We start from the raw sequence: 115,343 nt of genomic DNA, 5'->3' as shown, positions 1-115,343 counted from the left end.
ACAGATGTTTCTACTACGTAAGGGATATAGTTTCCATAAGGTTTACCATTTTCGTCAAGGTCGGCATCAAAATACTGTTGTTTTTTCTTTGAAAGCGTTTGGTGAGCTGTTAAGTCAAAAGCTGTTCTTGAGTGAATACCTTCCATTTCTTTAAATCCGAAAGGAAATTGGTATTCAATATCCACGGCAGCATTGGCATAGTGAGCCAGCTTTTCGTGGTCGTGGAATTTTAATTTTTCAGCAGGAAGACCGATTGCTTGGTGGAATTTCAAACGAGTTTCTTTCCATGAATTATACCATTGCATTTCTGTACCAGGGCGACAGAAAAACTGCATCTCCATTTGTTCGAATTCACGCATACGGAAAATGAAGTTACGCGCAACGATTTCATTACGGAATGCTTTTCCGATTTGGGCAATACCAAACGGAATTTTCATACGACCAGACTTTTGAACATTCAAGAAGTTTACAAAAATTCCTTGTGCTGTTTCTGGACGAAGATAAATCAATGAAGCATCTTCTGAAACTGCACCTACTTGGGTAGAGAACATCAAATTGAATTGGCGTACTTCTGTCCAGTTGCTTGTACCAGATATTGGACATTTAATGTTTTCATCAATAATTAATTGACGAACGCCATCCAATTCACCAGCATCTAATAAACGTGCCATTTCTTGCAATAATGCTTTCCCTTTTTCAGGACTTCCCTCAGCTTCGTAAAATTCGGCTTTGGCTTCTAATAATTGGTCAGCACGATAACGTTTTTTAGAATCTTTGTTATCAATCATTGGGTCGTTGAAAGAATCAACGTGTCCTGAAGCCTTCCATGTAAGCGGGTGCATAAAAATGGCTGCGTCAATCCCAACAACATTATCGTTGAGCATCGTCATGGCTTTCCACCACAAAGTTTTAAGATTGTTTTTCAACTCTACACCGTTTTGACCATAATCATAAACGGCTTGTAGCCCATCATAAATTTCAGAAGAAGGAAATACAAAGCCATATTCTTTGGCATGCGAAATGATTTCTTTTAGCGTGGAAGCAGTATCTTGTTGTTTTTGTTCAGCCATGATTTTAATGATCAGTTAACGATTGCTCGTCAACTGTAATTAGCATTTTACTTGTTTTTTGTAAAAATATTAACAAAGTTATCAAATTTGCCTTGAATTGTCTGTTACGAAGTTTAGAATAATAATTTCAAAGTTAAATATTGATTTACATTTAGATTTTTTTAGGTTTTTATTTATATTTGTTTCTAAGTAGTATCTACACTTTAATATCATCTATTGTTTAAAACAATTAGGAGAGAATTGTGGAAAATACTACTCTAATCCCATAAATTTTCCTTAATATTTTAAACAACTACTACTAATGAAACAGTTTTTATCTGCTTTCCTACTTGTGCTATGCTCTTTTGGCACATTTGCCCAACGTTCATTCGACCACATTCTTCAAACAGAAGGTAACATTCAAGATTTAGTACAAAATGAAATTACTGGTATTATCGTCATTAAAGAAGGTTCTACTTTAAAAGGAATTGATGCAGAAAGTAAAAAAATCGTATGGACTTTAACCAAAGATGATTTTGGGGCAACTTCTGTAAAAGATATTTTGACAGACCCTGAATTTGGTAAATTTTTCAAAGAGAAAAAAGAACTAACGAGTGTTGCTAATAGTCCGTATGTAGAGGCTTTTATTAACTCTAAATACATGGTTGTCAATACTGAAAGCGGTAAAATAGTTTACAATTCTTCTAAAGAACCTTTCTTAGTTTTTCAATCTGACTTTATTCCTGAGTCTGACGAATATTTATTGACATTACAAAATGGCAATAGTGTATCGATTGCCTTATTGGATACCAAAACAGGAACATTGAAATGGAATTCAGTGGTAAGTAAAGAAAGGTCTTTTTTTAGTTTTTCTTTAAAGCAATCTATTAATACTAACATTGCTAGAATCAACGGAGAAACGATATACTATTTGCTTTATGGCAAATTGTATTCTTTTAATAAAACGACGGGTAAATTGAATTGGACTGGTCAAGAAGAATATACCAAGTTTTTTCCTACACAAAACGATAAAAATATCGTAGTAGTAAATAGCAAAGGTTTGATGTCTTCTAAAGAATATTTGAATGTACTGAATACAGAAACAGGAAAGAGTATTTGGGAGGAGTCAATCAAGACAAAGAAAATAGTATATTTAGAAGACTGGGGTACAAAGTTATTGATTGCTCATAATAGTGGATTTAACTTTTTTGATTTGAAGACGGGTGAAAAAATCTGGAAAAAGGATGCTCGAGGTGATGGTTTAAAGCGTGTTATTCCTATTGATAAAGACTTCCTTTATGTAGCTGAAAACGAAATGATGTTGATAAATAAAGAAGGAGAAAAACTTTGGAAGAGCTTTATTGAAATTGCTGATGAAAAAGAAGATCCTATTTATTACTTAGGTAAAGTTGGTGATAAAGTAATGTATTTGACGGGTACTTATGGTAACATGGTGGATTACAAAAGTGGACGTAAACTATGGAAAAGAAACATCAAATTCAATGAAAAAAGACCTGTTTTACCATATTATGATGAAGCTGCCAACGCCTATATCGTTTATAATGACGAAAAGCTGTATAAGTTTGACCCATCAATAGCAGACAAACCAGAACCTTTTGCAGAAGTTAACATCAAAAATGAAAAAGAGCTAAATAGTATAGAACTGTTCCCTTGGGGTGTTGTTTTGTCAGGCCCAGTAGAGGTAATGGGTGTAGGACTAGATGGTAAAGTGAAATATCATAAAGTATATAAACAACCAGGCGAAGGCAACAGACAGTTGATTAAAGGAGCTTCAATGGTAGGTAGCTTCGCACTTGGAGTTAACTCTGCTAAAAATGTGTTAGAAGGAGGGGAAATTAGAATGTATCAGCGCGATGAAAATGGCGTTTTGAGAGACCTTGGGGTTGTTAGAGAAGCTGATAAGGGCAAAATGGCAATGGCGGATGCATCAGCAATGGGTGCAGGTGCTTTAAATCAATTGGCATCAAGATATGGATCTCGTTTTAAAGCTATGAAACAAAACAGAGACTTCTCGTATATTTATGCTAAAGAAGAAACTGGTGAGAAAGTATTGGTAAAAGTAAGAAAGACTGACGGAGTAGAAGTAGATAAATTGATTTTCAAAAACGATAGACCAGTTTATGAAATTGACCCTGCTACTCAAAATGTATTCTATATTTTGAATAATACGGTACAGATTTTTGATGCTAAAAAATAAACCAATAAACAAGAGAGTCCATCAAAATAAGTTTGATGGACTCTCTTTTTGCCATATGAAAAGAACTATACTCTTTATCGTCCTTTTTTTTAGTTTTATTAGCGGATTCTCACAAGACAAGGTGAAGTTTACTAAAAAAAACTTTATTATTCCAAGCATTGCTCCTTCAGAATATAGTTGTTTGGATAATTTCCTTACGCAATCTACTTTTTATCAATTAGGAAATCGTTTACCTGTTTCCGAGCCAAGTTTGAAGAAAAGTTTTTTCAACATAAAAGGTTATATCAAAGAAGCTGACAATGGGCAACTTAAAATTTTTGTGACGATTCCTGTTCCTGAATATCAAAAATGCAGAATAGATACTATATTCAATAAAAAAACGCTAAAATTTTCTTATGTTCCTTATTCAAGCTTTAAGGTGATTGTTAAAGTAGAAGTGAAGTGTCAATCGCAAACTATTTATAAAGAAGAATTCAATACGAACGAAATAGTTACATCAGATCCTTTTGCAACATTAGAAGATTTAAAAAAAGGCTTAAATAAAATTGAAGTAAACAACGAATATGGTGATGAAATAGAAAAGGCAATACATATTGCTTTAGATAAGATTCAAGTAAAACTGAATGAAAAACTAGGCTATTATACCCAAGTAAGTAAAGAGACTTTTGTGTTTTTAACTTCTGTAGAACACCCAGAGTACAAGCAAATGCTTGAATTTGAAAAGGAAATAACGGCACAATTAAAAAAAGTTACCTTAGCATCGGGCATTGATGAACAAGCAATGCTACCTCATTTAGCCTATTTAGAAAGCCTTCTGGTAAAATATCCGCAATCAGATGAAAACACTAAAATAAGATTTATCGTCACTAACAATTTGAGTCAGTTGTATTTCTTACTTGAAAATCGTGAAAAAGCCTTGTTTTACGCAGACTTGTTAATTAAAAATGATATGCGGAAAGTATGGGGACGCGAGCTAGTTGTGAGAACCAATAATAGCTTTTTTGTTGATAAAAAGAAACGTACCCATACGCCTCGTTTTAGTGAATTAAAAAAGCTAGGCTTTGAAATGCAGCAAGATGAGATTAATGAAAAAGAAGAAACCAGACTTGCCTTTTTTGAAAAAATAGAAAGAGATATTGCCGATTGGGAACAAGAGAAAAATAATCGATTAGCATATTTAGAAAAGACAAAAGCTAAACGCAATAATGTCCTTGATTCGCTGGCTAGCCAAAATAATGCTAAAATATTAGAAAAAGTAATGCTAGGGTTTGGCGGAGGTCAAATCATAAAAGGAATTGAAAAAGTACATACCCTTTCAAAATTATCTTTTGAAGATAGCAACGTGCCTTTTTATGAAGAAAAATGGGAGAGTGCTTTTACCAATTATCTCTTAAAAAAGAAAAACCCAGATTTGTTTTATAAGGTTGTAAATCAAGCAGAAGGGTGGCAGCATGATGACCGAATAAGAGGTGAAAAATGGAAAAAAATAGATACTGATGATTATTGGGAGACTTTCCTTAATCTTGACCCACTCTATTTACTTACTTCATTTCGTTTAGACTTATGGGAGAATTATGAGCTATCAGATGATGTCACAATAGATGAACGGTTGTGTTATCATTTAACTTATACGGAGAAAACACTTAATTCAAAAAATCGTTCTGTTCCTAAAACAGAATATCATTTGTATATTGATAAAGAGACATTTAGGGTGATTTCTTCTGAGAAGACAGCATTTGAAGATGGCAAAAAGCTATCATTTGAACGAAAGATTTTTCAGGATTATCGAGAATTAATCAGTCTTAATAGTGGAGCTATACCACATCGTATTTTATATCAGATTGAAGATTATTACGGAGAAACTTTTTACCAAGAGCAAATCGAAAAGATTGAAATTAATTCAGGTTTTGCTAATAGAATTTTTGTCAAAGAGGTTTATTCAGGAGGATTTAAATAATAAATTGGGGTGTTAGGAAAACTAACATCCCAATTTTTTTGATTGAAATAAATGTTTTAAAGACTTTACCTTAAAAAATCGTTAATTTTGTATATTAAAAGCCGAAAATCATGAGAACGAATATTGAAATAAATGACGAAATCTTACGTGAGATTAGCCAACTTAAACCAGCTTCTTCTAAAAAAGAAATTGTCAATATTGCTTTGAAAGAGTACTTAATGTATTTGAAACGTGTTGATTTATTGACATTAATTGATAAAGGAATTGATTGGGAAGGCGATTTAGAACAATGGAGAAGTCAATGAAACACGCTATCATTTTTGATACTTCGGTTTGGATTCAATTAATACAACACAAAAAAACGTCACAAGCATTATTGCTAAGAGAATATATTGCTGATAATCACCCTTTATGGATAACGCCAACAATTTTACAAGAGATTCTGCAAGGTACAAAAAGCCAACAAGAATTTGAAAGATTAAAAGCTTCTCTGTTAAGTTTTAGATGTTTGGTGTTGAATCCCATTGATATAGCGATTGAATCCGCAAACCTTTATCGCTCTTTAAGACAAAAAGGAGTAACAATCCGTAAAGCCAATGATTGCCTAATTGCTGCTTATGCTATTCATTTTAAGGTTGAGATTTGTCATCAAGATTCAGATTTTGACTTAATTGCAGAACATTCTTCCTTGAAAATCACCCAATTTGCATGACCAAATTCCTAATTCTTCGTTTTTCTTCTATTGGTGATATTATTTTAACTACTCCAGTTATTCGCTGTTTAAAAAAACAATATCCTGATGCAGAAGTGCATTTTGTTACGAAGAAATCTTATAAAACTTTAGTTGAAACCAATATTTACATAGATAAGTATTATTTGTTGGATAATAGCCTTAATGATTTGATAAAACAACTCAAAGCAGAACGCTATGATTATGTGATAGATTTGCATAATAATTTAAGAACAAGGATTATCAAATTTAGACTTGGCGTAAAATCATTCAGTTATGATAAACTAAATTTTCAAAAATGGCTTTTGGTAAAGTTTAATAAAAATGTGATGCCGAATGTCCACATAGTTGATAGAAACCTAAAAACGGTTGAAACTTTAGGGATTAATAATGATAATGCTGGATTAGACTATTTTATTCCAGCAAAAGACGAATTGCCAGTTGAATGGCTCCCTGCAAGCTTTAGAGATTCTTATGCTGTATATGCCATTGGCGGGCAACATGAAACCAAGAAGCTGCCATTACCTAAGATGATAGAATTGTGTGAGAAGATAGATTTGCCACTTGTGTTGATTGGGGGAAAAGAAGATGTTGACCAAGCAGAAAAATTGATGCTTGCTTTTGAAAATAAAGTAGATAAACAAATCTTAAATACCTGTGGTAAATGTACTTTAAACCAATCTGCTTCGTTGATTAAAAGAGCAAGCATTGTATATACGCATGATACAGGAATGATGCACGTGGCGGCTGCACTGAAGAAAAAAGTTGTTTCAATCTGGGGAAATACAGTGCCTGAGTTTGGAATGTATCCGTATCAAACTAATTTTGTGTCGCTTGAAGTGAAAGATTTAGCGTGCAGACCCTGTTCTAAGATTGGTTATGAGAAATGCCCATTGGGACATTTTAAATGTATGAATGAATTGGAATTTCAGTAATTTTGTCTCGTAAACATTATCTTCTAGTTTTGATAATTAAGTAATAGATCAAAATTAAACTACATAATTAAAACGGGTAATTCAATGATAATGAAAGTGTAATCACTAAATCACCCATTCATTAAATCACTCAATTACTTAAGTAAGTATCAATGACAAAAAAAGTAAACATAGGACTCGTCCAAATGTCTTGTACAGAAAATGTACAGGAAAATATGCAAAAAGCAATTAAAGGCATTCGTGAGGCAGCCCAAAAAGGTGCTAATATTGTTTGTTTGCAAGAGTTATTTACCTCGTTATATTTCTGTGATGTGGAAGACCATGCTAATTTTAATTTGGCAGAACCAATTCCTGGTCCATCAACAGAAACACTTTCGGAAGTTGCCAAAGAATTGGGCGTAGTAATAATTGCCTCATTATTTGAGAAACGTGCAGCTGGTTTGTACCATAATACAACAGCAGTATTAGATGCTGATGGGGCTTATTTAGGAAAATATAGAAAAATGCATATTCCCGATGACCCGGGATATTACGAGAAATTTTATTTTACCCCTGGAGATGCTTCTTCGGAAGATTCGGGATATAAAGTTTTTCAAACAAAATTTGCAAAAATTGGTGTATTAATTTGTTGGGATCAGTGGTATCCTGAAGCTTCAAGAATTACAGCTTTAATGGGGGCAGAGGTCTTGTTTTACCCAACAGCGATTGGGTGGGATACAAATGAAACGGATGCTAATACCAATCGTGAGCAATATAATGCTTGGCAAACTATACAGCGTTCTCATGCTGTAGCAAATGGTGTTCATGTGGTGTCTGTTAATAGAGTAGGACGTGAGGCTGACCAACAATTTTGGGGAGGAAGTTTTGTAGCGAACCCTTTCGGAACGTTACTTTACTTAGGTTCACACGAGCAAGAAGAAGTGCATGTTCAAGAAGTAGATTTAGCTAAAACGGAATATTATCGCTCAACTTGGCCTTATTTACGGGATAGAAGAGTAGACAGTTATCATCCAATTACTAAAAGATTTATAGATTAATCTGAATAATACCAAATTATATAGGGTAATAATGATAATTATCATTCTAGCATTTATATATTATTCAGTATCTTTGTAAAATTCTATAGCGAAAATGGAACTATTTTTGTGATGATAAAAAACTTTTGACCGATACTCTTAGTCCACAAACCACAACAATTAAATGGAAAAGCGAAATGAAAGAATTGAAGTAATGAATCACCTTGCCGTTAATATGGACGACATTGTGAACAAGTACCTCATTCCTATAGATACCAACTGGCAACCTTCTGATTTTTTACCAGATGCTAGCAAAGAAACTTTTTTTGATGAAGTAAAAGAAATTCAGCAGGCTGCACGTGAACTACCTTATGATTATTGGGCAGTGTTGATTGGAGATATGATTACTGAAGAAGCTTTGCCTACTTACGAATCATCAATTATGGTAGTACAAGGTGTCGATATGGTTCATGAACCTCAAGGTTGGGCAAGGTGGACACGTGCTTGGACAGCAGAAGAGAACCGTCATGGAGATTTATTGAACAAGTATGTATACCTTTCTGGACGTGTAAATATGAAAGCGGTTGAAATCTCAACACAACATTTAATTGCTGATGGCTTTGATATTAAAACAGATGACGACCCATACAAGACGTTTGTTTATACTTCTTTCCAAGAGTTAGCAACTAATATTTCGCACCGTCGTACGGCTTCTTTGGCTAAAAAGCATGGTAATAATTCATTGTCAAAAATGTGTGCAATGATTGCTGCCGACGAGATGCGTCACCATAAAGCTTACAAAAGTTTTATCAGTAGTATTTTTGAAATTGATCCATCAGAAATGATGATTGCTTTTGCTGATATGATGAAACAAAAAATTGTAATGCCTGCACACTTTTTACGTGAAATGAATGGTGAAAAAAGTGGTGTATATGGTCATTTTTCTGATGCTGCTCAGCGTTTAGGGGTTTATACAGGAAAAGACTATATCGAAATCACAGAGATTTTATTGAACGATTGGAATGTATCAACAATGACTGGCTTAAATGGTACTGCTGCAAAAGCACAAGACTATTTGATGCGTTTACCAGAACGTCTGACACGTTTAACCGACCGTATTAAAGTTCCTGAATTAGAATATAAATTTAGCTGGATTAATTAATGGAATTGAGTGATTTAGTGCTTTCATTATCAGTAAATTAGTTATTTCAATAATGTACTGTTAAATCATTAATTAACGCTTGCTTCACATAAATAAAAAATGCCTCAATCTTCGGATTGAGGCATTTTTTATTTATGTGACTTTAAATTATAAATTTGTTAAATATTTGATAATCAATGTTTTATCACTAGAGAGGGACTTAAGTCCCTCTCTAGTGATAAGGCTTGAAATTTCAATTGCTTTAATCAATAATTACATTTTTTAAAGATGTGGATAATCATTAAGCTCAAAGCTCATTACTCAAAGCTAAAACCCTACTACAATTTATCCAATAAGTAAATTAAACTCGCCATCGAAGCCGCACCTAATTCTAATTCACGTTGGTTAACGGTTTCAAAAGTGTCATTTGAAGCATGATGATATTCAAAATAACGTTGAGCATCTGGTTTAAAACCTACTAATACCGTTCCTTGGGGTGCTAGTGGACCAATATCAACACCGCCACCACCACGCTCAATTTCATGTAGACCATAAGGTGCTAACAAAGTACGGTACGACTGGATTTTAGTTAATAATTCCGCAGAAGCACCTTGAACCCCAAAACCACGAGGCGTAAAACCACCATTATCTGATTCTAAAGCAAAAATGTGTTTTTCATTATTTTGTTTAGCCAACTCTGCATATTTAATTCCTCCACGAGTTCCGTTTTCCTCATTCATAAATAATACGATTCGAATAGTATGCTTTGGCTTAATGTTTAAGGTTTTAAACAAACGAGCTACTTCAATTGATTGCACAATGCCTGTACCATCGTCATGAGCACCCTGAGCTAAATCCCAAGAATCTAGGTGTCCGCCTACTACAATAATTTCTTCTGGATGTTCGCTACCTTTAATTTCAGCAACCACATTATGAGAAGGCGCATCTGGAAGGGTTTCACAAGATTGTTTGAAGTAAAACTTTGTCGCAGGATTTTCCTTTAAGGTATTACTCAATAAAGTAGCGGCTTTTGTACTTAAAGCTGCCGCTGGAATCAATGGAACACCTGTTCCATAAGCCATTGAACCTGTATGTGGATAATCGTTTTCTGTACTACTCAACGAACGAATAATTACACCAATAGCACCCAATTTTGAAGCTTCGTTAGCACCACTACGACGTTGGTCGCCTGCTTGTCCATACGCTTCAAAAGTATTAATTTTGGTAGGATCCATCGGCCGATTAAAGAAAATTATTTTGCCTGCGCATTTTTCTTTTCCTAATGCTCTTAGCTCCTGAAAGTTCTTTACTTCTATTACCTCAGCCGTGATTCCTTTTTTAGGCGTAGCGATTGACCCTCCTAAGGCTACTAAAGGTACTGCTGTTTTTTGTTTACCGTTTAAAATATAACCTTCTTCTTTTGCCCCACGTACCCAGTGTGGTACCATTACATCTTGCAAGAAAACACGGTCGTAACCGCCTGTTTCTAATAATGCTTTTCCCCATTGTACGGCTTTTTTAGCTCCTTCAGAGCCACTTAGTCGTGGACCAACATTAGCGGTTAAATCACGAAGCCATTCGTAAGATTTCCCACGAGCAAGAGATTCATCAAAGAATTTGCGGATGACAGTTGAATCATTATCTTGGGCAAATGTGGATAATGATAATGATAAAAGAATAGTAGTGATGAAGGTAGTTTGTTTTTTCATTGAAAATTTTTGTGTTAATGTAGCGTATGAGTGTTAATTCATAAACCTGAATGAAGTTCGTTCATTGTAAAATATTGAAGTTTCAATTTAGCACTTTCTGCTAAGATTTGCTCTAAAAAATGTATATCAAAACCATATTCTTCTGGTTTATGAGTGATTATACGCAAAGGGCGATGCCCAAAAAGCATCATTACACTGTTTTCCTGCTGAGCTCTTGCTAATCCTTTTTTAATATCTTCTATCGTCGTATTATTACCCACATCAATCAACAAGGCATTTACCTTTGGGCTATCGTTGTATTGATGATATATTTCATCCATGTTTTCAACGGCTCGTTTATAAGTAAAACCTGCTATTTTTCTTTCTTTTATCGCTACGTCTCTCAAAAGTTTAAAGTGTTTTAATAGCTCTTTATCGATATACCAAATTTGAGAGCCTCCTGGATGAGCAAAAGTTGTGGGATTAAATCCTTGTCGCTTCATCGTCCTAAGCGCTTGAAAAACTTCTTTTTCCATGTATTCATCCGTAGAATGTTCCCAAACATACCTTATCGAGCCTACGTGCATGGCGCCATGACAACCAATTTCATGCCCATCGGCTTGTAATTGACGTAGCATAATGATTTCTTCTTCGGAAAGACTATCGGGTTGTGTAACGTAAAATGTTACTTTTGCGTTGTATTTTTTGAAAAGTGGTCTTAATTGATACCATTCTTTAATAAATCGGTCATCAAAGGAAAGTGCTATGCCAGCAGGCTGGGAAGCTTTTTTTTCTTGACAACTTATTAATAACACAAAGGATAGTATATAAATTAGTTTCATTTTTGAGTTTAGGATTGATTATAGGACTGTTAGACTTTAGGATTTTAAGACAATAGGATTTTGGAGTTATAGTCCTCTAGTCTAAAGTTTTCAATTTTTTCAGTCCTCAAGTCCTCCAGTCTAAAAATCCTCAAGTCCAAAAAATAAAAATCCATAAAAAATGTTTACCCAACCTCAGATATTTGAACAATTTACAGCACTGGTAGCGGCTGAAAGTACTCGTAAAAATGGTTTTAGCGAGGCTCCATACAATTCCTTAAACTTAGGGTTATATTCTGGTGATTCGCTCGAAAATGTGCATAAAAATAGAGATAAATTCTATGCAGCTTTGGGTTTTTCTGCTGAAAAGGTAGCTTTTTCTTATCAAATTCATGAAGATAAAGTATTAACAGTAACGAAGGTAGGTTCTTATGATGGTTTTGATGCCCTAATTACCAATCAAGCCGATGTATATGTAGCGGTTACTATTGCAGACTGTACACCTATTTTAATCTATGATGCTAAGCAAAAAGTAGTAGCCGCCATTCATGCAGGTTGGCGAGGAACGGTTTTAGGAATTGTTGGTAAAACAATTACACAAATGACCACAGCATTTGGCACCAATCCGAAAGATTGTTTCGCCTACGTAGGCACTTGTATTGATGAATGTTCTTTTGAAGTAGGCGAGGAGGTTGCCCAAAATTTTGATAGCCAATTCAAAAGATTTGATACAGAAAAGGCAAAGTATTTTGTTGATTTAAAGAAAGCCAATCAGGCACAATTACTAGCATTAGGTGTGCCAATTAACCACATTGAAATATCAAAATTCTCTACTGTATTAGACAATGAAAACTATTTTTCACATAGAAAAGAAAAAGGGAAAACAGGAAGAATGTTAGCTATAATAGGTATCAAAAATGGTTGATTTCTAGGAATAATTAAATATAATTGAAGTATTTAAAGAATATGTATTGGAATAATTATATTTTTTGCAATTGTTAAAGCTATTATTCGTAACTTTGTGTCAGTCAAGTAATTAACTCGAATTTAACGATTATCACTTTTTAAGTGATCCTCAGTTTAGAGTATCAATAATCATTAATCGCGTTTCATTAAACAACACAAATTTATGAAATATTATCCCTTATTGGCCGAGATGATTCTGGAAGAATCAAATAGCCCCAAGACAAATTTGAAAGCGTCAGAAACTAAAAGTAATGATGCAGACAAAGGCTGGTTAGAGCGTTTTTTCGATTTCTTAACGCCATCTAACATTTACGTTGCCACAAAGTAGCAATTTATATATTGAAGCTGTTTAAACTTTCCGTTTCGGATTAAACTAAGTCTTTTAGCATAGCTTGTTCCAAAATTTTCTCAACGTAGCGATGCTATGCTTCGCAAATTTTGAAAAAATCAATTCAAAAATACAATACTTTCACCTCAGAAACGGAAAGTTTAAACAGCTTCATTACAAAGAAAGGATGCCAGTTACGGCATCCTTTCTTAATTTTCAATAGTCAATAGATTTCGAGTTATTTTTCACTGTAATGAAAAATCATTTTAGTTACCACTGTTTTTTACACGTCCCTTTTCATCTTCTAATCCAGTTCTACGTTGACGAGCAGCAGCGACTTTACTATTTCCGAAACGGTAAGAGAAATTCAAACGAATTACTCTGCTTTCCCATTTATTTGTTACTTGTACATCAATGTCGTTAAAGATGAATGACCCTCTGAATTGATTCGACCAGAACACATCGTTAACATTCAATTTCAAAGTAGCTTTGTCGTTCATGAATTTTTTCTGAATACCGAATGACATAGCTCCCATTGGACGACCAGCTAATTGTCCTTCAACAAATGGAGACATATACCAACCGCTTAACTCTAAAGAGTATTTTTTAGGTAATGTAAATTGGTGCGTCATATTAGCTTGATAAGTAGTAGCACGAGCATCCAAAGGTTGAAGGATAGTCGATGACGTACCATCTGAGTTAATAGTCGTTTTAGGAATATCACCTACGTAATGATTATTATACAAATTAAAATATGTATTACTAAACCACCATTTTGTAATTGGCACAGGCACTGAGAACGAAATACCCATGTTTTCTACATAACCAATATTGATTTTAGTTACGTTTGTTGTTTTCAAGGCATTGTTTTGTTCCAAAATTTCAGTCATTATACCATTGGTTCTACTGAAGTTTAAAGTTGTTGTAATGGCATCTTTATAGGTATGCGATACTTCAAAGGCATTCGTATATTGTGGTTGCAATAATTCATTACCTCTCTGGAAAGTATAAGGATCAAGAAAGAATAAGAATGGGTTTAAGTCTTCGTAGCTAGGGCGGTCTATTCTACGACTGAACGAGTAACCTAATTGATGATCTTTTGCTAATTTCTGACGGAAAAATACACTTGGGAAAAGGTTGGTATAATGTCTGTTTAATAATTCTTTTCCTAATAAAGTACCTTGTCCGTTTGTATTCTCAACTCTCAAACCTAATTGCATACTTACCTTTTTGAACTCTTTTGAGTAATTGATATATCCAGCATTGATGTTTTCTTTGTAAACAAAATCACGAGTACGCGTTGGGTCAAGTACAGGCGTATTTAAATCGCCCACTAGGAACACAAAACTCATATTATTTCCAGAATGAACATAGCTTGATTTTAATCCCGTTTCAAACTTTGATGTTTTGTTGATAGGATACGTTAAATCTACTTTAGCAGAATAAATATTAATCTTAGAATCAGTCAAACCATCTTCATTTCTAGTTTGGCGTAAAATATTCTGAGTATCATATTTTGAAGTACGATACTTCATAGAATTGTCGGCATCATAACGTGCATAATCTAAATCGGCAGTTATTTCTCTGCCTGTAGAATCAATCACGTGCTTGAAGTTAATATTGGTTGAATAATTACCCCAATTGTTGTTGATTGCTCCTAATGTTCTTGACGTAGTATCTAACTGAGCAGCTGCATTCTTGATTAGAGTCTCGTTGTTTAAGTCTTCTTTCCAAGTTCCATTCATTCCATTGAACAAAAATCCGATGGTGTTCTTTTTGTCAAGGAAATAGTCAGCACCCATTTTGTAAGAGAAAGAATAGTTTCTTCTATCATTATTGCCCACTTGGTCGAAACCAGAAATCACTTTTCCATTTTCAAAAAACTTACGGTTGATAGTTTGATCTTGGAAGCTTTTTCTATCATTAGCAGAGAAGTTACCAAACACATTCACTTTACCACTTCTATAGTTTAAGTTTAGCCCAGCACTTTCTTTTGGTAAAGATTTATAAGGGCCATACCCTAAACCAATATTCGCCGAACCATTCAACCCTGTATTCTGATTCTTTTTTAAACGGATATTAATTACCCCTGCATTACCTGCGGCATCATATTTGGCAGGAGGGTTGGTCATGATTTCAATCTTATCTAACTGAGTTGCTTGCATGTTACGAAGCATATTAGCTAGGTCACTAGCAGACATATACGTTGGCTTGCCATCTAACATTACCATCACATTTTGTTTTCCTTTCAACGAAATGTTTCCGTCTTTATCCACCGTAACACCTGGCGATTTCTCTAAAACTTCAATAGCAGTATTGCCAGCCGATACAATTGAATTTTCAACGTTGACGACTGTTTTGTCTATTTGTTGTTCGATAAATGGTTTTTTAGCCGTTACCTGTACTTCACCTAGTTGCTTAGAATCTTCAGATAATACTATTTTTGATAGTTTGATATTAGAAGTCTCAGCCGAAAGAATGAATTTAGGCGTATAATATTTTTTATAGCCCAATTGCGATATATTAATGATATAAGTACCATAATTTACTTTTTCGAACTCAAAAGTACCGTTTACATCGCCCAAAGCCCCTTTTACAAGAGATGAGTCTTTAGCGTTCAACAATGTAATAGTAGCAAATTCTACAATTTTGCTTTTATCGTCAGTGATTTGTCCAGAGATTTTCCCCTGAGCTTGTACCTTAATAGTAGATAAACTAAATAAGATAAGGAATGTGTAAAAAATTGTTTTCATGATGAATGAATTTTAGGTTTTTAGATTTATCGGCTAAACTTTTGCTTAAACTGAAATTATCTTGGATGATTATTGAAACAAAATTAATTTTATACCTACTACCTTGTTATGCAAACTACTTAATCGGCTTCCCTAAAGGATAAATGGTTGAAACAATATCATAACTAAAAAAAAGGGAACGATAAAAGGAGTAATTTGTAACTAAGATGCAGGGTGAAAGAAAAAGGTTGCAGGTAAATTTGAAAAAATAAAAAAGATTTTCATAAATAAAAAACATGAGTCATCCCGAATTTCAAAATCATAAAAAAGCGGTTGAAAAACTAATTTCGACCGCTTTTTTACGATTGATGGGCAGCGAATTCCTACTGTTTGAGCGGAGCGAGTTTAGGAATTCTTGATTTTCTTTTGTTACTTTTCTTTCATCAAGGAAAGAAAAGTAAGGACTAGACGATAATTAAGTAGAAAACCTCACAAATTGTCTCCAAAACGCATAATTTTAGGAAAAATTCGGGATGACTCATGTTTAAGAAAATAAATTTTAATCTATTTTACAATCTCTGAAATGATTTTTAGACCATTCAGCGTAAGTAGTTTATCTACTTCATCAAATTCGTCTCGTAGCGGTGTTAGAATGGACGAAAGCCCTCCAGTGGCTAAAACTAAACAATCTTGACCAACTTCTTTTTTGATTTGCATAATCATTTCACGAACCATCCCTACGTATCCCCACAGGATACCAGCTTGAATGGCATGAACAGTATTTTTGCCAATGGCGGATTCTGGCATGACTAATGGTACTTCGGGTAACTGAGCTGTATTGGAAAATAGTGATTTTACCGCTGTTTTTAACCCAGGAGCAATAGACACGCCTAATATCTTCCCAGTCTCAGAGACTACCGTAAAAGTAAGTGCTGTGCCGAAATCTACAATCAGACAGGCTTTTTTATAAGTATAGTAAGCATAAGTAGCATTACAAACTAAGTCTGTACCAATTTCATAAGGACTCAAAATCTCCATCTTCAATTGGTCATACATTTCTGGACCAATAATAATAGGGTCGATACCTATCATTTCTTGTACCATTTCTTTTAGCGTACTTTTTAAATCAGGTACCACACAACTAATAATCGAGTAATTGATTTCACTTATTTTTAAACCATTTTCTAAGAAAAATAAGCGAAGCTTTGCTTCAAAATCAGAAGAACGACGAGACGAATCCGAAGGAATCCTAAATTGATGAATCCATGCGTGTTGATTGTGAATTCCGAAAACTATGTCGGTATTACCAATGTCTATGGCTAGTAGCATATTTTAATAATTAAACACGACGTGGTTTATCGCGAAAACAATGGTTGGGCTTTTAGATTGATACCAAGTAAACAAAGTTACAATCAGAATTAATAAGTTGCATTAAAATTTTAAAAACATAGTTTTCTTGAATGATTTATCTTGGAGGCTTGGGATAAACTATATATTTTTAGCTGACAAATAAGATTAAAACCAATTAAAATCATGACTTTAACAGAAGAACAATTAAAAGAAATTGCCGAACAGTTGGATATGAGCTTTAAATGTTTTGTCCATATTCAAACCAACGAACTGGTTTTTTTTACCCGACTTCGACAATAATCCCGATTTTGAAACTGAGTTTTGGGAAGATGATATTAATAAGATTAAAGAGCATATTGATGAATACATCGTCATTGAAAAACCTCATTCAAGTGAGTACTTTCAAATTATGGAAGAATTTACTGAAAGATTGCCAGATAGGTCAAGGCTAAAATATAGGCTTATCGATGCTCTAGAAGGGAAGAAACCATTTAGGGTATTTAAGAACGCAATTGATAATGCTGGTGACTACCGACAAGAATGGTTTACCTTTAAGAGCTTGAAATTAAAAGAGTTGGTTAAAAATAAAATTGATTTGCTGATGGATATTGATGAGGATTAAAATCAGATTTTATGACATTGACTATCCAAAATACGTTGGAATAATGTTATGTAGTCAATGTCATAAATATCAGCATTTGTTTTTAGTTTAACTACTGAAGCTGTTTAAACTTTCCCTTTCGGGTTAAACTAAGTCTTTTAGAATAGTTTGTTCCAAAATTTACTCAACGTAGCGATGCTATGCTTCCCAAATTTTGAAAAAATCAATTCAAAAATACAATACTTTCACCTCAGAAACGGAAAGTTTAAACAGCTTCTACTCCTAAAAACCAATTTTTCCTCGTCTTTTCCCTTTTCCAGCATTATTAGCATATTCTAGCATTTCAGCGATTTCTCTTTCAAAACCTCCTGATAAAATCGGAAATCTTAACCAACTTCTAGGGTCTAGGTTACGGTCGTCCACATGAAAACTTGGTGCATAACGCTCGCGTTTCCATTGGTTTCTGGCAAATAGTTTAAAAAACCTCTCGATAGCAGTAATTAATTGCTCACGGGTATAAATATCCTCAAATGCTACTTCCATGATTTTAAAGCAATCAGTCGGAGATTTCTTATCACGAATAGCAGAAGTTTCAATGGCATTTAATAAATCGTAAGGCATCAAATCCTCTTCATCTATTTGCTTGGCTTCAAGTGGACGTAATTCAGCCGTTGGTTGCAAATTATTCATCGCATTCAAGCCCTTAATGTTGAGTGTTCCTCCTAAACCTGTGTTTTCTAACCAACGTAGCCAGTGACGCAACCAATGCTTATCGATACCTGCAATGGGCGATATTGACCCAGAAGTATCGCCATCCATAGTGGCATAGCCAACAGATGCTTCTGAGCGATTGGAGGTTGATAACAACAACGCATTATTGATATTTGCTAATAACCAAGCACTTGGGCTACGCACCCTCGCTTGAATATTTTGGAGAGCAATATCATCCGTTTGCCAAGACAAATCTCTTCCAATAGCCCCTTGAATTAATCCTTTATAGGTTTCTACCAAACCATTAATATCAATATCATAAAAAGTAGTATTCAAATCTTTAGCCAATGAAGTAGCCGAATGGCGCGTATCTGAAGAACTATTCTGTGTGCCTTGATATACGTTAGTAATCAAAGCAGCCGATAATTCAGCGACAGAACTACACGATTGAATAGCTTTAATATATCCTAATTTTTGTTTAAAACCCTCCAAGCCTAATTCCTGTACGGATAACTCAATCGCTAAATAACAAAGGGCCGTGATGGCAGAGGAGTCTGCACCGCCAGAAAGCGAAATTACCCAGCCATTTGAACGAGATTTGCGGAGGTAATCGAACAATGCCAAAGCGATAGCTCTTGCAAATTCTTCCTCTTTTTGAAAACCATTGGCTTCCCAGTGTTCCATTGCATAATGGTTTTTGAAAGGAGGGATGTCTGGATAATCAAAAAGCACTTGAATAGCATTTGAAGCCTTGAAATGGAATAAATTCTGGCTTTGTTCTAACCGAATTTTATCTAAATCAATTACTGCGGTAGTCAAATAATAATCTTTGTACGAAAACCTTGTACCAGATACCAACATTTCACCAGCTTGGGCAATCATGGCATCGCCATCGAAAATGGCTCTACCAGACTCATTACCTAATAAATTGGCATAAATATAAGCAACACCAAAAGCACGAGAGCCATCTTGAACGAGGCGTTCGCGGGTTTGGGTCTTAAAGAAAGCAAAGTGCGAAGCTGTGGGATTGAGAATGATATCACAGCCCTTTAAATAATGTTCTCTTCCCGGGCGATTGGCAATCCAAGCATCTTCACAAATTTCAAAGCCGATTTTTACACCACCTACTTCAAACAGTAAATCGCCTACAGGATAAGTAAACTCTCCAATTCTTAATTCTGTTTTTTCACCAGCTGGCCAATGCTGAAACCAACGGGTTTCATAATGAATACCATTATTGGCAAGCGTCTTTTTGCAAGCGAAACCTCTGATTTGCTTATTGACGATTAAACAAGCTGCATTATAAATATGATTATTAATACGAATAGGCAACCCTACACATACGGCTATACTAGAAGTATGCAAAACGATGTCTTCTAATATCTCTAAAGCAGTATCACAAGTGCTTTGTGCAAAAAACATATCTTCGCAACCGTAGCCCGTAATACAAAGCTCAGGTAAACACAAAAGACTAATTTCTTGTTTTTTTGCCTCTTCGATACAAGCAATGATATTGTTTTTATTACTTTCCCATGCCAAAGGAGTTTGATTAACCACTCCAGCAGATACTTTAATTAGATTCATATGTTGTATGTTGAATAGCTAAGACTAATTCTTTTTGTCGAAATTGACTCTTTCCCCAGGAAGGGTATATTTAAATTTAGTCTTGCCAGATTTCTTATCTTTTTTACCATTGAACTTCTTGCTTCCTTTAACAGGATTCCACGGCCAATGTTTTTTGGTCGTTGTCCAAGAGAATGCAGCACGGGGACGAAAAGTTCCCCCTTCGTGTTTATGTTCAGTAGCTACGCGACAAGTCTTTTCAGGACATCGCCTTGCCCAAATGCATCCCGACAGTGTAAAGCATGAAAGTAAGAAAAGAAATAAATAAAATTGAGGATTATATTTCATCAGCATTGAGTTTGCAGAACAAAAATACACCATTTTAAAACATATCGAAAAAAAGGAGGGAAGATTTGGAGGAGACGAAGGATAATTAAATATTTACATCCTGACAATTCTTAAACGATTTACTTTATTGAAATGATTAATATTTAATGTAGCTAATTCAAAATCATTAAAGCGAGCTGTAGCAGCTATTATCATATCAGCTAGGCCAATTTCATTATTTTTTACCTTTAATTCTTTTTTAATAGAGATTGTTTCATCAATAATTGCTTCATCCAATGATATAACAGTTAGTTTCTGTAGTAAAAACTCCCAAAATAAATCTTGTTGCTGGTTACTACCAATCAATAGTTCATACTTGGTTATTACTGATATGGCTAAACTTTCGTTTTCAGAAAAAAGCTTAAATAGTAGTGTTTTACTTTTATGCTGTTTTCTGAAATAATCAATTAAAATAGATGTATCAATTAAAATCATTTTTCTCCAATCTTATTAATTTCGTCACGATTTTTTAAATATGTCTGATACTCTTCTTCTGTCCATGTAGGACCTTCTAATAATTTTTTTTGAAAATCAGTTAATTCTTTTTTAGAAGGCTTCTCTTCTTTAAAAGAAATTAACTCTAAATCGGCTAAATTTTTCAATAATTTATATGCCTTGGGGTTCAATATTTCAACAGAGTATGTCTGCATAGCTTTATTGTTTTACCAAATTTAATTAAAAAATTAGAAAGTAATTCAGGGCTCAATCGGGATTTTTGGGGGAATACAATTGCAAAAAACCCTTCATACGCCATGCATGAAGGGTTTTTGTAATTTTGGAGCCTTCTATCGGGATCGAACCAATGACCTACTGATTACAAGTCAGTTGCTCTACCAGCTGAGCTAAGAAGGCTTTTCTCAACGATTAGCGAGATGTTCTTCGTTTATCGTGATGCAAAATTAGTAGGTTTTGTAATACTCTCCAAACGTTTTAAGAATAAATTTTTAACATTTTGTTAAACTTTTTTGCAAGTTTCTGAATGTCAAAAGATTAAGCTTGAAAATTTTTTTCAAAAAAAACAGGGCTAACGTTGAAATTAGCCCTGTTTTAGTAATTTTTACTTTTCTGCTTCTCTGATTATCTTAATTTGATGTTTCAAATCTGATAATTCTTTTGAAGCTTTTTGAATTTTTGCTTCAACATCTTGACGAAGCTTATCTGCATTTTTAGATTTTGCAAAAAACTCTAAGTTATTTCTGTAAACAGCTATATCATTTTCTATCGTCTGCATTTTACGACGGATATCGTTTTCTTTACGAATTAAATCTTTTGGCGACTCTCCATGAGATTTCACCATTTCAACTTCATTCTGTAAACTTAGTTGCTCACGCTCTCTACCAGAAAGTTTTGCCATTGCACTTACATACTTGTTGATGGCATTGATATAACGTTTTCCGATATTCTGCATCTCCTTTTTAGGAACAAACCCAATTGATGCCCACTGTGATTTGAATTCAGCTAACCTAGCTGTATCAGCTCCTTCTACGGCTTCTTTCTCTATTTGTTCACAAAGTGCAGTTTTCTTCACCAAATTTGCTTCAAACTCTTTTTCTATGCTTTGGTTTTTCGCTCTTTTAGCATTAAAGAAGGCATCGCAAACAGTTTTGAATTTTGTATAGATAATGTCTTTGTCTTTTTCAGGAACATGACCAATCTCACGGAATTCTTTTTGCAAACGAATAACAGTGTTAGCAGCTTCTTGAGATTCATCTTCATTAGTCAACAATGCCTCTACTTCTTCAATAATAGCATTCTTAGCTTTTAAATTTTCTTCTCTTTTGATTTCTAACAAACGGAAAAATTCTGTTTTGTTACGGAAGAACGTTTTAATATCTGACCAAAATTTATCACTTAATTCTTTGCCTTTTTCTTTAGGCATAAAACCTTTGATATTATTCCATTGGTCTTGTAAAGCTAAAAGTGCCTTTGTGCGGTCGTTCCATTCTGTAATAGAGGCTGAATTGAAGCTTGCAAAAGGTTGAATCAATTCTGCGATAGATGATTTCAAACCAAATACTTGTTCTGCTTCTGCTTTTGATGTTTCCAATTGTTCACGGCGTTTGCCATAAATAATATCTAAAGCATCTTTTACTCTTTGCCAGATAAGTTCGTTTTCTTCTTTCGGAGCAGGCCCTATGTGCTTGTATTCTTCAAAAGTTGCTACGGCTTCATCTAACATTTTGCCAGTAACATTTTCAGTTTTAGACGTTTCCGCAATTTTCTCAATCTTACTACACAACTCTATTTTGTGCTGTAAATTACGCTTACGGTCTAATTCTAATAATTCAAAATATATACTGCGGTTGCTGTAAAATCTATCAACTAGTGCATGGAATGTTTGCCAAAGCGTATTATTATGTGGTGAGTTTACATTTCCAGCACTTTTCCATTCTTCCTGAATTTTCTTGAATTCATTAAAACCAGACTTGATATGTGCAGGATCGTTGCTGTCTTCCCCTTCAACAAGCGTTCTAAGTCTATTTATTAATACTGTTTTCTGACTAAAATTTTTGTCTTTTTCCTTCTCAATGTTAGCAAAATACTTAGAACGTTCCTCTTTGATGGCTTTGAAAAGCTTATCGAATTGTTCACTCAGTGTATCAGGCTTAAATTCGAAACCATCTTCAGAACCATCATTGCTTTCTTTGAACTTTGCTAATGCTTCGTTTTTTTCAGCACTTTTTATTTGTTCAAACAATGGACGAATCTCTTTCAAAGTATCTTCAGATTTCCTAAAAATGCCAATAGACGGATTTTCTTTTACATCATCAAGTACTTTTTCTAAAGTAGATACAAAGTCTGATTTTTGAAAATTAGAATAATCAATCAATTGGTTTTCAATTGTTTCTGGTTCTTCACTAGTTTCAAGTATCGTTGATACAAGAATAGGCTCAGGTAGTACTTCAGAGATTGTTTCAATTGGTTCAGAGGTTTCTGCAACCTCAATAATAGAGACGTCTTCCGCTTTTGGGTCTGTTGCGGATTCTGTTACTTCGATAGCTTGTGCTTCGATTTCTTCTTTAATTTCTTTTGCTTCTTCGTTAATCATGCGTTCTTTTGACAGCTCACTAAAATGTACGTTTCATTACAGTTTACTGTTACATTTGAGATAGACATTTAACAATCAGGTTTTTTACCTGCTGACAGACAGTAAATTATTGCCGGTTTAAATTTATTACTAAAAATAATGAATTAAAGATTCAATCATTAAAAGAAAATATCAAATTCTCTTTCTTAGTTTTACTTTTAACTACTTGGTTTATACTTAATAATGAATTTGGTACAAAAATAAGTAAAATACTTACAAACAATGCTCAATAATAATCTTTTCAATTAATCCTTGTGTTTTTTTAGCCTCATTACGATTCTTTTCCTAAAATTCTTTGCTCTTTGGGGTAGTAATTGTTGATTCTGTTAGGTAAAATTTTAGCCCAGCCAAGTCCAAAGCCCTCAAAAGTCATTAATGACCAACCTTTTACAGCTTGCTCTAATGCAAATTCTTCTCTTTTTAAATACTTGATAGCTTCTTGTTGTGAAAGTTCTACCTTGTTTATTTTTTCTGATAAAAATAAGCTCATCGCTAATTCATGCTCAGGAATTAAATCTTTACTTGAAAGTTTACCCATGCTAACGCCTACCTTTCTGAGGTTAAAATTAAGCTGAATTAATTGCACGATGTGTTCATGCAATGGATTAATTAGAAAAAAGTCGTCATTTTTTCCAAACCATGTATGGTCATCAATATTTTTTACCCAATTTCTGAAAATTTCTCGTTCTGTTCTACGATTATTATTTTTTATTGGTTTTCCCGAACGAATAAATACTTCTTTCTCCGAATTTCTTTTTTGAAAAGCCGTAATAAAAAAGCCTTCACCCTTTACTTGGTCGGGATAAAACCGATACGAACCTTCGGAAATTACTTCATTGCCTAGTTTGTCTTCATTGCTTGCCACTAAATGTTGTGCTCCAAATTGCTTTTCTATCCAATCAACAATATCTTCGTTTTCAGCTTTTGAATATGAACTAGTGGAATATATCATCACTCCCCCTTGTTTCAGACTGCCCCAAGCGTCGGTAATAATGCTTTTTTGTCTTAATGCATGTTGTGTTACATTCCCAACAGACCATTCTCTGATAGTATTAGGGTCTTTTCTAAACAAACCAGAGCCAGAACAAGGAGCATCAATTAATAATACGTCAAAAAAACCAGATAGTCTTGTAAAATCTCTAGGGTCATTATTCGTAACAATAGTATTCATTGTCCCCCATTTTGTGAGATTTTCAGCCAATACATTGGCACGTACTTTCAGCACATCATTGCTTACTAACAACGAATCGGGCGTTAATAAACTAGCCAACAAAGTACTGTTTGCACCCGTACCAGCACATAAATCAAGGACGTTCAAATCTTGTGATAAATCAACGCTACTTTTCAAGATTTGGGCTAAATACATTGAACTTGCTTCTTGGAAACAGTAAGCACCCGCATGAAAAAGTGGGTCAAAAGTGGCAAGATAGTTATCAGGCAAATATTTGCCATATTCTGACCAAATTACAGACTCAGCATGATTAAACGTATCGGTTTTCTTAAAAGGATTAATGCGAACTGCAATAGGCGACGCCTCATTTTCATGCGTATCAACAAATGCATTTTCATTGAACCCTTTAATGTTTTGTAATGAACTAATTAATGATTGTGGGATTTTCATAAAGTGAAATTACACAAAAAAGCCAAACTGATTAGATAGTCTGGCTTTTTGCTTTATTTTTTCATGAATTCAAGATTGCAAAGAAAAGTTTGACTAATTCGTTTTTATTTTTCCTACAATCCAATTTCCAATGGCTCTTCCTTGCACTAAACCGTTATTTAATGCTGGTCTAAAGTGAATACCTCCATACAAACGGCTAATTGATGCCTCGTCAGCAGCTTGTGTAAAAGACGTAAATTTACGCACAGGCAAGCCATAAGGAATTTCTGTTGAATCGGCAAAAGCAACGTTATCACCTAATACAGAAGATAAAGAAACAGACGCCGCACCAGATATTACAGAGTGCCCAGAAGTATATTCAGGGAAGGGTGGTGTCTGTAAAACGGGTTGCCAATCTTTATCGATAGCAGCATTAATAATCGTTTCTGGGCGAATACGCACTGTACGATATTTCTCTGTCCAGCAAGAAATAAATCCATCAAAAACAGCCACTGATGTCAAGAGATATGCACGTGCTGTGGTATAAATATCTGCCTTTTGATTGCGACTCACCTGCGATACAATTCCCATCCAGTGACCACCCGGAGATACCTTTTTAGTAGCAAACATTGCATGACCTGTAATATTCATTTTGAAAGGATTGCAATCCCAGAAATTACAAATGGCTCTTTGTTCGTCAGTTAAATTTTTCACAGTATTGTAGCAATCCATTACTTCCTGATAATATTCACTTCCTTTTGTTAAGTCAAATTTTGAGGGAGGGATTGGGCGAAATTGTGCAGAAGAATCCATCGTAAATGAGCGAATCTTTGTCCAATGAGGCTCCACAGCATCCAAATAAGCAGGAGGAGTAGGCACCCAAGTACCAGGCTTGTTGGTAACTGTAAAACGGAAACCACGCGTTTGTTTATAATTATCCTTCTTTGAATAATTCATGATAGAAGCCGCTACAGAATCGCCGAAGGCAATAGAGTTTTCAAACACTTCTTCAGGAATGCCAGTGGCCTTATAATCTGCCCAAAGTTTTTTCTCAAAATCTACATACACATCCTGTGCAAAAGTTAGGTTTTTACCAATCGTTAAAAAAGCCCTAGTGGCAGCCAAAGCATAACAATACTCTTTGTTAGGTTCTGGCTTATACACTTTCTCAAAGCCATTGAATTGTCCAACCATTGATTTTAGCCCTTTGTTAGCAGGCACAAGTGCTTCATAAGCTGCTAAAGAGGCATAACTATAAATACGACTTGAAACAGGAGGGGCAAAAATATCATGGATAATTGATTCAGTAACTTGCAATTGCGTTTTTCTTAGAAACTCAGGGTTGTCAGCGGCTTTTTTCCAGCTTCCATCATCTTTTTTACAACTAAACAGTAGCGTAATACACGATAATATTAATACAACTTTTTTGCTCATTGGTAGGGTTTTTTAAATGATAAGGCAAAAATACAAAAGTTTATTTCCAAAAAAATGGAATATTCCTTTAAAATGGGAGATTTTAGTCATTTTTTTTAATTATTTTGATAAAAATAATAAACCTTTCTTGTCCAATTTGCTCTTTTTTAATGCTTTTTAAATTAACTAGTGCCTTTATTTGTAAATTTATTTGTCTTTTTGAAACATTAAATCCTTCATGGAGTTGATTAAAAGAAACAATCATAAAATCTTGAAAATACTTATTGTTGGTGCAGGGATGGCTGGACTATCGGCTGCTAGAATTTTAGCAAAATATCACGAAGTAACTGTTTTGGATAAAGGAAGAGGTATAGGCGGAAGAATGGCTACCCGTAGAATAGGAGAGGGTGTCGCTGATCATGGAGCACAATATTTTTCGGTTCAATCAAATGATTTTCAGGTGTTTATTGATGAATTGCAAGAAAGAAAAATTGTGTCAACATGGCAATTGGCTCAGCGTTCAAATATTCGGTATTTCGGAACAGAGGGAATGAAAATGATTCCGAAAACAATTGCTGACAATATTAATGTTATTACCAATGAAAAAGTGGTAGAGCTTTTACAAAACACACTTATTACGGAGAGGGGAAATGAATATAGTTTTGATAAATTAATTCTTACTCAACCCATTCCACAGGTACGAGAATTGTTGGAACAGTCATCAATGTTGATTTCCCCTATTGACGATGCCGTTTTGAATGCTATCAAGTACCAACCTTGTATTGCTGTAATAGCACTTTTAAATAAGGCAACTTCCTTTGAAAGCGGAGGTATTATGTTGGATAATCATCCTATAGCTTGGATAGCAGATAATTTTCAAAAAGGTATTTCACATAAGCCTACTGTAACTCTTCATGCCTCACATGAATTCAGTAAACAAAATTTAGAAGGTGATTTGAATCAAATTGGGAAAAAAATGCTTGAATCTGTCCAAGTATTTATTCCTCAATCATCAATCGAAACTTTTCAGGTACATCGTTGGCGGTATAGCTTGGCGTCAAGTAGATATTCAGCTTCCTTTTATCAGCTTGAAGGTAAACAGATTTTTCTGGCTGGTGATGGTTTTGGTATAGGAAATGTAGAAGGGGCTTTTTTATCAGGATTGACACTGGCAAAGGCTTTATTATAATAAATAGACTTCTCTGAAAAGGGTTATCATGCCTTTTCAGAGAAGTAATACTATGTTAAATGTTCTCAGCAACTTTTCTGCCTGTCTTCATCGCAGCATTCAAAGATGGATATGCCGTATAGTCTCCACATCGATATAGCACATCGCTTAGTTGTAATGGGTATCCCTTTGAATTATCTTCATTGAAAGTAGCTAAAGCTTGGGGAATATGATATGTTTTGATATGTTTCCAATTGGTTGCCTCTTTCCCAAACCATGTAACTAATTCTTGTTGAATGCTAGTTGTTAAAGCTTGCTGGTCTTGTATATCTAGTCCTTGTGTTGAAACTGAAATAAGCGATTTGCCAAGTGGTGCATAATTAGGAGCTATATCACTTGGGACACATAAATTATGAATTTTAGCATTTCTATCAGGATTTAGTACAAGTAGTTTTTCAGTGAGAGGAGATTGCTCTGCTGCAAAATAAGTACAAGTTGTTTTATTGAATTTAATGTCTTGCTCTTTTCCTAAAAGTTGTTCAGCAGCAAAGCCATCAGTAGCCACAACAATTTTTTCTCCATAAAGTTTTTCTCCATTCGCCAAGTAAACATTATTACCTTCTATTTTTACTACTTTGGTATTTAAGCGAATTGAATGTGCTGGTAATGTACTGGCTATTTGTAAGGGTATTTCATGCATGCCATTTGCTGGAATAGCAGCATCGCCATGATTGAATTTATCAAAAATAAACTTAAAGAAATTAGCAGAAGTTGTTAAATCATCTTCCAGAAATACTCCACCAAAAAATGGTTTGAAAAACTGTAGTATCATTTTTTCTGACACATGATAGTTTTGAAGAAATTTCAATGTCGATTGGTATTTGTTCTCAAAAACATCATCTTGGATGTTTTGTATGTCCATAATTAATCTCAAAATTCTGAGTTTATCGGCTAAAGTACCTATGCTCGAAAACAAAGTAGAGAACAGCGCTGAAGGATCTTTCAATGGGTTAAGCATTGATGTGAATTTGTTTTGCTCGTTATCCCTAATCAAAGCACCAGATTTGAATGTTTTTAAATTTAACTTTTCATAATTGAGCAATTTTAATGCTTCAGGATACGCCGTAAGTAGAATTTGAAAGCCTCTGTCCAATAAAAAGCCATCTTGCTTATCAGTTCTTACACGCCCCCCAACTGCTTCGCTTGCTTCTAAAATTAATGATTCTATCCCTCTGTTTTGTAAATATCTGGCACATGTTAAGCCTGCAATGCCACCTCCGATAATGATAACCATTGTTCTATTGATTTTAATTTTTTTAAATAGTTTCTTAATTATATGTAGCTTTTAGTCTAGTTGTATTATAGATTTTGAGAGCTTTTGTTAGATTTGTCTTAATAATAGATTTAACAAACTTAAAGTCAAAGAGTTTTGACTTTAATGAAAATTGCTCAAAATCATTATGACAAAATGAAGGAAAATATAATTATTCTAATATTGTAAAATAGGTAGTTTTTCTGGAAGTATGAGAAAAGATGAATTATTAAATTTACATTCATCTAAACAATTGAAATAATTATATTTTAGGTGTTTAGGTATAAGTTATTGCAATTCAGTAATTTAAGTTGTTTTTTGCATAAAAATGAATTTATCTTAATCTAATTTGTTTAAACTAATAACATATAATTAATATACTTTTCAGAGATTTTTTATTATTTTGCATCACATTTAAAATCTGTGTAAAATTGAATTAAACCGATAACCTATTTAAAAGAAGTATTAAATTTTTAAGGAAAATTGTATTTTATTTAGATTGGTTGAAAGGTTGGAGTACCCAACAAGCAACTATTTTTTTGATTAGGCTGTAAAAGTTAAAATCATCATCAATTTTAAAATTATACTGATATGAACTATCAAATTCACGAAGGAAATGGCTACAAGTACATCGACGAAGGAGAAGGAGAGATTCTTTTTTTACTTCATGGGCTTTTCGGTGCGTTAAGCAACTGGGAAGGAGTAATTGAAGGCTTCAAGAGTAAATACCGCGTTATTATTCCAATGATGCCGATTTATGAAATGCCCATAACCAAAGCTGGATGTGAAGGATTGACAGAATTTATTGAAGGGTTTGTGAATTGGAAAGGTTTTGATGAATTAACACTTTTGGGTAATTCTTTGGGCGGGCACGTTTCTTTGATATATACCCTAAGAAACCCTTCAAAAGTAAAAAGATTAGTACTTACTGGTAGCTCGGGGCTTTTTGAAGACGGCATGGGCGGATCGTACCCCAAACGTGGAAACTATCAATACATTAAAGAAAGGGTAGAATATACTTTTTATCGTCCAGAAACAGCCACAAAAGAGCTGATTGACGAAGTGTTTGAAATAACAAACAGTGCATCTAAAGTAATTAGAATTATCTCTATTGCAAAGTCGGCACAGCGGAACAATATGGCCAAAGATGTTGTTAAAATTAAAGTACCAACACTATTGGTTTGGGGATTGAACGACACCATAACGCCGCCACAAGTAGGTCATGAATTCAATCGTTTAATTGAAAATTCTGAGTTACATTTTATAGATAAGTGTAGTCATGCACCTATGATGGAGTGTCCAGAAAGATTTAATGAAATTTTGGATGGATGGCTCGAAAAGACTCCTATTCGTGTAGTTGAGTTGGTATAATCAACTTAAAATTTGGAATTTATCAATAATTAACTATATTAGCTTAATTATATTAAATTTCATCAACACAATATGCTCGCAAACAATTTTATTAATCCAATGTTGCCAGTACTAAAATCTTCAGATACAGTAGGAGATGCGTTAAACTGGATGGAAGAATATAGAATAGGACAATTGCCATTGATTCATGAACAAGAATACCAAGGTTTGATTAGCCAAGATGTTCTGATAGATGCCGATGAAGACTTACCTCTTTTGGCCTTACAACCAGAATTTGAAGAAGTATTTGTGAATGTTCACCAACATACTTTTGAAATTCTAAAAATTGTTCAGCAGTACAATTTACAAGCGATTGTAGTATTGGATGAAGAACAAAACTTTGCAGGAACAATCAGTGTACAAGAATTACTTACTCAGTTTTCAAAAAGCTTAGGTTCGCAGGAAATTGGGGCAGTGTTAGAAATAGCTGTTGAAAACAGAAGCTATTCGCTTTCTGAAATTAGCAGATTGATTGAATCTAACAATGTAAAAATTATTAGTTCATATTACACAAGTGGTGGTGGACTAGAAGATTCAAAAGATATTTTAACGTTAAAATTAAATCAGCAAGATATTTCAAGAGTAATAGCCACCCTCGAACGTTTTGAGTACGATATCGTCGGAGCTTATAATTTTGAAGAAATTACCTCGCCAGATAAAGAGCGATACAATATGCTGATGAAATATTTAGATATATAAAACATGAGTCATCCCGAATTTTAAAATCACAAGAAAGCGGTCAAAAAACTAATTTTGACCGCTTTTTTATGATTGATGGGCAACGAATTCCTACTGTTTGAGCGGAGCGAGTTTAGGAATTCTTGATTTTCTTTTGTTACTTTTCTTTCATCAAGGAAAGAAAAGTAAGGACTAGACGATAATTAAGTAGAAAACCTCTCAAATTGTCTCCAAAACAAACAATTTAGGAAAAATTCGGGATGACTCATGTTTGTGAAAACATCCCTTTGTATTTTTTAGAAGTAAGAAAAAATTGTACTTAAACGTTTTTCTATCTCAAATCACAAACAAATACTAATATTCAAACCTAAAAGTTTGGCAATTCCCCATCTTCTTTCTTCTTTTGTTTTTTAGATAGATAAATAAGCAGTTTTTATCAATTGTTTAATACAGCTTTCAACCCACACAGACAATAAAAGATGAAAATAGCCATTCATGGGCGAAACTTTAAGGATGAAATCAAACCTTTTGTGCAACAAATGTTTGATTTTCTGGCTCAAAAAGGAGTTGAAATTCAAATCTCTGATGTCTATCAGCAGTTTTTAACTGAGATAGGAGTAAACCACCATGCAACCCAATTTTATACTTCTCAATACGACCTCTTTGATGCCAATTTGGTATTAAGTTTGGGTGGAGATGGCACTTTGCTAGATGCCGTGACGCATGTTAGCAAAAGAGAAACACCAATTCTGGGAATTAATACAGGAAGATTGGGCTTTTTGGCAACGGTTTCTCCTGATAAAATTACCGAAAGCTTGAATGAAATCTTTGCTAGTCATTATACCTTAGACCCTCGTACGTTAGTAAGCGTTGAAACACGCCTTAATAATGAACCCATTGATATTTTTAATGGCATCAATTTTGGACTGAATGAATTGGGTATCATGAAAACCGATACTTCTTCCATGATTATGTTGAAGGCATATTTAAATGGAGAGTTTTTAAATACTTACTGGGCCGATGGTTTAATTATTGCTACTGCTACAGGGTCAACGGGCTACAACCTTAGTGTAGGGGGGCCGTTGGTCATGCCAAGTTCTGATATTTTTGTGATTTCGCCAATGAGCCCTCATAATTTGAATGTACGTCCTTTAGTCGTTTCTACAGATGTAATCTTGGATTTTGAAGTAGAGAGCCGCAGCAATAGCTGTTTGATTTCTTTAGATGCACGCTCTAAAGTAATAGACAGTAATGTGAAAATTAGGATGAAAAGAGAGGCTTTTAAAGCAAATATCATTAAATTGAGTGATAGTAATTTCTTGAATACCCTTAGGAGTAAACTTAATTGGGGTTTTGATGCTAGAAATTAATACTTTGCTCAAAAGTTAAATTATACTGTTTGTTTCCATGATAATATATTATTTTCGTAGCAAAATTTAAGGTTAAATCATAACAAACGCACCTATTTTACGTTAAGAAAAAGTGTAAACACAGCTTTGAGAGATATTTTACTAAAAAGATAAATTAACCACATTGACTCCATCCATTACCAGACAAATATGAAAAAATATTCTTCAATACTTCTGATATTGATAATTTGTGCATTGAATACACAAGATTTAAAGGCACAATTTAGGTTTTCAAATCTTTTCGGAGGCAAAGATAAGCCCCGTAAAAACAAATTATTTGAGCCCAACTCTAATGTCAGCTTAGGAATAGGTACATCTAGTTATTTTGGAGATATATCTCCGTATAATAGATTTCTACAATCTACCGTAAATGGTATGCGTTGGAATGTTAATTTCAATTTTACTCGTCAACTTTCACCAACATTTGGCTTGCGTTTTGGACTTACTTATGCAAGAATCTCTGGAGACGATAATTATCTTGAAGGCGTAAAAGGCTATGAAGCTAACTTTATTAGAAATCTACATTTTAGAAATGACATTAAAGAACTTTCTATTACTGGCCAATACGATTTTGTACGTACTAGTCGTAGTTATTTACGCAGAGCAAGCATTATTCCTTATATTTTTGGAGGAGTAGGCGTTTTTGCTCATGACCCAGTGGCTAAACCTCAAGCTTCTTTATATGGCAATGATTGGGTGCGTTTACAACCACTACATACTGAAGGTCAAGGTTTACCGGGCTATCCTAATGCTCCTTATTCGTTAATTAGCGTCTCATTCCCTGTAGGTGTTGGGGTTAAATATAGACTAAATCGCAATTGGGATTTAGGTGTTGAACTCAGCTACCGTTATACATTAAGCGATTATTTAGATGATGTTAGTGGCAATTTTGCTAACTCTGCCGATTTACAAGCTCAAAGTCCTTTAGCAGCATCAATGGGTAATAGATCATTAGAAAAGATAGCAGCTCATACTGGAAAAGACCGTACTCAGGGCGTTATTAACTATTTAACAGCAAAAGGTTTTTATGACCCAGCATCACCATACGACCCTTTTACGTTGACATCGATTCCTGGTTTTTCAGACAAAACAGACTTGCGAGGAAACCCGAAGTATAATGATTCTTATTTATTAACTACGGTAAAATTGATTTATCATATTCCAAATAAAATTAAATGTCCAGTTGTCCGTTAATCAATCTGGAATAACATTCATGAACAGTCAGGTGTATATTTCACCTGACTGTTTTTATTAATTATGACATTATCTAAAAAGTTTTTCCTTTTGGTATTTAGCCTAACAAGCTTGAATACTTTTGCACAAAAAATTGAAATAGGAGGAGGTTTAGGAGCAATGAACTATAAAGGAGATATATCTCCTAACTTTTACCCAGCTTTTGCTCGTTTGGGGGGTAATCTTCTGTTTAGATACAACCCCAATAAAATAGTATCATTCAGAACCAATTTAGTGTTGGGCTCTATTTATGGAGATGATAGCAAAGTAGATGATTCATTCAATCAACTGAGAGGGAAGACCTTCAAGACCTCCATCAATGAATTGAATGTAGTAACGGAATACAACTTTTTTGACTACAAATACAACCGTTATCACAAAGACTGGACTCCTTATGTGTTCGGGGGGGTAGGACTCATGAGTTTCTCGCCAAGAGATGAAAAAACGAGTGATTATAAAACACTTCAAGTAGTAATTCCTTTTGGGATAGGTATTAAATACAATGTGACAGGCCCATTGGATATTAACGTAGAATTTGGTACTAGAAAAACATTCACCGATTATTTAGATAATTTAGGGGGGGATAACCCTGCACTCCCGAAAAATCAACAAAACGATTATAGTCGTTCAGATATGTATTACTATACCTCTCTGTCTTTGACCTACAAATTTATCAAAGTGTATTGTCCTAAATAAGAAAAAAATTCAAGGTTTATTGATTGAACATAAAGGAATAATAGGCCTAAAAACCTGCTATTGTTTTATGTTCAATTGTTTTTTATGCAGTTTTAAATCCATTCTTACTCGCAATAAGCCATTCTTGATTTTGAATAGGATAGGGAATTCGTTAAATTTGTCATATTATTCCCAAAAAGTACTCCTAGTCCATTTTTTGACTTACAAACAAAGTTTTAAAAGCTACAAGAAGAACTAAGCACTCTAGGAATTAAAGGCTCAGAACTTGCTTCTTGCGTGTTTGAAGGCCTACTATTATAAGTTTTATGTGTTAAAAAGTGTTAAATCGGTGAAAGAACAATTAGACCCTAACAATCTACCAAAACATATTGCCGTTATCATGGACGGAAACGGACGATGGGCAAAACAACAAGGCTTCGTTGATAGAATTTTCGGACATAGAAATGCTTTAAAAGCAGTGAAAGAAGCCATTGAGGGTTGTGCTGAAATAGGTGTCAAATATTTAACACTTTATGCTTTTTCAACTGAAAACTGGAACCGTCCGAAAGCAGAAGTAGATGCTTTGATGATGCTTTTGATTAGTGCACTAAAAGACGAACTGGAAGACATGAAAAAAAACAATGTACGATTAGATACCATAGGTGCTATTGATACATTGCCTGAAAGTTCGCAGAGAGTACTTAGAAGTGCTATTGAGGAAACAAAAGATAATACAGGCGTAGTAGTTATTTTAGCCTTGAGCTATAGCGGTAAATGGGATATTATTACCGCTGCCAAAAAACTGGCAGAACAAGTGAAAAATGGAGAAATAGCCATTGATGATATTAACGAACAGCTTTTTGAACAATCTTTGGATACGAAAGGAATTCCCAATCCTGATTTAATGATTCGTACAGGAGGCGACCATCGCATTAGTAATTTTATGCTGTGGCAATTAGCTTATTCTGAATTGTATATTTTTGAAGAATTGTTCTGGCCTGATTTCAGACGCGAACACCTTTTTGAGGCAATCCTTAATTATCAAGAACGTGAACGGAGATTTGGCAAAACTTCAGAGCAAATTAAAAAACCAATTAATGCTTAAAATACAAATGTATTCTTTCTCATCTGAATTGAGAACTATTCGCACAATGAAAAAATATACTTTACTGCTTTCATGCTTATTAATTTCTTTCCTTTCACAAGCACAATTGCGTGGTGCAATGGGAGCACGTTCGCCAATTGCTGAAAAAGCGGTTGAATTGAATTATGCAGAACCAAAAGAATATGAAATTGCTGAAATTACCACAACTGGCTCTAAATTCTATGATGGCAACTCAATGATTTCGCTTTCTGGGCTCAGAGTAGGGGATAAAATCAAGGTTCCGGGTGATGCTGCTACTTCTGCCATTAAGAAATTAATGAGTCAGGGAATTTTAGAAGAAGTACAGGTAGAAGCTACTAAAATTGAAGGTGATAAAATTTGGTTGAATATTGTTATCAAAGAAAGACCTAGGTTGTATAAACTAGAATACACAGGAATTAAAAAAGGAGAACAAGAAACACTAAGTGATAAAATTAAAACCTACAAAGGCAAAATCGTTACTGAAACGGTTAAGAAAAACGTAGAGTTAGCGATTAAGAAATTTTATCAAGATAAAGGTTATTTGAACGTAAGTATAAAAATTGCTGAAAGAACAGATTCTCTTCGCGGTAATAATGCTACGATGAAGGTAGCTATTAAGAAAGGCGATAAAGTTAAAATTTCAAAAATCGAATTTATTGGTAGAACTGAAATAAAAGAAAGTATTCTTCGTCGTAAGTTGAAAGGAACCAAACAAAAGGCTTTCTATAAAATATTTACTTCTTCAAAATATGTTCCTAAAAAGTTTGAAGAGGATAAGATAAAGCTGATTGAATTCTATAACAAAAAGGGTTATAGAGATGCGCAGCTTATCTCTGATTCAGTATTCAAAGACTCTGAGAAAACAGTTAAAATCATCCTTAAATTAGATGAAGGCAAGCAGTATCACTATAGAAATATCTATTGGGAAGGAAACTACATTTACCCTGATTCAATTTTAACAGAATTATTAGGTGTTAAAAAAGGAGATGTTTATAACGTTGAGGATTTAGAAAAACGTTTGAATGGAAAGCCTGGCGAAGACGTAAGTTCAGCCTACATGGATAATGGTTATTTATTCTATCAATGCGAACCTGTTGAAACTGCAGTTGCTGGAGATTCGATGGACATGACTTTTAGAATTACAGAAGGTAAGCAAGCAACTATCAATAAAGTTATTGTAAATGGTAATACTAAAACTTCTGACCACGTAGTAATGCGTGAGATTAGAACCTTACCAGGACAAAAATTTAGTAAATCTGCCATCATTCGTACCGTTCGTGAATTATCAACGATTGGTTATTTTAACCCTGAAAAAATTACCCCGAACCCAATTCCAAAAGCTGACGGAACGGTTGATATAGAATACAATGTAGAAGAAAAACCTTCTGACCAAATAGAACTTTCAGGTGGTTGGGGTGGTTATATTGGTTTTGTGGGTACTTTAGGGGTAACATTCAATAACTTCTCTGCCAGAAATATTGGGAACCTAAGTGCTTGGAAACCATTGCCTTCAGGTGACGGACAAAAACTTTCTGTTCGTTTTCAAGCGAATGGTACATCTTACCAAAATTATTCTTTATCGTTTACTGAGCCTTGGTTAGGAGGGAAGAAACCAAATTCATTCTCAATCTCATTGAGTAGAAGTATCTCATATCCTTATAAAATTCAGCAGTATAATCAGTTGAGTGGTTATGGCTCAGGTTATGGAAGTAGTGTATATGGTTACGGAAGTGGCTATGGTTATGGCTACGGTACAGGATTAACTTCTTCAACGTCTGATAGTGCTACTGCGGCTCAGAATGATGCACACTTTAATAGTACAACCTTAGCATTTAGTTTAGGAAAGCGTTTGAAAGTACCAGATGATTATTTCTCGTTGAGTAATTCATTATCGCTTCAATTAATTGATGTTAAAAACTTACCTTATTATGGCTATCCAGAAGGAAATTCAGTAGCAGTTTCATTTGTTACTAACTTCTCTAGAAACAGTATTGATAACCCTACTTTCCCACGTTCGGGGTCTAGTTTCTCATTAACGGCTTCATTAACACCTCCATACTCTTTGTTTGGTGGCGATAATAAAAACTTAATTGAGTATCATAAATGGATGTTTGATGCCTCATGGTTTACGCCAATTACTAGCAAGTTGGTCTTCCACATGCGTACTCACATGGGTTTCTTGGGGTCGTATAATTCTAATAAAGACATTACTCGTTTTGAACGTTTTGACCTTGGTGGCTCTGGTATGCAAACAGGTTATAACGTTATTAGCCGTGATATTATTGCTTTGCGTGGTTATAAAGACAGAGTATTCGGTTCGCAAGGTAGTTTGCCTAATGGGGGTGTTGCCTATAACAAATTTGTAATGGAGGTTCGTTACCCAGTTTCGTTGAACCCATCAGCAACAATCTTCTTATTAGGTTTTGCAGAAGGCGGAAATAACTTTGCCAACTATTCAGAATACAATCCATTCAAATTGTATAAGTCGGCTGGGTTTGGTGCTAGAATCTTCATGCCTGCATTCGGGATGATTGGTATTGACTATGGTTTTGCTTTTGATAAAGTGCCAGGACAAACTTCAAGCAATAGCTTTGGTCAGCAGGCATTTACTTTCTCAATAGGTCAACAGATTCGTTAATATAAATATTAAGCTTATAACTAGCCGATTGATAAATTGGCTAGTTATAAGCATTGTTAATGTTTTGTTAAACCATATAGAATAGCAATAAGATAGTATTCAAGGCGTTAATCAAATACATTCACTAAATTAGCCACCTTAGCCATGAAAAAGCGGATATTTTTACTAATTTTGCCATTCTTATGTTTATGCTCAAGCATTGAAGCACAAAAATTTGGCTATATTGATACCGAATATGTTACTTCTAAATTACCAGAGTACCAAAGTGCTCAGGCTGAAATAGAGAAACTAACGACTAAGTGGATTAAGGAAGTATCAACAAAAAATGATGAATTAGCTAAGTTAGAGAAAGCCTACAGAGCTGAGGAAGTATTGCTAACTGAGGAAATGAAAGTGCAGCGATTAAAAGTAATTGCTGATAAAGAGAAAGAAGCTAAAGAATTACAAAATAGAATCTTTGGTTTTGATGGAGAGCTCATCAAAAAGAAGCAAGATATCATGAAGCCAGTTTTAGATGAAGTAGCTAAAGCGGTAGAAAAGGTAGCTCGATTAAAAAAGCTTGATTTTTTGTTTGATAAATCGTCAGATGGATTAGCGATGTTGTACACCAATCCCATTCATGACTATACAGATTATGTGATGGAAGAGTTGGGAATTTCGACAGAACAACTGAAAGAGAAACAAGAACAAGAGGCCAAGCAGCAAGGAGAAGAGAACAAAGAAAGTGACAATACAACAAAAAGTAAATCAACTAGAAAAGGAGTAACTAGCAACTTCAAAAAAGAGTAATAACCAAATCAGAATCACAGAACAATGAAAAACAAATTTTTAATTGCTTTATTTGCAATTCTTGCTTTAGCTACAGCTAATGTAAATGCACAACAAAAAATCGGATATATTAGCTTAGATTACATTTTAGCTCAAATGCCAGAAGCAAAACAAGTAGAAACAGAATTGACTACTACTAAAACGCAATATGACAATATGTATCAGCAAAAAGTGAAGGATTTCCAAACTAAATTGGCTGATTATGAGAAAAATGCTGCTACAATGGCAGATGTAATTAAAGCTGATAGAGAGAAAGAATTACAAGGAATGCAGTCTAGCATTGAAGAATTCCGTCAAAACTCTTCTACTTCTTTACAAAAGAAACAAGCACAATTGTTACAACCTTTGTTGAAGAAAATTGAAGACAACATGCACGGTGTAGCAAAAGAAAATGGTTTTGCTTTTGTATTCAACTATGATGCAGGTCAAGGAACTACTCCAATCGTTTTACATGCTCCAGATGATGCAAACATCTCTGACTTAGTGTTAAAAAGAATGGGTGTTACGCCAAAACCGCTTACGCCAGCTCCAGCTACTCCAGCAGCAACAGCTCCTAAAAAATAATCAAAGTATTATTTCTTTATAAAAAAAGCCTCAAGATTTTAAAATCTTGAGGCTTTTTTATGGGCTATACTTTGTGGTATTATAACAGCTTACTAATGATATTTTCAACCGTAACGCCTTCTGCTTCCGCTTTGAAATTCCTTACTATTCTGTGGCGAAGCACAGCCATCGCTACCGCTTTCACATCTTCAATATCTGGAGAATAATTACCATTTAATAGGGCATTACATTTGGCTGCTAAAATCAAGTTTTGTGATGCTCTCGGTCCAGCTCCCCATTCCAAATACTTATTAGCGATAGCATCTGCCATGGTTGTATTAGGCCTAGTTTTATGCACTAATTTAACGGCATACTCAACAACATTATCGGCAATGGGAACACGTCTAACTAATTGCTGATAAGCTAAAATCTCTTGTCCTGAAACTTGCTGAGTGACGTTATACTTCTTATCTGAAGTAGTATTTTTAACAATATCCAATTCTGCTTCATACGATGGATAATCAAGCGTTACCATAAACATAAAGCGGTCTAATTGAGCTTCTGGCAATGGATAAGTACCTTCTTGCTCAATTGGGTTTTGTGTGGCTAATACAAAGAAAGGCTTCTCTAAAGGATATTTCTTCCCTGCAACTGTCACAGCGTACTCCTGCATGGCTTCTAAGAGCGCTGATTGAGTTTTAGGAGGAGTTCTGTTTACTTCATCCGCTAATACGATATTGGCGAATATTGGCCCTTTTACGAATCTGAAATTTCTCTCATTATCTAATGTTTCAGAACCAACAATATCAGAAGGCATTAAATCAGGAGTAAATTGTATTCTATTAAAATCTAAATCTAAAGCCCCCGCAATGGTTTGAATAAGAAGTGTTTTAGCCAAACCCGGCACACCTACCAATAAGCAATGTCCCTGACAAAAAATAGCTGTAAGAAGCATTTTAACAGTTTCATCTTGACCAATTACAACTTTTCCGATTTCTGAAGTAAGTTTTTGATAGGATTCTTTTAAAGCATCTACTGCTTCAACATCTGATTTGAATTGAACCATATTTTCTATTGTGTTTGTCGATTTTGTGCTTTATGACACAAAATATTTCTTACTATTTATGAGCGATGTACTTAAAATTAAAAATGTCAGGCTAATTGTAATTTAACCTGACACAATTTAATTTAAAACAAGATTTTTACCAAAGAATAATGAATCTTAAAATCACTGATCATTCGTTTTCATGACATTACATTCCTTGTATTCATCAACGATATAAATAAATACATCGTTTTTGGCAGTGGCAAACCATTTTTCAATGGCTGTATTTCGTTTCCTGTTTAAGGCATAAGTAGACATTCGTTGGAAATCGTCTTCTAAATTTGCATAGTGAGGAGGGTGTTTAGCCTTGTAATATAAAATTCTCATCGCCGAACGTCCATCTTCTGTTCTGTATGGCATTGGGGCAGTAATTGTTCCTACCGTCATTGAGTCAATAGTAAAATATAAACCCGATTCCATGGTGCCATCTAAAGCCATTTTGATAGAGCGTGTCTGTGGGTCGGTAATCATTCCTCCTGCATCTTGTGTAGCTTTATCTTCAGAAAAATCCTTGGCAGCACGTTCAAATTTGATACTATCTCTTTGAATCAATACTCGGATACTATCTAAGAAACGCGTAGGTTCTTGTACATCCAATCTCTGATAGTCTGGTCTTAATAAAATGTGTAGGGCGTGATATTCTTGTCCACGAACTTCCAACATTTTAATTAAGTGATAACCAAATTCAGATTCTACTACACCAGATAATTCGTTAGGCTTTAACTTCAACGCAGCCGATTCAAAAGGGGCAACCATTTGTCCACGTTTTGCAAAACCTAAATCTCCACCTCTTTTACCTGAGCCTAAATCTTCTGAATATAATTTAGCCATTTCTTCAAACGACTCTCCGTTTTCGGCTCTTCGCTTGTAGTCATTTAATCTTTTGTATAATTCGTCTTTCTGAGCCTTCGTAGTTTTGGCTAGCCTAACGATATGACCAATCTCTACCTCTGAAGGCATATATGGAATAGAATCTTTAGGAATACCCTCAAAAAAGCGTCTTACTTCTTTAGGAGTAATCTTAACATCACTCGTAATTTTTTCTTGCATTTTACGAGTTGTCAATTGCTCTTTTATCGCCGAACGAAGTTCGTCTTTCAAAGAAGAGATGCTTTTACCATATGCTTCAACAATATTTTTCTGAGAGCCAAACTGTTGTTCCATTTGTTCCATTCTGGAAGAAAGTTCAGTTTCTACTCTTTTATCATCAACAGTAATAGAGTCAATTTCAGACTTTGCCAACATCATTTTACCAACTACCAAGCTTTCAAAAATCTGACAACTAGAAGGAGCACCAGCTTGTCCACTTTGTTTGTATTGTTGTACTTGTGACTCTAACTCTGATTTTAAAATATAATGGTTGTCTACTTTAGCAATAATTTTATCAATTACTACTGGCGTTTGTGCCTGTAATGCTTGACTAAAAAATAGACAGATTGCGAAAAGGAAAATAAATAATTTCGAAAATTTCATCTAAAAAATGAATTAATATGAAACGTACAGGGCTTTATGGTTTTTTAAAATGTACGTAGATTGACAAAGATAACGTTTTTTAATCTCTAATTTGATATGCCAGTACCGTTAAAAAGTGTTAAGAATTTACCAAAATGATAATTGGGGAGATTAATATTAAAAAAAGTCAAAAGAGAAATACATTTACTTCATCTTTTGACTTTCTTAACTAGTTGATTACTTTCTGTATTTCGTTTTCATTAACAGTTACTGGATACTTTGATTTTAGTTGATTTATCCAGTTTTCTAATAGCTGTTTTTGGTAATCTCTGGTTATCTGACCACGAGCTTCTTTAAAAGTTTTTGTTCTAGGTTCTTCTACTTTCAAAATATTGATTGAAACGAATCTGCCTTTGAGGTTTAGGTTTTTTTCACCCACAGTCCATTCAACATCTTTTAAATACTCGTTTTCATCTTTCTTGAAAAATCCTTCTTCGGCAGTAAGACTATTTGGTTTCAAAGCATTGAAACGCTTAACAACATCTTCCATCGAGTCTGATAAAAATCTAATACCTACTCTGCTGTTTTTGCTTCGATCAGTTTTCGAGATAGGCTTATACTTTCCATCATCTTTTTCGATGATTCTCATCGGAGTAATGCCACTGTTTATTAAATAGTTTACAGATTTTTTTGCTCTTTCTGCCGAAATATTTTCAGCTTCTTCGGGGTCAGAATTACCTGTTACTTCCACTATATAATCTCTATTTTTCAATAGAATAATATTTAAATCATAAAGCATCTTCTGTGCATCGCTAGAAAGCACAGACTTATCTTTTTCAAAATAAATATCAGGGAATCTGCGATTCATCGGATAAGGAGTTTTTGCCAACAACGTTTTTGCTTGTTCTAAAGTCTCTTTACGGTCGCTAGTGATTACTTTGGCTAACACTCGGTGTGTGTATTGGTATTGGTCGATGTGCTGATTATAGAATTTTACTTGAGCCAATGAATCCAATGATTTTTCATAGACGTTATCATTCAGCATCTGTTTTTGCAGGATACCTTCTCTATATTCCTGAATATCAGCACGGAACTCTGGGAATTTTATCTCAAGATTTGATTCTTCGTACCTAAGATTTTGATTCTCCACAAAAAGGTCGTACCAATCTTGTGGTGTTTTTTCATCAAGGGCTTTTAGTTTGGCTAATTGACGTTGATGTTTCGTCACAAAACTATAAAAATCTTTTACCGATGAGCTAGTCTGATTGATAGTGAAGAGTGCTTTAGCCAGATAGTCTTCCGTGCCGATTCTATCTTTATAGAAGTTTTCAATGGCTTCTTGCTTTACCGATAATATTTCTTGAAAGTTATTATCTTTTTGCAAACGCTTTACTAAATTATTCTTGATAATGATATTACGTGAAGCATCAGCTGTTATTTTCTGACGAATGAAAGGAGCCATCTCATCATATTTTGGCAAACTTTTCTTTTCAACTAACCTGAAAATATGCCAACCTAATGAAGTTTGAATGGGCTGTGTATAATCGTTCTTTTCCTTTAAGGCAAAAACCGTTTCAACAATTTTTTGGTCAATCAATGTACCTGCATCCCAAAATCTGTTCATTACCCCACCATTATCTTTGGTACGAGTATCTTCTGAGAAAACTCTGCACACACCTTCAAATGGTTCATTTCTTTTTAGGTATTCGTAGGCCTCATCTATTTTTTTCTTAGCCTTTGTTGCTTCTTCTGACGAAGCAGTGGGTGAAAGACTTACAAGAATGTGGGCTAGTTTTACTTTTCCTCTGAACGAGTGTCTATCTAATACCTTTATCAAATGAAATCCTTTGTTGGTTCTAAAAGGATTAGACATTTCGCCTTTGGGAGTATTGTAAGCGGCGGTTTCAAACGTATAATTATTTTCTAGTACAGAGAGGAAGCCTAAATCTCCGCCTTTGGCTGCTGAGTAAGTATCTTTGGAATAAGTTTTTGCTAATTGGTCAAAAGACTCTCCTTTAGATATCCTAGCTCTTAAACTTTTCAATTCATTGTAGGCAACCATTGTATCGGCTGGACTAGCGTTTTTAGCCAAAGGAATGAAAATCTGAGCTACCCTTATTTCCTCACGCATTCTTTCATACGATTCTTGGATAAGCTTTTCTAAAATCAATTTATCTACTAAATATGGGCTAGCCAATTCTTTGCGGTAGGTCTCTATTTCTTCACGAAATGCACGCGTAGTATCTTTCCCCATACGCTCGGCAGCGTATACGATTAACTTATAATTAATGTAATTATTAATAAACTCTTTCTGATTATCTTTTCTGACACTATCGCTTTGAGTAAGCTTTTGGAAAGTTTGGGAGAATTCTTTTGAATTGATGGTTCTATTCCCGATTTTAAGGGCATAATTCTCATTTTGAGCTTCGGCAGTGGTAACCGTTATCAATATTAATGCAATTAGCCTGTATATTCTGGTTAGTGATTTATTCATTATTTTCAATCTTAATTGTTTGAAGCAATTACTTCCAAACCTTTGATACCCCTAGATTCTATTCGCTTCAACACACAAAACGTATAAGTACATGGTACCTTATGTAACTATTAAATGCTTATGTTTATTGTAAGAGAATGACAAAATTATAAATAAAAACCCAGCAAAGTATTATGTCTATTTTATTAAAAAAAACACATAATTTTATAAAATGCTGTTTTTTAGGCGTTTATGGTAAATGAGTGTATTAAATCAGCGTATTTTTAACTCATAAGTGAGTTTATACCGAAAAGTGTTCTTGAAATGTTCCCCTTCAAAGACTAAGTTGACGGGATAGGTATTTTGTGTAGTGGAAAGTGAATCTAGTTTTAATTCAAAGGTACTTTGTCCTAATAAATCGTCTTGGTCAAAACGCTCGGCTACCTTCAATCCTAAGCCTGCGGCTTGTAAGCTAGCGAAGACGATGGCAAGCGGGGTTTCATATTCAGCGATGTTGATGATAGTAGCTGGTATTTTTGCTAATCCTCCAAAATTATTAATTTTATTGATGGTTGCCATTGCTTTTTCATAATCGTCAATCTCCATCAAGATAACAGAAGATAACAATTTACCATTTTCTGGCACTACTAATTCTATCGTTTTAAACTTATCAGCCTTTACAACTTGACCTTTCTTTAGGCTTTCAACGCCCCAAGAATTATTAATAACTTTTAAAATTTTCTTGTTTTCATCTACTAACGTAAGTGTATAGGTTAAAGAAACCTCATCAGCAAAGCTTAGGTCTTCTTCCAAATCAATCGCTTCAAGTGATTTAATCGTCAGTTCTACAATTTTATCTTTCTTCACTACGGGTGCTTGGGTAGTGGTAGCGCTAACAACTTTATTGCTCTTACAAGCCGTAAAGCATAGACAAACAGCTATTAATAAGATAAATTTACTGTTAATGGCAGTTTTGTTCTTGAGGAAGGATATTGTTATCATTTGGTAAATCATGGTTTGATAATTCAAAATAGGGCATTTCTATGCTTCTTTGCAAATTTTCTTAGCTACAATCCTTAAAGACTCCACTTTTGGATGAGTCAGAGGCTGATAAATGATGTCAATACAACGGATATTTTAATGTTATTTTGATGAAAATGCCTCATAATCAATAAAGTTAGTGGTGTAATTTAAATAAAACTCAATTTATAAAATATTGGTATTTACCAACATTTATTATTGTTAGATAACCCAAATTTGCAATATAATTTTAACCTCCTAAAAGATCAACGATATGAAAGGCATAGCTAACAAGCAACTGATAGAACAATTAGAAAATAGGATAGAGCTTCATTTAAAAGAAAGCATTGAACTTTTTCAGAATCTTCATGAGCGTGTTTTACTACACCCTGCGAGTAATGGTGGTTGGAGTATTGCTCAATGCCTTGAACACTTGAATAGTTATGGACACTATTATTTACCCGCTATTAAAAAAGAGTTGAGTACCCAACAATCTAATCATCCAAATTTAGTCTTCAAGAGTTCTATGTTGGGTTCATACTTTACACAATTGATGGAGCCAAAAGAAAAGATGATGAAGATGAAAGCTACCAAAAGCCATAGCCCAGCAACTGACTTAGATGCCTATGTCGTAGTAGCCGAGTTTATTGCACAACAAGAGGAACTTTTGAGCTTATTAAAACAAAGTATTGAAGTAGATATGAATGCTATCCGTATACCAATTTCAATTGCAAAATTTATACGATTGAGATTAGGAGATGTATTCCAATTTTTAATTGCCCATAATCACCGCCATATTTTACAAGCCAAACGTAATTTATACATTAGTTACAATCAGCCTGTAGAAGACTAAAATTTACTGTATCCTCTAAATCCTATTTAATATATGAGTGTGTAAATACGCTAAAAAAGAATAAGCTTGTTATACGATGATATAACGAGCTTATCTTTGATAAGTCTATCTTTAACTTTTATTATCAGGCGTTTTCTGTAATAAACTGCATTTTATGTAAGCTTGCATACCAGCCATCTTTTTCTAAAAGAGCTTCATGAGTGCCTTCTTCTTTGATTTCACCTTTGTCTAAAACTAATATTTTATGGGCGTTCTGAATCGTTGAAAGTCTGTGAGCAATCACAATGGCCGTTCGGCCTTTCATCAATTTAGCAATGGCATTCTGAATCATCTCTTCGGTTTCAGTATCGACTGAAGAAGTAGCTTCATCTAAAACAATAATTTTAGGGTCGTGTACTAAAGCCCTTACGAATGAAATTAATTGTCTTTGTCCAACAGAAAGGGTAGCCCCTCTTTCCATTACATTATAGTCGTAACCATCAGGTAATCGGTCAATAAACTCATGAGCACCTACAAGTTTGGCAGCCTCAATGATTTTTTCTCGGGTAATACTTTTGTCTCCAAGCGTAATATTGTTTTCGATGGTATCTGAAAATAAAAATACGTCTTGTAACACTACCCCAATCTTACTTCTCAAACTATTCAATTCATAATTTTGTAAGTCGATATCATCCACCCATATTTTACCTTTATTGATTTCATAAAAGCGACTCAATAAATTAATAGTTGATGATTTACCCGCGCCAGTTGCTCCGACTAATGCAATCGTTTCGCCTTGTTTTACTTCAAATGAAATATCTTTTAATACATATTCTTCGTCGTTATAAGCAAACCAAACATTTTCAAAACGAACATTACCTTTTAACTGATCGGCTTTGTAAGTACCGTTATTTACTACGTATTCATCAGATTCTAATAGTTTGATAATCCTTTCAGTAGAAACAATACCCATTTGAAGCGTATTGAAACGGTCAGCCAAGAATCTAATAGGGCGAAAGAATAAGTTCATAAACATGATAAAGGCCGTAAGCGTACCCAAAGTCATGTCGTGTGTCAGGATTTGTTTTGACCCAAACCATACAATTAAACCTGTTCCTGCTGCTAAAATTACATCTGCCACAGGGAAATAGACTGAATATGCCCAAATAGAACGGATATGGGCATCACGGTGTACTTCGTTGATAGCATGGAATTTATTGTATTCTATTTTCTCTGAATTGAAAATTTGTACAATGTTCATACCTGTGATGTGCTCTTGTACAAATGAATTTAAGTTGGCAACTGCCAAACGTACTTCATTAAAGCTTTTCTTAATATATTCCTTAAACAGGTAGGTTGAAACAACCATAAATGGCACAGTACACAGACAGATTAAGGTTAGTCGCCAATCTGTCCAGAACATCACCCCTGTAATTAATATCAATTGTAAAATATCCCCAGCAATAGCTGCTAATCCTTCTGAAAATACATCATTGAGTGTTTCAATATCCGATACAGTACGGGTAACAAGGCGCCCGATAGGAGTATCATCAAAAAACTTTAGTCGAAGGGATAGTATTTTCTCATATAATTCAACACGGATATCACGAATGACGGTTTGTCCTAACCAACCAGCCATATAAGCACTAACAAATTGAAGAAAGCCCTGTAACAACAATACACCTATCATCAACAAAAGCATGTTGGTAAGCATAGGGTAATTGCCCGCAACAATATAATTATCAATGGTATGGCGAATTAATAAAGGGTTGAGTGGTACAACACAAGCAGCAACCATGATGATAAGTACCAAAGACCAGAATCGTAATCGATAAGGGGAAAGGAAACTGTAAATTCTTTTAAGGACTTGAATGTCAAATATTTGGCCGCTTTTTTCTTCTTTTCTCATTTAATATATTTAAAGAATTGAGGTGGTTTTCAATACTTACTTCAAAATTAACATAAGATTTTGTGGAAAGGTTTATAATGGTGGAAATAAGTAGTAACATAAGTCCAGTTTTTTGTTATTATTTTAAGCACCGTAAAAGTCGATATCAATACCGTATTTTCACTGATTTTGCAGGGTATAAATACGGTATTTTTAATTGAAAACCTTTAATGTGTTGATTTTTAGATTGTTGTATAGGAGTGGCTATTGCTTAAATGATTAGAAAATGGTAGTTTCAAATAGTTAAATCAATTGTTAAACATAAACCGCTTAAATGATTATGAAAAATACACTGATTCTATTATTCGGCATTTTTGTAGGTAGCCTCAACCTTCTTTTTAACCTCAAACCATCATCTATTGAAGGGCAAAAGGAAGAGCGGTTAGTGCCTACTGTAAAAGACAATAGTAAAGATGAAAGCTCAATATTAAATTTTTCTTATAGAATTTATGGTAGAGATGAATCAACCCAAATGATTAATGGTCTTAAAGATTGGCGTACTGAATATCCTGAGGTGGGGATTGATATTCCTAAAGGATATATAATTCCAAAAGCTGCAATTGAAGAAATTTTAAAACAAGATTCTAATTCTGTTAACAAGATTGAAAATTTTGGATGTGCTTTTACTGTAGTCAATAATAGATTATCTATACTAGTTTATGGATTAGATAAAAATGGAAATGAATGGAAACATTCTGATAAGAATAAACAGTCATTTTTAGCAGTGGATAACTTTGGACAATGCTGTCATACGGCTTCCTTAGTTAGAAAAAACCAATTGAAAACTAGTCTTTACAATTAATATTATTTAAAATCTAGCAATAAATATTTATACATTTCACAATTTTAATCCCTAATGATTATGTCAAATTTATTCGTTTTCAATACGAGAGAGATTGATTCTAGAGAAGTTAAATCAAAAATTAGTGCTGACTCTGTTTGGGTAGAAACTGACCCTCAATTAGTAAAGACTGACCCTAAATTAGGAGGAGTAACTAAGGATGCTGAAGAATTGATTAAAATGATGAAAGATTTTTCTGGTGAAATAATATCACATGCATTCGAATTTTCAGCTTATTCTTTTGATAAGGACAGTATAAAGAGATTGACTGAACAATCAGGTTATGAAGGGCTAGCAATTAGCTTTGTTAAGTTTGATGGAAGAATATCTGTTGCTCTAACTGCTTTAGATTCTAACAATAATCCGTTAATTGTACAACAACTTAAAAAAGATGAGCAAGGGATTAATACAAATATAGTACAAGATGTATTAGGAGAGGAAGATGGAACAGGTCACCCTAGACCTGGAGGAAAAACAATTTTAGAATTCTTAGAAGCGCTATAGATAAGTAACTTTCTTTTTGTCTCTACACGTATTAAAATACCGTGTAGAGACACTTTTTAGTATTTTCTTGGTTTCAATAGTAATGTTAAAATATTAAAGTATGGATTTACAAATTGTGTATATCGCAACAGTTGTAATATGTTTTTTTGTTTCGCTTCTAAATCAGAAGCACAATGAACCATATTTTAAAGTGTTTACTTTCTTGCTTTTTGTTATCATTGTTGTTGAAACAAGTGGCTACACAATTAATAAAGTTTTGAAGAGTGACAATCAATTTTTATTCCATATTTATGGACCTATTGAGTACACCTGTATAGCTTATATTTATTCTTCTACTTTTAAAAATAGAATAGCAAAAAAAATAACCTTATTTTCAATTTTTATATTCATTATATTTTCAGCATTTAGCTCTCTGTATCTTCAGACTTTCACTGATACTCCTTATAATTTCCTTTTAAGGTGCTTGCTTATTATTGGGTTATCTCTATTTTATTTTTATGAATTATATCTAAAGGATGAGATCATAATTTTGACTAAACTACCCATGTTTTGGATAAGTGTAGGTAATTTCTTTTTTTATGCAGGTAATTTCTTTTTAATGGGTTTAATAGATACTTTAGAAAGAATGCACTCAGATTTGGTAAAACCGTTATTTAATATAAATACCATTCTTAATATATTTTTATACGTTATGTTTATTGTAGGATTCTTATGCAAAAGAAGATAGATGACATATTGTTGGTTTTAGCTTTTGGAACAATTATTTTCATTGGTCTAACTTCTTTTATTGTTGCTTTTATTATTCTCTTCCAAAAACGCCAAGCCAAACATCGTGAAGAAAAACAAGCGCTTAAAATCGCCTATGAACAAGAGATTCTTACCTCTCAGCTAGAAGTACAAAATCAAACATTACAAGAGCTTTCACAGGAATTGCATGATAATATTGGTCAGTTACTTTCGGTAGCTAGAATTAATTTGAATGTAATGGAAGAGGAAATGCCTGATAATGATGGTTATATTAAACAAACTAATGAAATTATTAACCAATCTATCAATGATTTACGCGCTTTAACCAAAAGCTTAGATGGCGATTTTGTTCAACAATTTGGTTTGGAAGAAAGTCTTTCCTTAGAAATGGCAAGAATTCGCAAAACCAAACGCTTTGTTACTGAAATTAATACTGTTGGAGAGCAATATTCGCTTGGATATGAACGAGAAATTGTTTTATTTAGAGTATCGCAAGAAATTTTAAATAATGCCCTAAAGCATTCTAAAGCTAAAAACCTTAGCATTTTATTGAGTTATTTGCCTGATAGTTTTGAATTGTGTATTAAAGATGATGGACAAGGTTTTGATATAGAGGTCATCCAGCAGAAAGAAATAAGCCAGTCGGGAGCTGGATTAAGAAATATTCAACGACGAGTAAAACTAATTGGAGGAACATGTAGTATAACCTCTGAAGTAGGAATCCAAACCCAGATTAAGATAACATTAAGCCACTAAAATTATAAAGCATGAAATACAAAATCGCTATTGTTGATGACCACACTTTGGTTGCCAATGCTTTGGCAGGTTTGGTTCAAAAAATGGAAAAGTATGAAGTGATGTACGAAGCTGCTAATGGGAAAGAGTTGATACACCACTTTAAATTAAAAATGATACCAGATGTTGTGCTATTAGACATTAATATGCCTGAAATGGACGGTTATGAAACGTCATTATGGGTAAAGAATAATCATCCAGAAGTAAAGGTGATTGCCCTTTCGATGTATGATAAAGAGGAGGCCATTGTTGGAATGTTGAGAAACGGAGCCAGAGGATATTTACTAAAAGGATGTAAACCTTCTGAACTAAGAATTGCTTTGGATAATGTGATGGATAAAGGGTTTTATTATACTGAATTTGTGACAGATAAATTATTGAAAAGTTTAAACCCTGAAAAAGTTAAAAACCCTATTAAAGAATTAGGACTTAGCGACCGTGAATTGGAGTTTGTTCGTTATGCTTGTTCTGAACTTACCTACAATGAAATTGCCAGTAAAATGTGTTGTGCCAATAGGACAGTAGATGGATACAGAGAACAGGCTTTCTATAAGATGAATGTGAAATCTAGGGTAGGAATCGTAATTGAAGCTATTCGGTTGGGAATAGTGGTTTTATAACATTGAACTTTTCTATTAGTCATCAGCTAATTAGAAATAGAAAGAAATTTTAATAACCCATTTTAAAGTCCTGTTGAGAGCAATCTTGACGGGATTTTTTGTCTTCTTTAATTTGAAAAACTAAAAGGTCGAATGTTAAGGAAGTATTAGTAGATTAATAGAGACTATTATTAATTTATTTTATCAAAATGAAATAGAACTTTTACGATTCAATTATGCTTTAATTTGTAGGATTATACTTCACAATACTATTTTATCAATAATTCTCTTAAAACAATCTCCTTGAAAAATTTATTAAATAATTACAAAACTGACCTTATTGCTACTTTCCGTTTGTCACTACCCATTATTGCTGGTCAACTAGGTATTATGATTATGGGCTTGGTAGATACAATACAAGTAGGCCGAATCGATAAAGGTGCGGTAGGGTCGCTAGCAGCAGCAGCAGATGCGAATGGTATTTTGATTAATATTTCTATTATTGGATATATCTGTTTGCAAATTGTTTCTCCGATGGTTTCAAAAGCCAAAGCCGAAAAGGATTTTGCGAAATGTCATCTATTATTGAAATCAAGTTTGTGGGTAGCTATCCTCATGGGTATAGTTTGTTCTATTGCAGTAGTGGCTTTTGGTCTTAATATGGAAATTTTACAGCAACCTCCGCAGATTAAGACGCTTACTCAAGAATACTTGTGGATTATGACTGCCTCAACCATTCCGGCATTTCTTTTTTCAGCCATGAAAAGCTTTACAGATGGTCTTTCGCATACGAAAGTAGCCATGAATATTACGTGGACAGCCTTATTAATGAATATTATTCTGAACTATTTTTTAATCAATGGCATCTGGATTTTTCCTACTTTGGGTTTAAAGGGAGCGGGTTATGCTACCTGTATTGCCAGAGTATACATGCTGATTGCTATTACTTACTACGTTTTTCGTTCCGGAAAATTTAAAGATTATTTGGATGCTACACTTCATGTTGAAGAAATGTCAGCACTAATCAAAAATATCCTGAAAGTAGGAATCCCTAGTGGTTTTCAAGGATTTTTTGAGATTGCCGCTTTCTATGGGGCTGTTGTAATGATGGGTTGGATAAGTATTGAGCATAAAGCGGCTCACCAAGTTGCTATAGGGTTTGTTTCACTTACTTATATGGCATCTACAGGTATTGCGACCGCTGGAGGCATCAGGGTAGGGGCAGGAGTAGGAGAGAGAAACCGAAGTGCTATTTTTAAAGCTGGTACGGCTGCTTTATTGATGGGGATAATCTTTATGAGTATCTGCGGAATATTGATGCTTAGTTTTAATGATTTTTTTGCGAGTTACGTAAAAGATGAAGGGGTAATTGTACTAGCCGCTCAATTAATTATATGGGGTGGTATTTTTCAATTGTTTGATGGCGTTCAGGCAGTAAGTATTGGTATCCTAAGAGGAATACAGGATGTAAACGTTCCTACGCTCATTACCATCTTTGCTTACTGGGGGGTGGGCTTGCCTTTATGTTATGTGTTAGGGTTTGTCTATGATTTAAAACACATTGGTATTTGGATAGGCTTAACGCTAAGTCTGTTGGCTTCGGCAAGCTTACTAAGCTGGAGATTCTACAATAAAGTAGGCAAAATGGAATTATAATATTGTAGCACGACTTTCAAAGTCGTGAACTAAAGGTTAGTGAAATTTTCAATTATTTTGTAAATTAAAACTGTAAATCATACTATTTGACTTTGAAAATAAAACTAACCTTGCAATGATAGATTTAAAGTTTAATTATCCCTCTGTGCCAGCAGAAATGGATTTAATCAAGCAATATTTTACAAAAGATTTTGTACATGAAAAGAAAGATTTTTTGTTATTTCCTCCTTTTCATGGCGATAAAAATACGATTGATTTAGGTGCTGAATGGTTAGGCTTATCGTCTGAACTTTTCCCAGATGTTGTTGACATTGTCATGTGTAATAGTGGCAATCAGGCATTACTCTGTTTATTACAGGCTTGTCGGAAACAATATGATTCAATCATTACTGAGCCTTTTACGTATGTATCCTTTAAAAGCATTGCTTTAGAAAATAACTATCAATTAATACCCTGTGAAGTTGATAATGAGGGTATTACGATAGAAGGCTTGGATGCGATTGTAAAAAACACTGGAAGTAAATTGTTATACATACAACCAACTATACAGAATCCTACTTGTGTGGTTATGCCGATTGAAAGAAAGCGTCAGATAGCTGAGTATGCGAAGGAACATAACCTTTTAATTATTGAAGACGATGCCTATCGGTTTATGTGTGTCAATCCTCCGCTTAGGTTTTTAGATTTACTGCCAGAGCAGACTATCCATATTTATAGTTTATCCAAACCCTTCAATCCGCTGATTAAAACTGCTTTTGTGGCCCTTCCCAAATATTTGAAAACGAATGTGGCAGATTATATCAGGATGTCGTCTAGTGGCAATTCGTCCTTGCTTAGTGGGTTGACTAGCTATTTATTACAAACGAATGCACTTCAAACAATTATTGAGCAAAAGCAAGCTTTGGCAGAAAGGTTACAGAATATGGTAACGCCACTTTTAGAAGGACTTACCTATCGAACAAATCCTACTTGTAGTCATATTTGGATAACTTTACCTGACGCTATCAATTCAACTAGATTAGTAAATGATATGGCAAGTAAGCAAATAATCATCACCAGTGGAAATGAATTTGCGATTGATGATAGTATCAATGGCGAAAAATATATTAGAATAGCTTTGGGAGGGGAGAAAAATACAGAAAGGTTAACTAATGCGGTAAGAGTACTTGTAGAGACGATTAAAGAATTAGAGATTAATTAAATGTGTAAAAAGATAATATTTTAATATTGACAGATAGCAAAAAGATATTTACTGCAATTTTTGCACAAAAGTTATCAATATGGTAACTTTTGTACATCTTTGATAAAAGAATATCAGATGAGAATAGTCGCAAAAAGCACCTTAAAAGAATTTGGGAAAAATATCCTGATGCTGAGAAGCCATTAAAAATTTGGTTTGAAACAATAAAAAAAAGCACTTGGAATAATCCCAATGAAATTAAGCAAGTTTTCACAAATGCTGACCAAGTAGGAAATGGTCGTATTGTATTTAACATAGCAAGAAACAAATACAGGCTAATAGTAAAGTTTATCTATGAAACTCAAATTTGTTATATACGCTTTATTGATACTCATAAAGAGTATGACAAAATAAAAGACATAGAAAATATTTAGTTTATAATATATTAGAAAATGGAAGCAATAAGACCAATAAAAACAGAGGAACAATACAGGGAAGCACTAAAAAAAATTGATTCTTTGATTAATGCAGAACCAAATACGGCTGAATTTGAGCTTTTAGAAGTGCTATCTATTTTGGCAGATGATTATGAAAATAAACATTATGCGATTGAACCGCTTGATCCCATCGAAGCCATAAAATACGAAATGAAAGAACAAGGACTAAAACAAAAAGACCTTGTTCAGTATTTCGGTAGTAAAGAAATGGTATCACAGGTATTAAATAAAAAAAGACCTTTGACTCTTAAAATGATTAAAAATCTATATCAAAACTTTGGTATCTCCGCAGATATTTTGCTTGCTTAAAGATCTATAGCTTTCCCTAAAGCAATTTTAATATGCGCTAAATGATGTTTACTATGCCAAACGCCTACATCCACGGCATCCATCAATGTTAAATACATCTTGCGGGTAGGATGATAGTAACCTTTCTGAAAATCCTCTTCTGTCATTTGCTCTAAAAGATATGTCCATCGCAGATGGGTGCCTTCTAATAAAGTCAAAGAATATTCAATAGGAGCATTTTTAGCTTCTTCTAAATTAGCCCAAGCATCTATTTTACTTACCACTCCTTCAGAATTTATTTCAGTAAGAGCATGTTTAAAACGCACAAAATACAGCACATGAATATCTGCGACATGATGTATCACTTGTCTGACAGTCCAGCTTCCTTTGCGATATTGTTTTAGTAAATCCTCTTCGCTCAAACCTGCGGTAAGTTCTTTATATTGAGCTGGAATTGTCTTTAATTGGGCAATACTTTCTTGAATCTCTTCCCAAGTATGTTGTTCCTTTGGAGTCCATTTCCCAATTGGATATTGTAAAGCTTGTAAATCCATAAATATGTGTTTAGATAATGTTTGTAATTTATCAACAATAAAAAACAAAAAAGCTCTCCAAAGATAAAAAAATCATTAATCTTTGGAGAGCTGATGGAAAGAAACAATGCAATCACTCGCTTGAAGCGAGCGACGACTATTAATTTTGTCTTTATTACAATACTACATTCACTATTCTTTTCGGTACCACGATTACTTTTTTAGGAGCTTTACCATCTAACCATTTTTGAACTACTTCGTGTGCCAAAACTCCTGCTTCAATATCCGCTGGAATCGCATCAGTTGGGAAAGAGATGTTTGCTCTTACTTTTCCATTGATTGAAATCGGATAGTCAAAATTAGCTTCTACCAATAATGAAGCATTGAATTTAGGGAAAGTAGCATAAGAAATTGTTCCTGCTTCGTTACCTAACAATACCCAAAGCTCTTCGGCAATATGTGGTGTGTATGGCGACATTAAAATAACTAATTCTTGCAAAATAGCTTTACTTGTACATTTCAATGACCCTAAATCATTCACACAAATCATCAACGTAGAAACTACGGTATTGAAGGAATAGCGCTCTAAATCTTCTTCCACCTTCTTGATACAAGTATGCAATACTTTCAATTCCGCAGGTGTTGGTGCTTCGTCTTTTACTTTATAGTTGCCTAAATCGTCATAGAACAAACGCCACACTTTTTTGATAAAACGGAATGAACCATCGATACCATTAGTATTCCATGGTTTAGCTTGTTCTAATGGGCCTAAAAACATTTCGTACAAACGCAAAGTATCTGCACCCACTTTGTCAACCAATACGTCTGGGTTTACTACGTTGTATTTAGATTTCGACATTTTCTCAACCTCAACACCGCAGATATATTTGCCATCTTCTAATATGAATTCTGCATTTTCGAAGTCAGCGCGCCATTTTTTGAAAGCTTGTATGTCTAGCACCTCATTCGATACAATGTTTACATCTGTATGAATTGGCGTAGTTTCGTATTGTTCTTTCAACCCATAAGAAACAAAAACTGGGTTTTTGCCCTCTCCAACAGACGATTTTACACGATATACAAAATTAGAACGTCCCTGAATCATCCCTTGATTAATCAATTTTTTGGCAAATTCTTCTTCTGGTACCAAGCCTAAATCTTTCAAGAATTTATTCCAGAAACGACTATATAACAAGTGACCAGTAGCATGTTCAGACCCGCCCATATATAAATCTACTGCCTTCCAGTAATTGATGGCTTCTTGCGAGGCAAATTCTTGCTCGTTCTGAGCATCCATATAACGGTACCAATACCATGACGAACCTGCCCAACCTGGCATTGTCGATAATTCGTATTCGTACTCGCCTTTGTATTTCCAACCTTCAGCACGTCCTAGTGGAGGTTCGCCCGTTTCTGTTGGCAAGTATTTATCAATCACTGGCAATTCTAAAGGCAAGTCGCTTTCTTCAATCAAATATGGCAAACCGTCTTTGAAGTAGGCAGGCACTGGCTCGCCCCAATATCTTTGGCGACTGAATACTGCATTACGTAAACGGTATTGAATTTTACCTTTTCCGATGCCTCTTTCTTCCAACCATTTGGTTAAAGTAGCCGTAGCTTCTTTATAGCCCATGCCGTTGATTATACCCGAATTGATATATTTACCTTCTTTGGTATTATCTGCTTGTTCTTCAATATTTTTCTGAGCATCCAAGATTGGTATAATTGGTAACTCGAAATGTGTAGCAAAGTTCCAGTCACGTTGGTCGCCCGAAGGTACACCCATTACTGCCCCTGTTCCGTAGCCAGCCAACACATAGTCTGCTAAGAAAATAGGTACTCTTTCTTCCGTAAATGGATTGATTACATAGCTTCCTGTAAAAGCTCCTGTAACTTTTTTCACTTCAGACATACGGTCTAACTCCGTTCTTGAAGCTACCCATTTCACATACTCATCAACGGTTTCTTTTTGTGCTGGAGTTGTCAAGAATGGAACGTACTCATGTTCTGGAGCAATTACCATAAACGACACACCATAAATTGTATCAACACGCGTAGTAAATACTTCAATAAATGCTGGAGCATTTTCTTGAACAGTCGAAGCATCAACTTTAAACTTGACACTTGCCCCCGTACTTCTACCAATCCAGTTACGTTGTTGTTCTTTCAAAGCATCCGACCAATCTACTTCATTCAAACCGTCGATTAATCTATCGGCATACGCAGTGATACGCATTGCCCACTGCTTCATTTTTTTCTGTTCAACAGGATAGCCTCCACGTTCAGAAACACCGTCTTTGATTTCATCATTCGCCAAAACAGTTCCCAAGCCTGGGCACCAGTTTACAACTGATTCATCTGGATAAGTCAAACGATATTTTAATAAAATAGTCTGCTGTTCTTGTTCGCTCATGTTATTCCACTCTTCTGCTGTGAAATTTGATGTATCTTCATCACAAACAGCATTGATGCCCTTGTTACCAGACACAGCGAAGCGTTCAACTAAACTAGCAATAGACAAAGCTTTGTTGGCATCTTTATCATAATAATGCTTGAACAATTGCATAAAAATCCATTGCGTCCATTTGTAATATTTAGCATCAGAAGTACGCACTTCACGCGACCAGTCATAACTAAAACCAATTTGCTTTAGCTGACGAATATAAGTAGCAATATTTTCTTCGGTAGTAATAGCTGGATGTTGACCTGTTTGGATAGCATACTGTTCAGCAGGCAAACCAAAAGAATCAAAGCCCATCGGGTGCAATACGTTGAATCCTTTCAAACGTTTGTAACGAGCGATGATATCAGAAGCAATGTAACCTAGTGGATGACCAACGTGTAAACCAGCACCTGAAGGATACGGAAACATATCCAATACATAATACTTGGGTTTATCATGGTTAACCTCTGTTTTATAGGTTTGGTTTTCTTCCCAAAACTGTCTCCATTTCTGTTCTGTTTCTTTGAAATTGTATTCCATTGCTTGTGGTTTTTGTTGTAGTCATTAACAATAAGTGTATGGCTACATTGACTATTTTTTTAGAATTGCAAAATTACAGGTTTTTAGCTGAAAAAGAGCCATGAAAACAAAACAACCTTGACTAAACATAGTCAAGGTTGTAACAAGGAATAAGATTTTGAATCATCTTAGCCTATTTTTCAATTAAAAAAGTGTCTTAAAGGGATTTCCTCAATACCATTTCCATCGGAACTTGTATTTGTTGGCGTTTTCCTCCTTGAATAATGTTGGCGGCCATTTTGCCAATTTCGGTAGGTTTAGAGGATATTATTGTAATCCCCCCAGCTAATATTTCTTTATAACAGTTATCGTTTAATGAAATCAACCCAATTTCTTTCCCGAGTGTTAAGCCTTGTTGTTCTGCTGATTTAATGACGGCTACTAAATCAATGTCGTCCATTGTTAAATAAGCATTTCCTGCCATTACTTCTTCATCCTGAAAGCCATCTAATACTTGGAAATCAAAATGATTGGTTTCACAGAAATCTCTAAATCCAGTAATCAACTCCGAATCAAAATACTCGTCTTCTGTCAAAACCAAATTCAAGGTTTTGTATTTCTTGAAATGCTTAATGTTTTGTTGCATTACCTGAGCAATCTCATCACCAGAGTTGCTCAAAATGCTTGAATTTAATCCATGAAGAGAAGCCAATGATTGCTCTAAAAAGATAAGGCGTTCGCCAGAAATCTTCTTTAAGCATTTAATGTTTTCTTCACTTTCTTCAATCAAATGAGGCATGATTACATAATAATGATAATTGCCTAAATGACTATTGATGATTTCTCTGAAATTATCACTCTTATAATTGTAAGTGAAAATATCAACAGTTACATCTTTGTTTGAGGCATTCACAAAAGCATTAAAAATGGCTTTGTTGTTCTCTGTAATTTTTCCGACTAAAAAGAAAACTTTCGTTTTAGTTTTGGCCGACTTTCCAGAGATAAAATAACCTTTTCTGAAAATAGAAGTAATCACACCTAAACGGTGAAGTTCTGAATAAGCACGTTCAACAGTATCACGAGACAAGTAGCACTCTTCACTCGCTTCATTAATGGAAGGAAGGCGTTCACCCGTTTGTAAGTTTCCGCTTTCAATATCAATCAACAGGGTGTTTACCAATTGCTGATATTTTGGTGTTTTTGAATCTTGCTTGTTTTGAGAAAACTCTCTGAATGTCTTTATCATTTTATTTACTGGATAAAATTGGGTTGTTATATTGGTAATAGTAGGTAATACGTAAATGCCAAAGTGATTGAAATATTGATTCGATGCTTATAAATTATACTGGTACGAATTTTTAGATATTTCAATCTGAACTTTTATCTGAATTACTCCATTCGTCAAAAACAAACGAATTAATCCAATAAGTCAAATAAATTATTGAAAAAGTGCATAAATTGTTTCGTAAAGGTAGGCTCAAATTGGTTTAAGTGGTTAGGACATTTCTTGCAAATGTTGGGATATATATTGCAAAGTTGGGGAAATGGGCATTTGGTGTCCTGTTATGACCTGCTTTTTGTTGACGGTGCAAGGCAGGATATTTAGTTGTTCGGGAATAAGTTACTTGGTATCTATAAGTTCAAACGACATTCTCATTGACAGCACAATTAGCCAATTCGCATACAAGCCTTCAATCAAAAGAACTAAAAATACTGATAGTTTTTAGTAGGCTAAACGATTTTAAACATGAAATCTATGATGGATTTATGGACAAAATCGAAGGGAAAGCTACGGTTGATTTATACATCCATCAGTTCAGTACCCAGAATGCTTTTCACTTTGAGAAGGTAATAAAAGAGAAAATTAATCAGTATGATTACTTTGCTTTTATGATGCATACGAGTTATCTCAATGAAGATTTTCTAAAAACTATCAATAGTGTTCCGACCAATAAATTGATTATTCTTGAGAAAAGAAATGAATTTATCAGAGGGAAATATGCCTGTGTTTATCAAGATTTCGAGCAGGATATTTACGAAGCTTTGTTCAAAGCCAAAGAAGCAATTCTGAAATACAGTACCCTGAATTGTATTATTCAAGAACATTATGCCAATGCGTATTTTGTCATTGAAGGACTAAAAAAGTTTGCCAAAGAGAATAACCTACAGTACAATATCTATTCGGATATTGAGGAAAATACTATCCGAAGCAAAGAAGCTTATTTAATTCTTTCGGAAAGATATTTAGCCGAAACACTGATGTGCTGTAAGAATAAGAAGATGGTAGTAGGAGAGGATATTGGTATTGTTTCATATAACGAAACACCCATCAAAGAAATATTATCAGGAGGAATTACGGTAGTATCTACAGACCATTTTCAATTAGGAAAAAATGCTGCCGACTTAATTTTAAGTGGTAGGCAAGAACATATCAGAAACTCATTTTTATTTATCAGAAGAAACTCTCTGTGAGGGTTTAGCTGTGAGCTATGAGCTATGAGCTATAAGCGGTGAGTTTTTAAGTCAAAAAGCTCACCGCTCACCGCTCACCGCTCACTGCTCACAGCTGATAGCTATTAATTAACTCCTAATTCAGTACCAATAGAAATAATCCATTGTTCGAATAAAGTCTTTTCAATATCGCAAGCCACTTTAGCGTGCATTTCCCATGCTGGCGAAAACTCTTTTAATTGATTAATCATCTCTGCTAAATGTCCTTCTTCTTCAACAATAATGGACTTCATATTTACTTTAGATGACACCTCTTCGAGTAATTCTTGATATACAGGATATAATTCGTCGGCTCTTACTTCAATGGCATACGTAACCAACAAATAAGCCGCATATTTCAAATCATTACCTGATAGCTTTAAGGTTTGTTTTAAATACCTACATACCTGAATATCCAAGGTATGCAAATAAGTATAACTAGCAAAAGGAGCGATAAGATATGGTTTTTCATAAGTTGGGAAATCTGATATTTTTCCAACTTTTTGGATTTGCTTTTTCAAGTAAAAAGCATGACGTGCTTCTTCTGCGGCGTGCTTCAATACGATATAAGATACTTTGGATTTATCTTCAGAAGCAGATATTTTTCTTGCACCAGTGTTCTCCATTAATGAAAGAGTATTCAAGAATCGAGCGTGAAGCGAATCTGTCGCAATGATGTTTCGGAATATTTCTTGTAATTTCATGCCCAAAATTAGTAAGTGATTTTCATTCAATTTTTTTTATCCCTAATTATTTACTCACAAAGTTAAAAATATGCAATTCCATTACGTGAATTACTCCCCTGATGAATTAGATGAGGTAAGAAAAATATTCATAGAATATGCTGAATACTTAAAGATAGACCTTTGTTTTCAGGATTTTGAGAAAGAATTACAAACGCTATCCAAAGTTTATGCAGCTCCTGCTGGATGTATTATCCTAGCTAAAATCAACGAAGAGATTGTAGGATGTGTTGCCTTGAAACCCATTGCCGAAGGTGTGTGCGAAATGAAGCGTTTGTATGTAAAACCCATTGCCAGAGGGCATAAAGTAGGTAGGAAATTAGTAGAAGAGTTGATCACGTTTGCTAAAAATGCCAATTATCAAACCATGAAATTGGATACTTTAACCACCTTAACAGAAGCGATTGGGCTCTATCGTTCTTTTGGCTTTCAAGCAACATCCGCTTATGTGTACAATCCCTTGGATGAAGTGCTATATTTTGAATTATCACTTTAAAGGTGGATTGAGACCACATAAGAATTAATTATTACATAAATCAATATGACCATAATCGCCATTGTTTAACCTTATCTTTATTGTAATTTCCAGAAACATACTTGTCAATTCAGAGTATGTTTAAATTTCGAAAAGATTTATTATTCAAAGTTATATCTATTTAGGCGTCAGCATTTAGTGAAATTCCACTGTTTGAGCGATAGCGAGTTTGGAATTTCTTGACTTTCTTTTGTTACTTTTCTTGTGTCAAGACAAGAAAAGTAAGGACTTGCGAAAGGAAATATTGTTTTTTTGATATAAACTAAATATAACTTTAAACATATTCTTACAACTAACCCAATCAATAAAATACGTCAATTCAACTAAGACTCATGAAACAATTATCAAAACTTAAACAAATCCTTGCTCTTTTAATCCTGTTAGGCTGTTGTTCTTGGGGCTTTTTAGGCCACAAAACCATTCATCAAATTTCAGCATACGCTTTGCCTAAAAAAATGGCAACGTTCTTTATGAAAAATGAAGACTACATGGTTTATAACTCTGTTCGTCCAGATGTGCGTAGAAATACAGATAAAACAGAAGCACCTAAACACTTTATTGATTTAGATGCCCCTATTTATGGTACTGACCCACTAAACACCATTCCTCATGATTGGGATTCAGCCGTAAAAAAATATACTGCCGATACCCTCAAAAAATATGGTACTTTACCATGGGTAGTTGTAGCAATGCAAGAAAAACTGACAGAGGCTTTCCGCAGTAAAATGAAAGATAGTATTTTGTTTTATGCCGCAGATTTAGGTCATTATGTTTCAGACGCCCATGTGCCTTTGCATACAAGTTATAATTATGATGGACAATTGACTAATCAAAGAGGACTTCACTCGCTTTGGGAAACCGCTGTGCCAGAGATAAACATTGAAAGTTATAACCTTTATACCAAACATAAAGCTAAATATATTAAAGATCCATTGGCTGAGATTTGGGCAAAAATCGCAGCCACCAATAAATTATTGGATGGTGTTTTCAAAGAAGAAATCAATGCCAGCGTAGGCTTTCCAGACGAAAGAAAATTCAAGCGTTCTGAACGTTTCGGACAAATGAGAAAGAATTACACGGGCGAATTTGCCAAGGCTTACGGAGAACGTTTGGGTAATACTATCAACAATCAGATGTTATTATCAAGCGAAAGTGTTGCAGATTTTTGGTACACCGCTTGGGTAAATGCTGGCAAACCAGACCTATCTGATTTAGAGACCGTCACCAAAGAAGACAAAGCAAAATTCAAAATAGCGAAGAAAGCTTGGAAAAATAACGAATTGATTAAAAAAGGTTTGTTACAATCAAGAAAAGCGAAACCAGAAGAGTTTTAATTTTCAACAAACATGAGTCATCCCGAATTTTTCCTAAAATTGTGCGTTTTGGAGACAATTTGTGAGGTTTTCTACTTAATTATCGTCTAGTCCTTACTTTTCTTTCCTTGATGAAAGAAAAGTAACAAAAGAAAATCAAGAATTCCTAAACTCGCTCCGCTCAAACAGTAGGAATTCGGTGTTCATCAATCATAAAAAAGCGGTCAAAATTAGTTTTTCGACCGCTTTTTTATGATTTTGAAATTCGGGATGACTCATGTTTGTGCTGTAAAATATTAAGTACCAACTTCTAATATTTTTTTATTTAACAAATCCAACCACCCTTTACAATTTTTAGTATCACGATGTTCAATACCTAATAAATTTTCAAAGGTTGTATAAGCTTGTTCTAACAATGGCAAGGCTTCATCAAAAAGTTTTAAATCTATTAGCACTGCTGCTAAATTCCATTTTGTTGAAGCTGTTGTAGGATGCGATTCTCCAAAGTTCTTCTCATCAGAAATCACTGCTTTTTCCAATAACTTTTTTGCTCCTTCATAATCCCCTAAATCTTGAAGGACGGTTGCCAAACTAGAGTAACGAACTGCTGTCATAGGATGAGAGACTCCAAAGTTTTTCTCATCTGAAATCAAGGCTTTTTCCAATAAACCTTTAGCCCCTTCATAATCCCCTAAATCTTGAAGAACTGATGCCAAATTAGAGTAACCAACTGCTGTGTTTGGATGGGATTCTCCAAAGGTTTTCTCTGCTGAAATTACTGCTTTTTCCAATAACTTTTTTGCTCCTTCATAATCCCCTAAATTTTGAAGAACTAATGCCAAATTATTTTGATATTCTGCAATAGCATATTTATTGTTAGCTTTTGTAGCTAAATCTAGAGCAAGTTTATATTTGTTACGTGCTTGAGAAAAATCACCTTTTAATTTAAAATAACGCCCATAACTATTTTGAATTTTTGCAAATTGTAAAGAACTATTTCTTTGTAAGTCTATTTTTTCTGCCAATTGACTCATTGATTCATTAAAAAGGAATAGCTTATCTATCAATTGTAAGTAATAAGCTATATGAGAAGCCTTTTGTAATAATTCAAGTTTAAGGTTAATTTCAGTATCTGATAAAGACAGTATTTTTTCCTCTAACCAATCTAATTCATCTTTTTTAGCAGCAAAATCTAAACCTCCTAAAGTGGAGATTTCTAAGGATTTAAACGCTTCATTTTCAGTAGTATTACTTAAAAATTTCACTTCAAATTTTAACAGTATTGAGCGAAAAGACCACCAGTCGGGGATTAGTTCTCTGCATTTTTTAAGAAGTTTGTCATCATTGGGCATTAAACATATATAGGCTATATTTTTGGCAGACAATCTATCTCGGCGTTGGTTAAACCCCATGGCAAAAGCTTCGTCATTAATAAGATATTCGTAGTCTTCAATCACGACAAAACCTTCTTGAATGGCATCTGTTTTGTCTAAAAGTTGAAAATAATCGGTCTCTCGTATTTTGATAGAAAGCAAAGCTCTATCAGAGAAATTAGCTTGTAAGAATTGTATGATTTCTTTTTTTATATCAGCATGGTTATACTGAATAATCACATACCTAAATAACGCAGGTTGTACAACCCGTTGGAGTTTTTTGAGCTGTTTATCAAAATCATCAGTCTTTACCCACATATTCTTGATAGATTGAGGAGTAAGCAATAATAGGATTCACTCTTTTATAAGTACCAGAATTGTATTCCATCACTACAATTTCTTCTAATAATTTCTCAATACCGTCGATAAATGGTGTAGGCTTATTTTCTTTATTGTTTTTTCTTATTTCCTTTAAAACAGTTAATTCCTTTTCAGAAAGAAAACGAGCATCAGCAGATAAATACTTAACAGCCTCCATTAAAGCATTCATCGTTATTTGGGTATCATCATCTTCTAATTCATAGCCTGCATGTTGGAGTAACCGTAATAATTCACGAGGAGAACCCCCACTAAATCTTACGGCAGTTTTTACTACGTCTTCTGATTCAAAAAGACTCTTATCAATTCTTTTATAGACAAATTCTACGAAACGATTAATCGTTGCTTCAACATCAGAACCATCTATTTCTTGGACTTTTATAAATGGGAAAGTGACTACTTCTGAATAATCTTTTACTTGTCTGATTGATTTCATCAGTTCAATCGGTAGGGTCATTAAGCAGTTTGCCCGAATACTTTTGATACTTTCAGCATTTTCAATGATGATTTCCCTTCTTCTTTCTGCCGTTGTTGTTTTTTCCAATCCATCAACAATAAACAAAATATCACGAGCCTCAGAATGGTCACGAAGCCATCTAGCAGCATCTTCTACGAAAATGTTAAATTCTTGTGCAAAATCTACAAAGCGATTCCTGAATACTTTTCTAACAGAATCTGCTCTTTCTTTTGAACCTGTTACTCCGCCTTTTAACTTGCCAACTAACGACAAAAGCCAAGGAAGCCCCCATTTTCCTTCTAATTCTATTTCAATACTCGCAGATTTTTCGATGGAACTATTAATCTCTAACGTTCTTTCCTCGAACCATTTGCTAAGTGACTTTACAACATTCTTATCTAATTGTAAACCTTTCTCTTGTGCTTTCTTGATAAGATTTTCAATCTGACAAATCAAAATGTCCATGTACTCAACATGGTCCATATTCAGTTCAATGTCTATATTACAAACTACACAGAAAAAACCATCTTTATGTTCAATTTCCTCAACAATACGTGCCAATTCCGTGGTTTTACCACTTCCACGCATGCCAGCCAAAAAAACCTTTAGTTTGTTAAATTGATTTGCCTCGAAATTATAAGTTAAGTTTGAAGGGTTTAGATTAAGGGTTCTATAAAGCTTTTTTTCTTTAAAGTCGCCTCTTAAACCTGTAAAGTCAGTATAAAAAGGATGTTCTTTCCCTGGTAGAGGTGCATTGAATTGTAATACACTATCTATCTCGTCTAACTTTATTGCTTTTTTATTGGGTAAGTTCATTCTCTACTCTTTTTATCAAAAATAGTCTATTTTGAAAGAATATTAAAATAGAAGCTTCAAATGTTTATTTAACCATAATCTTTTTAAACTATATCCTAAAACCCAATCACCAAATTTCCTCCAACAACCCTGCCATCATACATAGGCGTAAAAGCTATTTTAGAAGGACTATCACTTGGTTTCTTCCCTAATTTTTGTTTCAACCAAGGGTAAATTACATAAGCCGCTTTCGCAGATAGTATTCCAACACCAGCCCCAACTATTACATCTGAAAACCAATGTCTGTTATTCAATACTCTCAGCGTTCCAGTAGCGGTAGCAACAGTATAAGCACCAACGCCATACCAAATACTTTCGTCGTTATATTCTTCGGCTAAAACAGCCGCACCAAAAAAAGCATTGGCTGTATGACCCGACGGAAAGGAATCTTGTCCAGAAAGGTCAGGACGTAGCACTTTAGTAGTATGCTTTAGCGTAAACACCGTTCCTGACATGATAGTGGCGCCAATCAATAAAACACCAATACGGTCACCCACAGTATGTTTTGCTTTAATGCCCATTAAATCTAACCCGAACACTGCTACATAAGGCGTATATTGAATAATATCATCTACGTGTGTATGGAAGTCTTTATAATATTTATCATGCCATTCTAATTGTTCTTGTTTTAGACTAATACTTTTAAGTACATAACCTCCCGTAAGTAAAGAAGCAGGAACAATGAGTTGTTTGATGGTTAATTTACGAAAGGTAGAATCTCTTTGTTGCGTAAAAGCAGTAGGACATATACTTAGGCAAAGTAAAATAAATAAATAAAAGCTTTTTTTTATATTCATCATTAGACGGGAACGTTAAGTACTTATAGACAATTTAATCTTAATAGTATTGGTTTTACACAACCAAGATACCTAACAAATCTGAAGCAAACTTGAAGATAGTGATAGATATTATAGTGGCGTTTTTTCTAAGTATTCAGATGGCGATTTACCAAATTCCTTTTTAAATATTCTAGTGAAATAAGAAGGGTCATTAAAACCAACCTTATATGCAATCTCCGCAATGGTAAAACTGTCAGTTTCAAGTAATTGAATTGCCTTTTTCAAACGAACATTCTTGATAAACTCGTTTCCTGAAAAGTTTGTTAAGCTTTTTAGTTTTCTATACAACTGCATCGTACTCATGTTCAACTCTCTTTCTAAAAAGGCAATATCCAACGACGTATTCATCATATTTTCCTCTACAATCCTAACTGCTTTTTCTAGAAAATGTTCATCTGAAGAATTTAAGGTGATTTCCTTTGCATTTACTTTCACCTCTTTACTAAACCTTTCTCTTAGTTTTTTCCTGCTTTCCAATAGGTTCTTAACTCTTGCTTCCAACAAGCTAGCATTAAAAGGCTTGGTAATATAATCATCCGCACCGATTTCAAGTCCTGCTAATTTACTTTCATTACTACTTCTAGACGTTAGTATAATTACTGGAATATGGCTGGTACTTTCTTTGGTTTTGACATGCTCGCAAAGCTCACCACCAGTCATTTCAGGCATAATCCAGTCTGAAATGATTAAATCAGGTACTTGCTCTATGGCAATATCAAGGGCTTTTTGACCATTGTTTGCCTCAATTATATTGAAATTTTCAACGAAAATCTCTTTGATATAATTGCGTAAATCGTCGTTATCTTCTGCAATTAATAAAAGCGGAACATTCTTTTTAGGATGTTCGTTTTTATGAGGCTCAATCAAATTATCATGTATATTAATCGGAGGAAGTTCTGAGTCAATAGCATTATCCCGAATCCAATTACTATCGTAGGCATCTTTGTTAATAGGCAAGTGAATGGTAAAGGTACTTCCTTTGCCCAATCGACTACTAACTAGAATCTCTCCTCTGTGTAACTCTATCAACTCTTTACACAGCGCTAACCCTACACCAGTACCTACCACATGTTTCTGAGGGTCTTTACCATGAATCTGGTAAAAACGATTGAATACATTTTGTAAATTTTTACTATCAATCCCAATACCCGTGTCGCTTACGGCAATAATAATTCTTTGATTATCGGCTGGATTTACCGATACTTTTACAACAATTTCACCATCATTATCCGAGAATTTGAAGGCATTTGAAAGTAAATTGGTGACAATTTTTTCTAAAATGTCTGTATCAAAATAAGCTAACAAATAAGGGGTCGATGGTTTGAAAAGAAGGCTGATATTCTTCTGTTCAGCTAGCCCTCTGAATGATTCTGTAATCTGTTGAATAAAATCAATTACATCGTTTTGGGTAATTTCTGGAGATAGCTTGCCAGCTTCTAATTTAGATAAATCGAGTAATTGATTTATCAGTTTTTGCAATTGCTTGGCATTTCTATAAATAGATTCCGTCCTTTTGCGTTGCGAATCTGGAATGTCTTTGTTTTCGGCTAAATATTTTTCTAAGGGACTGATAATCAGTGTTAGAGGGGTTCTGAACTCATGGGAAATATTAGTAAAGAAATTAGTTTTTAGTCGGTCTAATTCCTGTACTTGTTCTTTTTCTCTTTCTTGTAATTGTACATCCAATTTCAAACGCTCACGAATGAGCACGACTCTTCTGGTGAAATAAAGCCCAATACCCACAATGATTAAATAAAAGAAATACGCCCACCAAGTTCTGTACCAAGGGGGTAATATCGTAATGTGTAGCATGGCTTCTCTTTGATTCCAAACGCCATCATTATTGGTCGCTTTTACCCTGAATAGATAGCTTCCTGCATTCAAGTTGGTATAGTTGGCAGTTCTTTGTGTCCCTACATAGTTCCACTCTTTATCAAAACCTTGTAGCACATAAGCATATTGGTTATTCTTGAACTGTTGGAAATCCAAGGCAGTAAAATCAATTGAAAATACATTCTGATCTGACGCTAGTTCTAATTCCTCTGTTTGAGAAATATCTTGCTGCAAAGGCGAGCCGGGTTGCCCTACCACCACGTACTTATTGAACAATTTTAAGCCTGTAATATATACATTGGGTACTATATTACTTTCAATCAGACTGTCTGGATGAAAAATGTTGAGTCCTTCTGTACCACCAAAAAATATTTCACCACGATTGTTTTGAGCATAAGCATTCAGCAAAAACTCTGAGCCTTGAAGCCCATCAGCTTTTGTATAGTTCTTGAATGAATTGCTATAAGTTATAAATTGTGAAATACCTTGATTGGTCGATAACCACAAATGATAATGATGGTCTTCAACAATTCCCTTGATGGTATTATTGGGTAATCCATCTTCTGTTCTCCAAACTTTAAAATTTCTGGTAGTTGGTTGATAAAGGTTCAAACCACCACCATTCGTGCCTATCCAGATTTGTTTGCGGGAATCCTGAAATATTTTATTGATTTGATTAGCACTTAATCCATCCGAGCGGTTTGATTTACGGATATGAACAATTTGCCTTTTCTTTTGATTATAACAATAAATACCATTATTGTAAGTCCCAATCCAAAGTGTACCGTTTTCTTCTTCTAAGATGGAATTAATGTGCATGCCCAATAATACCCCTTTACGGTTGAGGTCTTGAACAGGACTGAATTCGCCCGTCTGTTTGTTGAATAACAAAATGCCTTCTTCTTGTGTACCTATCCACAAATGTTTTGGTTTTCTGGCAGGACTCAAACAAGTAAGGTGTGTTGTATTGCTACCATCATCATAAGGATACAGTATAAAAGAGTTACTGCCTTTTTTCATAATCCTAAGCCCAATTTCCCACGTTAACACTGATAGGTCTCCATCATTATCATAATATAAATTATTGATGTCATTGGTGCTAGTAGTGGCATGAGAAGGGCTGATAAAATAATGTGAAAAGGTATTTTTAGCCCTATCAAATAGTGTCAGACCATTATTACTACCAATCCAAACTCGGTTAGGGTCGTTTTCACAGGCGATGGCTGTTACTTTATCTCGTAATAAATTTTGAGTAGAGTTTACCTTGTGACGGTATAATTTGAAGTTATTCCGATGTCTGTAATGTACGTTCAATCCTGCTTCCCAAGTACTAATCCAAACATTGTTATCTCGGTCTACAAAAATACATTGAATAGCATGCGAGCTTAACCCTGTTTCAGAATCAGGATTGGATTCTATGTAGCTAAGCTGGTCATAATTGTTGTTTTTTACAAGAAAAACTCCATTGTCCGTACCAATCCAAAGCGTGCCATCTTTGTCATAAACCAAATCAGTAATCAAATTAGCTCGATTATTCTGATTAGGACTGTATAGCACCTGAGTGAACACATTTGTTTTCGGGTTCAGTGAATACAAGCCATTGCCTCGTGTCCCTACTAAAATTTTTCCTTGTGGGTCTTCTACCAAACAAGTAATTTGATTTTTACGAGGAGGAAGATTGCTTTGAAGACGAACCGTATTGGCATGATTGTTTTTGTCAATATGGGTTATTACGCCATAATGCCCACCCAACCAAAGCGTGTTCTTTTTATCTTGAAAAACCAAGGAAATATCATTGGTCGTCAATAGCTCTGATTCCACCAAACGCCATTTGATGGTTTTTTGTTGGTTATCAAAACAAAGCAAGCCATAACCATAAGTAGAAACCCATATTTTATTATCGGGCGATGCAATGATAGACGAAATGCTGAGTCCACCGATATTAGTTTTATCGTCTGCTTGTTTGAAATGAATAAAATTTCCTGTGGTTTTGTCGAGTTTATTTACGCCACCATCAAAAGTACCTACCCAAAGGTTGCCTTCTTGGTCTTCGGTAATACATGAAATGGTACTACTACTAATAGAATTGGGGTCGTTAGAGATATGTCGATAAACGGTGAACTGGTAGCCGTCGTATTTATTAAGGCCGTCTTTCGTGGCAAACCAAATAAATCCTTTTTTATCTTGAAAGATTTGCCCTACCGTACTTTGCGATAAGCCTCTTTGTGTACTAATACGGCTGAATTTCAGTTGTGCCACCAAAGGTGTAAGCCAACTGTTACAGAACAACAATATGAGTACAATACGTAATTTCATCAAAAAATTAATCTTCCTTATGCAATTTAGGAAAATTTCAATAAAAGCTGGTTTAATTCACAGAATGGTACAACAGAAAACTTAGTAATCTTTCGTAAGTCAATAGTTCATCAGGACTAGAGCCATTACTCATCAAAATATCACGGTGTTTGTTCGATAAATCTAAAAAGTGTTTATCATGGGTCAACTTTGCGGTGATGATACCCTTATAACTACGATGCAATTGGTTGTATAAGTATTTGCAAGGCTTAGAAAGATGCAGATTAAAAATATTATTTAATGCTGGTAAGCTATCCGATTCATTCATAAAATGAAATCCTCTTTGTTCCAAAAACTCTTTCACTATTTCACAAACATCATCCAAATCGTTTTCATTCAAAATCTTATATCTAAAATATTTGGCATCATTAAATTTCCCAATTGAGATGACTAAAGTATTAGAATCTGACCAGAAGTCACGGGTATTCCCCAGAAACTGTTGGGCTATCTGCTCTACTTGGTTGTTTCTGCAACCAATATTTACTTCTAGCCAAGTTTCATTATCATAAGAAGTTGCCGTAAAAATTACGTTCTGGAAGCCTGTTGGTGTAATTTTTCGAAATTGTTTTTTATCTGCTAACAGCTCAAAATTGTGCATACTGAAAAACGGTTTAAGTTTTTCATAAAGGGTAGTTTCAAATGGTTTCACTGGCATAAAGCAACAAATTAGCTGGTTTGTTTTTCTATTTTTCTCAAGTAAATCTCGAAATACTTAACTTAGTAGTCTTTCGATTTAAACAGCTTCAATATATATTCAACTATTTTTGTTCAATCTTTGCTAAAGAATTTATATATGCAAATATACATATTCACGAGATTTAATCTTTAATAATCAATATTCCTCTCTGTTTCCTTTATTGAAAACGGAAGATTTGGCGACTTAGTGAAAATTATGCAAAAAATTTTAATTATTTCCGATACTCATAGTTTTCTTGACGAACGTCTTTTCCCTCATATCGACTGGTGCGACCATATTTGGCACGCAGGAGATTGGGGCATTGTAGCGGTTTCGGATACCCTTGAGGCCTTAAAGCCTATCCAAGGGGTATATGGCAATATTGATGATGCTACAGTGAGGCAAATTTATCCAAAAATAAATCATTTTACTTGCGAAGAACTCAATATTGGAATGACACACATCGCAGGAGCGCCATCAAGTTATAAACCCGATGCCCTTGAATGTTTTAGGATAAAAACACCTGATATTTTTGTGTGTGGACATTCGCATATTCTACAAGTAAAAAGAGATTTACATAGAAATGGAATGCTTTTTATTAATCCTGGAGCAGCAGGAACGCATGGTTTTCATAAAGTGCAAACGGCAGTGAGGCTAAAGATAGAGGGCAAAAGAATCTTTGATGTAGAAGTGATAGAGATGAATAGGAGGGCGAAGGAGTAGGGTTGTTACTCATGTTGTGTGTCCCAGACCATGGTTTAAAACTTATTCCTATTAGGGTGCGACTTAAGTCGCACCCTAATAGGAATATTAGTCATACCATCAGTAATGGCAAAACTAAATTTTAAACCCGATTTTATCTTTTAAAAATGCTTTACTGATTTCTGCTGATTGCAATGGAGTACGTGTTTTTTCAGGTACGCCGTCCAATTCAACAATCGCCCATTTTTTATAGTTAATCTTTTGAAGATTATCGAATACTGCTTTTAAATCGACGTTCCCTTGTCCTAATTCCATAAATTTGTATGCCTTAGGGTCATTTGGTTTATCAGCCAAAGGACTTTTTACATCTTTGATGTGCAATGCACCAATGATGTCTTTGTATTGCAATACCGCTTTAGCAGGTACGCCACCTCCTTGATGATAATGGGCTACGTCCAATAATAATTTCATGTATTTAGGATTCATATCTTGCACGATGATATCCACTTCCTCTGGCGTTTCTCCCAATTGGTGCATGTGATTATGATACACAGCCTGAATACCCAAATCGGCAGTTTGTTTACCGATTTCGTTCATTACGAATGCCAAACGTTTTAATTCTTCCGTACTTGGTAATCTGTCTTTCGGACGAGCTGAATTGGTTAATTGAATAGAAGTACCGCCCAATGCCTTTACAAAGCTGGCGTGAGCCACGTGATAATCTATCGTACTAGCTTCTTTGGCTGGGTCGATTTCAACATTACCACTTGAAAACATCGGTAATGCCAAACCATTGGCCGCAATAATATCTTTTAATTCTTGCACTTTGGTTTTGTACGTATCATACGCATTAGCACGCAACTGTACCCCTTTGAAACCCAATGATGAAATATCTTTCATCGCATCAAGGTCTTTGCCTCCCCACGTAATAGCAGAATAGGCTAATTGAAGATTAGGAACTTTAGCAGCCAAACTTTCAAAAGAAAGCAATGAAGCAGAAGCTAGTAAACCTGCTTGATAAAGGAAATCACGACGAGATATTTCAGACATTTTCTTAGTTTATTATAAAGGTTTTAATACGTTTTCTTCAAAAGGATAAAGGTATGCTAAACTACTGTGATTCACTTGGAAATTTATTCACTTACTTTCACTGAACGTGCCTGCTAAATGTGGTGATTAAAATTTTACACATAGACTTTGCCCCATAGTCAGGTTATTTTACTAATTTTACGTATTAGACTCTTTGTTTAAAATATTGATCTGAATACTCGCCTTACAAAAATGTAAGCGAACTGATTGTTTTCACTTGAAGACAGTCTGAATTTATATTTTCAATTTTTAATCAAGAGTACTATGCAACAGTCAATAAAACTTGCCATCATCGGTGGTACAGGTAAGTCAGGAAAATACCTTGTTCAAGCGTTATTAAATCAAGGTTTTTATTTCAAAATGCTTCTTAGAAATCCTGATAATTTTCACATTCAAAGTCCTCAAATTGAAATCATCAAAGGCGATGCCCGCGACTATCATGCTATTTTGAGCCTTGTAGAAGGCTGTCAAGCTGTTATTAGTACAATTGGGCAACCTGTGGGTGAAAGCTCTATTTTTGGAGATGCTACCAGAAACGTATTGCAAGCAATGAAGGAATGTAATATCAATAGGTATATTGTTACTACAGGACTAAACGTTGATACGCCGTTTGATAACAAAAGTCCTAAAACCAAATTTGGGACAGACTGGATGAAGCAAAATTATCCGAATACTACTGCCGACAAACAGCAAGAATACGAAATGTTGGTAGATAGTGAAATCGATTGGACGTTGATAAGATTACCTATGATAGAACAAACAGATGCTAAAGGCAATATTGATGTCAGTTTGGAAGATTGTACAGGAGATAAAATAAGTGCCACCGATTTAGCTGATTTTATCATCAAACAATTGTTTGAAAATCAGTATGTTCGAGCGGCACCTTTTATTACTAATATCTAAAAACTAATCTGGTAACTTAGTTAAGTTTGAAGGAAATTATCCGATAAGTTTCTTCAAACTTGCTAAGATTACTACAATACCTACCATAATCATTAATGCTTTTACTGGCAATTTACTTGATAAGCGAGCCGCAATAGGTGCTGCTACGATACCCCCAAGAATTAAGCCCAGAATGACCTGCCATTGCGAAAAGCCAATCACAAAAATGAAGGTTAATGAAGACGAAAGCGAGATAAAGAACTCCGCCAAGTTTACTGAACCAATCGTATATTTTGGATGACGTCCCGAAGCAATCAATGTCGAAGAAACGATAGGTCCCCAACCGCCACCACCAATAGAGTCCATCATTCCACCAAACCATGCTAAAGGCCCAATCATTTTAATGTTTTTCTTTTGTTGTCTTTTTACTAAGGCTTTTTGAATAATAACAACACCCAGAATTAAAGTATAAGTAGAGACGGCTGGTTTTACATATTGCATATAGCTTTCGGCTAAGGTAGAAAGCGCATAAGCACCTAATACAGCCCCGATAACCCCTGGAATCAATACAGCTTTAAATAGTTTGGAATTAACATTGCCAAATTTTAAGTGCATATAGCCCGATACCCCACTCGTGAAAATCTCAGATGCGTGCACGCTCATTGAAATTACTGCTGGTGACACGCCAACGTTGGCTAAAAAAGTAGAAGCCGTAACACCATAAGCCATTCCTAAAGCTCCGTCAATCATTTGAGCGATAAAGCCCCCTAAAATATAATATAGTATATCAGAATTTATTTCATGAAGACCTGTAGTAATTGTTTGAATAGTTATATAAGTAAAAACAAAATACCCTACAATCATCAAAGCTAATGCATTAAAGAAGTGAATGGCTACTTCATAAGATGTTCTTTCACGTTTCCAAATCTTAATAATGGCTTCTTCAAAAGGGTTTTTGGATGACTTCTTTTTCTCAACAACTTGTTCAAGATTAGTCGGTGATTCTATTTCCATAAAAAATTAAATTCTTAGTTTCCTACAAAGTTAATAGAGTTAAATAAATCTACAAGACAAGTAGAGTAATTATTTTAAATTTAATCTTCTTGTAATAAATCCTTATTTTGCCGTCATTTATCAAAAAACATTCATTCATTGATTAATTAATCAATACAATTTAAGCAACGTTTTTATTTGTCATAAACAAAGATAACTAGGAGTTTGAAATGCTGCCGCAACGGCGAAACACGGGCTGCTGCCCACCCATGTCAAATTGTATTTCAAAATTGCACTTTTTCCAACAATTTCAATGAACTATAAAGATATGGACGGCGGACCGGTCACCAATGACTATTTACCAATCACTATTTACTACTTATGAAATGGATAACCCGAGAAAAACCAAAGATTGATAGAATAGCTTGTCCGTGGTTGATTAAAAAATACATTGATTCAGACGCAGAATTTATTTTTGTTCCTTTTGATGCTGTAATCCAGCAAGCTGAAGCAATAGGAGCAATACCCTTTGATGTCCCGAACGTAGAACTATCCCATCAATTGGGCTTATGTACTTTCGACTGTTTGATTGAAAAATACAATATCGATGACGAAGCTGTTCATACAATGGCGGTAATAGTACGTGGTGCCGACACTGACAGACATGATATTGCGCCACAATCTGCAGGATTATGGGCAATAGCCTCGGGCATGGCACATAATATTCAAGATGACCACGAATTACTGAAACAAGGGATGGTGATTTATGATGGCTTATACAGTTGGGCAAAATACCTGCAATCAGTAAAGCATTTTCAGAATCCTTTTGAAAACCTGTTAGTTGATGTCTTTCAAAAAGTATTTCACCCCGCTACTAAAAGTAATCGTAAGACGCCTGTATGGGCAAAAGAATTAAAGGATATTATTCAAGACCAAATAGATACCAATCTGACTTTAAGCTTGAAAGAAATTTCAAAAGAGTTGGATGTAAATCCTGCTTATCTTTCCAGAGAATTCTCTAAGTACTTTGAAAACCTATCTTTTGGTGAATACATCCGCAAACTACGAATTGAAAAGGCGATAGAACTATTGAGTAGTACTAATCACTCTTTAACAGAGATAGCGTATTTAACAGGTTTTTCAGACCAGAGTCATTTTACAAGAATCTTCAAAAAATATACAGGCGAAAACCCCTCAGTTTTCAAAAAAAATATCACAAAAAGTAAGTTTGATACAAAAAGTTAATTATGTGCTATTTTGAGTAGGATTATTCTTGAAATTTTGTCGGGAACAATCCTTAATTCTTACAATGAAAAACAAAATTACTTACCTTATCTTATTACTTTCTTTGTCTTTTAGCTTTTTTGCACAGCAACCTTCTCCTGAAAACACCTATCCCAAAATTGTAGGCTATATGGGTATTTTGCACCCTATTACTACTTGGTCGGCTGATGGCACTAGTACATCAAATTTTGGGTCAAGTTATACGATTGGCTTCCCGACGGGCATCAATATCCTGAAAAGTGATAAAATAGGATTCAGTTTTGAGTTTGTCCCAACGATTCGCTCAGAAAATGGAGTGAGTAAGGTGAACAATTTCTTGTTCCATCCGGGTGTAATGTTTCGATTTAAGCATGGACTTACTTTAGTAACAAGAGCAGCCTTTGAAACGGGCGGAAGATATGGCTTTACACCCGTGTTAAATAAAGTGGTTAAAAAGAACAAGCATTCCAACTACTTTATAGCTGTCCCATTGCCTGTCCGTTTTGGCAATGATAAACCTACTTCTTATACGCTAGGTTTTCAGTTTGGAGTAGGCTTCTTTTAAAGTATAAAATAAAAAAGACTATTTCAGAAAGTAAAATGAATATTGACCTTTTGAAATAGTCTTGAATAATTATCATTCTGCCAGTAATTTCAAAGCTTCCTGAATATAAGCCAGACCTTGAGGGGAATAAGTTAGCTTCAAAGCGAATTGATGTCCATGAGCATCCATTTTTAATAAAGATTTTTTCAAAATATTAATCACCTTTTCTGGTACATATTTGGGATGAAAGTCTTCATATTGAAATTGTAAAAAAACTAAGCAAAGTGCATTTTCCATCGTTTGTACTTCTGGGTCAGTTTTTATTCTTTGTTTAAGAATAATTCTCTCCACTTTCGCAATTTCCTCTTCCTCATAGCCCACCTCAGTTAAAATTTCTTTCGCTTTTTTAGCATGAAAAAATGATAAATCCTTTCGCCATGTTAAATAACCTACTCTTCCATCAGGATAGGTTTCTCTGGCAATTTCCCAACGACCAATATGTTGGCTTCGTGAAGCCAGTAACAATGCTTCTGTAGCAGTAGGGTCTAATTTCAACACCCATTGATATAATTGTAGGGCTAAAAAATACTCCTGTGGATATTCCGCTCCTTCCCACACAAAGATATTATTATCAGCTTTATTATATTCATCAAATTTTTGAAAAGCAATTTTCAATTTTTCCATTATCTTATAAATTGATTAGTATATTGTCGCTCTTTTTTCTGTAATGTTAAGGGTAAATCTTTCAAATAAAAAATTTACTTGCAAGAAGACCTTAAGATAGAATCTTTAAATAGTTATATTTTTAATTCGTAGTTTTAAATAGAATTTTATCTTGAAATGAACATTTAAACAAAATTTTCATTATTTATTTTTCAATAGAAATTTATGCCTGTCCTATTAATTATGAATTTAAGGGATGAAAAATCTGCTTAAATACAATAAAGCGTATATTTTTCATTTTTTTTGATTAGTTTGCAGTGAGATTGATTTGGACTTACCCTCACTATTTTAGTCTTTTAATAAACTGCTTTCAATTAGATATGAATAATTTCACTCCGCCAAATGAATTTATTACAATTCAAGTTGAAGCACTACAGGAAAACGGTTTCGATTTTGTTCTTGATGTAGCTTCAAATATATTTGATTCATCCGTCATTTGTCTCTCTTTCGTAGGGACAAAAAGGCAGTGGTGTAAGTCAGCTGAAAGTATTCAGCTTAGCTTAGATTTACACTTAAGCACATTTTTGATTAGACATGAATGGGGATATTCAAAAGAAATTTTTACGATTAATAATCCCCAAGAGGCATGGTTATTAGCACAAGGGATTAAATCTATCTCAGGTATGACTTTGTATCTAACATCAGGGATGATGTTAGGGCATATTGTATTACTCCACCACACTTCGGTTGAGCTTACAGAAAAGGAGCAAAAAATCTTCAAAACATTTGCTAAAAAAACGATTGAATTAATTGAACAAAATCAACTTAGTTTAAACGAATTACTTTTCGAAAAAAACCAATTAAAGGTATTATTAAGCGCCACCAACGAATATATATGGTGTGTAGATAGAAATCTGAACCTGATTTCTGCGAATAAAACCTACATTGATGCCATCAAAAAATATACTGGAAATACCTTGAAAGTAGGAGAAAGTTTTTTATTGAAAAACTTCTATACCGAAGAGCTAATACAGCTATTTAAGACCCAAAGCCAGAAAGCTTTTTTAGGAAATACTTTTTCAGTAGATGTTTATATGCCCCCTACCGAATGGTATAATGAGCAATGGATGGATATTACTTTTCATCCGATTTATGAAAATGGGAAGATTGAAAAGTTGGTGCTAAATGCCCGAAATATTACCAAAAGAAAGAAGGATAAAGACAAGATTAAAAAAAGCAAAGAACAATATCGATTGTTATTTCTCTCGAATCCACAGCCTATGTGGATTTATGATGTTGAAACCTTGGCTTTTTTAGAAATTAACAAGGCTGCCATACAACATTACGGATATGCTAGAGAAGAGTTTTTGAAAATGACTTTGTTGGACATTCGCCCTAAAGAAGATGCTTATAAATTTCTAGATTATACGAACGATGATAACGAATTTAAGGCTAATCAATATGAATGGAGGCATATTAAAAAGAATGGAGAAATAATATATGTAATGATAAGTACTCACGGAATTAGATATCAAGGTCGTAGAGCAAAGCATGTACTTATCAATGATATTACCGAACAGAAAAGGTATTTACAACTTCTTGAAACTGAAAAAGCTAATACTTTAGCACTTATTAATAGTACCGATGATTTGGTGTGGAGTATAGACAAGAATGAATGTTTGGTAACAGCAAACGAAGCTTATTTGCAATTGATTGAAAGAATTTATGGTGTTCGATTGAAAACTGGAGATTATGTAAATAAGATTATAGGCATTGATGAGCATACTAAACTGAAATGGCAAACTTTCCATCAAAAAGTTTTACAAGGAAATACATTTACTTACGAGCTATTTTCTCCAGAGTTTGATACTTTTTGGGCCACTTGGAGTGAAATAATATTTAATCCTATCAAAGAAGGTGATACAATAAGGGGGGCAGCAATGTTTGGTAGAAATATCACAAAGCGTAAAATTGCAGAACTTGAGCTTCAAGCAAACGAAAGAACTCTTTTAGAAACAAGTCAAATCGGTAAGATTGGGGGGTGGCAATTCGATATTGTAACCAAAAAAGTAACATGGAATGCTATTACCAAAGAAATTCATGAAGCACCAATTGACTATGAACCTACGTTTGAAACAGGATTAATGGCATATAAAGAGGGCCAAGACAGAGATAAAATCATTCAAGCTGTAAATGAAGCAATTCTTTACGGAAAGCCTTATGACCATGAGGTCCAAATTATTACTGAAAAAGGGAAAACAAGATGGGTAAGGACTAAAGGAAGAGTTGAGCTAGTAGAAGGCAAGCCAATAAGGTTATATGGAATGATGCAAGATATTAATGATCAAAAGAAACATCTTGGAGAAATAGAAACTCAGAATAAACAACTCAGAGAAATTGCATGGATGCAATCGCATATCGTTAGGGCTCCAGTGGCTAGAATTATGGGTATTATCAATTTATTAAATGATTTTGATAATATTGAAATAAGTAGAGAGGAACTTCTACAAAATATTCTTGATTCAGCTTATGAGCTCGATGGGATTATAAGAAAAATCAATAACACAATTAAAACAGATCACAATAATATTTTAATATGAAACTCAATTTATTAATTGTTGATGATGACAAGATGGTGCAAACCCTGCACTCAATAATTGCCAAAAAAAGTGGGCTTACTGATGCTCCTATCAACTTTGCTGATGGAAAGCAAGCATTTGATTTTATTATCAATAACAATGGAGATGATGCTTATTTAATACTTCTTGATATAAATATGCCTGTGATGAATGGTTGGGAGCTATTGGAAGCTTTGCAAAAACAGGCATTGAAAAATCAAATCTATGTCGTAATGGTAAGTTCTTCGATTGACCAGCACGACCTTGATAAGGCTAGTACTTATGAACAAGTAATTTCTTATGTTTCAAAACCTCTCACCAAAGATATTCTGGAAGGCTTAAAGTCTCAACCACAAGTAAAACGTTTTTTTGAAAACTAACAATAAGTGTTTTCTTTGTAAGAATCCCGAAAAATAAATTAAGTATTAATGCTTAATTTATTTTTCGGGATTTTATGCTTTATACACCCTGAGAAGCCTTGATTTAAGTATAAATAGTCTGTTTATAAGTTGATTTTAATACTTAAATCTTTTAAAAATTATAAATTATCATATTTTTTAGTCTAATTTTAAACCTACTGAGTACATGTAATCATGAAAATATTTTTTTTCATGATTACATGTATTTTGGTGTCAATATTATAGAGCTATCAATAAAAACTAGTTATTTGCTTCAAAATAACGTTTAATTTCATATTTATTCTTTAATAAAAACAAAATATTGTAAATTTTTGCTTCTAAAACCAACTCGTCTTGCTTAAAATGGCTCATTTGTTTGTCAAAATTTTTGTGTGCATCTTACGTTTAGAATAAAAAGACAAGATAGTCTTGGGTATAAATAATACAATTTTCTAAGGTCTTTAGTCATTGAAATGTGTAATGGTTGTTTATACTCAATTGTTCAAGGTAAGTAAATACAGAAACAAAACATACAAACTTAAATCACATAACATCATGAAAACAAAAGTTTTTTGGGCGACCTTGTTAACCTTAGCAAGTTATGGTTCGTTCGCTCAGGAGATTCCGGCAGGTGATCCTGGGTATAGCACACACAATTACAAACATCCAAATAAAGCGGCTGCGGCAGCTAAAAAAAATAAAAAATCGTTTCCTATTAGCGAAAATGTGGCTTTAAACAGAAATTATAAACAGCTGGGAGCAAACACTGCTGAAAAAGGATTGAGCATTATCAGAAATCAACCAAAAGAAGAGTATCTGACATGGCAAAATGCTAAAATGCCTTATACCAAGGCAGTTGTAAAAGACCAGCAAATGGCTAGTGATACTGCTAAAAAGAATGATTCAGTAATTGATTAAATTTAATTGCATTAAATAGGCTATCTCTTGTATTTTTTATAAAATATAGGAGATAGCCTATTTTTATAATCATTAACATAGGATAAAAATTAAACTTAATTAATGCGGTCTTGTATTATTTTAATTTTTTCGACCGTAAACTAAAAAATGAATTATGGTTTAAATTTTATAGCATAAATTCAATTAATAAATAGTTCTACACCACTTTATAATTCTTCTATCTCTAGCTTTTCAGCTTAGTTGCCTGCTCTCCAAACTTGTATTACCATATTATTATTGGATTGAAAATAATACAAAAAACTTCTTTGTTTTTTTAAGCAAAAAAAAAACATGGCTCGTTCATAGTTGATTTATTGCACTAGTAAATTGTCAGTAAAATATTGCCGTTTTTTTTATTGTTATTATCACAAATTAAACAATCTTCATATAAGTAATGTTGGTGTTAAAGATGGTATAGTCTTTGATTATAAATACTTAGTTGTCTGTAATTACTTTACTGGCAATAAAAGACGTTTGTATATTATAACAATAAAGTATTCATGAATACATTGGAGAGTGAACCAAGAATCCGCCAGAATTTTGAAAATATAAATAATAATTCGCTGGTAGCCATGTTTCAGTTAGTGCTATCATCCGAAGGAAACATATCCTTTCCTTATGTTAATAAGGTAATTGAAAAAATATTTTTCAATGTTGATAAACATATTTTTCAGAATAATCCGTCAACGTACTTTCAATCTATTATCAAAGATGATTATGAGGGCTTTTTTACCTCATTACAAACCTCTCAGAAAGAACTTAATAATTGGCTTTACGAATTTAGAATATGCAATGATGACATTCATTTTAAATGGATACAAGTATTTGCTAGCCCAGAACGTAATGAAGATGGTTTAATCATTTGGCATGGTTATTTCAAAGATATTACCTTTCTTAAAGCTAATGAAGATATTTTGAAGCTTAAAGAAAATAGGTTTTTTTCAATTATTGAAAACTGTCATGAAGGCTATGCTTTGCTAGATAGTGATGGTACGTTTCTTGAAGTTAGCCCTACTGGAAAAAGAATTTTAGGTTTTTCAAACGATGTGAGCACTGATTTTATCAAAAATAATATCAAAATAAATACTGAAGACCGAGAATTATTGGCTACAGCTTTTATCAATTCTATTGCAAATCCAAAAGAATCTAAGAAAGTAGAGTGTCGTATTATATCAACTGATGATACTGAAAACTGGCTTGAGGTGACTATTCATAACCTACAAAAGAATCATGCAATACAGGCTATTTTATTGAATTTTAGAGATATTAATGAGCAAGTAATTGCCAGAAAGCAAAAAGAATTTGATGCTAAAAATTTAAAATCATTAATTGATAATACCTCCGAAATTGTATGGAGTGTGGATACTTCCTTTCGTTTAATATCATATAATGCGGCCTTTGAAAAACTAATATTTGATTATTCTGGAGAATGCATTTATCCCGGAAAAAACGTTTTAGAAACGCTTAAGGATATGCCAGCCCATTTAGCACTTTATACTGCGTATTATGAGAGGGCGTTGAAAGGAGAAACTTTTACGGAACAGTATAATATTTCATATCTAAAAAATTTATGGCGTGAAGTGTCATTTTATCCCATCAAAATAGAGGATAAACTGATAGGCGCTGCTTGTTATGGGAAGGATATTACTGAAAGGAAGCTTAGTGAATTTGCTCTTCAAAAAACAAATGAACAATTATTGGCTGCTCAGAATATTGCGAGATTAGGATATTGGGAAATAGATTTAATTGAGCAAAGTAGTCACTGGTCTGAAGAAATGTATAATATCTTCGAGATAGCTCCTGACCAATCACCGCTAAACTTAGATGAGGCACTGAACTATGTTTATGAAAGTGATAAGGAGAAGCTTATCGAACAGCATGAGCTAATGATGAGGGAAGATAAATATTTGTATATTGATTTTCGCCTCAAGATGTCAGATTGTAGAATTAAGTACATTGTAATGGATGCTAAACTGATTAGAGATGAGGAAGGAAAAGCCGCTCAAATCAGGATTACTTCACAGGATGTCACAGAAAAGAAGCGAGCAGAAAGAGATATTATAGAGAAGGAGAAGCGATTTAAAGCCCTAATTGAAAAAAGTTTAGAAGGAATTGCGATTGTAGATGTAAACCAAAAAATAATTGAAATTAGCCCAGGAGGGAAAAATATATTTGGGATTACTAGTCTTGAAGAGTACAATAGAGCGTTAGTTCATCCAGATGACCTTAAAGAACTTGGTGCTATTTTTCAAAAAGTATATAGTGATCCAAATTACAGTCCGACGGCATCTCTTAGATACACAAAACCTACTGGTGAATTAGTATGGATTGAAACCCAATTTAATAATCAATTGGCAGAACCTTCTATTAAAGGAATTGTCATGAATTTTAGGGATATTACTGAAAGAAGAAAAGCAGAACAATTACTCAAAGCAGAACAATACTTACTCAGAACCATAGTTGATAATTTACCCTTGAATGTATATGTAAAAGATTTAGCTTCAAGAAAGACTTTAATTAACAAAGCCGAGCTTGAATATTTAGGCTTTAAAGAAGAAAAAGAAGGGCTTGGCAAAAACGATTACGAAACTTTTACAGAAGAATATGCTAAAATATTCATGGAGGAAGACCAGACAGTTTTCAAAACGGGAAAAGCTATCATTAACAAAGAAACCTTGATTGATGACCCTAGTAAGAAAAGAACATGGTACTTGTTATCTAAGATTCCGTTAGTTAACGAGGATGGAGAAGTTGATAGATTGATAGGCATAAGCATTAACATCACTGAATTAAAATTAGTAGAAGAACAATTGCGGGAAAGCGAATTGATGTTTAAAACCCTCGCCAAGAGTGTTCCGGGAGTTGTTTATCAGTTTTGTGTAGAAGCAGATGGAACAACCCATTTTCCCTACTTAAGTTCTAAGATGGCTGATATTTTTGGGATTGACTTTGATGTTAACGAATTAGATTTATCAAAACATATCTATCATGAAGATAAAAAAGCTTTTTTAAATTCTATTTATGTCGCTATTCAAACCAAATCTGATTGGCATTTTGAAGGAAGGATTCATAATGCAAAGAATGAAATTAAATGGTTTGATGGTATTGCAAGTGCTACGATGATTGGTCAAAAAATTGTTTTTAATGGCATTCTAATCGATATTACGGAAAGAAAAAATGCTGAGGAAGCAAAAAAACACCTTCGCCAATTAGAGCTTTCGTTGGAGAAAGAAAAAGAAATCAATTTGCTAAAATCACGTTTTATTTCTTTTGCTTCTCACGAATTTAGAACACCCCTTGCAACCATCATTACGAGTATTGATATTTTAGGTATTTATACTGATATGCTTAATAATATCGACCTTAAAGAAAAAATACAGCATCATCTTAGTAGGGTAACGCTACAGTCTAATCGTCTGACTGAAATGCTGAAAGATGTTCTTTTATTAGAAAAAACAGCGAATGAAAAGCTCAATTTAGAATTAGAGTATATCGATATCGTAGCATTAGTAAATGAAATAAATTCTCAATACTTTTTTGATAGAAAAGACCTCAGGAAACTTGATTTATCGCTACCATTAACGAAAAAAATGATTTATACCGATGCCTCGTTGTTAAATCATGTGATTCATAATTTGGTTGATAATGCCTTTAAATATTCAGAAGGGATGGCTAATCCTAGTCTGACATTGAATTTTAACGAGCATAATTTTAACATAATTGTCAAAGATTATGGTATCGGTATTCCTTTGGAAGACCAACAACATTTATTTGAGATATTTTTCAGAGCCAACAATGTATTGGCGATAGAAGGAACAGGTTTGGGACTGAATATTACCAAAGAATTTACCAATAAATTGGGCGGAACAATCAGTTTTGAAAGTGAAGAAGGAAAAGGGACAACATTTACGTTAACCTTTCCGTATCAATATAGTTAAGAAAGTGTTGTGATTGTTATGTTACCTTATTTGAGATATTAAAGTTATTTATTGAAGCTGTTTAAGCTTTCCCTTTCGGGTTAAACTAAGTCTTTTAGAATAACTTATTCCAAATTTACTAAACGTAGCGATGCTATGTTTCGCAAATGTTGAAAAAATCAATTCAAAAATAGAATACTTTCACCTCAGAAACGGAAAGTTTAAACAGCTTCATTGAAAGCCTTTATTTGATGCCTTAATTTAGAAAGGTATTAAATAAAGGCTTTTTTGTATCATGATTATTTCAATTTTAAGTAAAGTAATTAATTTTATGGTAATTTAAACGCTTTATTATCTTAAAATAAACTCAGTGAAAAATAGACTCAAAACTATTATAGCTAGTATTTTTACATCCTACCTTTCAATCATATTATTAGGTTGCGGAAAAGAAGTTCCTGATAATTCGCTCAAAACTGTACATATTAAATACGAAAAAGGGCAATATACGTTGTACAGAAACGGTAAACTTTTTTTTATAAAGGGTGCTGCCGGATTTACCAACCTAAAGAAACTAAAAGAAGCTGGCGGAAATACTATCAGAACTTGGGATACCACTCATCTGCAAGCAATATTAGATGAAGCTAAAATCTATGACATTGCTGTTGTTGTAGGTTTGCCTATGCCCATGAACAATGATGGGGATTGGTTTTATAAAAATGATGAACTAGTCGCTACGCAATATAAATGTTATTCCAGTTTTATTAATAAATACAAAAATCACCCCTCTTTATTATTTTGGTGTTTAGGTAACGAATTGGCGTTTCCGAACAAACCTCGGTTCTTATCATTCTACAAAGTATTCAATAATCTAGTAGATATGATTCATCAAAATGACCCTAATCATTTGGTGACTACTACAATAACTAATTTTCAACGTAAAAACATCTTTCACCTTAAATTCAGGACTAATATTGATTTTATATCTTTTAACATCTTTGGCAAACTAAAGAACTTGAGGAAAGATTTAGAAGATTTTGAATGGCTGTGGGACGGCCCATTTTTGATAACCGAATGGGGAATTGATGGACCATGGTACCCCCATGAGCATACCGCTTGGAGAGCCTTTATTGAAAATACAAGTACAAAAAAAGCAGAACAATACCTCTGGATATATCGACATGATATGCCTGTTGAAAATCCGAGACTATTAGGCTCGTTGGTTTTTTATTGGGGACATAAACAAGAAAATACTCCCACATGGTTTAGTCTTTTTGATGAAAATGGGGCATCATCTGAAGCCGTTGGCACTATGCAATATATATGGACGTCAACACACCCAACACACAAAGCCCCGCAAATACGCTATATGCTAGTAGATAGAAAAGGAGCAAGGGATAATTTAATCTATCAACCCAATGCTAGGGCTACTGCTAAATTATTGTTGATGGATAAGGCAGATACTACAGACCTAACTTACCAATGGCAGGTATTGCCAGAAGACTGGTTTCAAGTAAACGATATTTATAGCATTAAAAAAGTAAAGCCTATCAAAGACGTATTCATTAAACAAAGCAAAACAACAGTGGTTTTCAGAACCCCTCCTAAAGAAGGCCCTTATCGTATTTATGTTTCAGTGTATGATAAACATGGAAATTTTGCTACTTGTAATACTCCCTTTTATGTAGTAGATAATAAATGATGGAAACCCCAAAAATTATATCACCACCCAACAAAAAACAACTACTTACCCTACGCATTATGATAAGCATAGGGCTTGGTAGTATAGTATATTTTCTTTGTACCTTATTCGATAAATCTATTATTGCTAATATTACTTTGTATTGGCTTTTGATGATTACTTTAATCCTTACTTGTTTAAAGGTTATATATGAGTGGTATCATTATCTTTTTATTTCTGTCCCCCCAACACACCCTACCGAGAAAACCTATACAGTAGATATTTTTACAACATTTTGTGCGGGCGAACCCTACGATATGATTGTAGAAACCCTTACAGCAGTTCAGGCTATTACATACCCACATCAAACCTATTTATGTGATGAAGCCGCCGACCCGTACTTAAAAGAGGTATGCAAAAACCTTGGGGTACACCATATTACAAGAACCGAGAAAATCAATGCCAAAGCAGGCAATATCAATAATGCCTTAAAGCAGTCAACGGGCGAACTTTGTGTAGTGCTAGACCCCGACCATGTTCCATTTCCTGAATTCCTCGATCCCATCGTTAATCATTTCAATGACCCAACAATTGGGTATGTCCAGATTGTTCAGGCCTATGCCAATCACCACGAAAGTTTTGTTGCAAAAGGGGCAGCCGAACAAACCTACCAGTTTTATGGCCCTATGATGATGACCATGAACAGCTATGGCACTGTTCAGGCAATTGGGGCTAATTGTACTTTTAGAAGAACAGCCCTAGAGTCTATCGGAGGACACGCCGCTGGTCTAGCCGAAGATATGCACACAGCCATGCAGCTACATGCCAAAGGTTGGAAATCGGTTTATGTGCCTGCCATATTAGCCAGAGGGCTTGTGCCAGCTACATTGTCGGCCTATTACAAACAACAATTAAAATGGTCGAGAGGGGTCTTTGAATTATTGGTTACCTCATACATCAGCCTTTTTTCAAAATTCACTTGGCGTCAGAAATTACATTATGGTATTCTGCCATTTCATTATTTATCAGGTATTGTCTATTTTCTCAATTTTTCAATACCCATTATATCGCTGTTTGGAGATACATATCCACTTCAGCTTGATTTAGGAACATTTTTATTTGACTCCCTTCCTTTTGTAATTTCTACCGTCGTCATCAGGCACTATGTACAGCAATGGGTAATGGAAGATAAAGAGCGGGGTTTTCATATTGTCGGCGGGCTATTACTTATAGGTACTTGGTGGGTATTTATAGTTGGGATATTTTATACAATCATCAGAAAAAAAGTACCCTATATTCCTACCCCCAAAGAAGCTATCAACGAAAAGAACCTAATCATCAACCTTCCTAATATTTTTGTCTTAATCTTGTCGTTAACGGCAATAGCTTATGGCTTATATTATGATTGGAATCCCTTTACTTTTATGATGGTAGGCATTGCTTGCATCAATTGTATTTCTCTATCTTTCGTTCTGTTGGCTAGCGAACAGCTAAAAATAAGGAAGTACAGAAAGTCTCATCCAAGTATTGATTATCTACTGAATACTGTGGCAGAGGTGAAATCTATATTTTGGGTATTCAGGCGTAGGATTTATAAGCGAATTAATAACTATGGATTAATAATCTTGATGATGGGTATTTTCAGTTGTTTTTATTTTAAGCAATTCAATCCTTTTGGTGAAAATATTCAGCAACAAATGTCCAACAAGAAAGATATTTTTTTAACAGGAATTTTTACTCCACAAAGTTCAGAGGGATTATCTTCAATGGCACTTGTGAAGGCTTTTCAAGCAGAAGCTAAATATCATGTTGATATTGTATCATTCTATATTTCATGGGGCAATGCCAAAAGGTGTTTTATCCCTACTTCAACCTTAGAGGCTGTCTATCAAAACAACTCCATCCCAATGATTACTTGGGAACCCTGGCAAATACTTTTTGAGGATTCACTTGCTTCTACAAAAGCAAAAACCTTTAATGATACAAAGGTTTTTGTGAATATCACCCATGGAAAATATGATGATTATATCAAGCGTTTTGCTTTAGATATCAAAGCCCTGAATCGACCGGTGTTCTTGCGGTTTGCCCATGAAGTCGATAACCCATTTTATCCTTGGTCGAAAACGGGGAATAATACCCCCTTAGAATTTAAAGCCGCTTGGAGGTATTTGCGTAAAGCATTTATCAAAAACAATGTATATAATGTAGTTTGGGTATGGAATCCATGGAAACCCTCGGCGGTAAATGAATATTTCCCGGGCAAAGAAAATGTAGATTGGATAGGCGTAACAGGGCTAAACTTTGCTGAGCATAATGATGACAAAAAATCATATTCTTTCGAGCAACTATATCGCCCTTATCATCAAAATCGAATTTTTAAAACAGATATTCCGATTATGATTGCCGAAATGGGTAGCCTTAAAAAAGATAAGCATCAAGACAAATGGTTGAACGAAGGCATTAAAGATATTAAAAAGAGTTTCCCAGAGGTGAAAGCTTTTGTGCTTTTTAATTCGGCCTTGGATGAGAATATGCCCGACGGCAGTATGGGTAAATTAGATTGGACAATCCGTAACCCATCAAATATTTCGGCAGTGATCAAACAGTACCACAAACCTATAGAAATAATTAATACAGATACTATATACCACTCCAAAGTTGAAAACATTACTAAAATAGACAGCAGTAAAATGTTTTTGAATCTACAGGGGGTTAATTATACCAAAGCCCAAAATTGGTACAAAAATATTACCCCACTAACCAAGAAAACGATTATAAAAGACTTTGGTGATATAAAACAAAGTGGCATCAATACAATCAAGTGTTTTGGACCAAATGTTTATGATAGAATAACATTTGAAGTAGCAGCACAATATGACTTAAAAATTACCTACGGATTTTGGATACCTGATAGTATAAATTTTAGCAGTGATAATAAACAGTTAGAATCGCTTACAAATTCGATATTAACCTTTGTAACACAAAATCGAAATAATGCAACCATAAAGGCTTGGCATATAGGCAATACTACCCTCCAAAATCTAGACAAAGCTTATTATAAACCAGCATTGTTTTATCAACAGCAAGCCTATTTTAAATGGTTAAGGAGTTTGGTTACAAAAATCAAAGCCATTGATGGGCAGAGATTAATTTCGATAGATATTTTAATAGCAAAAAACCTTGAAGAAGTAATAGGAATGTTACATTATTATGTGCCTGAAATAGATACCTATGGACTGATAATTCCAGACAAATCACCTGATATAAAGCTTATAAATAACTTAAAAGTTCCTTATTTTTACAGTAATATTCATATCAAAGCTTACCTGCGTTTACCCAAGAATAATCATGTCGGAGGGTTCATCCAAAAATGGCAAGATCATCAGAATGCTACCTCTGTAAACTTTAGTGGGTTAAGGGATGTAGAAGGTGAAAACAAACCAGAGCTTTATGAATTAGCTAAAAGATGGCATGGCAACATTAGCCCAAACAATTTGCCCCCAATCAAAATTTTGCGTCCTGCCATGACTACCGTGCCTAACCATTCTTTGCCATACTATGCTTTGTTTTTAAAAGATAGTACTTGGCAAATAGCCGAAAACAATAATTCGGGGATGAAATTTAGGTGGTACTTAGTTAAAAACAATAGTTTGGGGGAAGCTATCTCCATTAAAAAGTTAGGCGAGGGAACATCCATCAATGTTATCATTCCAGAAGATGTTTCTTCGTATAGGTTGTATCTAACGGGCTTTAACAAAAATAATATCACCACTACACAATCTGTATTGAATCTTCCTATGTATCGTGATGAGTTGTGAGTGATGAGTTGTGCTTTGTGCTTGCCTAAAATAGGTTGCCCTAAGTTTTTAGAAAGTTAAAATCGTAAACAATTAATAACTAGTAATTTGAAATGCTACCGAGACGGTGGACTAATCACTAAATCACTCATTCACTCAATAAATATAGCTGTGATTAAAAAGAGAACCCAATATTTATATAGTACTATACTCATTGTCCTATTGTTTTTTGTGGGGTTTATATTTGCCAAACCTTATTTAAAGGCAATATTGATTGATGAACTAAGCGATAGGCATCACGAACCCATATTGGGGGTTTATGACAGGTTTCACCAAGCAGGCATGTTGAATGCTGACAACATTGAACATTATACCATAACTTGGAAGAATTCTGCTGTATGGTTTGATGCCAATGCACTGGAACTTCAATTGAACAAAGGCAACCCCCTTTTGTTAACGATAGAAACATGGTCAAAAAATAGCATTACTACCACCGTTAACGATAATGTAATAGACGAAACAATCGGAGGCAAGTATGATGATAAAATTGAAAAGCTTGGTCATGTCTTATCAAAGTATCAGCAATTAATATTCATCCGCTGGAACCCCAATATGGAGTTGCCAGTGTATCAATACCCTTGGCAGTTTCAATCGCCAGAGGCCTATATTAATGCTTTTAATTACTTTGCCAAGCAGATTAAACGCTACGCTCCTAACGTAAAAATTGTATGGGGACCATCGGGCTATCCAGGTGATACTGAGTATTGGGTAGGAGACCCCAACGTAGATTTTGTAAGCCTGACTTTAGATGATAGCTATAAAAGCTACACTGCCGATACCATAGCATTCAATGGATACGATACGATGACCCAAAAAATGCACCGTATGAGGTTTATTAATAAGCCTGTTTTGATATTGGGTTCTGATAAAATCAACAAAGCGAACTTTCATCAAACATGGATAAGCCAAGCTGCCGCCAACATCGAAAAGTATAAAAACACAGTGTATTCAACCGATAATTTTGAGATTTGGGGCAATAAACCTCTGAGAATGGGTAAACCCCTGCTAGGTATTTACGACCCTAAAGAACGCTTACTGACCGATACCAGCATTAAGGCAGAACATCTTTTTGTGGATTTAGGCGACCTACAATCGGGTAAATTTGAAATTGAGTTCAAGCAAGTATTAGCGAGGCATCATGATGTAATAGTGACGATGGAGCCTTGGCGAGATACCACGGGCATGGTTGATAACAAGGTACTGACCAGCATAACCAATGGGCGTTATGATAAAGAAATAGCAAAGCTTTATGCTATCATTACTAAGGCAGAGCAAACGGTTTATTTGCGTTGGCTACACGAGATGGAAATACCTATTCACCGCTATTTATGGCAATCCCAAAAGCCAGTAGAATATATTAATGCTTACCGATACTTTATGTTGTTTAATAAAAAACCTGCTAAAAACATTCGCAAAGTGTGGGGGCCAGCAGGGGATAGGGGCTCGGCAGATTGGTGGCCGGGTAATGATGTGGTTGACTATATTAGTTTTGCCATTTATGGTTTACCCGATAAGAATATCACCGACCATAACAAGCAAGAACGTTTTGAGGCTATTTTCAACCGCAAAAACTATAGAATGCGATTTTTGAATAAGCCTATCTTTATCACAGAATTTGGCGTAAAAGGCCCCGAAGATTTCCAAACCGATTGGATGAATGAAGCAGCTGAAACCATTAATGCCAACAAGCAAGTATTTGGGATGAGTTACTTTAATTTGTACGATAACCCCAAGGTATGGGGGAAAATTAAAGCCCCAGACTGGAGTATTACCAACAATACCTTTGATAGTTTTTATAAGAAATTAAGGTAAGGGTTGAATAATTAGAGATGGATTAAACTGAATATTAAAATCATAAAAAAGTGGTCGAAAAACTAATTTTGACCGCTTTTTTTATGATTGATGAACAATGAATTCCTACTGTCTGATTGCCTTATTTTACACGTGGTTTTTGGTTAGGTAATAAACTTGTAATAATGCCTATTAATGGCAAAAATGCACATATTTTAAAGATATAAGCAATACTCGTAGAGTCTGCTAAAGCACCTAATACAGCAGAGCCAATTCCGCCCATACCAAAAGAAAACCCAAAGAATAGTCCCGCTACCAAACCAATTTTATCAGGCATCAAGTCGGTAGCATATACTAAGATTGCTGTAAAAGCAGAGGCAATGATTAGCCCGATGATTACTGCAAAAGCAATCGTCCAGAACAACGATAAATATGGTAAGAAAAGTGTAAACGGAGCGGCACCTAATATAGAGACCCAGATGATTTTCTTTCTACCATAACGGTCACCCAATCCGCCACCTAATACTGTTCCAATGGCAACAGCACCAAGAAACATAAAAAGATATAATTGAGACTCTTTTACAGAGATATGGAATTTATCTATCAAGAAGAAGGTAAAATAATTGGTCATTGATGCTAAATAGATATATTTAGAAAATACCAGTGCCAATAAAACAACGATAGAAAATATTACTTTTTTACGAGGTAATTCTGACACTATTACCGATGAATTATCCTTAGCAATTGTTTTTCTGGCAGCAATTTTCTCTCCATACCATTTCCCGATACGTAACAATACAAGAATCCCGATAAAGGCTGCAATGGCAAAAAGACTAACATAGTTTTGCCCTAACGGGAGAATAATTAAAGCTACTAATAATGGTCCTACCGCACTACCAGCATTACCACCAACTTGGAAAATAGATTGTGCCAATCCTTTCTGACCACCCGAAGCCAATTGTGCCACACGCGAAGCCTCAGGGTGAAAAACAGATGACCCCATACCAATAAAACTAACCGATATTAGTATTAAATAATAATGGTTGGCAAAAGCCAGACAAACCAAACCTATTAAGGAAAGCGTCATGCCTATGGCCAATGATTTTGGATTAGGTTTTTTGTCTGTATAAATTCCTACAAAAGGTTGTAGGATAGAAGCCGTAAGCTGAAAAACCAATGTAATAACGCCTATCTGAGCAAACGTAAGTTTGAATTCTCCCTTTAAAATAGGATATAACGAAGGAATGGTTGATTGAATAAGGTCATTTAAAAAATGAGTAAAGCTGATGGCAAACAAAATCTGATAAACGATTTGTTTGGTGGCAGGAGAGGCTGTTTTTGTTAACGTATTATTCATCGGTATTAAAGTTTGTTTCATCATATCATCAGATGAATTTGAATAAAATCTAAGTCAATTATTTATAAAGGTGTAAATCATAATCTTGATACAATACTGTTGGCAGCGGAGGCCGCTTTTTCTGGATTTTGGAGTTCAATCCACTGTAATAAGTCTTCGTGTAATGAATGTGATTCTTTGAAACTATCGGTATTCAGATTGCTACTTACAAACGATTTCGTCACTTGAATACTCGCTGTTTTATAAATCTCCGTTAGAATTGGATTCCCACAAGCCTCAGCGATAGAAATATGAAAATTTACATCTGCATGAATGCAATTTTGAACATCATTTTCTGCTGCAAACTTTTTTCTAAGACTCAACCATTGCTTACTTGTTTTTAACTGAGTAGCCGTACGATTCAAGGCCGCCTTTTCTGCAATCTTTACTTCTAATAAAGAGCGTACCTCAATTACATCAGCTATTTCTGCACGACCCATTTGGTCATTGAGCGATTCTTGAATTTTATTAGATGCCACAAAAGTGCCAACGCCCTGCTGAACAGCTAATAGGCCTTGGATAGATAAAATTTTAATAGCTTCACGAACGCTAGAACGCCCGACACCAAAGATTTTCATTAATTCGGACTCAATCGGGAGTTTATCTCCAATTTTATAATTACCCAAAAAAATTTGCTCAATTAGCCTGTCTGCTACTTCTTCTGCTAATGTTTTTTTATTGATTAAGCTCATGCGGTTTTACATCATATCATCTGATGATTACAAAAGTAATGTTTTTCAAAGGGATACAAAAAAATATTCAATGTTTTTTTGTACTTGATTTGAAATAATATTTTGAATGATACCCCAAAGGACAGGCTTTTAGAACTATCCTTTGGGGTAAAACCACTTATTTGTAAACCCTAATATAATCTACTTCCATACTTGAAGAAACAAAGTTAGGGTCAATTGCTCCACCAAAATTGCCACCCATAGCCACGTTTAAGATAAAAAAGAAGTCTTTGTTAAATGGCAGGCTACTATTGTTATTGAAAGTGTAATAAAGTTTATTATCAACATACATTTTTATGGTAGTAGCTGACCAATCTACTGAATATATATGAAATTCGGTAGATGGATTGGTAATGGTGGTACTTCCACTATCACCATTACCACCTGAATGATTAGGATGGTGCATGGTACCATAAATCTTGTTAGGCTCATTGCCTTTGTTTTCCATAATATCAATCTCACCACATGCTGGCCAACCAACTGTTTGGATATTGCTACCCAACATCCATAGTGCTGGCCAAGTACCACCACCACTTGGTAATTTAGCTCTAATATCTACTCTACCATAAGTAAATGAGAATTTATTCATGGATTGTATTCTGCTTGAGGTATAATTAAAACCACTATAACTTTCTTTTTGGACAGTAATTTTTAAGATACCATCTTTAATAATGATGTTTTCTGGTCGATTAGTATAAAACTCTTTTTCTGAATTTCCCCAACCATTATCACCATTGCCTATATCATAGCCCCAAACGGCAGGGTTCGGTGCTCCGTCTTTATCAAATTCTTCAGCCCAGAATAATTTCTTCTCTACTACAGGTTCTTCGCTTTGTTTTGGTTTTAATTTCATAAACCAAGCATTTCCATCAGCACCGATACTTCTTAAGCTGATACTGTTAGTAGAAATGGCCAATATTTCATAAGTATTACCCCCAGTAGCAAAATTTACGATACCATTACCCGGAACAACAAACTGAATTCGAGTAGAATTTGCCGAGGTTGAATTTGAGGTAGCACCCATAAAAAGAAGGTTTTTAGCACCTGTTGTATTGATGTCATAACAGCCATCTCCACCCGACAAACCATAATAGCTTGTAGCTGCTCCAATTAAAGAAGACTGTCCTTTGTTATCAACTGTTATCGCTACATTATTATTGGCATCTTTTGTGAATGTAATCTCATCATCGTACAAGCATGCAGGGCGTGTGTTAGGGTCGGCTGCATACCAAATCGGTGAGAAAGCATCAACTGGGCCAACGCCTACGTGTCCGGGTGCATCTTTGTCAGTTACCCAAACTTTAGAGGCATTGTTTGTTAATGCCGAAAGGATATCAGTAGGAATGGCAAATGTTACAAATACCTTTATTTTTTTGCTCAGTGTTGAAGTTGCACCACCTGTACCTACTGCACTGACAGTAATAGTGTAGTCTTTTGTACCTGGATTACTGTACTTATAAGTAATTTTTCCTGATGGAACAACTTGGATATTGCCATCTCCAAAATCTATTTTATAGGTCAAAGCCTTATCTGCAACGGTAGTGATAATAACATCACCGCTACCATTGCCGAAGGGGTTATTCGCATCCACTCCTTGAATGGTTGTATTAAGTGCTAAGTTTGAAGGGGCAACGATGTCTCCAAAAGCGTATTCAATTTGTTTACATGCACTAAAACTTATGGCTGTAGCCATTAAGATGAGCATGAATGATTTTATATTGCTTATCATGATTTCTGATTTTAAATTAATAAAGGATGATGTCATCGAATAAATAAGTGAAATTGGCAGAGCCGTCTCCTTTAGTGCCATTATCAAAAATGAGTACTACTTTTTGATAAACCTTACTGGTATTAATTAAACTGTAATCAAAAATTAACTCCTCCCAAGCATTGGCTTTGGTGCTGCTTAATTCTTGTTCAAAACTAACGCTACCATCCGTCAGGTTTTCTACTTTCAATAATACCTTTGTACCTACTTTAGGTGTAAAAACTTTCATTTTGAATGTTTTTTTACTCGAAAAATCAATCGGGTTATCTAAGCTAAGAAATGCTCCACCCCAAGGTTGCCCTCCATTTTTAATCAACTTTACAACCTTGCCACTAGTATTGATGCCATTTACTTGTGGATTACTGATAACACTGGCATTACCACCATCAAAATTCACAAAGTCATATTTCAATGATGTCGATTCAAAAGTTAATGGAATAGAAAGCGTATTGTTGGTCTCAGTAACTGTTGCAATCTGTACATCGTCCCAATAAAAAACTTTTCCGTTACCTACTGTTCCAAAGTCAAAGAATAATGAAGCCTTGTGATAAGTATTGGCAAGATTCAATGCATTGGTTCCTGCTACAGGTTTTGAAAAATCAAAAATTAATTCTTCCCAAGCTTTTGCAGACTTTGTGAGTACCTCTGTTTCTACAGAGATATTTGGATTATTGCGGTCTTCAATTTTCAACCTAATAGGAATGCCAACTGACGGAGAGTAAACTCTAACACTCATTTTGGTATTAGAAGCCGTAAGTTTAATAGCTGAGCTAAAGCCTGTTGGGGTTCCGATAGTAGTTCCCGCCCAAGTTTCTGCCCCAGATGGTTTGGTAGTAATTTTAACTTTATTACCAGCCTTTGTTGGATCTATGCCATCAATAGTGCTATTATTTCCAAAGTCAGTTACTGTATAATTTACATTGGCTTCATCAAAAGTAACAGGGAGATTGATTGGAGATATTACCACTGGGCTGAACAATTTGATGTCATCAAACAAATAGGTGAAATTACTTGAACCATCACCATTAGTACCATTATCAAAAATCAATACAATGTTTTGGTAAGTATTAGCCGTATTGATAGCACTGTAATCAAAGGTTAATTCTTCCCAAGTATTGGCTTTGGTAGTGCTTACTTCTTTTTCGAAATTCAGCGAACCGTTAGATGCATTTTCAACTTTCAATAACACTTTTGCACCAACTCTTGGAGAAAATACCTTCATTGAGAAAACTTTATTCACCGAGAAATCTATAGACCCTCCCAAGGTAATTAAACTTCCGCCATAGGTTTGTCCTGCATATTTAACCATTTTGCCAACTTTCGATGACGTATTGATACCGCTAGCCTGTGGGTTGTTTACTACAGTTACTTCGCCACCTGCAAAATTGGAAAATTTGTAGATTTGCCCAGCCGTCTCAAAATCAAGCGGTAATACAATCGGGCTTACAATGTTGATAGTCTTTTTTACTTCTGTAGTAGCTTTTCCACCGCTCAATGCAACCACTTTCATCTCAAAATTACCGACAGAAGTGTAAGTATGGCTAATCGTTTCGCCTTCTAAAAAAGATTGCGGTACTTCGTTTGTTACGTCGCCAAAATAAACCTTAAATAGGGTTTCATAACTTGCTTTAGCCGAAACTTTTACTTTAAATGGATTAGCAGGTTCAATGGCGGTTGTTACTTCAACATTTTCAGGTGCTTTGAAAGAAACCGTTAATTGATGAGTACTCTCAGTACTTTTGCCAGTAACACCTACTCCTATTAATTTAACATTATAAACACCTTCAGCATATTTATGCTGGATACTCTTACCTGCTTCTACAATTGCTGGAGTGTTTGTTCCATCACCAAAATATACAGAAAAGGTAGATGTGCCTTCGCCGTTGGGCGTAATGGTTACTAACCCTGTATTATCTTGTGTAATATCAAAAAGTGCAGCCATTTTAGCAGGAGCTGAGGCACTTTCCAGAAAAGAAATATCATCGAATATCTTTTCTTTACAGGCTGTCATTATAGAAATGAATACTATAATGGACAAAAATTTATATGCATTTTTCATCGAAAATCATTTAGAAATGTTGAAAGGTAAATAGTTCCTTCAAATTCAAGTGGAATATTATTCCACCCATATAGATTAATAACCAGCATTTTGGGTTAAGCCCGAAACATCTATTTCTGTTTGTGGAATCGGGAATATCTCGTTTTTACCAACCACAAAACCTTTTATTTTAGTTGAGGCTTGTCCAGTTCTAACCAAATCGAAAAAGCGATCCCCTTCCATTCCTAATTCTAGTCGTCGTTCTGCCCAAATGGCTTCTTTTAGGGTATTTCCTGTGGCAGTAATGTTATGGGCATTGTCACCAAATGCTCTTTGGCGCACTTTATTGAGGTACAACTGTGCCGTAACGTCATCTGGAGAAGCTTTTCGATTTAATGCTTCGGCATACATCAGATACACATCTGCCAAACGAATAATGCGTTGATTATTCAAATAATTTAGTTCAATCTGTCCGCTTGTTTCTCCTTTTCTAGGTAAATACTTTTGGTTATATAAACCTGTGTTTTTATAAGGAGCTACTTGATAAGTAATGCCAAAACTTGGATTAGCAATTTTATAAGCCTCTATATCTAAACAGGTTACATCTTTTCTTTTATCACCAGCTTCGTAGGCTTTCGCTAAATCTTGCGTAGGCATGTTAGTACTCCAGCCTGCTGCATAAGGGCTAGACCCCGTTATGCCACGGATACCACATTGCTGAACAGCTAAGTTTCCTTGTCCACGAGTAACCCCACCCCAGTTATAATATGGTGAAAGATTTGAATATTGAATTTCAAAAACTGCTTCAGAACCGTTTTCGCCAGATTGTAAGAAAATATCCCCAAAGTTGGGTACTAAAGAATAAGGTCCGTCGATGACGCTTTTTAACATACCCGCAGCTAAATCAAACTTGTTTTGATAGAGATACACTTTACCTAACAATGCTTGGGCAGCATATTTGGTTATTCTTCCATTTTTAGGGTCTGTACTTGGCAATGCTGCAATAGCATTGGTCAAGTCTTTTTCTATTTGTGCATATACATCTGCTTTTGGAGCTTGTTTCAAGGCTCTTGAATCGGCAATACCCAATTTCTTATCGACAAATAAGGGTACATTACCAAATACTTTAATGAGTGAGAAATAATAATAAGCACGCAAAAAAGCTACTTCACCATACATGGCTTCTTTTTCTGGAAAGGAGATGATTTCGCCAGCAGGATTTTTGTCTTTATACTGATATAAATAATTGGCACGATTGATTCCCTCGTATGACGCTTTCCAAATTTCTGCCAATGTTCCATTTTGAGCAGTCAATGTATAATCGTCTATATTTTGTAAATTCAATACATCCGAGGCATTTTCGCCGCCAGCTACTGCATTATCAGATGCTATATCACCAATTGGAACTATTTGATTCAACCATTGCATAGGTGTATAAACACTTACACCCATGCTTTGATAATCAGTAGATGATTTTAAATAATCTTGATCAGTTACTCTATAATCGTCTTTAGGACTATAGTCAACCCATTCACTACAACTGGTAATACCTATTGTGATGAAAAGAAAACAGAGAATATTGATGATATTTTTCATTTTTGTTATTTTTTTCAAAATGCTGTTAGCTTAAACATTTATTTTGACTAATTTCTATTTTGAGGCTTATTGCTTAAAGCCTTGCACTTCATGCATTTAGTTAAAACTTTACATCTATCCCAACAGACCAAGTTCTAGCTTGAGGGTAGGTTCCACGGTCAACACCTGTATCTAGTACACCGCCCGGAATTTCAGGGTCATAGCCAGAATATTTTGTAAAAGTGAACGCATTTTTTACTTGGGCATAAACGCGTATTTTATTCACTATTCTTTTCGGTACAATGGTATTTGGAAGCGTATAGCCAATCTGAATGTTTTTAATTTTTACGAAAGAGCCATCCTCAACATATCGGTCTGATACCCTGATATTGCTATTGGCATCCACAAATGAAAACCGAGGATTATTGGCATTATTGGTTGTGCCTTCGCCCGTCCATCGTCCTAATACAGACCTGAATTTGTTTGAATAAATCGCATTCCTTTCGTAAGCTCTGTAGATGTCATTACCGATAGATGCATAGGTAAATACATTTAGGTCTAGATTTTTATAGCTTAATCCCAAATTCCAACCCATCGTAAAATCTGGGAAAGGATTTCCAATTTGGGTTTTATCTAAATCTGTAATTTGTCCGTCGCCATTAACGTCAACAAAGCGAATATCTCCAGGAACAGCCCCTGACTGTTTGGGTGCTTCTGCAATTTGAGATGTATTCTGAAATAGACCATTGGTTTTAAAACCATAGAAATAACCAGGAGCAAAGCCTTGTTGGAAACGAGTAGCCGTTTGTGATTGACCGTTGAAATACGAACCACCCGGAATAATTGCCGTTCCGTCTGAATTGGTGGCTGTTACTAAGTTTTTAGATGTTGTGAAGGTAATATTAGTATTGATTTTTAAATCCTTTATAATTTCAGCATTATAACCAAAATTTAGATCTACCCCGCTACTTTTGGTTGAACCAATATTGGCGGTTGGTGCCGAAGCCGCACCTAAATACAATGATATAGAAGGCGTAAACAATAATCCATCTACCGATTTATCAAAATAATCTGCCGATAACGACCACTTGTTATTGCCAAAACGTACATCAAACCCTACGTTACTTTGTAGTTGTTTTTCCCAGCGCAAGGTAGTGTTGGCATAAGACCCAACCGTTGACCCAGGAGTAAAAGTGTTTCCAAAAGTGTAACCATTACTATTGGCATCTGAGGCATAGCTCGGTCCGCCAGAAATGATACCTACATATTGTGGATTTACGTTTTCATTACCTATAGAACCATAGCTTCCTCTTATTTTTAGATAATTCAAGAAATCTATATTGAAAAAATCTTCATTGGAAATTACCCAACCCAAAGAACCAGCATAGAAATTGGCAAATTTATTATCAATCCCGAAGGCATAAGAACCATCACGACGAGCCGAAAAGGATACTAGATATTTGTCTTTATAGTCGTAGTTTATTCTACCAAAATAAGAAAGGTTTTTTCTGAAATACTGCGAATTACCCATTGTTTGTGCATTGGTATTGGTAGCTGTGTTAATACCTGTTGCTGAGGTAATATCGGCAAATGTCCATGAATTAAAAGGAACATCTTGTCTTGAACCATTGATTTCATCACCAGCTATTTTAGCGAATGATATACCTAGTACGGTTTCGAAATTATGATCGTTATTAACTTTGAAATTATAAGTACCAAAGGTTTCAATAGTATAAGTATTATCTGTTCTTTTTGACTCATAAACACTGTTATGTCTGCCAGTAACGGTTGAACCATCAGCATTCATCGTGTTTTCAACATTCAAAGGTCCATAGAAAGCCAATGGTGTAAATGACTTATATGTATTGTTGTAATTGGTGTAACCAAAACGCGAAGACAAAGTCAGATTTTTAATTACCTCATATTGTAGTTCTAACTTTCCGTATAATTTATTGCCATTGCTGTTATTGTAGTTATTATCTAGTTTCGTTAATGGATTAAAAATTTCGGATAATAATAAATTACTGTAACCGTATTTGCCAACAGTATTAGGTACTGTATTTAAAACAGAAACGGTAGGGTCAAAATTTAAAGCACTACCAATGATTGAATTAAAAGAGTTTTCTTGAAGACCAACGTTTTTTATGTTTACATAACTGGTATTGGCCAAGAATTTTACTTTTGGAGTAATCTGAAAAGTGAGGTTAGTGGTAAAATTCAAACGGTTAAAATTTGAATTAGCTCCGCCACCCACAATACCATCTTGCCCAAGGTAACCTCCTGAAAGAAAATACTGAACTTTATCACTACCGCCTTTTACTGAAATGTTATGTGACTGTAAGGGTGCATTTTTAAAAATTTGTTTTTGCCAATCTGTTCCAACACCCAAAGTAGATAAATCTTTGAAAATCAATCCTCCACCTGAAACCGTACTACCTTCATTCAAAATTGCTCCGTATTCCGTAGCATTTAAAACACCAATAGTTTTCATTACTTGCTGAACACCATAATTACTGCTATATGAAATCTCCGCTTTTTGATTTCTACCTCCGCTTTTAGTAGTCACTACTATTACACCATTCCCACCTTTTACTCCGTAGATTGCTGTTGTGGCTGCATCCTTCAATACATTCATCGACTCTATATCAGCAGAATTGATTGAGTTAAAATCATTCAATGTTTGAGGTACTCCATCAATTATTACTACTGGATCCGTACCCGAAAATGAAGGAATTCCTCTGATTAATACGGTTGGTTTAGAGCCAGGCGAACCATTTGAAATCACAGTAACACCTGAAGCTCTACCTTGCAAGGCATCTTCAGGACGAACAGGGCGAAGCTTTTCAATATCTGTTCCTTTAACGGTTGAGATAGCCCCTGAAACATTAGTTACTTTTTGTGTACCATAACCAACTACTACTACTTCATTAAGCTTTTTGGTATCAGGTACTAAACTAATATTGATAGCAAAGCGATTGCCCACCGTTATTTCTTGTAGGTCATAACCTACAGAAGTAATGATTAAAACAGCTTTCTCGTTAGGAACAACCAACGAGAAATTCCCATCAACATCACTAGTAGTTCCTTGAGTTGTACCTTTGATGGCAATGCTTACACCTGCAATGGTCTCATTGGTTTCAGCATCCGTTATTTTTCCTTTAATAGTTTGGTCTATATTATTTTCCAACAAACCAAAATTATTACCAGCCTCGCTGTTGGGGGATGTTTTATTAGTAGCTCTTTTTAGTAAAATTTTTCTGCCAACTACCTCATAGTTAATTTTTAGAGGCTTTAGTAGCTCTTCTAATACGGTAGAGAGTTTCTCTTTTGTGGCAACAATACTAACTTTTCTATTAGCCATAATTAGCTGCGGACTATACATAAACTTTATGTTGGCCTCGCTCTCTATTTTTTCAAGAATTTTTTCAACTTCTTGTTGACTAATGTTGATACTTACCTTTTGGTCAAGTATTTCCTGTGCATGTGTATTGGCCGCATTAGCGAACGACATACACAGAAAGGTTATAATAGTTTGAAATAAACTGATTCGCATGATCTTGATCGGAATCTTGTTAAATTGTCGATTTTTTGACATAATTTTGAGTTGTTAGTTTTGAACGACTGACACAAAAGAATCCCTGCATCAAAAGAATAATTGATGTTTGAAAGCTTGAGCACTTTTAGGGATAGTTAAGTCGATGATGTTGGTAGCATCATCGGCTTTTTTTTACAGGAAATTTGTTTGAATTGTTACTTCACTTTGATTTGCTTGTCTAATGTTTTGAGTGATTGTTTTATTTATACGGTTTGAAATTATTTACTAATTGAATATAAAATCCTTTAGCGCCTCAGCACCTTTAGCGCCTTTAATTACAGCCTTTCCCTTCTATAAAGATTTTTCCTTCTTTCATTTCATATTTGGCTTCAAGTACTTTACAAATAAGATTAATTTTCTCTAATAAAGGTTCATCACCCAATTCAGCCGTCAATTGGCACGAAGCCATCAGTGTTTTGTCGTACACAATCTCGATGCCGTATGAGTTTTCTAAAATAGAAAAGACATCAACGATAGGTTCGTTCTTGAAAACAAAACTTTGTCTTTGAATAATAGGAAGTGCTACAATTTGTGGTACTGTAAGTTCAGCCTTTTTGAATTGCCATTTTGGACGAATAAATGTGGCCTGTTGATTAGGTAAAATCAATAAACCCGATAGTACTTTGCTATGCTGTTGATTTACAAAAGAAGCATTTTTCTGAGAAAAAACTGATACTCGACCAGACTTTACAAATACCTGAACTTGTTTATCTTCTTCAAAAGCTTTAATAGTAAAACTTGTTCCCAACACTTTGGCTACTACTTCATTAGCATATACCAAGAAAGGTTTGTTTGGGTTTTTAGCAATTTCAAAAAAAGCTTCTCCAGATAACACTACTTCACGGGTCTGTCCTGTAAACTTTTCTGGATAACTTATTTTGCTATTTGGCTGCAAAACAACAGAGCTACCGTCTGATAGCGTAATTAATTGACTTTTTGAAGAGGTATTCTTTACTTCAATAAATGTAGTTTGTTGGGCTACTCTCGCTACAGAATTACTATAAGTAGGCGTTACTCTTTCTGCTAATTTATCAAAAACTACAAAACCTACTAAGCAAATCAGTAGGATAGATGCTGCTAGCCCTATTCTTTTAAATAATATACTGTTGATGAAGTGTACTTTTTTGATTTTTCTTTGTTCGGCTATGTTTACGATTTTAGCAATAGCTTCAGCAATTTCGTCATCGTTTATTTGTTCTTGAGCATTTTTAAACGCAAGCACAATTTGCTTGGCTCTTTGAATACTTAATGCCTTATCAGGATTTTGGGATAGCCAATTTTCCCAGAACGCTACATCTTCTGGTGAATTTTTCAAAACCCATTTCCTGAAACTTATATCTAATGCGAATTGATCGGCTGTATATTGTCTGTAATCAAACATTGAATAATTTGTATTATTTTGCTCTATACTTGAAATAGCCAATAGCCAATCATTGATACTCACTTGAGAGGAAATATTTTTTTATTTTTTTGAAAGCTTCATGAAAGAGTGGTCAGAAGAACTGGAAAGAATAGTTAAATTTTTATGTGAAGAAAGTAAAGTAACTGTATGGCAAGAAACCAATTGCTTTTTAGGTTAATAATAGCACGATGTAATAAGTTAGAGACAGACTGTTTGTTCATATCCATAATCTCAGCGATTTCTTCAATGCTCAAGGCTTCGTAGAATTTTAAAAAAATAACTTCTTGTTGGCGTTTGGGGAGTGAAGAAAGGATTGATTTAAGTTTATATTCGTTTTCAACAAATAATTCTGATTCAATCAGTTCCGACTCAGCATTAATTCCTTCGGTAAAAGGTAAATCGCTATCTAAATCATCAGAATGATTTCTTTTCTCATGGTTAAGTTTTTTGAAAAGATTATTTCTGAGGGATTTTAATAGATAAATTGTTACAAATGGCGACGATTGTAATGTTTCTCGGTGGTCCCAGAGATACAAAAACAAGTCTTGAATACAGTCTTTTATTAATTCTCTATCTTTAGTAAACTTAGTGGCATAGTTAAATAGTATCTTGTAATGATTGTTCGCAAGTTGCCCAAGTGCTTTACTATCACCTTCTTGAAAGGATTTCCATAGTGCTATGTGTTTATTTGTAGGCTCCATTTTATGAAAATAATAGTGCAAAATACTGTAAAACATTCAAGAAATACTAGAAACTATTGAATTCGTTATGGCTACCTTACCTTATGGGGTTTTAGTCCATAAAACTGTATTTGATACAAACTGTTATAGAATATTCAAAAATAAATCAACATCCACCGCAAGTTTTTTTTATCAATGACATCTAAAGAATAAATGAACCTCGATTATTGCTAATGATTGAAACCGAACTGTTAGAAAAGTTAAAAAATGCTGATGAAGCAGCTTTTCGTTTTTTAGTGGAAAAGTACCAAGACAAAGTATTTAATACTTGTCTAGGCTTTCTGCGGAATGTCGAGGAGGCTGAAGATTTAGCACAAGAGGTTTTTATTGAGCTTTACGAATCGATTCATTCTTTCAGAGGCGAAGCCAAGGTCTCTACTTTCTTATATAGAATTGCGGTGACTAAATCTTTGGATTATCTGAGAAAACAAAAAAGGCAGAAGCGACTGAGTTTTGTTTTATCCTTATTTGGCTTAGAAGACCAAATACAATCAGTAGGCAGTATCGAAACAGACCACCCTGGTGTATTGCTTGAAAATAAGGAAAGAACCAACTTAATGTTTAGTAAAATAGATGAATTGCCCGAACGACAAAGGGTTGCGTTTTCGCTTCATAAAATTGATGGATTGAGTTATCAAGAAATTGCAGAAGTGATGGAGTTGAGCATTTCATCCATTGAATCATTGATTTTTAGGGCAAAACAAAGCTTACAGAAGAAACTAAAACAATATTACGAAACTGAAAAATAAGGGCCGTATGAAAAATATAGAAGAAGAAATATTCAAAACACTGGAAAGTATTGATAAGATTCAGCCAGTACCGTCGAATCCGTTTTTGTATGCCAAAATCAAAAATCGCATCAATCAGCGTCCTTTGCCAATCATTATGCCTTGGATGAGTTATGCAAAACTAGCGGTATGTATGTTGATTGTGGGGTTTAATATGGTGACGATTAGTAAAATTTACTTAAACAATAGTCAGCCTACCATGACTAAAGAAGAATTAGGCAATTATTTAGGCATATCAGGTATTCAAAATGTGTATGAACCATGAAAAATAAATATAATTGGATAATCGGCTTTTTGGTGGGAATGAATATCCTGCTATTAGGAACGGTTTGGTTTTCTCACAGAAGACCTCCACATCCTGAGAGACAAGAAGTTAGAAAGTTGGTAGAGAAAACACTTCAATTTAACAAGGCTCAGAGCGAGCAGTATGACGTACTTATTGATGAACATCAACGTGACTTGAGGGCAATTAATGACGAAATATTGCCATTGAAAAGTGAGCTATTCCAGATGGTAGCTTCGCCAGAAGATACTGTAAAAACACGGGAATTATCGGAGAAAATCTCCCAACTTATTGTCAAGCAAGATGTAATTACGTTAAATCATTTCAAGAAAGTGAGAAATACTATTTGTAACAAAGACCAAAAAATCTTGCTAGACCATTTATTATCAGAGATTTTAGTTAAAATGAGCCATCAAGGTGGACCTCCGCCACCAAGAGGCCCTGAAGGAAGAAGACCAGAATAATTAACTTAACCCATTAAAACTATGAAGTATTACTCATTAATCGTGCTTTCAATTATTTTCCTAGCTTGCAAACAAAGCGACGATACTAGCGTCACACCAACCACTACAACATCTGATGTAGATATATCGGTCATTAAAAATAAGTTCTCGGGTGTCAGTGTTACTGCCACCGTGGAAGGAGATTATTTGGTGATTAGGAGCAATGGTATTCCTGACCATAAGAGTCCGTATTTTGCCAAAACAGATGCTCGTTATGAAGCCTATAATGGCACTAATACGAAATTTAACTTGAATCCTAATAGCATTTCAGAGCAAGCATTGGTTTTTAAAATACCCTTACACCCAAGCAAAGCTAGTACTTCAGCAGCTACGCCTTTGGGGCCAATAGGAGTTTCATTGAATGGTGTTCCTTTTTTCAATCAATATGCAGGACCTAATCAGCCTTTGACCAATGAAATAAATTCTTTTGACCAATATTTGGGACATCCCCAACAAACGGGTCAATATCATTATCATCAAGAGCCTACTTACCTAACCACTAAAAATGGGAAAAGTGCTTTTTTAGGATTACTACTCGATGGATTTCCTGTATATGGACCAGTAGAAAATGGAAAAGCGGTAACCAATGCTGATTTAGATAATTTGCATGGGCATTCGCATGCTACTGCCGAATTCCCCGCGGGTATTTACCACTATCACATCACCGATGCAGACCCTTATATCAATGGAACAGGCTTTTATGGAACATCAGGAACAGTGAGTAAGTAAATTAGAAGGGCTATTAAACCGAAGGCTATTTCATTTCAATGTTAAAATTTATCACTTTATTGCTTTTTATTACGGTATCTTGCCAGTCATCCCAAGAGGAGATTTCTTGGGATGATAAACTATTCCATCAAAAAGAAGAATACCTGTATTATCAAGACGAGCCTTTTACTGGAATAGTTTTGAAGTTTTATGCAAACCATCAAATACAGTCAAGACAATATTTTTCAGCGGGAAAATTAGATGGCTTGTCAGAGAAATGGTTTGAAAATGGACAGATGCAAGAGCGGAGGTACTTTACAGAGAATCATAAAACAGGTAAACATGAAGCTTGGTGGGAGAACGGACAACAACGATTTGAATACCAATTTGACAATGACGTACCTATCAAAACACACAAAGAATGGTATCCGAATGGTCAGCTTTTTACGATAAGCAATTATGATGAAAATGGACAACCGATGGGTGTACAGCAAATGTGGTTTGATGATGGCAAGATAAAAGCAAACTATGAAGTGAAAAATGGTCGGCGATTTGGCTTATTGGGTGCTAAAGGCTGTATGGGTAAGAATGAAAAATCAGTTACGAATGAAAACTAACTACATTATCGCCTTGGGTATTGCGCTAATCTGTTGGAATTGTAAAAGTCCTAAACAAGAGCAACTGCCTTTTTATAATACGCCTGATTTTACGGCTGTTTGGCATGCTGAGGAGGTATCTCATAAACTTGCTCCTTTTCAATTTCAGAATCAAGACAATCAGCGTATCAACGAGAAAGACTTATTAGGGAAAATACATGTAGCCAATTTTTTCTTTACGATTTGCCCAAGTCTTTGTCCGAGACTGATGGAATCTATGCAAAAAGTATCACAAGCTTTTCCTAATGATAGTATCGTGCGGATAATGTCATACAGTGTCATGCCTAATCGAGATAGTGTAAGTGTTTTAAAGAATTATGCGATAACCCATAAAATAAATAAGCCAAAATGGAATTTATTAACAGGCGACAAAAAAGCCATTTATCAGCTTGCGAGGAAATCATATTTTGCGGATGAAAATTTAGGCGTTCAGCGGAAAGAAAATGATTTCTTGCATACTGAAAACTTTATATTGGTAGATAAGCAACTAAGAATAAGAGGAATTTATAATGGAACAATCCCCTTAGATATCGAGCATTTGATTGAGGATATTAAGGTATTGAAAGCAGAGGAGTAAACGTTATTTTCCTATTAGGGTGCGACTTAAGTCGCACCCTAATAGGAAAATTTATCACTCACAAGTCATCACGCTTACTTAATAATATACCTTATCCCTAAACCATACGAGAAAGCAACTTTAGGACTGAAATTATAATCAAACTGTTTTTGGGTGAAGTTTTCTGAGCTTCCTCCTTGAAGAGGAGATCTTTTACCATCTGTCCATGAGTAGCCTACACTAGCAACGTTCAAATTGAGCAAGTTTCCCGTGAATGCCCATTTATCATTCAAACGATACATTATTCCACCATTTCCGGTCAAATTTAATCCAATACTATTAATAGTTTGTTGGGTATAACCGATTGAAGAACTACTTTGGAATGTTGTAGATTGCAGATTTCCATAATTTACTCCTCCCATAATACGTCCGTAAATGCCAATTTTTCCAAAGATATTTTTATAATATTCATGACCTTTGTTTAAACTGATATTCAGAGCCTTGCTTTGAACTGCTGAATATTGATAATCTTGATTCGTGTAATTGATGTTCAGTGAAAGAATACTGGCTGTATTTTTAGTATTATATTTCCCCCAGTCTACCCCAATTGAATAGTTCTTTTGTGTCGAAAAATTATCGCTTGAACTTAAGGGCTGTTGAACGTTGAATGAGCCTTGTAAAAAAGAGTCGCCAGCATTAAACTGAGCTTTTGAATAAGTATTAGCTAACAATACTATCACAAAAATGTATATTAATTTTATGTTTGATTTCATCTTAATAAAGGTTTAGAATGTTTTGCCGATTGAAATGGATAATGAATTCACATTCATGATACTATTGAGGTTTAAATTCGTCTGTTGTTCTATTCCTATCTTAGAATGTTGTAAATTCAAATTTACCAAAGAAGTTTGCCCGTTGATAAACAGATTTTTCTTTAAGAAATAACGAACGCCGAAGTTTACCCCCACTTCTAGCTGATAAGTATTGTAGTCATAAGTGTAGTTAATATTGCCAGTTCTGAATCCATAACCTACTTTTCCTTCGATTTCTCCATAAATAGCTAATGATTTATTCAAGGGCTTAAATTTATCCACAAAATAACCAGCTTTTATGGTATGAAAATAGTTGTTGTTTGAAGATATATTATTACTAGCGTAACTGTTTGATTGTAGGTTATAATCCAACAGCCATCCCTTAGCCAAAAAATCCTCAGTAAATACAGCTCTTTTAAAAGTAAGGGCTAAATTGTGGATAGCGTTGTCAGTAGTAAAAATGGCAGCTCCTTTAGTGTTGGTAGTGGCAATATTTCCACTGAAGGTACCTTGTACTTGCCAAAATTTAGTATCTTTTTCATACTGGGCTTTAGAGAGAAAACTTATCATGAAAAATAACATGACAAGCATGAGTGTTTTTTTGTTTGACATAGTGTAAGAGATGATTTGAATGTTTAAGTGTTTTTATTTGATGACGAAAGTACTTGCTTAACTAATATCAAACAAGAAAGCTGTAAGTACAGAAGCTTTATTTAAGACTTTTTAAGAAATAACGTTTCATTGATCTAATCATTATTCCTTAGTAATCTAATACGAGATAGTCATCTATGTTATGACAAAGTAAATACGAAATACCCCTACAAAAAAAACGATTGTAGTAAATGCTACAATCGTTTTTAGGGAAATAAATATACTTATGTGTACTAATTTTTATTTCTGCACTTTAATATCGAAATCAATAGTGCCAGCTACACCCGCTACGATATTATTGATTTTAACCAGCCCCTTTTTCCCTCTACCATTCAAGAAAGCATACACTTTGCCTGATTCAACAGCAATGAATTGAGGAGCAGTATTAGAGATGCTCAAAGCTCCTAATGTTACATCATTGGCAGTGGCAAAATCTACAGAAGTAGGCGCTAACGCAAAATACGTAGCTGAACCTCCGCCCGTGTAAGAACCTGAGCAATCAGTAGCAGTAGCTGTGGTACTTAAACTAAAGCTAGCACTTCTGGCTGGATTAGACATCAACGTTGATTTGACAGGTGAACCCACAGATGCATACGTAATATCCACATACTTCATGTTTGAATCCAAATCACATACTTTATAAATATCACCTGTAGCTGAAGTTACCCTTGACCCTGCTGCATTCGATTGAGCACCCAAAGTAATAGAAGGCCAAGAAGCAATTTGAGCTTCAGAAGAAACATTTACGACTAAGGTTCTACGCGTTACATTCGCAGAAGTACTATTAGCATCGGTTGAAGTGTTATCATATACATCAAAATGAATATAAACTTTTCCTGACGTAGGCGAAACAGTATAGTCAATCGTCTGTGTTTGTTCGTCTTTATTCTTCAATTTAATTTCGAACAAAGGGGTGGCATTGGCAGGACGATAATTCGCAGTGGTTTCTACGAAAACCCGAAGGATACGAGGTTTGCCCCCTGATGCTGTTTTCTTGATTAATAACGATACGTTTACATTATCCCCATTTGCCGCTACAACTGATGATGTTGCATTGATAGTTGGGTCTGTAAAGGTGACATCTAGTCCGCCCGTTGCAGCAGGTAAAGTATTATTCACTGTTGTTGGTTGAATATCTGGCGTAACACCGCACGCAGAAACCAAAGCCACTAAAATGACTACAAATAAGTTTGATAGTTTTTTCATGTTTTTAACAAAAATAATAAGCAAGGATTTAGTTACTTATGTTTAGCTTACAGAAGCTTGAAAGGACTTACACCGCAAAGCAAAAAAGGAAAATAGATTGGTTTTTAAATCTATTGTTTACGAAGCTGTTTAAACTTTCGGTTTCTGAGGTGAAAGTATTGTATTTTAGAATTGATTTTTTCAAAATTTGGGAAGCATAGCATCGCTACGTTGAGTAAATTTTGGAACAAGCTATTCTAAAAGACTTAGTTTAACCCGAAAGGGAAAGTTTAAACAGCTTCAACAATAATATTAGCTGATTTTTACAAAACTATACAACCTTTATCGCTTAAACAAGCTAGGTACATCATCATGTGAGGTTCAGAAACGTTAGTGACACAATATTGGTATTGAATTTCAAGGAGTTCTGGCTGGTTATCAAAATAAAAAAATAATTGATTGACGTATATAATTTCACCTATTTTGGTAGATAAACTTTGTGTTATATTATGCCTAAGTGAGGGAAGCCTTCTATGTAAAAGGCTGTCTCTTTTATAAAAAAATGTTTAACTTGCTGAATAATTATTATCTGTGAATCCACTTCTTCTCTCATGTCAGCAAAACGAAACCCTGCTATTGTATTTATTTTCATTACTATATTGATTGATGTTTTAGGAATAGGGATTATTATACCTGTTTTGCCTAAATTATTACAAGAACTTACTGGTAAAGGTCTTAGCGAAGCATCACAATATTCAGGTGTGATGATGGCCGCTTATGCTTGTATGCAGTTTATTTTTTCACCCATTCTTGGTGGACTAAGTGATAAGTATGGTCGTCGCCCTATTATTTTAGGGTCACTTTTTGGCTTTGGGTTAGACTATATTCTGCTGGGTTTTGCACCAACCATTGCGTGGTTGTTTGTTGGGCGAATCATTGCAGGAATCACAGGGGCAAGCTTCACCACAGCCTCAGCTTACATCGCTGATATTTCAAATGATGAAAACCGCTCTAAAAACTTTGGGATGATTGGCGCTGCCTTTGGGGTTGGTTTTATTATTGGTCCAGTCATTGGAGGCGTATTAGGGGATATCGGCGTGAGAGTACCATTTTTTGTAGCAGCCGCTTTAACATTGTTGAATTGGTTGTACGGGTATTTTGTATTGCCAGAATCATTGAAGGTAGAAAATAGAAGAGATTTCGATTGGAAACGTGCTAATCCAGTAGGTTCATTAAAAAGCTTGGGTCGCTACCCAGTAGTATTAGGATTGGTAGGTGCATTTTTCTGTTTGCAATTAGCAGGACAAACACACCCAAGCACTTGGTCATATTTCACCATGAAAGAATTTAATTGGACTTTAGCAGAAGTTGGTTATTCACTATCGTTTGTGGGGCTAGTTGTTGCCATTGTTCAAGGAGGTTTAAACAGAATCATTAATCCAAAATTAGGAGATAGAAATTCTGTGATGGTAGGTTTGTTATTTTATGCAGCAGGCTTTGCCTTGTTTGCATTAGCTACCAAAGGTTGGATGATGTACGCTTTTATGATTCCTTTTGGCTTAGGCGGTATTGCGGGACCAGCATTACAAAGTATAATTTCGAAACAAGTACCTGCTAATGAGCAAGGAGAATTGCAGGGAGGTTTAACCAGTTTACAAAGTGTAACAACTATCTTCGGACCTTTGTTAGCATCCAATTTATTTGCTTATTTCTCAGCAGAAAATGCACCTGTTTTCTTCCCAGGGGCAGCATTTATGATGGCAGCAGTCTTAACGATTATTGCTTTATTAATCGCCTTGAAATCTTTTCCAAGAAAATCAGTAGCAGAAGCGTAGAGAGTGATGAGTTGTGAGTTTTGAGTGAGGAATTGTGCTTGCCTAAAATAGGTTGACAAAAAATCAACTTATTTATGAGCAAATCGAAATCAGATTCTAAAAAAAGTACAAATTTAAAGATTCGTCAACGACGGATTTTTAGTGAATCGTTCAAACGAGAAAAAGTTCAAGAGTTA

92 protein-coding genes and 1 tRNA gene (1 of these 93 running past the window's edge) are annotated in these 115,343 nt (G+C 34.6%); 51 read left to right on the top strand and 42 right to left on the bottom strand.

What is annotated here, in order from left to right; genetic code table 11:
* Positions 1–1,070 carry the 5' portion of a glycine--tRNA ligase gene (locus VB264_RS06575; protein WP_323247809.1) on the bottom strand. Its footprint begins 427 nt before the window's first position, so the window shows 1,070 of its 1,497 coding nt (coding positions 1–1,070); the start codon lies at positions 1,068–1,070; its stop codon lies off the left edge, out of view.
* A 301-nt stretch (positions 1,071–1,371) separates the two neighbouring features.
* Between VB264_RS06575 and VB264_RS06570 the strand changes: the two genes are divergently transcribed.
* The 7 genes from VB264_RS06570 (at position 1,372) to VB264_RS06540 (ending at position 9,067) form a co-directional block, all read left to right on the top strand.
* Positions 1,372–3,267, top strand: coding sequence for an outer membrane protein assembly factor BamB family protein (locus tag VB264_RS06570; protein ID WP_323247807.1), 1,896 nt, complete (start codon positions 1,372–1,374; stop codon positions 3,265–3,267).
* Between the two features lie 55 nt (positions 3,268–3,322).
* Positions 3,323–5,224, top strand: coding sequence for a hypothetical protein (locus VB264_RS06565; protein ID WP_323247805.1), 1,902 nt, complete (start codon positions 3,323–3,325; stop codon positions 5,222–5,224).
* 110 nt (positions 5,225–5,334) lie between these two features.
* On the top strand, positions 5,335–5,529 hold the full coding sequence (locus VB264_RS06560) for a type II toxin-antitoxin system VapB family antitoxin (RefSeq protein ID WP_309912035.1): 195 nt from the start codon (positions 5,335–5,337) through the stop codon (positions 5,527–5,529).
* Complete coding sequence (gene vapC, locus VB264_RS06555) at positions 5,514–5,936, top strand: type II toxin-antitoxin system VapC family toxin (RefSeq protein ID WP_309994532.1); 423 nt, start codon at positions 5,514–5,516, stop codon at positions 5,934–5,936. Before VB264_RS06560 ends, vapC begins: the two co-directional genes overlap by 16 nt.
* Positions 5,933–6,889: a glycosyltransferase family 9 protein gene (locus VB264_RS06550; protein ID WP_323247803.1), complete on the top strand. Its 957-nt coding sequence runs from the start codon at positions 5,933–5,935 to the stop codon at positions 6,887–6,889. Before vapC ends, VB264_RS06550 begins: the two co-directional genes overlap by 4 nt.
* A gap of 152 nt (positions 6,890–7,041) precedes the next feature.
* Positions 7,042–7,926 carry a carbon-nitrogen hydrolase gene (locus VB264_RS06545; RefSeq protein ID WP_323247800.1) on the top strand — a complete coding sequence of 295 codons (885 nt, stop codon included), beginning with the start codon at positions 7,042–7,044 and terminating at the stop codon, positions 7,924–7,926.
* Positions 7,927–8,089: 163 nt separating this feature from the next.
* Positions 8,090–9,067: an acyl-ACP desaturase gene (locus tag VB264_RS06540; protein ID WP_309912031.1), complete on the top strand. Its 978-nt coding sequence runs from the start codon at positions 8,090–8,092 to the stop codon at positions 9,065–9,067.
* A gap of 317 nt (positions 9,068–9,384) precedes the next feature.
* Here the strand turns inward: VB264_RS06540 and VB264_RS06535 are convergent, their stop codons facing one another.
* Positions 9,385–10,755, bottom strand: coding sequence for a M20/M25/M40 family metallo-hydrolase (locus VB264_RS06535; RefSeq protein WP_323247799.1), 1,371 nt, complete (start codon positions 10,753–10,755; stop codon positions 9,385–9,387).
* 38 nt (positions 10,756–10,793) lie between these two features.
* On the bottom strand, positions 10,794–11,576 hold the full coding sequence (locus VB264_RS06530; protein WP_323247798.1) for a polysaccharide deacetylase family protein: 783 nt from the start codon (positions 11,574–11,576) through the stop codon (positions 10,794–10,796).
* Between the two features lie 160 nt (positions 11,577–11,736).
* Between VB264_RS06530 and pgeF the strand changes: the two genes are divergently transcribed.
* Both pgeF and VB264_RS06520 read left to right on the top strand, forming a co-directional pair.
* Positions 11,737–12,480, top strand: a complete 744-nt coding sequence (gene pgeF / locus VB264_RS06525; protein ID WP_323247796.1) for a peptidoglycan editing factor PgeF — start codon at positions 11,737–11,739, stop codon at positions 12,478–12,480.
* 204 nt (positions 12,481–12,684) lie between these two features.
* Positions 12,685–12,849 carry a hypothetical protein gene (locus VB264_RS06520; RefSeq protein WP_323247794.1) on the top strand — a complete coding sequence of 55 codons (165 nt, stop codon included), beginning with the start codon at positions 12,685–12,687 and terminating at the stop codon, positions 12,847–12,849.
* A 266-nt stretch (positions 12,850–13,115) separates the two neighbouring features.
* Here VB264_RS06520 and VB264_RS06515 read toward each other — a convergent pair whose 3' ends face one another.
* Together VB264_RS06515 and VB264_RS06510 are read right to left on the bottom strand one after the other, a co-directional pair.
* Positions 13,116–15,602 (bottom strand): outer membrane beta-barrel protein, encoded by a 2,487-nt coding sequence (locus VB264_RS06515; protein WP_323247792.1) that lies wholly within the window; start codon positions 15,600–15,602, stop codon positions 13,116–13,118.
* A 543-nt stretch (positions 15,603–16,145) separates the two neighbouring features.
* Positions 16,146–16,910, bottom strand: a complete 765-nt coding sequence (locus VB264_RS06510) for a type III pantothenate kinase (RefSeq protein WP_323247790.1) — start codon at positions 16,908–16,910, stop codon at positions 16,146–16,148.
* A 268-nt stretch (positions 16,911–17,178) separates the two neighbouring features.
* Between VB264_RS06510 and VB264_RS06505 the strand changes: the two genes are divergently transcribed.
* Positions 17,179–17,553 (top strand): UPF0158 family protein, encoded by a 375-nt coding sequence (locus VB264_RS06505; RefSeq protein ID WP_323247789.1) that lies wholly within the window; start codon positions 17,179–17,181, stop codon positions 17,551–17,553.
* Between the two features lie 261 nt (positions 17,554–17,814).
* Here the strand turns inward: VB264_RS06505 and nadE are convergent, their stop codons facing one another.
* The 8 genes from nadE to VB264_RS06465 all read right to left on the bottom strand — a co-directional run bounded on the left by nadE (position 17,815) and on the right by VB264_RS06465 (position 26,315).
* Complete coding sequence (nadE, locus tag VB264_RS06500; protein ID WP_323247788.1) at positions 17,815–19,827, bottom strand: NAD(+) synthase; 2,013 nt, start codon at positions 19,825–19,827, stop codon at positions 17,815–17,817.
* 24 nt (positions 19,828–19,851) lie between these two features.
* Positions 19,852–20,154 (bottom strand): hypothetical protein, encoded by a 303-nt coding sequence (locus tag VB264_RS06495; protein WP_309912022.1) that lies wholly within the window; start codon positions 20,152–20,154, stop codon positions 19,852–19,854.
* Positions 20,155–20,247: 93 nt separating this feature from the next.
* Positions 20,248–20,628, bottom strand: coding sequence for a type II toxin-antitoxin system VapC family toxin (locus VB264_RS06490; protein WP_323247786.1), 381 nt, complete (start codon positions 20,626–20,628; stop codon positions 20,248–20,250).
* A complete protein-coding gene (locus tag VB264_RS06485; protein ID WP_323247784.1) occupies positions 20,625–20,843 on the bottom strand; it encodes a hypothetical protein in 219 nt (72 codons plus the stop codon). Before VB264_RS06485 ends, VB264_RS06490 begins: the two co-directional genes overlap by 4 nt.
* A gap of 126 nt (positions 20,844–20,969) precedes the next feature.
* Positions 20,970–21,045, bottom strand: a tRNA-Thr gene (locus tag VB264_RS06480).
* Between the two features lie 205 nt (positions 21,046–21,250).
* The gene (locus tag VB264_RS06475) at positions 21,251–23,242 is read right to left on the bottom strand and encodes a DUF349 domain-containing protein (protein ID WP_323247782.1); all 1,992 of its coding nucleotides are present in this window, start codon (positions 23,240–23,242) and stop codon (positions 21,251–21,253) included.
* 310 nt (positions 23,243–23,552) lie between these two features.
* The gene (locus VB264_RS06470) at positions 23,553–24,902 is read right to left on the bottom strand and encodes a methyltransferase RsmF C-terminal domain-like protein (RefSeq protein WP_323247780.1); all 1,350 of its coding nucleotides are present in this window, start codon (positions 24,900–24,902) and stop codon (positions 23,553–23,555) included.
* 93 nt (positions 24,903–24,995) lie between these two features.
* Positions 24,996–26,315 (bottom strand): vanadium-dependent haloperoxidase, encoded by a 1,320-nt coding sequence (locus VB264_RS06465; protein ID WP_323247779.1) that lies wholly within the window; start codon positions 26,313–26,315, stop codon positions 24,996–24,998.
* 250 nt (positions 26,316–26,565) lie between these two features.
* Between VB264_RS06465 and VB264_RS06460 the strand changes: the two genes are divergently transcribed.
* Positions 26,566–27,483 (top strand): NAD(P)/FAD-dependent oxidoreductase, encoded by a 918-nt coding sequence (locus tag VB264_RS06460; protein WP_323247777.1) that lies wholly within the window; start codon positions 26,566–26,568, stop codon positions 27,481–27,483.
* Positions 27,484–27,538: 55 nt separating this feature from the next.
* Here the strand turns inward: VB264_RS06460 and VB264_RS06455 are convergent, their stop codons facing one another.
* Positions 27,539–28,756, bottom strand: a complete 1,218-nt coding sequence (locus tag VB264_RS06455; RefSeq protein ID WP_323247776.1) for an NAD(P)/FAD-dependent oxidoreductase — start codon at positions 28,754–28,756, stop codon at positions 27,539–27,541.
* Between the two features lie 609 nt (positions 28,757–29,365).
* Here VB264_RS06455 and VB264_RS06450 point away from each other — a divergent pair.
* From VB264_RS06450 to VB264_RS06410, 9 genes are all read left to right on the top strand, one after another.
* Positions 29,366–30,145, top strand: a complete 780-nt coding sequence (locus VB264_RS06450; protein WP_323247775.1) for an alpha/beta fold hydrolase — start codon at positions 29,366–29,368, stop codon at positions 30,143–30,145.
* Between the two features lie 72 nt (positions 30,146–30,217).
* Positions 30,218–30,883 (top strand): CBS domain-containing protein, encoded by a 666-nt coding sequence (locus VB264_RS06445; RefSeq protein WP_309912013.1) that lies wholly within the window; start codon positions 30,218–30,220, stop codon positions 30,881–30,883.
* A gap of 458 nt (positions 30,884–31,341) precedes the next feature.
* The gene (locus VB264_RS06440) at positions 31,342–32,232 is read left to right on the top strand and encodes an NAD kinase (RefSeq protein ID WP_323247772.1); all 891 of its coding nucleotides are present in this window, start codon (positions 31,342–31,344) and stop codon (positions 32,230–32,232) included.
* Between the two features lie 189 nt (positions 32,233–32,421).
* A complete protein-coding gene (locus VB264_RS06435) occupies positions 32,422–33,465 on the top strand; it encodes a DUF6089 family protein (protein WP_323247771.1) in 1,044 nt (347 codons plus the stop codon).
* Between the two features lie 63 nt (positions 33,466–33,528).
* Entirely contained in the window at positions 33,529–34,200 is a 672-nt protein-coding gene (gene porG, locus VB264_RS06430) for a type IX secretion system protein PorG (RefSeq protein ID WP_323247769.1), read from the top strand.
* Between the two features lie 328 nt (positions 34,201–34,528).
* Entirely contained in the window at positions 34,529–35,284 is a 756-nt protein-coding gene (locus tag VB264_RS06425; protein WP_407654647.1) for an isoprenyl transferase, read from the top strand.
* Positions 35,285–35,330: 46 nt separating this feature from the next.
* Positions 35,331–37,943 (top strand): outer membrane protein assembly factor BamA, encoded by a 2,613-nt coding sequence (gene bamA / locus VB264_RS06420; RefSeq protein WP_323247766.1) that lies wholly within the window; start codon positions 35,331–35,333, stop codon positions 37,941–37,943.
* 144 nt (positions 37,944–38,087) lie between these two features.
* Positions 38,088–38,732 carry an OmpH family outer membrane protein gene (locus tag VB264_RS06415; RefSeq protein WP_323247764.1) on the top strand — a complete coding sequence of 215 codons (645 nt, stop codon included), beginning with the start codon at positions 38,088–38,090 and terminating at the stop codon, positions 38,730–38,732.
* A gap of 24 nt (positions 38,733–38,756) precedes the next feature.
* Complete coding sequence (locus VB264_RS06410; protein ID WP_309912006.1) at positions 38,757–39,335, top strand: OmpH family outer membrane protein; 579 nt, start codon at positions 38,757–38,759, stop codon at positions 39,333–39,335.
* A 79-nt stretch (positions 39,336–39,414) separates the two neighbouring features.
* Here the strand turns inward: VB264_RS06410 and VB264_RS06405 are convergent, their stop codons facing one another.
* From VB264_RS06405 to VB264_RS06390, 4 genes are all read right to left on the bottom strand, one after another.
* Positions 39,415–40,380 carry an AAA family ATPase gene (locus VB264_RS06405; protein ID WP_309912005.1) on the bottom strand — a complete coding sequence of 322 codons (966 nt, stop codon included), beginning with the start codon at positions 40,378–40,380 and terminating at the stop codon, positions 39,415–39,417.
* Positions 40,381–40,542: 162 nt separating this feature from the next.
* Positions 40,543–41,892 carry a peptidylprolyl isomerase gene (locus tag VB264_RS06400; protein ID WP_323247761.1) on the bottom strand — a complete coding sequence of 450 codons (1,350 nt, stop codon included), beginning with the start codon at positions 41,890–41,892 and terminating at the stop codon, positions 40,543–40,545.
* A 208-nt stretch (positions 41,893–42,100) separates the two neighbouring features.
* Positions 42,101–44,365, bottom strand: a complete 2,265-nt coding sequence (locus VB264_RS06395; RefSeq protein ID WP_323247759.1) for a peptidylprolyl isomerase — start codon at positions 44,363–44,365, stop codon at positions 42,101–42,103.
* Between the two features lie 252 nt (positions 44,366–44,617).
* The gene (locus VB264_RS06390) at positions 44,618–45,346 is read right to left on the bottom strand and encodes a hypothetical protein (protein WP_323247757.1); all 729 of its coding nucleotides are present in this window, start codon (positions 45,344–45,346) and stop codon (positions 44,618–44,620) included.
* 292 nt (positions 45,347–45,638) lie between these two features.
* On the opposite strand from VB264_RS06390, the gene VB264_RS06385 reads away from it, so the two are divergent.
* Positions 45,639–46,217, top strand: a complete 579-nt coding sequence (locus tag VB264_RS06385) for a DinB family protein (protein ID WP_323247756.1) — start codon at positions 45,639–45,641, stop codon at positions 46,215–46,217.
* A gap of 124 nt (positions 46,218–46,341) precedes the next feature.
* On the opposite strand, the gene VB264_RS06380 is transcribed toward VB264_RS06385, so the two are convergent.
* Complete coding sequence (locus VB264_RS06380; RefSeq protein WP_323247754.1) at positions 46,342–48,105, bottom strand: ABC transporter ATP-binding protein; 1,764 nt, start codon at positions 48,103–48,105, stop codon at positions 46,342–46,344.
* A gap of 319 nt (positions 48,106–48,424) precedes the next feature.
* Here VB264_RS06380 and VB264_RS06375 point away from each other — a divergent pair, with 319 nt between their 5' ends.
* The 9 genes from VB264_RS06375 to VB264_RS06335 all read left to right on the top strand — a co-directional run bounded on the left by VB264_RS06375 (position 48,425) and on the right by VB264_RS06335 (position 55,272).
* Complete coding sequence (locus VB264_RS06375; RefSeq protein ID WP_323247752.1) at positions 48,425–48,946, top strand: hypothetical protein; 522 nt, start codon at positions 48,425–48,427, stop codon at positions 48,944–48,946.
* Between the two features lie 60 nt (positions 48,947–49,006).
* Complete coding sequence (locus VB264_RS06370) at positions 49,007–49,489, top strand: hypothetical protein (RefSeq protein WP_323247750.1); 483 nt, start codon at positions 49,007–49,009, stop codon at positions 49,487–49,489.
* Positions 49,490–49,589: 100 nt separating this feature from the next.
* Positions 49,590–50,216, top strand: a complete 627-nt coding sequence (locus VB264_RS06365) for a hypothetical protein (RefSeq protein ID WP_323247749.1) — start codon at positions 49,590–49,592, stop codon at positions 50,214–50,216.
* Entirely contained in the window at positions 50,201–50,992 is a 792-nt protein-coding gene (locus VB264_RS06360) for a sensor histidine kinase (RefSeq protein ID WP_323247747.1), read from the top strand. Before VB264_RS06365 ends, VB264_RS06360 begins: the two co-directional genes overlap by 16 nt.
* Positions 50,993–51,003: 11 nt before the next feature.
* On the top strand, positions 51,004–51,651 hold the full coding sequence (locus VB264_RS06355; RefSeq protein ID WP_323247746.1) for a response regulator transcription factor: 648 nt from the start codon (positions 51,004–51,006) through the stop codon (positions 51,649–51,651).
* A gap of 282 nt (positions 51,652–51,933) precedes the next feature.
* A complete protein-coding gene (locus VB264_RS06350) occupies positions 51,934–53,286 on the top strand; it encodes an MATE family efflux transporter (protein WP_323247745.1) in 1,353 nt (450 codons plus the stop codon).
* A gap of 115 nt (positions 53,287–53,401) precedes the next feature.
* Positions 53,402–54,487 carry a PLP-dependent aminotransferase family protein gene (locus VB264_RS06345; RefSeq protein ID WP_323247744.1) on the top strand — a complete coding sequence of 362 codons (1,086 nt, stop codon included), beginning with the start codon at positions 53,402–53,404 and terminating at the stop codon, positions 54,485–54,487.
* An 89-nt stretch (positions 54,488–54,576) separates the two neighbouring features.
* Complete coding sequence (locus VB264_RS06340; RefSeq protein ID WP_323247743.1) at positions 54,577–54,900, top strand: type II toxin-antitoxin system HigB family toxin; 324 nt, start codon at positions 54,577–54,579, stop codon at positions 54,898–54,900.
* A gap of 18 nt (positions 54,901–54,918) precedes the next feature.
* The gene (locus VB264_RS06335) at positions 54,919–55,272 is read left to right on the top strand and encodes a helix-turn-helix domain-containing protein (RefSeq protein ID WP_323247742.1); all 354 of its coding nucleotides are present in this window, start codon (positions 54,919–54,921) and stop codon (positions 55,270–55,272) included.
* Here the strand turns inward: VB264_RS06335 and VB264_RS06330 are convergent.
* From VB264_RS06330 to VB264_RS06320, 3 genes are all read right to left on the bottom strand, one after another.
* Entirely contained in the window at positions 55,269–55,805 is a 537-nt protein-coding gene (locus VB264_RS06330) for a YfiT family bacillithiol transferase (protein WP_323247740.1), read from the bottom strand. The genes VB264_RS06335 and VB264_RS06330 overlap by 4 nt on opposite strands.
* A gap of 154 nt (positions 55,806–55,959) precedes the next feature.
* Complete coding sequence (gene leuS / locus VB264_RS06325) at positions 55,960–58,767, bottom strand: leucine--tRNA ligase (protein ID WP_323247739.1); 2,808 nt, start codon at positions 58,765–58,767, stop codon at positions 55,960–55,962.
* 196 nt (positions 58,768–58,963) lie between these two features.
* Positions 58,964–59,992 carry a GntR family transcriptional regulator gene (locus VB264_RS06320; RefSeq protein ID WP_309911992.1) on the bottom strand — a complete coding sequence of 343 codons (1,029 nt, stop codon included), beginning with the start codon at positions 59,990–59,992 and terminating at the stop codon, positions 58,964–58,966.
* Positions 59,993–60,402: 410 nt separating this feature from the next.
* Between VB264_RS06320 and VB264_RS06315 the strand changes: the two genes are divergently transcribed.
* Complete coding sequence (locus VB264_RS06315; protein ID WP_323247737.1) at positions 60,403–61,218, top strand: substrate-binding domain-containing protein; 816 nt, start codon at positions 60,403–60,405, stop codon at positions 61,216–61,218.
* A 104-nt stretch (positions 61,219–61,322) separates the two neighbouring features.
* On the opposite strand, the gene VB264_RS06310 is transcribed toward VB264_RS06315, so the two are convergent.
* Positions 61,323–61,940 (bottom strand): hypothetical protein, encoded by a 618-nt coding sequence (locus tag VB264_RS06310; protein ID WP_323247735.1) that lies wholly within the window; start codon positions 61,938–61,940, stop codon positions 61,323–61,325.
* 70 nt (positions 61,941–62,010) lie between these two features.
* Between VB264_RS06310 and VB264_RS06305 the strand changes: the two genes are divergently transcribed.
* Complete coding sequence (locus tag VB264_RS06305) at positions 62,011–62,475, top strand: GNAT family N-acetyltransferase (RefSeq protein WP_323247733.1); 465 nt, start codon at positions 62,011–62,013, stop codon at positions 62,473–62,475.
* A 371-nt stretch (positions 62,476–62,846) separates the two neighbouring features.
* Positions 62,847–63,848, top strand: coding sequence for a zinc dependent phospholipase C family protein (locus VB264_RS06300; RefSeq protein ID WP_323247732.1), 1,002 nt, complete (start codon positions 62,847–62,849; stop codon positions 63,846–63,848).
* A gap of 275 nt (positions 63,849–64,123) precedes the next feature.
* Here the strand turns inward: VB264_RS06300 and VB264_RS06295 are convergent, their stop codons facing one another.
* The 5 genes from VB264_RS06295 to VB264_RS06275 form a co-directional block, all read right to left on the bottom strand.
* The gene (locus VB264_RS06295) at positions 64,124–65,518 is read right to left on the bottom strand and encodes a tetratricopeptide repeat protein (RefSeq protein WP_323247730.1); all 1,395 of its coding nucleotides are present in this window, start codon (positions 65,516–65,518) and stop codon (positions 64,124–64,126) included.
* On the bottom strand, positions 65,502–66,851 hold the full coding sequence (locus VB264_RS06290) for a hypothetical protein (protein WP_323247728.1): 1,350 nt from the start codon (positions 66,849–66,851) through the stop codon (positions 65,502–65,504). Before VB264_RS06290 ends, VB264_RS06295 begins: the two co-directional genes overlap by 17 nt.
* A 95-nt stretch (positions 66,852–66,946) precedes the next feature.
* Positions 66,947–67,690, bottom strand: coding sequence for a phosphatase PAP2 family protein (locus VB264_RS06285; protein ID WP_323247727.1), 744 nt, complete (start codon positions 67,688–67,690; stop codon positions 66,947–66,949).
* 108 nt (positions 67,691–67,798) lie between these two features.
* Positions 67,799–71,878 carry a two-component regulator propeller domain-containing protein gene (locus VB264_RS06280; protein WP_323247726.1) on the bottom strand — a complete coding sequence of 1,360 codons (4,080 nt, stop codon included), beginning with the start codon at positions 71,876–71,878 and terminating at the stop codon, positions 67,799–67,801.
* Positions 71,879–71,930: 52 nt separating this feature from the next.
* Positions 71,931–72,572 (bottom strand): hypothetical protein, encoded by a 642-nt coding sequence (locus VB264_RS06275; protein WP_323247724.1) that lies wholly within the window; start codon positions 72,570–72,572, stop codon positions 71,931–71,933.
* Positions 72,573–72,809: 237 nt separating this feature from the next.
* Between VB264_RS06275 and VB264_RS06270 the strand changes: the two genes are divergently transcribed.
* Positions 72,810–73,316: a metallophosphoesterase family protein gene (locus tag VB264_RS06270; protein ID WP_323247722.1), complete on the top strand. Its 507-nt coding sequence runs from the start codon at positions 72,810–72,812 to the stop codon at positions 73,314–73,316.
* Positions 73,317–73,430: 114 nt separating this feature from the next.
* On the opposite strand, the gene VB264_RS06265 is transcribed toward VB264_RS06270, so the two are convergent.
* Positions 73,431–74,345, bottom strand: a complete 915-nt coding sequence (locus tag VB264_RS06265) for a sugar phosphate isomerase/epimerase family protein (protein ID WP_323247720.1) — start codon at positions 74,343–74,345, stop codon at positions 73,431–73,433.
* A 303-nt stretch (positions 74,346–74,648) separates the two neighbouring features.
* Here VB264_RS06265 and VB264_RS06260 point away from each other — a divergent pair, with 303 nt between their 5' ends.
* Positions 74,649–75,287: an NAD(P)-dependent oxidoreductase gene (locus VB264_RS06260; protein ID WP_323247718.1), complete on the top strand. Its 639-nt coding sequence runs from the start codon at positions 74,649–74,651 to the stop codon at positions 75,285–75,287.
* Positions 75,288–75,323: 36 nt separating this feature from the next.
* On the opposite strand, the gene VB264_RS06255 is transcribed toward VB264_RS06260, so the two are convergent.
* Positions 75,324–76,280 (bottom strand): sulfite exporter TauE/SafE family protein, encoded by a 957-nt coding sequence (locus VB264_RS06255; RefSeq protein WP_323247716.1) that lies wholly within the window; start codon positions 76,278–76,280, stop codon positions 75,324–75,326.
* A gap of 360 nt (positions 76,281–76,640) precedes the next feature.
* On the opposite strand from VB264_RS06255, the gene VB264_RS06250 reads away from it, so the two are divergent.
* Complete coding sequence (locus tag VB264_RS06250) at positions 76,641–77,504, top strand: chromate resistance protein ChrB domain-containing protein (RefSeq protein ID WP_323247714.1); 864 nt, start codon at positions 76,641–76,643, stop codon at positions 77,502–77,504.
* A 64-nt stretch (positions 77,505–77,568) separates the two neighbouring features.
* Positions 77,569–78,087, top strand: a complete 519-nt coding sequence (locus VB264_RS06245) for a hypothetical protein (RefSeq protein WP_323247711.1) — start codon at positions 77,569–77,571, stop codon at positions 78,085–78,087.
* A 72-nt stretch (positions 78,088–78,159) separates the two neighbouring features.
* Here VB264_RS06245 and VB264_RS06240 read toward each other — a convergent pair whose 3' ends face one another.
* Entirely contained in the window at positions 78,160–78,750 is a 591-nt protein-coding gene (locus tag VB264_RS06240) for a DUF4202 domain-containing protein (RefSeq protein ID WP_323247709.1), read from the bottom strand.
* A gap of 359 nt (positions 78,751–79,109) precedes the next feature.
* Between VB264_RS06240 and VB264_RS06235 the strand changes: the two genes are divergently transcribed.
* The 7 genes from VB264_RS06235 to VB264_RS06205 all read left to right on the top strand — a co-directional run bounded on the left by VB264_RS06235 (position 79,110) and on the right by VB264_RS06205 (position 93,966).
* A complete protein-coding gene (locus VB264_RS06235; RefSeq protein WP_323247707.1) occupies positions 79,110–81,329 on the top strand; it encodes a PAS domain-containing protein in 2,220 nt (739 codons plus the stop codon).
* Positions 81,326–81,727 carry a response regulator gene (locus VB264_RS06230; protein WP_323247706.1) on the top strand — a complete coding sequence of 134 codons (402 nt, stop codon included), beginning with the start codon at positions 81,326–81,328 and terminating at the stop codon, positions 81,725–81,727. The genes VB264_RS06235 and VB264_RS06230 overlap by 4 nt, the downstream gene beginning before the upstream one ends.
* Before the next feature lie 573 nt (positions 81,728–82,300).
* Entirely contained in the window at positions 82,301–82,663 is a 363-nt protein-coding gene (locus tag VB264_RS06225) for a hypothetical protein (RefSeq protein ID WP_323247704.1), read from the top strand.
* A gap of 539 nt (positions 82,664–83,202) precedes the next feature.
* A complete protein-coding gene (locus VB264_RS06220) occupies positions 83,203–86,640 on the top strand; it encodes a PAS domain S-box protein (RefSeq protein ID WP_323247702.1) in 3,438 nt (1,145 codons plus the stop codon).
* A 349-nt stretch (positions 86,641–86,989) separates the two neighbouring features.
* Positions 86,990–88,318, top strand: a complete 1,329-nt coding sequence (locus tag VB264_RS06215; RefSeq protein ID WP_323247700.1) for a glycoside hydrolase family 2 TIM barrel-domain containing protein — start codon at positions 86,990–86,992, stop codon at positions 88,316–88,318.
* On the top strand, positions 88,318–92,115 hold the full coding sequence (locus VB264_RS06210) for a glycosyltransferase family 2 protein (protein WP_323247698.1): 3,798 nt from the start codon (positions 88,318–88,320) through the stop codon (positions 92,113–92,115). Before VB264_RS06215 ends, VB264_RS06210 begins: the two co-directional genes overlap by 1 nt.
* Before the next feature lie 150 nt (positions 92,116–92,265).
* Positions 92,266–93,966, top strand: coding sequence for a glycoside hydrolase family 26 protein (locus VB264_RS06205; RefSeq protein ID WP_323247696.1), 1,701 nt, complete (start codon positions 92,266–92,268; stop codon positions 93,964–93,966).
* A gap of 121 nt (positions 93,967–94,087) precedes the next feature.
* On the opposite strand, the gene VB264_RS06200 is transcribed toward VB264_RS06205, so the two are convergent.
* From VB264_RS06200 to VB264_RS06165, 8 genes are all read right to left on the bottom strand, one after another.
* Positions 94,088–95,326, bottom strand: coding sequence for an MFS transporter (locus tag VB264_RS06200; protein WP_323247694.1), 1,239 nt, complete (start codon positions 95,324–95,326; stop codon positions 94,088–94,090).
* A 53-nt stretch (positions 95,327–95,379) separates the two neighbouring features.
* Positions 95,380–96,033, bottom strand: a complete 654-nt coding sequence (locus tag VB264_RS06195; protein ID WP_323247693.1) for a FadR/GntR family transcriptional regulator — start codon at positions 96,031–96,033, stop codon at positions 95,380–95,382.
* 157 nt (positions 96,034–96,190) lie between these two features.
* Entirely contained in the window at positions 96,191–97,801 is a 1,611-nt protein-coding gene (locus tag VB264_RS06190) for a family 16 glycosylhydrolase (protein ID WP_323247691.1), read from the bottom strand.
* A gap of 16 nt (positions 97,802–97,817) precedes the next feature.
* Positions 97,818–99,851 carry a hypothetical protein gene (locus VB264_RS06185; RefSeq protein ID WP_323247689.1) on the bottom strand — a complete coding sequence of 678 codons (2,034 nt, stop codon included), beginning with the start codon at positions 99,849–99,851 and terminating at the stop codon, positions 97,818–97,820.
* Positions 99,852–99,974: 123 nt separating this feature from the next.
* Positions 99,975–101,474, bottom strand: a complete 1,500-nt coding sequence (locus VB264_RS06180) for a RagB/SusD family nutrient uptake outer membrane protein (RefSeq protein WP_323247687.1) — start codon at positions 101,472–101,474, stop codon at positions 99,975–99,977.
* 100 nt (positions 101,475–101,574) lie between these two features.
* Positions 101,575–104,964, bottom strand: coding sequence for a SusC/RagA family TonB-linked outer membrane protein (locus tag VB264_RS06175; RefSeq protein WP_323247685.1), 3,390 nt, complete (start codon positions 104,962–104,964; stop codon positions 101,575–101,577).
* A gap of 355 nt (positions 104,965–105,319) precedes the next feature.
* Positions 105,320–106,429, bottom strand: a complete 1,110-nt coding sequence (locus tag VB264_RS06170) for a FecR family protein (RefSeq protein ID WP_323247683.1) — start codon at positions 106,427–106,429, stop codon at positions 105,320–105,322.
* 134 nt (positions 106,430–106,563) lie between these two features.
* Entirely contained in the window at positions 106,564–107,151 is a 588-nt protein-coding gene (locus VB264_RS06165; protein WP_323247681.1) for an RNA polymerase sigma factor, read from the bottom strand.
* Positions 107,152–107,363: 212 nt separating this feature from the next.
* On the opposite strand from VB264_RS06165, the gene VB264_RS06160 reads away from it, so the two are divergent.
* The 6 genes from VB264_RS06160 to VB264_RS06135 are packed head-to-tail and all read left to right on the top strand — an operon-like array spanning position 107,364 to position 110,705.
* Positions 107,364–107,939, top strand: a complete 576-nt coding sequence (locus VB264_RS06160) for an RNA polymerase sigma factor (RefSeq protein WP_323247679.1) — start codon at positions 107,364–107,366, stop codon at positions 107,937–107,939.
* A 7-nt stretch (positions 107,940–107,946) separates the two neighbouring features.
* Entirely contained in the window at positions 107,947–108,243 is a 297-nt protein-coding gene (locus VB264_RS06155) for a hypothetical protein (protein ID WP_323247677.1), read from the top strand.
* Positions 108,240–108,725 carry a hypothetical protein gene (locus VB264_RS06150; RefSeq protein ID WP_323247675.1) on the top strand — a complete coding sequence of 162 codons (486 nt, stop codon included), beginning with the start codon at positions 108,240–108,242 and terminating at the stop codon, positions 108,723–108,725. The genes VB264_RS06155 and VB264_RS06150 overlap by 4 nt, the downstream gene beginning before the upstream one ends.
* Positions 108,726–108,746: 21 nt before the next feature.
* On the top strand, positions 108,747–109,493 hold the full coding sequence (locus VB264_RS06145; protein ID WP_323247673.1) for a YHYH protein: 747 nt from the start codon (positions 108,747–108,749) through the stop codon (positions 109,491–109,493).
* A gap of 38 nt (positions 109,494–109,531) precedes the next feature.
* Positions 109,532–110,089: a toxin-antitoxin system YwqK family antitoxin gene (locus VB264_RS06140; RefSeq protein WP_323247671.1), complete on the top strand. Its 558-nt coding sequence runs from the start codon at positions 109,532–109,534 to the stop codon at positions 110,087–110,089.
* Complete coding sequence (locus tag VB264_RS06135) at positions 110,079–110,705, top strand: SCO family protein (protein ID WP_323247670.1); 627 nt, start codon at positions 110,079–110,081, stop codon at positions 110,703–110,705. The genes VB264_RS06140 and VB264_RS06135 overlap by 11 nt, the downstream gene beginning before the upstream one ends.
* A 74-nt stretch (positions 110,706–110,779) precedes the next feature.
* Here the strand turns inward: VB264_RS06135 and VB264_RS06130 are convergent, their stop codons facing one another.
* The 3 genes from VB264_RS06130 to VB264_RS06120 form a co-directional block, all read right to left on the bottom strand.
* A complete protein-coding gene (locus tag VB264_RS06130) occupies positions 110,780–111,457 on the bottom strand; it encodes a hypothetical protein (RefSeq protein WP_323247668.1) in 678 nt (225 codons plus the stop codon).
* A 12-nt stretch (positions 111,458–111,469) separates the two neighbouring features.
* Positions 111,470–112,108 carry a hypothetical protein gene (locus VB264_RS06125; protein WP_323247666.1) on the bottom strand — a complete coding sequence of 213 codons (639 nt, stop codon included), beginning with the start codon at positions 112,106–112,108 and terminating at the stop codon, positions 111,470–111,472.
* Positions 112,109–112,387: 279 nt separating this feature from the next.
* Positions 112,388–113,353 (bottom strand): hypothetical protein, encoded by a 966-nt coding sequence (locus VB264_RS06120; protein WP_323247664.1) that lies wholly within the window; start codon positions 113,351–113,353, stop codon positions 112,388–112,390.
* Positions 113,354–113,943: 590 nt separating this feature from the next.
* Between VB264_RS06120 and VB264_RS06115 the strand changes: the two genes are divergently transcribed.
* A complete protein-coding gene (locus tag VB264_RS06115) occupies positions 113,944–115,167 on the top strand; it encodes a TCR/Tet family MFS transporter (protein WP_323247662.1) in 1,224 nt (407 codons plus the stop codon).
* The last annotated feature ends 176 nt before the right edge of the window (positions 115,168–115,343 follow it).

The sequence above is a fragment of the Arcicella aquatica genome, assembly GCF_034928825.1.
Lineage (GTDB): Bacteria > Bacteroidota > Bacteroidia > Cytophagales > Spirosomataceae > Arcicella > Arcicella aquatica.
This window is presented reverse-complemented; position numbering and strand designations above follow the sequence as displayed.

Excerpts from the sequence above, each read along its gene's own strand:
- VB264_RS06115 (WP_323247662.1), top strand. The coding sequence starts at position 113,944 with ATGTCAGCAAAACGAAACCCTGCTATTGTATTTATTTTCATTACTATA.
- VB264_RS06560 (WP_309912035.1), top strand. The coding sequence starts at position 5,335 with ATGAGAACGAATATTGAAATAAATGACGAAATCTTACGTGAGATTAGC.
- VB264_RS06160 (WP_323247679.1), top strand. The coding sequence starts at position 107,364 with ATGATTGAAACCGAACTGTTAGAAAAGTTAAAAAATGCTGATGAAGCA.
- VB264_RS06530 (WP_323247798.1), bottom strand. The coding sequence starts at position 11,576 with ATGAAACTAATTTATATACTATCCTTTGTGTTATTAATAAGTTGTCAA.
- VB264_RS06450 (WP_323247775.1), top strand. The coding sequence starts at position 29,366 with ATGAACTATCAAATTCACGAAGGAAATGGCTACAAGTACATCGACGAA.
- VB264_RS06465 (WP_323247779.1), bottom strand. The coding sequence starts at position 26,315 with ATGAGCAAAAAAGTTGTATTAATATTATCGTGTATTACGCTACTGTTT.
- VB264_RS06150 (WP_323247675.1), top strand. The coding sequence starts at position 108,240 with ATGAAAAATAAATATAATTGGATAATCGGCTTTTTGGTGGGAATGAAT.
- VB264_RS06245 (WP_323247711.1), top strand. The coding sequence starts at position 77,569 with ATGAAAAACAAAATTACTTACCTTATCTTATTACTTTCTTTGTCTTTT.
- VB264_RS06280 (WP_323247726.1), bottom strand. The coding sequence starts at position 71,878 with ATGAAATTACGTATTGTACTCATATTGTTGTTCTGTAACAGTTGGCTT.
- VB264_RS06410 (WP_309912006.1), top strand. The coding sequence starts at position 38,757 with ATGAAAAACAAATTTTTAATTGCTTTATTTGCAATTCTTGCTTTAGCT.
- VB264_RS06445 (WP_309912013.1), top strand. The coding sequence starts at position 30,218 with ATGCTCGCAAACAATTTTATTAATCCAATGTTGCCAGTACTAAAATCT.
- VB264_RS06260 (WP_323247718.1), top strand. The coding sequence starts at position 74,649 with ATGCAACAGTCAATAAAACTTGCCATCATCGGTGGTACAGGTAAGTCA.
- VB264_RS06375 (WP_323247752.1), top strand. The coding sequence starts at position 48,425 with ATGAAAAATACACTGATTCTATTATTCGGCATTTTTGTAGGTAGCCTC.
- VB264_RS06175 (WP_323247685.1), bottom strand. The coding sequence starts at position 104,964 with ATGTCGTTCGCTAATGCGGCCAATACACATGCACAGGAAATACTTGAC.
- VB264_RS06120 (WP_323247664.1), bottom strand. The coding sequence starts at position 113,353 with ATGAAAAAACTATCAAACTTATTTGTAGTCATTTTAGTGGCTTTGGTT.
- VB264_RS06540 (WP_309912031.1), top strand. The coding sequence starts at position 8,090 with ATGGAAAAGCGAAATGAAAGAATTGAAGTAATGAATCACCTTGCCGTT.
- VB264_RS06395 (WP_323247759.1), bottom strand. The coding sequence starts at position 44,365 with ATGAATAAATCACTAACCAGAATATACAGGCTAATTGCATTAATATTG.
- VB264_RS06385 (WP_323247756.1), top strand. The coding sequence starts at position 45,639 with ATGAAAGGCATAGCTAACAAGCAACTGATAGAACAATTAGAAAATAGG.
- VB264_RS06275 (WP_323247724.1), bottom strand. The coding sequence starts at position 72,572 with ATGCCAGTGAAACCATTTGAAACTACCCTTTATGAAAAACTTAAACCG.
- pgeF (WP_323247796.1), top strand. The coding sequence starts at position 11,737 with ATGTTTACCCAACCTCAGATATTTGAACAATTTACAGCACTGGTAGCG.
- VB264_RS06300 (WP_323247732.1), top strand. The coding sequence starts at position 62,847 with ATGAAACAATTATCAAAACTTAAACAAATCCTTGCTCTTTTAATCCTG.
- VB264_RS06545 (WP_323247800.1), top strand. The coding sequence starts at position 7,042 with ATGACAAAAAAAGTAAACATAGGACTCGTCCAAATGTCTTGTACAGAA.
- VB264_RS06225 (WP_323247704.1), top strand. The coding sequence starts at position 82,301 with ATGAAAACAAAAGTTTTTTGGGCGACCTTGTTAACCTTAGCAAGTTAT.
- VB264_RS06405 (WP_309912005.1), bottom strand. The coding sequence starts at position 40,380 with ATGGTTCAATTCAAATCAGATGTTGAAGCAGTAGATGCTTTAAAAGAA.
- VB264_RS06265 (WP_323247720.1), bottom strand. The coding sequence starts at position 74,345 with ATGTCTGAAATATCTCGTCGTGATTTCCTTTATCAAGCAGGTTTACTA.
- VB264_RS06170 (WP_323247683.1), bottom strand. The coding sequence starts at position 106,429 with ATGTTTGATTACAGACAATATACAGCCGATCAATTCGCATTAGATATA.
- VB264_RS06360 (WP_323247747.1), top strand. The coding sequence starts at position 50,201 with ATGCAAAAGAAGATAGATGACATATTGTTGGTTTTAGCTTTTGGAACA.
- VB264_RS06130 (WP_323247668.1), bottom strand. The coding sequence starts at position 111,457 with ATGAAATCAAACATAAAATTAATATACATTTTTGTGATAGTATTGTTA.
- VB264_RS06230 (WP_323247706.1), top strand. The coding sequence starts at position 81,326 with ATGAAACTCAATTTATTAATTGTTGATGATGACAAGATGGTGCAAACC.
- VB264_RS06330 (WP_323247740.1), bottom strand. The coding sequence starts at position 55,805 with ATGGATTTACAAGCTTTACAATATCCAATTGGGAAATGGACTCCAAAG.
- VB264_RS06355 (WP_323247746.1), top strand. The coding sequence starts at position 51,004 with ATGAAATACAAAATCGCTATTGTTGATGACCACACTTTGGTTGCCAAT.
- VB264_RS06490 (WP_323247786.1), bottom strand. The coding sequence starts at position 20,628 with ATGATTTTAATTGATACATCTATTTTAATTGATTATTTCAGAAAACAG.
- VB264_RS06220 (WP_323247702.1), top strand. The coding sequence starts at position 83,203 with ATGAATACATTGGAGAGTGAACCAAGAATCCGCCAGAATTTTGAAAAT.
- vapC (WP_309994532.1), top strand. The coding sequence starts at position 5,514 with ATGGAGAAGTCAATGAAACACGCTATCATTTTTGATACTTCGGTTTGG.
- VB264_RS06455 (WP_323247776.1), bottom strand. The coding sequence starts at position 28,756 with ATGGTTATCATTATCGGAGGTGGCATTGCAGGCTTAACATGTGCCAGA.
- VB264_RS06475 (WP_323247782.1), bottom strand. The coding sequence starts at position 23,242 with ATGATTAACGAAGAAGCAAAAGAAATTAAAGAAGAAATCGAAGCACAA.
- VB264_RS06380 (WP_323247754.1), bottom strand. The coding sequence starts at position 48,105 with ATGAGAAAAGAAGAAAAAAGCGGCCAAATATTTGACATTCAAGTCCTT.
- VB264_RS06370 (WP_323247750.1), top strand. The coding sequence starts at position 49,007 with ATGTCAAATTTATTCGTTTTCAATACGAGAGAGATTGATTCTAGAGAA.
- VB264_RS06250 (WP_323247714.1), top strand. The coding sequence starts at position 76,641 with ATGAAATGGATAACCCGAGAAAAACCAAAGATTGATAGAATAGCTTGT.
- VB264_RS06390 (WP_323247757.1), bottom strand. The coding sequence starts at position 45,346 with ATGATAACAATATCCTTCCTCAAGAACAAAACTGCCATTAACAGTAAA.
- VB264_RS06510 (WP_323247790.1), bottom strand. The coding sequence starts at position 16,910 with ATGCTACTAGCCATAGACATTGGTAATACCGACATAGTTTTCGGAATT.
- VB264_RS06495 (WP_309912022.1), bottom strand. The coding sequence starts at position 20,154 with ATGAAATATAATCCTCAATTTTATTTATTTCTTTTCTTACTTTCATGC.
- VB264_RS06185 (WP_323247689.1), bottom strand. The coding sequence starts at position 99,851 with ATGACAGCCTGTAAAGAAAAGATATTCGATGATATTTCTTTTCTGGAA.
- leuS (WP_323247739.1), bottom strand. The coding sequence starts at position 58,767 with ATGGAATACAATTTCAAAGAAACAGAACAGAAATGGAGACAGTTTTGG.
- VB264_RS06235 (WP_323247707.1), top strand. The coding sequence starts at position 79,110 with ATGAATAATTTCACTCCGCCAAATGAATTTATTACAATTCAAGTTGAA.
- VB264_RS06485 (WP_323247784.1), bottom strand. The coding sequence starts at position 20,843 with ATGCAGACATACTCTGTTGAAATATTGAACCCCAAGGCATATAAATTA.
- VB264_RS06400 (WP_323247761.1), bottom strand. The coding sequence starts at position 41,892 with ATGAAATTTTCGAAATTATTTATTTTCCTTTTCGCAATCTGTCTATTT.
- porG (WP_323247769.1), top strand. The coding sequence starts at position 33,529 with ATGACATTATCTAAAAAGTTTTTCCTTTTGGTATTTAGCCTAACAAGC.
- VB264_RS06200 (WP_323247694.1), bottom strand. The coding sequence starts at position 95,326 with ATGATGAAACAAACTTTAATACCGATGAATAATACGTTAACAAAAACA.
- VB264_RS06305 (WP_323247733.1), top strand. The coding sequence starts at position 62,011 with ATGCAATTCCATTACGTGAATTACTCCCCTGATGAATTAGATGAGGTA.
- VB264_RS06470 (WP_323247780.1), bottom strand. The coding sequence starts at position 24,902 with ATGAAAATCCCACAATCATTAATTAGTTCATTACAAAACATTAAAGGG.
- VB264_RS06165 (WP_323247681.1), bottom strand. The coding sequence starts at position 107,151 with ATGGAGCCTACAAATAAACACATAGCACTATGGAAATCCTTTCAAGAA.
- VB264_RS06365 (WP_323247749.1), top strand. The coding sequence starts at position 49,590 with ATGGATTTACAAATTGTGTATATCGCAACAGTTGTAATATGTTTTTTT.
- VB264_RS06255 (WP_323247716.1), bottom strand. The coding sequence starts at position 76,280 with ATGGAAATAGAATCACCGACTAATCTTGAACAAGTTGTTGAGAAAAAG.
- VB264_RS06210 (WP_323247698.1), top strand. The coding sequence starts at position 88,318 with ATGGAAACCCCAAAAATTATATCACCACCCAACAAAAAACAACTACTT.
- VB264_RS06535 (WP_323247799.1), bottom strand. The coding sequence starts at position 10,755 with ATGAAAAAACAAACTACCTTCATCACTACTATTCTTTTATCATTATCA.
- VB264_RS06435 (WP_323247771.1), top strand. The coding sequence starts at position 32,422 with ATGAAAAAATATTCTTCAATACTTCTGATATTGATAATTTGTGCATTG.
- VB264_RS06320 (WP_309911992.1), bottom strand. The coding sequence starts at position 59,992 with ATGATAAAGACATTCAGAGAGTTTTCTCAAAACAAGCAAGATTCAAAA.
- VB264_RS06515 (WP_323247792.1), bottom strand. The coding sequence starts at position 15,602 with ATGAAAACAATTTTTTACACATTCCTTATCTTATTTAGTTTATCTACT.
- bamA (WP_323247766.1), top strand. The coding sequence starts at position 35,331 with ATGAAAAAATATACTTTACTGCTTTCATGCTTATTAATTTCTTTCCTT.
- nadE (WP_323247788.1), bottom strand. The coding sequence starts at position 19,827 with ATGAATCTAATTAAAGTATCTGCTGGAGTGGTTAATCAAACTCCTTTG.
- VB264_RS06310 (WP_323247735.1), bottom strand. The coding sequence starts at position 61,940 with ATGAAATTACAAGAAATATTCCGAAACATCATTGCGACAGATTCGCTT.
- VB264_RS06520 (WP_323247794.1), top strand. The coding sequence starts at position 12,685 with ATGAAATATTATCCCTTATTGGCCGAGATGATTCTGGAAGAATCAAAT.
- VB264_RS06565 (WP_323247805.1), top strand. The coding sequence starts at position 3,323 with ATGAAAAGAACTATACTCTTTATCGTCCTTTTTTTTAGTTTTATTAGC.
- VB264_RS06190 (WP_323247691.1), bottom strand. The coding sequence starts at position 97,801 with ATGATAAGCAATATAAAATCATTCATGCTCATCTTAATGGCTACAGCC.
- VB264_RS06145 (WP_323247673.1), top strand. The coding sequence starts at position 108,747 with ATGAAGTATTACTCATTAATCGTGCTTTCAATTATTTTCCTAGCTTGC.
- VB264_RS06570 (WP_323247807.1), top strand. The coding sequence starts at position 1,372 with ATGAAACAGTTTTTATCTGCTTTCCTACTTGTGCTATGCTCTTTTGGC.
- VB264_RS06125 (WP_323247666.1), bottom strand. The coding sequence starts at position 112,108 with ATGTCAAACAAAAAAACACTCATGCTTGTCATGTTATTTTTCATGATA.
- VB264_RS06140 (WP_323247671.1), top strand. The coding sequence starts at position 109,532 with ATGTTAAAATTTATCACTTTATTGCTTTTTATTACGGTATCTTGCCAG.
- VB264_RS06195 (WP_323247693.1), bottom strand. The coding sequence starts at position 96,033 with ATGAGCTTAATCAATAAAAAAACATTAGCAGAAGAAGTAGCAGACAGG.
- VB264_RS06240 (WP_323247709.1), bottom strand. The coding sequence starts at position 78,750 with ATGGAAAAATTGAAAATTGCTTTTCAAAAATTTGATGAATATAATAAA.
- VB264_RS06345 (WP_323247744.1), top strand. The coding sequence starts at position 53,402 with ATGATAGATTTAAAGTTTAATTATCCCTCTGTGCCAGCAGAAATGGAT.
- VB264_RS06335 (WP_323247742.1), top strand. The coding sequence starts at position 54,919 with ATGGAAGCAATAAGACCAATAAAAACAGAGGAACAATACAGGGAAGCA.
- VB264_RS06440 (WP_323247772.1), top strand. The coding sequence starts at position 31,342 with ATGAAAATAGCCATTCATGGGCGAAACTTTAAGGATGAAATCAAACCT.
- VB264_RS06135 (WP_323247670.1), top strand. The coding sequence starts at position 110,079 with ATGAAAACTAACTACATTATCGCCTTGGGTATTGCGCTAATCTGTTGG.
- VB264_RS06270 (WP_323247722.1), top strand. The coding sequence starts at position 72,810 with ATGCAAAAAATTTTAATTATTTCCGATACTCATAGTTTTCTTGACGAA.
- VB264_RS06155 (WP_323247677.1), top strand. The coding sequence starts at position 107,947 with ATGAAAAATATAGAAGAAGAAATATTCAAAACACTGGAAAGTATTGAT.
- VB264_RS06295 (WP_323247730.1), bottom strand. The coding sequence starts at position 65,518 with ATGTGGGTAAAGACTGATGATTTTGATAAACAGCTCAAAAAACTCCAA.
- VB264_RS06290 (WP_323247728.1), bottom strand. The coding sequence starts at position 66,851 with ATGAACTTACCCAATAAAAAAGCAATAAAGTTAGACGAGATAGATAGT.
- VB264_RS06180 (WP_323247687.1), bottom strand. The coding sequence starts at position 101,474 with ATGAAAAATATCATCAATATTCTCTGTTTTCTTTTCATCACAATAGGT.
- VB264_RS06550 (WP_323247803.1), top strand. The coding sequence starts at position 5,933 with ATGACCAAATTCCTAATTCTTCGTTTTTCTTCTATTGGTGATATTATT.
- VB264_RS06415 (WP_323247764.1), top strand. The coding sequence starts at position 38,088 with ATGAAAAAGCGGATATTTTTACTAATTTTGCCATTCTTATGTTTATGC.
- VB264_RS06285 (WP_323247727.1), bottom strand. The coding sequence starts at position 67,690 with ATGATGAATATAAAAAAAAGCTTTTATTTATTTATTTTACTTTGCCTA.